This is a genomic window from Paenibacillus sp. IHBB 10380 (assembly GCF_000949425.1).
Classification (GTDB): Bacteria; Bacillota; Bacilli; order Paenibacillales; family Paenibacillaceae; genus Paenibacillus_AQ.
Window position 1 is genome coordinate 3,285,472 of the sequence record NZ_CP010976.1, and the last position, 115,343, is coordinate 3,400,814.

The window sequence follows — 115,343 nt, forward strand, 5'->3', positions numbered from 1 at the left end:
GACAAATTCCACCTTTAAAAAGGGATGTTTGCTTAACAACCGATATATTTCAGCGCCTGTAAAACCAGTTCCGCCTAGAATGGCTACTCGTTTCACACGATATTCAGATGTACTCATCCTAATCTAGCATCCCTTTCATACAGAACTGGATCATTCGTGTTTCTTTCTACGATTTGACGAATGATGTCCGGATTTGCATCAATTTTTTGGAAAACTAAGGCGTAAGCTTGAATTCTTTCATATTCAATGGGTGATCTTAATTCTCTGCATATCGTTAAGGTAGACCGCAACATCTTCAGCGTTTCCGGGAAGTTGTGGATGTCATAACCTAAATCACTACGACCTGATAATGTAAATGGATAGCCGTTTCCAAAGCCAATCTTGTTCTTAAAAGGAAGATGCCCGGGGATCGGAACATTTTGCCATTCTCTTGCAAAAACACCTTCACTCATCGCCAGTTCTTGGATCGCATCCTTTACTTTATAATCAAGTAAATCTTCTAAACCCAAGTTTTCTGGAGATATCTTGATTCTGTACATGTTATAGCTGTGCTTGGAACCCTCGGGTACTATCGGTCCTCTAAAGAGCTTTGTCTCCGAAAGGACCTTCGTAAGATATCCTGCATTTCTTGCTCGGATAGCATCATAATACGGGAGACGCTCCAACTGACTTATCCCAAAAGCGGCTGCAATCCAAGACATTCTGTAATCAATACCCGAATCTTCGAGAAAAGCCAAGGCTCTCTCATAATCTTCCCTCTCTTTGAAAAAGGCTATGCCGCCTTCTCCCCCAACAGGAAAGTTCTTATCTGCCATTAAACTTTGACCAGCTCCATCACCGATGGAGCCACATATTTGATGACCAATCGAAGCCGAATGAGCATGGGAAGCATCTTCAACCAAGCGTAAAGAATATTTCTTACTGATTTGGCTTAATTGCGTGAGGTCTGCTGGCAAGCCATGTACATGGACTGGCATGATCACTTTCGTTCTACTCGTGATCGCCTTCTCTACTTTGGCGGGATCTAGGCAATAGGTTTGTGGATCAATATCCACAAATATGGGAATCGCCTTTGCAGCCACAACAGCCTGAGCTGTAGCAATAAACGTAAACGCTGGTAGAATGACCTCATCGCCTGGTTGCACCCCCACTCCCACTAAAGCAAGGTGAAGACTAGAAGTACCGCTTGCTGTAGAAATCGCATAATTGGCTCCCACATAATGACGATACTTCTCCGTAAATTCATCGATCACACGATCTGGGTCTTGCTGGATCGAGATTAACATCTGCATGACATCTTCCTTAGTGATGATTGGGAAATTAGTTTTTCTTACATCCTCAGGGATGACAGCAGGGCCACCCTTATATGCCAGATCAGCGCCTATCCAATCATCTGAAGGAAGTTCCAACAGCTTTTGTATGAAATCTGTCTTCATTCTCGTGGTTCCTCCTTAGCAATGTTAATTTCACACATGCCCCCACTAGGGGGCTTAATCGATAGTTAAACTGGATGGCTGGCTCGATTTCAGAATCACTTTCTTCTTGCGTCCACATCGTTTTCAAATCAAAAGCACCAAAAATCTTTAATCTCTCCGCTTTCTTCCAAACAGAAATGTCATTCACCGCTAATGCTGCACAAGGACCAAACCCTAAATCCGTAAAATCTAATACTAGTGCTTGAGCATCTGTCGTTTTGGATACAACCAAGGCTTCCAAGTCATTGAGATTCTCCCAATTCACTGAAATGGTTGCATAACCATGTCCAAGTTCTAGATCAGACTCTAAATTAATCCCTAACCAATTCAAAAATTTTCTTTCCTGATCACTCGCTTTCGCTAGTCGAGTAGATGAACCATGTACAATATTCTGTCCCCATAATGCACCATGTACGGCACCTGTATAGCTATTGAATAAGGCTACGTGTTTAGCCTTGGTTATCTTGCTAATGCTCTTCTCTAAACCTTTTAATTCATTCTCATTCTTTTCAATACTCATAATGACACCTGAATTAAGAACTCTAGATAATACAAATGAAAGCGAGAAGTAATTTTCTTTTTTGATCACGGAATCTGCCATTGTTCCTCCTCCATTATTAATTTATTATTTGAGCAAATTTACTTTTCAACGCTATTTTTTTCTTAAGATATTGTGCAATATGATCCGCAACATCGACACCATGGATCTTCCATGACTTGGAGAATTCAGGATTTTGATTAATTTCGCATACGAGATAACAGTTATTCTTGAAATCATAGAATAGATCTAATCCATAGATACCTTCTCCCAAAATATCAATCAGTTTGTTACATATAGATCCAATCTCGTGGTTAATATCCATCGGTTCTATTTCAGCACCAAGATGTGTATTGGTTTTCCAGTTGTCGATGGATACTCTGCGGAAAGCCACAATGGGCTTACTTCCCACAATCACGACCCGGATATCGAAATCCCCCTTATCCACAAATTCTTGAATCAATACAGGGAAGGATTGTTGCGTGGGATCCAAAGATTCCCTTGCCGCAGTCCATGCATCTAAACAATCTTGTCCCACAATCCTCGCGATTCCTCTTCCCCAGGATGAGCTCGCAGGTTTGATAACAAATACGTTACCAAAGTCTTCAAAAGATTCTTTTATATTGGATGATGTAAAAGCCACCTTAAATCTTGGCTGCGGAATATTAGCTTGTTGAAATACAATCGATTGATGAATTTTATTCGTACAAATCGTAATCGCCTTAACTGAATTGACCGTTTCAATGCCTGCTAACTCCAATAGGGTTGAGCGACTTAATGCCTTTTTTTGAGAAAGGCACCTTATGAGCGCTAACCCAACTTGCTCAGATCTGTCTGTTTCCAAGGGTAAGTCCATGGAATCAAGATTAATCTCAACATGAAAACCATCCTCTTTAAGAAAATCAGATATACGTTTTTCTTCCTCGCGTAGTTTGGTGACACAGATTAAAACATCTGTATGTTTACTCATCATCCAACTCCTTTACTCACCCCAAGTTTCTTCAATTTCCGGAGCGAGTGCTATAGTGATTAAATTGTGAACGGCATGTACTTCATGCTCTTGACCACATGAGGAGCATTCAACGATCTCCCCCGTTGTTGCATCTTCTTCTACGCTAAAATCAGACTTGCATACAAGACAATTTAAGCTACTCATTTCTTTTTCCACCTTCCAAATATAATTTGTATTATACCCACTTGAATAATGGGTATTAATACAGCAATCAACCACCATTGTTTAAAATTCTAATCATCTCCATACTCTCATCGGTTATATGGGGTATTAAAATTTGTTTTAAAATTATCATATATTTTCCAGTTTAGTCAATTGGAGTTCAATAAGGATCTTCTATTCTGGTATAGAACATCTTTATGTTTCCGTCATCATTATCGTTTCTTAAATGTTTCAAGCGAATCGCGATCATCAGACAATCGTATCTGCTCAGGCTTGTAAGCATTATCATAGAGTTCCCCTCTTTCTTAATAGAAGATTTCTATTAAATGGTAATTTTATGTTTATGTTATATTAAACCCATTATTCACAGTTAAATTATGTGAATAATTGTTTGGAATATAACTAAAGGAGGAACAGCGATGAGTAAACAACAGCTAGTGAAGTGGTTGGATGGATAACTTACTGAAGGTCAATGGATTGCAAACGGTATTTCGATCCGACACGTGCGATGTGACAGCTGTCGATAAAGTCAGTTTTCAAGTGCAGCTGGGTGAGACCATCGGAATCGTAGGAGAGTCAGGCTGCGGGAAAAGCGTTACATCCTTATCCATCATGAACCTGCTTGGGAAGGAAGGTCGCATTCAGCAGGGGGAGATTTGGTTCAATGGGACCAACCTAGCTGAGTTGTCCGAGACCGGGCTTCGCCAACTACGCGGTAAAGAGATCGCAATGATTTTTCAAGAACCTATGACCTCGCTTAATCCGGTTTTTACTATTGGCAGTCAATTAATAGAAACGATCCGACTACATATGAAGCTTAATCGTAAGGAATCTAAGGCTTACGCCATTCAAATGCTAACTAAGGTAGGTATTTCCCGTCCCGAAGCCATTCTAAAGGAATATCCACATACGTTATCTGGTGGTATGCGCCAGCGGGTCATGATTGCTATAGCGCTTGCTTGCAAACCCAAGCTTCTTATTGCAGATGAACCTACTACTGCGCTTGATGTCACTGTTCAAGCTCAAATTTTGAGTTTGATGAAGGAGCTACGTGAAGAAAGCGGTGCGGCGATTATGCTGATCACACATGACTTGGGCATCGTTGCAGAAATGGCTGACAAAGTGATCGTGATGTATGCAGGCCAAATCGTCGAAGAAGCCGATGTCTTCTCCTTATTCGAGGAACCGCTCCACCCTTATACAAAAGGATTATTACAATCCATTCCAGGTACGGGGGATGACGACAACGATCGATTATTCGGTATCCCTGGATCTGTACCTTCCATACAGCGGATGCCTCAAGGTTGCAGATTCCATTCCCGCTGTGAACACGCTACGAAGCAATGCATTCATGAGCAGCCGGAGTTAAAGACAATAAAGCCTAATCACCAAGTGAAATGCTGGCTGTATTAGGAATGTGACTTGAATGAAATAAGTCAGCTCATTACAGGGGGGGATGAAATGATAGAAGTTAAAGACACGCTTACTCAGACTCCATTAGTCCGAATTGAGCGATTAAAAACCTACTACCCCATTAAAAAGGGAATTTTCTCGCGGACAGTAGGACATGTCAAAGCGGTTGACGATATTAGTCTCAATATCTACGAAGGGGAGACATTAGGACTTATCGGAGAATCCGGGTGTGGTAAATCCACCATTGGTCGTTCTATAGTACGACTTGAGAATCCCAGCGAGGGTAAGATATTTTTCAGGAATGAAAATATCACTCAGTATTCTAATCAAAAATTAAAGCCGATTCGTAAGCAGATACAAATTATATTTCAAGATCCTTATTCTTCGTTAAACCCGCGAAAAAAGATCAATGATATTCTATCTGAACCCCTTATCGTACACAAGCTTGTCGATCCTAGCAGGGTACAGCAAAATGTAGATCAATTATTGGATGCAGTGGGCTTGCCTCGCTCCTACAAGAATCGCTATCCTCACGAATTTTCTGGCGGGCAGCGGCAGCGCATTGGGATTGCAAGAGCTATCTCTTTAAAGCCGAAATTTATTGTATGTGACGAACCCGTCTCTGCACTCGATGTATCTATTCAAGCTCAAATTTTGAATTTGCTTAAAGATTTACAAAAAGAGTTGAATCTTACTTATTTGTTCATTGCGCATGGGGTGGGTACAGTCAAATATATTAGCACTCGAGTGGCAGTTATGTATCTCGGAAAAATCGTAGAGCTAGCAGATAAAACCGATTTATTCAATCATCCCAAGCACCCTTATACCCATATCTTATTGAATTCAAGTCCATTGCCTGATCCCAAGCTACGTAATAAAGAACGAATCATTATACAGGGTGAAGTTCCAAGTTCCGCAAACCCACCTATGGGATGTCGATTTCATACACGATGTCCTTACATGCAGGAAAAATGCAAGCATGAAGAACCGCCTCTCACGGGTGTCCTACATACGGTTGCATGTCATTATCCCTTAGGTTAAGGCTAGGAAAAGGAGGAACCTTCTTATGCTCCATTACATTGTGAGACGCGTACTTATTGCGATTCCCGTATTACTAGGCATTACCATTCTCAACTTTTGCATTGTTAATCTAGCACCTGGTAATCCCGTCGATATGTTCATTGATCCCAATACACCCCAGCAGTTAGTGGAAGCAAAGAAAGAGATGCTAGGACTTAACGATCCCCTCATCATTCAATATTTCAAATGGCTTTGGCATTTACTTCACGGTGGTTTCGGTTACTCCTTCAGCTCCTTTGCTCCTGTTACGCATATCATCGGAGAACGTATTGGACCCACACTTATGTTAACTTCGATCTCTTTAACACTCGGCGTGTTAATAGCCATTCCCATTGGAATTCTAAGCGCGGTCAAACAAAACACTCGATTCGATTACATCATGACTGGCTTATCCTTTATTTGGACTTCTATTCCACAGTTTTTTCTTGGATTAGGTCTAATCTATGTTTTTGCACTTCATTTCAAAATATTACCTACGGGTGGGATGCTGACAATTGGCGGTGATGGCAGCTTAGCGGATAGAATTAAGCATCTCATTCTTCCCGTCTCCGTACTTACGATTGCTATTATCGGTAAAAAAATAAGATATGTACGTGCAAGTATGCTCGATGTGCTGAAACAGGATTATTTACGGACAGCCCGCGCCAAGGGTTTGCATGCGTTTATCGTAACCAATAAACATGCACTGCGTAATGCGCTTATTCCAATCATCACCGTGTTCGGTATGGAAATCCCCCTCCTACTTGGAGGAAGTATTATTATTGAACAAATTTTCCAATGGCCTGGCATAGGGCAGCTAACCATGCAATCCATATTATCTAGGGATTATCCCACCCTAATGGGCTTAAATTTCATAGCTGCGATTATTGTACTTGCAACCAATTTATTCATGGATATTCTGTATTTCGTAGCAGATCCACGTGTCAAATATAACTAGAAAGGGGGCATGCACATGTCCATAACCGATATCCAAATGAAATCAACTAGGCGAACAATGGACTCTGGTCAAACCATACAATCGGAGCCGGAGGAACGCTACATCCAGCAGATCATTCACCGCTTCAGGAAAAACCGGTTGGCCGTTGCAGGACTTGTCTTTATCATCCTACTCGTATGTACTGGACTGTTCGCACCATGGTTAACGCCGCATAATCCCAATGAAGTGACTACTATCTTCTCAGCCTCCCCTTCTTCTGTTCATTGGCTCGGAACAGACCAAGTAGGAAGAGACGTTCTAAGCCGGCTTATCTATGCGACTCGAATTTCTTTGATCGTCGGCTTTCTCACCGTGTCCATCTACGTCACTATAGGGACCACGATTGGCTTGATTTCCGCTTATTATGGGGGCTGGATGGATATGATCGTGATGCGTCTTGCCGACATTTTTATGGCCTTTCCTTATTTAATGGTCATCTTGGTCGTCGTCAGTATATTGGGCTCAAGTCTTACCACCATCATTCTCGTTCTAGCCTTATTCTCTTGGCCTACAGTAGCACGTCTGGTTAGAGGAAGTGTGCTATCGCTCAAGCAATTGGATTATGTAAAAGCTGGAATCGCCCTTGGATTTAGTCCTCGGCGTATCATGTTTGGTCATATTCTGCCCAACGCCCTCGGTCCCGTTATTGTCAACGCCACGTTCGGTATAGCTGCTGCTATCCTTAGTGAAGCAGGGCTTAGCTTTCTCGGAATGGGGATCCAACCGCCAACACCCAGTTGGGGGAACATGCTCAGCGATGCTCAATCTTTAACTGTATTAACCAATCAACCTTGGCTGTGGGTGCCTGCTGGGTCTATTCTCTTGGTCACAGTATTAGCTATTAATTTCATGGGGGATGGACTTCGAGATGCATTAGATCCCAAGCAATAAGAGGTTGTTCAAAAAGTCATCTATTGATCACGAAGTAACGCAAGAAGATTATTCGGCATCGAATCTGAGTTCAACCCTCGAAGTCCGTTGCTCATGTAGGTTTGCGAGCGCATGCTTACGAAGGTCATTTTCTTCGAAAACGTGTAACTCCGCTACTCCTTCTTCGGCCCTTAACTCACCTTCTGAGGCGTTTTGAAAAAACGCAGCATCGTAAGCATAAGCTATCATGCTGAATAGTCGACTTTTTGAACTCTCACTATAAGGTACTTACAACTTTAAAAATATGATCAACAGAGGGGATCTTTCAATGAAATCAATGAACCGCATTCTATTCATCAGCTTATTAGCCATGTTTGTTATCATCCTTTCTGCATGTGGCTCAACTAAGGAAACCACAAAAAAAGCAGATGCCCAGCAATATCCTACAGCAGAAAAGGCAGAAACAACTGCAAAGCCAAAGATAGTTTCCATTGGGATTGTTAATTCTCCTACTACTTTAAACCAAATTAACCATCAAGGAGATTCTGCATCCCAAACTGTACTTAGCATCATCAACGATTCACTCTTAGATCTAACGGAATCATTTGAATTTATCCCTAAGATTGCTTCATCTATTGAAACAAAAGACAACCAAACCTTTATCGTTAAGTTGAATCCTGAAGCTAAATGGAATGACAACGAGCCCTTCACGGCAGCCGATGTAGCTTTCACATTAAAAACCGCGCTGAATCCCCAAGTTGAAAGTACCATTCGAATTGCTTTTGTAGAAGGCTTGGATGATGCGGGTAAAATCCCTGCGGGACAAACTGAAATTTCCGGATTTAAGATTATTGATAAACACACCTTTGAAATAAAAAGCAAGACACCTATCGACTCTAATATCTTCAAAGAGAAATTTGGTACGAACATTAACTTTTTGCCGGAGCACATCTTAAAGGATATCAATCCCGAACAACTGGCTACCGATCCCTATTTCCAGAATCCTACCGTAACCATCGGTGCATTCAAATACTCCAAGTTTGCCAAAGACCAATATTTTGAAGCGGTGCGTAATGAAAATTATTATCGCGATATTGCTAAGCTGGATAAGGTCATCGTTAAGGTGCTGCCTGCAACAAATCTGGTAGCTCAACTACAAACCAATGAAATTCAATTAAACTCCTTACCTGTTGGACTTATTCCGATCACAGATTATGGAACTGTCAAGAATTTATCTAACATCAACCTTTCATCAAGTACGCCATCAGAGCCAGCAGAGCTTTTTTTCAATGTAACGAAAATTACCGATCCTAAAGTACGTCAAGCTTTTGCATATGCGCTTAACCGTCAGTTGATCGTTGACCAACTGTTTAAAGGTCAGGCAGATATCATCGATGGAGGGATCCCGAACAATCATCCTTACTACGCCAAGGATACCCCGTTATATACGTATGATCCTGAAAAGGCAAAGCAGTTGCTTAAAGAAGCTAATTGGGATTCGAAACGTGAAGTTCAGCTGCTTGTCCCTTCAGGTAACAAACTTCGCGAACAGGCTTCCGAGATAATAGTTCAGAACTTAATTGCAGTTGGCGTGAATGTGAAAATACAAAAATTCGATTTTGGTACTTTGATCGGAAAAGTAGACAACGGGGATTACGATTTAACTATCTTTAATCGTGATTATTATTTTGAACCCAGCTTATATTTCACACTGTTTAAAAGCGATAATGAAAATAATTTCCTTAACTATAATAACCCACAGGTAGATACGCTCATTGCCAAAGGTGAAAACGAAACTGATCCCGCAAAACGTCTTGAGATTTACAATCAACTACAGGCTTTACTACATAAGGATCTTCCTTCTCTAGCCATATATTCTGAGAAACGTTTACAGGCTGTTTCTAAGGATATCAGTGAAGGTAGACCCGCTAATGTCGGACAATTTAATAACGTAAACAAATGGGATATAAAAAACAATAACAACTAACCACCCAGAATAAAATCACCAATCCTAGGCAACTGTCATACATTACCTTAAGATCAAAACAGCAACCTAACCTAAGGAGTGATTGTTCTGGAACATTATCAAATGACACGTAACATGCAACCGAACATGCAACCGAATATGCAACCAAACATGCAAGCAAGCATGCAGCCAAACATGCCACCACATATGCAGCCACATATGCACCATAAGCCATTAGTCGTACATCCCGTTGACCATTGTGTAGTGGAGACATTGAAATCCCTAATAGGAAAATGTGTTTTGTTGGAAACAACTCGTGGAAAAGTCGAAGGCATTGTATGTGACTGCAAACCAGACCATGTCATCTTGCAATGTCGCGGCAAAAATTTCTACGTGCGTATATTTGAAATTGTGTGGATTATGCCTGAGTAAAGATTATTAGAACGCGAAGGATACTTAAAATGAGTGAGCGATATTAAAAGGGGATATAAAGTTTATGAGCTGCTTTAGCGCAGCTCTTTTTTTTTCGTGAGTTAACTTCGATTCGTCTTCTCGTTGATTTCTTTTAGTTCTCTCTCAATATTTTGAAGGGATCTTTTGTTTGAATTTGAGTTTTTAACTAACGTGATTGCAACGTAAATGATAAATATCCAAAAGGAAATGGTTACGAGCTGAATCAATATAGCTAACAAAGAAAACATCATGTGTATCATCCTTTCATTATCCAATAATAACAGGATACCATATTATGGATTTATATAATTGGAAAATACGTTTTACGGGAAAAATGCTTCTGCATAGCTCTTATTTGTGTTTGTAAATTTAAGAATAGCTATTAATGTCAGAGGAGTCATGGATTGCATTATATGCAGGAGATTAAAAGAATGAGTACTTAAAAAATATATAGTATTGATAAGTGACCGCTACGCGGATGGATTGTCCTTACGATCGCTGTTGCGGTGAAAATTCAGGGGCAAAGCGTATGCTTTCGAAGTAGCTTTCCAAGGGAAAGCTTTTCGGCGAATGCTACGCTTCTCCAGAACAATTCCAGTATCGAAGCTACGATCAGCATAGGATTCTATTTTAAGCAAGCACTGATTATGAATTAGAGCCATTTTATAATTTGTGAATTTGTGATTTCACATATCACAAGTTATATCCAGAGCTGCCCGGTCTGGTCGGATTAGAAATAATACCGAGGATAACTAATAACCCTAGCAACGTATTCATCAATGTGAGAACATCTCCAGACATTTGCTCCGTTAACTCGTACATCCCGGTTACATGTCCAAACAACTGCACCAATAGCAGTAATTGCGATACAATACTAGCCCACAAAGCCCCGTTACGCCATCTTCGCTTGTTCATCATTATTTCTCCCCTTTCAAATGGTTCTTCATCATTGTGAGTACACATGGATCAAACAACCCAATATTATAAATCATCTGGATCATGTTCAGCTCTAACTTGGACTTATCTGCTGAAGTCGTAATTGCTTTCACACTCTTAGCAGCCATAACAGCATCCGTATAGTTACTTACGTAATCCTCTTGTCCAGACATATTGAGACGTTTCTCCATGGCTACCACCCGCTTATTTTGTTCCTCTATCGTTTTTACTAATTGTGCGATTTGAACACCTACGATTTTGCCACCTTCCTGCGGCTTCTCTATAGATTCGTCGTTACGTTTCAAATCATACTGATATAAATTGTACGTATCCATAATGGCAATGAGCTTGTCCGCATATTTGGGATCTGTCGCATACCCCGCAACAGCTACTTCCTTGGCGGCTGTTTTTCCATCCTTATTCAGGACTTTGGCATAAAGATTTCGATTCCACGATACGCCATTCGTAATCAGCTGGGAATGATCGGCAATAGACTCTCCCCAGTTGTGATATGCACGGAATGCCGCATCCACTTTGATTGGATTGCCTCCTACATATTCGGTCGTTGGCATGGTAATGCTGCCCACAGTCCCTTTTCCTTTGATACCAAAAAGATTATTTGCCTTAGTCGTCAAACCACTATTACCCCATGCAGACTCTAGCGCAGCTTGCGCGATGGTGAGAGATGCAGGAACGCCGCAATTGCGATAGTCCTCTATGGCATATGCAGCAATTTTTAAGATAAATTCATTATTGTTCAATTTACAGCCCTCCCACTTTAATAGCAGTCACTATTGCAGCCATCACAATAGCTATTATTGATCCGCTGATAGTACGCCACAACCACTTCTGGTTATCTTCAATCTCATCAAGTCGATGGTGCGCTGATTTAGCTGAACTCAACGCTTCCTGAGCAATATCTTTCGCGTTCAATTGAGCATCCAGTTTGGTCTCTACCCGAGTTAAACGTTGTAAAATCTCTGTCGTTTCGTCCATTGATCTCCCCCATTTCCTTATATGAAAAAATTGCCCTCATTGGTATGAGGGCATAAAAAAACACGCTCCATGTACGGCGTGTCGTCTAAACTGCTTCTATAGGTTGTCCATTCTCATTAAGTCCCTGTGCTTCAAGCTTTGCCTTAACTGCGCCCTGCTGTTTAGCTGGCACTTGTTCAAAGGTGATGTCACCCCAAATGATTAGAGATACCATTACGATTACCATATTCATTCCACCTCCCTTCGCCGTTTTCATGAGTAGCCAAAATAATAGGCGGCTCATGACATTCAAGTCACTCACCGCCTAGTAAATTATATATTTCAAATAGTGCGTTCTTGTTCTCTCTATCCGAAGTCGCGATCTTTGTTTCAAGTTCTACGTTCTTCACCTCTAGGGCTTTAACCTGTTCAGATAAAGGTGTCTGATATATTGGTTCTGTTGGTTCCGATTCGTTAGGATCGGGATAACTAAAGTCTAATTCCTTTGTTTCTGGATTCACTCGGTAATTACTGTTGGACTCGTAAAAATCTTGTGCGTACTGACCATATTCCAGTTCAAGCAAACCGAATGATTGTCTATCTCTATCCCTAAGAATCGCATACATATGGATGTCTTCATCCACCGTTCTAGATTCAAACACACCTCGCATTTCTGGCACTGTTATAATTGGGTATCCACTATCTAATTCATAAAATATTCGTTTACCTATTTCAGACATTTTGGTATCCTCCCTTTTATCTATTTAAAAGTATATAATTCCAAACCTGTCCCCCGTTACCTGCGCCAAAATCGCTGTAAACGAAATTCAGGTTATCTGGATTAAGGTTACTCTTGAAGGTCGAACCGCCATTCGTACCAGTGCCATTGCTTAATACTTGTATCCACGGACCAGTCCTTGTCCCGTTAACTACTCGTGCAAAATGGAATCGAAGGAGGGCATCACTCCACATTATTAAAGTCTTAACTTCCCAACTTGTGAATGGTATAGAAATATAACTGTAACTACTTGGCAATTGAATCACGGTAACAGTACCTTCTGCATATTTAGCACCCTCTGGCAAAGCGCCAACCGCATTAATCATCGCATCCCATGAATCCGCACTGCTTACTGTTCCACCTTTACTACGAATAGCCTCACCTAACCTTGACTTCACCGCTGGCAGGAACGTAGTCTGCGTGTCCTGTGTCGCCTTAACAGCACTCAATACATCGTCTGTAGCTGCTAATCGTTTATCGAATGTGTACGTCCATATGTTTGAACCCATTTCGACAGTGAGCGTGTTTAATCCACTTGATGTACCCTTATACTTCCCATACTTGACGGCATCCCATTGCGCCTGTGTAAGCCCCACGGTTAAGTTCTGACCACTCGTCGCGGTCTTCGTGCCGACTACAACGCCGTTAACTTTTTCGGTGATCGTCGACATGGCTCCATCCGTTGTGATGGCATAGGTTAATAGGTTAGATTTGTTGTCTTTCGCGCCTATGAACCCTGACGGTATTGAGTTGGTTGTCTCTATCCATGAACCGCTGAAAAGGACACTTGATGCACCTTTACGAATAGTTAATGGTTCGGACACATCCATCGTTAAATCAACCAAAGATGATGGGTTTGTTCCTGCGGCTGGTGCGGTCGGTGAACTCCAAGTTTCCCCATCGTTTTCCGACTCTATTACCCTAACTCCTGTAGCATCTTGATAGGTAATAAGTAACTTTCCACTTCTATTTGAAGATAATGATGGATTGGTTCCGACGACAATTCTTTGCATAGTTGACCAAGATTTCGCACCGTCAGTAGATTTGCTAAAACGAATGAAGTCTACCCCTGCACTTGTGGAATCCTTTCCATGCCACGCCATGCCCACCAGCCCATTAACTAATCCATTTATGGATTGTGGTACGAACGTAGACGATATAGATGTCTGAGGATATATCCCACCTGATACCGGATGGTTACTACTAGACCAAGACGATCCATTATAGGCATTGTACGTTATCCCATTACCATTGTTTGCTAGTCGCTCTGTTATTATTAGAGGGTAACCACTACTAAGGACAGTAATCGTAGGATTTTTAATATCATAACCTGTTGAATTGAACATAAATTGCTGTTCCACCCCACCCCAAGTTACCGCCCCTGTACTCGCATTAATCGTCCCTTTTACATAGCGTATATTAAAACTATTAGCGTAGGTTGCGTTTTTACTTGCCCATGCCGCATGCAGTTCTGTTCCTGCACTATTGATAGCAAGGGAAATGTTACCGAGTGCTGTTTGTCTTGTGTCTACGTTGTTGGGTCCAGTTAGATTAACGCCAGTTTCCGTATATGCGTACATCCCCACATAATCATTATTCATTGTGTAAACTACATATATATTTATCCCGTTTGTCTCCAATGCCACATCTTGCACTAACACAGAAGCATTGGATTTAAAATGAACCCAAGTTAACCCATTGTCTTTAGATTTATATATAGTGGCTGATGAGCCACTTTTAACGGCAGAAAATAACACCCCGTTACTCAACCTAACCAATTTCCGCCCGCCATTACCGCTTATATCATGAGCACCTGCGATAACCGTTGAATCTACTATATTTGGCATCTAGTCACCTCCTAACTTCCTAGTATTGCGTTTGTCGTGGCTATGAGAGATCCACGCATAGCATTTAATGTGAGTCCGATCTCTTGCAGGGACCCTTCGACCTCTGTTGATGTGTAATAGTTTCCCACGTCTGTTACTGTCACCTTTGCAGCCGTTGAAGCAATAGAACCCGCTAACTTCTTAATCGCCGCCTCTGTTACAGCTACGTCCTCGCGTGTGCCATCTATGGCATTACTGAGTTGTACGATACCCTTTTGCGCCAGTGAAGCATCTGGAATATCAACTTCAATCCCTTTACTCACTTCACTAATCTGCTCGTCCACATAGGTTTTCTCTGCTGCCTTCGTCTGCAATTCCTGAATCGACTCAGAAGTCGAATTCATATACCAGTTCAACCAAGCTGCAGGGGGTCTGTCTTCTACTTCCCATCCTATTTCCCGCTTGGATAGTGGTGGCTCTATGCCCTCAGCTTTCCAGTCTGGTGCTTTCTTATCAAATGCCATGTTATCCCTCCTATATTGGTAATCCATAGTCGTTACCTGGTACATACACGGTGCCTAAGGAACCGCCTGTCGTCATGTCTGGGTCAGCTAGTCCGAATGCATCCTGTTGTAACTGGTCGTAAACCGATGATAATCGGAATGTTCCCGCTAACTCAATCTGTGCCACACGGACTCCAGCTGCCACGGTTTTTTGAATAATCTGTCCAAACTGCATCGGTGACAACCCTACTTCGTTCAGCCTTTTAATAGGCACTCTGATTAAAGAGAGTGCCGCAGGCTCAGGATCACTTGGATCGATAAATTTCTCTTGAATACGAATGTCTGAGTGGTGACTATCTAATGCAAGAGACAACACTCGAATAATCGTGTTCACATCCGTCTTGGATAGATTCCTCGCGATCTTAGATTTGAGAAGCACCCGATACACTTCATCCGTCGCTGCTCCGCGTGGTTGAATGACGTTCTGGCCGATTCGGTCCAGTGTCGTCCCTTGGGCTTCATCAATACTTCGCCACTCTTGAACCTTCACTAACGTGCTGTTCAAATCGTTCATCTGTCCATGAAGAATACCGATCAACTTCCCAATATTGCTATTAGGATTCTTATTGAACACATCTGCGAACCGAGATAACATCTCCTTCACGCTAAACATGACGTTTAACCTCAATATCCGCTGTTCGGATCTGAGCTACTTGATAACGCTCTAAAGTGATATTATCCTCAACTAAGACATTACCCTTGCCGATCGACAAGGTGAAATCCTCAATACCTTCGATCTGATTCACAGCACTAACTAGCTTCTTATATACAGCGGGTGCGCCCATGGATAGACCATTGTAATAGCTACCTCCATCTTCCCCTCCGATATAACGAACAATCGCAGAACGAATCTGCGCATCGCCATCCGCAGGATACTGCTCATTTCTAATCAAAGTGACGGAGACTTGCAGAGCAACCTCTTCTGCCCGACTAAATTTGACCTCATGATCGTAACCACCAATGTCTTTGACTACCTTCACAATGTCCCCATAAGACTCAATTCCTCCAGCACCTGTATTAAAAATCGCCTGTGCCACCTCATCGTCATTCCCACCTAATACATAACATTGGTAAGTATGAGGAGGACGGCCCCAAGCATCCGGCTCCTGATTGAAATTCTGAATGACCGTTGCTGCCCTCACAGAACGAATCCTTAACAGAGCACCGATCAGAGCATCAATGCTAGCTGCCCCACCCCCTGCGACAGATTGCGTGAACAAATCTCGGAATTCCATATCACTCATTTTCTCTCGACCACCCGTAGTTGGATCTAAGTTCACAACACCTGTTACATCTGGATTGGGATTCACAATGACGGTAATGGTTGAAGCAGCTACATTTCCGCTTTGACCAGAATTCACAGCCTCAATAGCCACCTCTGCTGTGCCATTCTGATCTAGCGTCACACGACTTGTCGTATCGAAATAGATTTGCAATTCCGTGCCCAATCGAAATCCATCTTCCACAATTCGTCCGGGTGTTCCCGTTAATTGGACAGTTCCAACCGCATATTGGTCCAACACACGCGTAATCCCCACATAAGGCCCAAGTCGATCTAAACTGCTACCTTCTGCACTATTAATATAGCTACTGTTGTATACATCTTCTGCTGTCACCCATAACTTGGAGAGAAACCATGCAAATATTCGCAAAATAATGCCCAGTGGCGATCGTTCCGATGTATTTGCTTTTTCCCCGAACGTTTCCTTCGCTTTATCTTCCATTTCTGCGAATAAGTCATCGAACCGTCTGCGCTTAAATCCCGTTCTATCCAGCACCTATACTCACCCCTTCCACCTGAATCTGCTCCCCGTCTATCGTGGTAGCTTCGAATGTAACCTGCAATGTACGCGAATTCTGATTGATCGTAAAATCGATGCGATCGACCGACTGAATGCGTTCCTCTTGTAATAATCCTACTGTCAGCTCATCACGCATTTCTTCCTCATTGATTTGTTTGCCTAGAAATTTGGAGAAGGGTATCCCCATGTCTGGATTCAGGAACCATTCCCCTTTATTCGTACCGATGCCAATCTGACAGCATTGTGCGACTTCCATCGTATCCTCCAACGTTTCTAAATCACCTGCGTGATTAAAGATAATGTCACCGGTCTGATCTAACTTTAAAGACTGCATGCAAACACCCCCACAATCACTGCATCATTCACATCATGGCTTCGCTCTGTATCTACAGTAGCTATCTGCCCCGTTATCACATTCTTAATTTCCATATCTGCACATACAACAAATACGGTATCTCCCACCTTAAGAAGGGGCTTATATACCGTCTCTATTTCACCGACTAAGAATCTGTGTCCAAGTGTCGGCACGCCTTGAATCATCGCGGGTTCATCCTCGGATACTCGAATCAAGGGCTGCACATCAGCCTTGCATGTCACTTGATCATAATGAACAACACGACAAGGAAAACCCACATGAATAGCATTGACTTGCTGGACCATCATTCTCTGAATGACTTGAGATAAGGTAGTGGCTGGATCATTTTTCACATAATCACCTCCATTTCTGTCGTGAAGTCTCCGGTGCGACTAATATGATGGCTGCCACTACGTACATACACACGACCCTCAAACTGCGAATAGGTCAGATCAATAACAGAAGCCGTCGTGATCCGATGTTGTAATTGGGATTGTACATTGAACCCCTTCGATCCAGCTTCCTCGAACCGTTCCGGCGTCCCAATCAGTCCACTCACTTTAGATAATTTGAACACGTTGTCCCCACCACGCCGTAGACTTCGAACATATAACTTCCCTTTATTGATGTATACAGATGTGCCACAGTCTTTAGCGACTTTAGCTATAATGTCAGCGGCAGTCCCTTTTGCCGTGTAACCTTCTTTATACTGGTAATCTACATTGAGACTCATCTGAGCGATAGGAAGACGAATCTTATCGGCCATTTGCTTAATGATGTAGCTACCTCTTGTATTTTTGGCATACACGATGCTGATCTCTTTACCCTTCGCTGAATCCGAGCGATCCACTACAAAAATGGACGTTACCTTGTCCACACCTTCCCATAACGTCTGCGCCTTGGAAATGTATCCTTGTAGAATAAGACCCACATCTCCGACATAACCCGCATTCAACTTCACAATCTCACCTTGCTTCATATTGTTTAACGTCTTATCGGATAAGTTCCAAATCTTAATCTCGCTTTCATTAGGCAAGGCATTATTGTCAAAAGAAACCTTCGCCTCCATAGCATAGCTATCCATCGAAAATGTACGATTAGCTATCAGCAGCTCTGCAACCCGACCAAAGTTACGCATCCTCCACCTTCTCATCTTCTATGACATATAAAAAAACACTCTCAGAGAGTGTTGTCCAAGTCACGGCTATACTGTTCTCAGACTCATCATAAGGTACGATAGAAAACTTAGGGAATCGGTTATCCATAACATCGTAGAAAAGTGGCATGCCGTAAACCAATTTTTCCCCCAGTACTAATACTTCTCCGTCTCGCTCTAAATCAACGGAAAAAAAGTCATGTTCTTCATTGTAATGAACTTCAAATGTGAACACCTCATCTGCCAGTGAAAGATCGAACCGATAAGGAATCAGATTCTTCTCAATATCAATGTACTCCATACGCCCTCCCCCCTTATTTCCATGAGCTAGCTTTCTCAAATTTCACTTTTTGCACCTTGTTATTATCCTTGTTGTTGCTCTTTGTTGTTTGATTCGTGCTGGCTTGCGATTGACTCTGCTTGGTACTCTTGATCTGCTTCACACCTGAATTGGTAATCTTCCCAGCCTGAGCTTTGATTACTGTAGGTAGCTTCTCTACGACAGAAGAGACCGCAAGTCGAACCTCCTTCATCGTTAACGTGAATGTAAATCCATCTGCTATCGAATAACTGTGCTTAGATGAAAAGCCCGAGAGTAATCCCGTAAACGTCGTCCGACCGGTAAATCGAACAATCTCACCATGATCTTGTGCTTTCACAATCATAGCCCGCGTCTGAGCTGCATCTTTGCCAACGATAACACCACTGATCGAGAGCGTCCGTGCTTTACGCTGTACGTGGTCGCTCAGATCAATATCTCGTTCTACGGGTTGATCTGTAATATCCACATCGAAGCTTGGACTCTCATCCTCTACTAGAATGTAATGACCGTTGAGAATTGCCATTATCCACTCGCCTCCAGTCCATTACGTCGCAGTACACTTTCAAGTATCTTTTGGACTTCTTGAGCTACGACCGCTCCCATATTCTGTGCGCTCTTCACATCTCCGCCACCTTCCACGGTGACTGGTACAGTGACATTAATGGACACTCCACCACTACTTGATGCCACTCTAGCTGGATAGTTCCTTGCTGGATCTGCGGATGAATAGGATTTATTCTCGGTTGCTGTCATGACTCGTTCGCCTTTGTGGAGTTCAGCGATGAATCCGTCAAAAGGGACATAATTAAGTCCGCTTGCATAACTCCCATTAGTAGCTGGCCTACCGCCACCACTTTGATTACTAGGCGCTTCAGATTTAATAGAAAAGGTTGGAATAAGAGGGATATTTACGTTAAATGATTTACCCCCTAGCCATTCTGGCAACTGGAAACTAAGAGCAGTGTTCACTTTTGTGATCATATCATTAAGTATGCTAACAACCGCGTTGACTCCCGTTTTGAAATTGTTAACAACACCACCCCACATGTCAGACATAGTTTGTTTAATCCCTGCCCCAACCTCAATCATTACTCTCCAAAGCTCACCCCAATTCCCTGTAACGAGAGCTACAATCATTTCCCCTGCCGAGGCTACGATCACCTTGAAACTATCCCATAGTCCCATAAAAAAACCACCAATAGCAGAAAATATCGCTACAGTAAATGTTGATAGTTGATTCCAATAACTTATTACAAACGCAATAAGAGAAACAATGGGAGCGCCAAACACCATTAATAAACTTAGTCCCCAAGTTTTTAAAAAATCCATAAGAATGGTTAGTTTTTCAGAAATCCAAGGTAGGATCGTTCCCCAATTTTTTATAATCAGCATCACACCAGCTACAGCTGCTCCAACGAGTAATGCAATTCCTATGAGAGGTAAAAGTGGAGCGATCATTCCCCATATAGCTGGAATCATAGCCGTCATAATCACCAGCGCGACGCCACTAAGAGCAGGACCCAGAACACCAATATGATCAATAAAGAATCCTACCACTTCAGAAGCCAATTGTAGCAAGGGTAAAAACATCAATCCCAGAGGGATAAGAACACCTGTCTCAATTTGCCTCCCCATCGTTTCAAGTGCTTCTCCGGGTGATTCAAAATTCGTCTGATTCATCTGTTCCATCGTGTCCTTCGTCATATCAAACTGGCTTCTAGCTGTTCCCATAGCAGCAATAATAGGCGCATCTAATTTTTTGAATTGATCCCCCATTAGAGCCACACCTATAGAATTTCGCTTCATAGGATCTTCGATCTCGGAGAGCATCTGCATTATCCCTGAGAACGACTGCTTCGCTTGAGGTCCACCTGCGGTAAACGTGCTGATCATTTGATCTGCATTCAGCCCGAGGGATTGAAATGCCTTTCTCGTTTCATCTGATCCATTCGTAGAAAGTGTACTGAATTGCTCAATCGCAGATCCCACAGCATCTAGACTAAGCTTGCCGTTATTCGATCCCGCAGCTAAAGTATCGAACATTTCATTAGCGGTAAATCCTAACTCCTGAAATGGTTTAGAGTATTGATTAGCTGTCTCTACAAGCTTGCCTGATTGATCTAATCCACTTTGTACTCCTTGCACTAATAGTCCCATAGACTGTTCTGAGGTAACGCCGAAAGCTTGCATCATTGACTCTGCGGTCTTAACAGATTCTGTGACTTCATAGCCAAAGGCATCCTTTAATAACAATGCATTCTTTGTTGTATTCTGAAGATCCTTCCCCGTTTGTTTGGTCACTTGCATCGTTGTAGCGATAGCACTTCCAAGATCTCCCCAAGACTCACCTATATTCTGGTTGTATAAGTTATTGGCAATATCCTCCGTCGCTTTCATCTGTGCATTTGTAGCACCTGTCGCTTGTTGAATCGTCGTCATCGCATTGGAATATTCATCCGCTGCGGCTATTGCTTTCTTCCCTATAGATATACTTCTACCTGCAACATTCAGTTTTTTGAGTTGCTCCGTTAACTTATTTGTCTTGTCTTCTGCTGCCTGCAGTCCAATACTAAGAACTCTAATGTTTATCGCATACGTAACATTACCGATGATTGTGTCACCCAATTTATTCACCACCTCTTATACAAGAAAAAGCACCCCTATGGGTGCTCATTTCTTATTCATTTCCTTTTTTTGATACTCCATGTAAAGATCCAAGGCTGCGTTGGCTTCTGCGAGATCATCATTATCCATCTTATCTAGATCACTATAGGAAATATTCATATCAGATAACATGAGCCGCCACATAAACCAATTCTCTTTAGCCTTCCTGCGGGCTTCCGCCTTGCTGATTGTCATCCGAGTCACCGTCCTCGTCTTGACCGGAGATGAAGGCGTAAGCTGCATTGATGACTTCGGTATATTCCTTGTAATCGGAGAAATCATCAATTTTCATTTTAGGATTAACGACAACATGCTTCAGCACTTCTTCAGCCAGACGTTCCTCTAGAACAACACCATGTTTGTTCATCGCTGCGTCCTTGATTTTGGATACAGTCCGTACTCCTGGATGCTGGAACATGTATTCCTTTTCCAAACCTTTAGATGTATAGCTTTTCTGTTTAAACATGAATAATCGTCTCCTTTAGTTTACTCGACCTCATGGTCAAGGCATTGAATTTCGTACTGACGGTCTTCCACTTCATTACCATAAGTGCGAGTCGCAGGCTTTTTAACAAAAGCTTGTGTCACCGTAATCGTTTCCTTACGCTCACCATTGAAAATAATCGAGATCGGAACAAGCTTACCTGTCCGAGCTAACTTATCTAAATAAGCAACCTGTGGACTGGTCGGAAATAACGTCAAGGTAAGTGTTCCCAATGGATTGTTTACTTTGGTCATCACCACATCGCCCTGCGAACCTACCTTGGCCGTCTGAGCATCTTCATCTTTCTCGAATTCCACCATATCTTCTGAGAATCCAGTAATATATACCCCGCCAATTGTCACGGTCAGGTCCATCGGATCATAAGTTGTTGCCATGATTAATGCCTCCCTTTACAGCTTAATTACGCCGCTAATTTTAGTTTTGTGAATGGCTCCAGCCAATTCGAATGTGAATGAACCGTCATTGTATTCCCGCTTCTCCCGATCCGCTGGATCGACTTGGGAGCGAGGTTTGAAGGTCGTACTATACAACGGCAGATCGTCATCATCATGAGCAATCATGCCATTCAAGTCAGCACGCTTCAGCACCGTCTTCACTTCGCCCTCAATTTGAGAGATTCCATTGTTATCGTAGCGAACCTTGTCCTCTCGATTGAACAGCTTCTGTACCGCTAATTCAATACTTTGCGTAACGTAGTCTTGAGAATGAATAATATCGATGTATTCACCACTAACCGTCATACCTTCACTCGTGACATCATCACCCGCTTTGGTCACATACGTATTTGCACCCAGCTCATGAATACTCATTAGCTCTGTGGTGTCGATATCCATCGGAATGATTCCACGTAACGTCAGGTTTTTCCATGTTAGACTCCCTGGTAGTGTTGAAGCTGCTCGTCCGATCCATGCTGCCTCCGGATAGTTAGATGACTCCGTATGATAGAATACAGCTGTACGTGTATATTTCTTAGCCTTAACTGTAGCTAGGTTAGCCTTGTTACTACTTCTCGCCAAGAACACCCGCGTTCCATTCTGCTCTACAGCATCAGCAATAGCCGTAATATCAGTCAATTCGTTGGAAGTAGATACTAGGAAGTACCCGTCCTTAGCAAACACCTGATCTAGCAAATCTGCTAACGTTTCGCCCTCGGTTTTATGAAGCATAATTGCGATCTCAGCAGGTGAGTTATTACCTTGATTGAAGATGGCATAAGCAGCCTTGTATACTTCCGTATTCTCAGCAAAATCCTTCTTCACGCCTTCCAAGTCAGCATACGTCGTGTATTCTAACCCGCTTTCACTCGAACCTATAATCATCGGCTTGCCAAAACCAAGCTTTGGTGTTGGACGTTGAATATCAATCGTTACGGTTACATCATTTCTTACTGACAATATCCTCAACTCCTCTGTATATTTGTTTGTTCAATCCATTCCAGATCCGATTCCACGATATCGACCGTGCGGAATTGTACGTCAAATCCTTGTCTGCGTTCCCATTCCTTATTCACCTGAATATCACGATTACTTATTGATCCAATCTTCACTACGACAACGTTAACTTTCTCTTTCAATGCTGTATGACCCACTGTTTTGAACCAATCCCTGGCCATTAATGCGTTCTGAATTCGGCTCGTCTGATCATGATCATAAGATAGGAATGTCACGGTGAATTGAACCGTCTCCATCTTGACAAGCTTGTCACTTCCTTGCGTGACGACTGGGAAACCACGAGTACTATGGAAGCCATCTGAGAAATCATAGGTTAAATAACCCCCTACTGGAATTCCACCATTCATTTCAATGACTTCTTTACCCACATGTGTAGATAGCCCTTGTACGATCAGAGAGCGAATGTCTTCCAATGCGATCATAGGTGCCTCCTTTCTTCCATATTGATATAGAGTGGTCTTACCTCTGTTCCCCCGCACCGCACCCTTGACGATTCACGTCTAAGGTCAATGAACTGACCTACAGCACAGCCGAGTTCTGCAGCGATAAGGGGCAGCAGATGCACCCGAGAGTGTTCCTCTCTATGTATCTACTATATCTTCGAGCCACCGCCATAAGGCTGTCAGCTTGCCGCCAGTTTACCGTCACTTTCTCAAATCACTCCCCAGAGCTTTAAGCTCTCTGTCATAATAGCCACGCCCTTCTCAATCCTGCGATCTATCGTTCGCTCACTCATTACACTGCGGAATTGAATCGAGGTAAGCACATAACTGCGGTTCTTGAAATAGCGATGTTCTATGATTCGTTTCACTTCTTCATCTAATATAAGAGAGTGTGCCAAGAGAAGACTATCCACTAACTGCTTGTACTGTTTATTCACTTGCTGCTCTTGCGGGGTGAGCTCAGGCTTGTGAGACAAGCCTATTAACATTTGGCACATCTTAGGATAATTTTTCAAAAGTACTTTAGTCGTTTGTTTGTCACTAACACTAATAGAAGAAATAAGAACGTTCATTAGGTTTCCTCCTCATAATATGTAAATATAATTTACTATATTGCTATGACTATATAAGCCAACAAAATCATTTACTAGTTGTTGCGCTAATAATATTTACGATATATAATCAAAAGTAAATATTAGTTTCTTTTTCCAATCTATTTTTAGATTACAAATCTTACTATGCTCACCCCCTTTTTTCGTCGTAATGCGATTATAATTGTAAATAATTTTTACGTCAATAGTAAGTGATATTTTCGTTTATTTGGAGGGATTGTTGTGTCCACTGGTTTGAGAATCAAATTACTCCGCGCAAAAAAAGGCCTCACACAAGATCAGATGGCCGAGCAATTAGATATGAATCGTGCTAACTTTTCAAATTATGAAAGGAACAAAGCTGTTCCACCAGGAGAGACGCTAATGAAGATAGCTACAATTTTAAATACAACAACAGACTACCTTCTTGGAGGAAGTGACAATCCGAATCGTATTCCTGAGTGGGCAACCCCAAAAGATATGAAGGACTTCAAGGAATTGCTTGAAGAAGATGGCGATTTAATGTTCGATGGAATACCTCTTAATCATGATGATAAGCAGAAAATAAAAGATGTCCTGACAGGTCTTTTCTGGGAAGCTAAGCAAATGAATAAAGAAGCTCTAAAAAAGGGAAAACAAAAGAGACAAAATAACGAATAATGTAGGGTGAATAGAATGGACAAAATGGTGGACAAGCTTATCCGTAAGCATAAAACGAATAACCCCTTCATCATCGCTCAGAACTTAAATGTTCATATCCGTTATGATGACTTAGGGAAACAAACGAGGGGCATTTATCACCGCACACTACGCCGTAGGTTTATTGTTATTAATAATCGACTATCAACGGAGTGGCAGCACTTTATTTGCGCGCATGAGTTAGGTCATGATCGACTGCACAAAGGAATCAATCGTTTCTTTATCGATGAGTGTTCTTATTTCAATGTAGGGAAGTTTGAGCGGCAGGCTAACCGTTTCGCTTTGCAACTCTTAATCGCAGAGGATACCATTAAGCAAGGTGAACAAGTATCTGAATTCCTTCTACGAAACGGTGTACCCGAAGAGTTACATCATCTGTATGAATAGCCTTGTCGATGTAGAGAGCAAACCTGTATTGCAATCGTTCCCCCTCTACCCATAGCCCTAAAATTGTAAAAAGAGCTAGCCCCAAGGCCAGCTCTCCAAATACTAATTGATAATACTTATTCTGCTTCGGATACAACGGTAAAGCGTTCATTATGATGCTGGGAATTCTCAATCTCGTCAAGAACAGCAATCGCATAATCTGCATAACTAATGTAGCTATCCCCCTTGGCATTCACCATTAGATTGTCTTTCCCCTTTTGATATGAGCCTGTTCTTTTTCCATCAGGATTGAAAAACGCAGCTGGACTAATAAAGGTCCAATCGATCCCCTTTGAATTTTGCAAATCCTCTAGATTTTTGGCTTGATTATTTGCTGTAGCTGCATATTCTACTGGAAATTCCGGCGTATCTACTAATCGGATCGTTTGGGCTTCATCTACATATAGACTCCCAGCTCCACCTACTACCACTAAACGAGTCTTCGGAGAACCTTTAGCGGCCTCTATTAAAACTTTTCCTGCTTCAACATGTAAATGCTCTTGTCCAGCGGGTGCTCCAAATGCATTGACTACAACATCTAGAGATTGAATATCTGCACTATTCAAGTCAAAGATATCTTTCTCAACAACTGCAATTTCTTGATCCGCTAATTTATTGGCATCTCTAACTATTGCAGTAACTTTATGTCCTCTACTTTTAGCTTCTTTTGCAATTAAACTTCCTGCTTTACCGTTTGCTCCAATAATTCCGATGTTCATATTTATTCGCCCTTTCTAATGTAACTAATTTGATTACCTGTAACTATAATAGTTACAATTTAAGAATTTGTCAACTTTTCTATACAAAAAAACGATCAATACGCCTCATCATAGAGTATTAACCGTTTAGTTATTTATTAATGTTCATTTATTACCATGTTGAGCCATCTCATACACGACTTGTTTCACCGTTTGCTCTTTCAATTTATCTTCCATGGCTTGTTGTGCAGCTGAGAACAATGGTTCAATGGAGGATTGAATATTTCGCCCCACCAAACAATCTGGATTAGGTGCATTATGCACGGAGAATAACTCATTCTCCTCTACAGCACTAACAGCCTTGTAAACATCAAGTAACGTGATGTCCTCTACATTGCGCGCAAGCTTAGCACCTGCTACCCCGGGTCTAACATTCACTAGACCTGCCTTATGAAGCATTCCCATAATTCTCCGGATTACCACTGGATTCGTATTTACACTTCCAGCAATAAATTCAGATGTGTTCACAGCTGTCTTATTGATCTCTAACAAGGACAATATATGAATCCCAACAGCAAAACGACTACTAATTGCCATTCCAATTCCCCCTAGCTGAAAAGATAATTCTTTTCAAATCTTCCCTGTAATAATTTTAGTTACATTCAAACACCTTGTCAAATCGAGTATCACTCTGACTTTCTAATGGTATTCCTCCGCGCTGCTCGTTCCTCTTCTCGCAAATGTGGACAAGTGTAGCAATAGTAACCGTTCTCTGTCTTGTGATAAAGACAGCATGTATACTTCATTCGTATTTCTTTCTCCGGGTCCTCCATATGCTGCACCATACGCATTGTTACATTAAACGGATTTCTCTTTCTACCAAACACATGCGAATCTATTTCCTTTAAATGCTCATAGTCCTGCATCAGACGTTCTTTCACTACAATCTGGGTGGCTTCTGAGGTAATCCATTCTATGTACCTATCGAACCTAGTCGGGAGTTGTCCCCACACTTGACCTATATTCCAGTTTGTTGTCATAGACAGAGCCTGGAACAAAGGTCGAATACTTTCGCTATACATCCCTACTAAGACTTGCTCAAGCCATTCCTGTCTATTCGTATCGTTCATTGGCGCTTTCTCCTCAGTCCAGTTATGGATTTGAAAAGAAATCGGGATTCGAGCCTTTGTCGGTATAATATGAATCGTCAAATTTATGAGCGACAGATCTAAGGAGCTATTGTAGACGGACGCAACGTATTGCTGCGCTAACGCCATACCACCTATCCATCGAGCACAATAAGCTCCCGTTGCAGCCACATCAAGTGCCTTTACGAGTGGCGTAACATAGGCTAGGAATTCACTCATATTGTCGGTGTTCACTAAATCTATAGCCCTCACCGAATAAATAGCATCCAGAGGCTTTACTTTCGTAATATTGAATTCCGTCTCCAATATATCAAAATTCAATGTTCCCATCGCTATCAGCTCCTTACTATGCCCTCCGACTTTATACATAGGTTAAAAATAATTCTCATTATATAGAGCTTATCACAAAATTAAAAGGTAATCTCGGATCACTCGGCTATGAAGACAAAAACACTACAATAACACGTCAGTCATTCATGACAAGTCATTGTAGTGTTTTTGTACAAATTAACCTCTGATACCGTTCATAAGCCTTTGTTTTTGGCATGAACCAAGTATAATCCTCTCTGCTTTAAATACGTGCCAAAAGTCATATTTTCAGTATCGAAGCTTATGCTTCTCAGTGTTACTTAACTATCGTTTCAGGGTACCTGTGACTTGCAATATTTTAGACGTTATCAGATGCAACGGAACCGTGTAGTCTACACAGCCCAGCTTAACTGCTGATCCTGGCATTCCATATACAATGCAGGTTTCTTGGGATTCCGCAATGGTTGAATGTGCTCCCGCTTGTTTAGCAGACAACATTCCTTCCGCGCCATCGTTCCCCATTCCAGTCATAAGAATAAAATGCCTTTTTAGACTCTTTAATTGAGATATAGAATCAAATAACACATCTACCGATGGACGGTGGCCATTGACCTGTGGCTCCTGATGAAGTTTAATTCTATACTCCTTATTCGTCTGAACAGCGGTCATATGATAATCGCCTGGAGCAATATATACCGTTCCGCCTAATACCAGCTGGTTATCTTCCGCCTCAACCACCCGAACGCTGGACAAGCGATTTAAACGATCTGCCAAAGATTTCGTAAACTTGGGTGGCATATGTTGGACTACCAGCAGGGGATAAGGGAAACTCGCGGGCAAGGCTGTAATAACGGTGTCCAGTGCCTTTGGCCCCCCCGTTGAAGTACCTAACGCCAGAATCTGATCAAATTCCTTCGTAAGTCTGGTCTGAGCACTCCTTGGTTGCCCTAGATCTACTTGCGAAACGATTATATTGCTCAATATAAGGTTTCTCAGAGGTATTTGTGCAGCTTGCTTGATTTTGGATATTAACTCTTCCTTCACCTTGAATAAATCGAAGGAATTCGAACCTGAAGGTTTGGAGATGAAATCTACTGCCCCATTCTGCAGCGCCGTAATCGTTGCGGATGCCCCATCCTGTGTAAGCGAACTCAGCATAAGTATGGGTGTTGGGCGGTGTTCCATAATTCTTGTCAAAGCTTCCATACCGTTCATTTCCGGCATTTCAATATCCATGGTAACGACATCGGGCTTGAGCTCCTTCACCATGCTAACGGCTTCCAATCCATTTCGTGCTATTCCAATCACTTCGAGTGCAGTATCCTCTGCAATCAGACGTGAAATTAACCTTCGCATAAACACCGAATCATCCACTACTAGAACCTTTATCTTGCGCACAACATCTCCACTTCCTACCGTTGATTGATAATCCCCGATACTTCTATAATTAAAGCCACTTTACCATTGCCTAATATCGTGGAACCTGCAATACCGTTTATCTTACCAATATAGGGGCCTAGCGACTTAATCACGATCTCCTGATTCCCGATTAGTTCATCTACGGCTAACGCCAATCTTTTCTCTGCGGATCCAACAATGACTAACTGAATATGACCTTTCCTTTGCTTCCCTCTGGGTATATTGAAATGGTCATGCAACCAAACGATGGGGATGATCTGGTTACGCAATAAGACAACAGATTGTCCCCGGACAGTTTCAATATCGTTATTCGTTATTCTTATAATCTCAGCGATATTACTCATGGGGATAATGAAGGTCTGACCATTCAATTTCACAAGTAAACCGATGATGATAGCTAGCGTTAATGGGAGCTTGATCTTAAAACATGTTCCTTGCCCCAATTCCGTATCAATATCGATCAGACCATTCAACTTCTCTATATGACTCCTGACGATATCCATACCCACACCACGCCCAGATACATCACTTACTCTACTAGCTGTTGAAAAACCAGGTCGAAAAATTAAATGAATGGCTTCTCTATCGCTTAACAGTACAGCTTCTTCAGAAGAAATGATTCCCTTATCCAACGCTGATTTCCTCATTTTGGTGGGGTCAATGCCCGCACCATCATCTGTCACGTAAATAACCACTTGATTATCTTCATGCGCGGCTTTTATTTGAAGCGTCCCCTTACGTTGTTTACCAGACTGCTCCCTTTGCTCAGGTAATTCGATACCGTGATCAACCGCATTTCGAATTAAATGAATGAGTGGATCCGCGATTTCTTCAATGAGCGTCCGATCCAATTCTGTATCTTTTCCCCCGATAACAAGTTCAATGTCCTTACCCAAATCACGAGTTAGATCTCGGATCATACGCGGAAAACGGTTAAACAACTGCTCGATTGGAAGCATTCTTGCCTTCATAACGCTTTCCTGTAAATCACCTATGATACTAGAAAGATGATCGGAGATTTGGCTTAGCTCCTCCAAGGAGTCATCTGAGAATTGTCTTCTCTGCATGCGCTCTACTTGGTCAATTCGGGTGTGGTCGATCACGAGCTCTCCGACCAGATTCATGAGATGATCCAAACGTTCCACGCTTACGCGAATAGTCTGTGTTTTAGATTTAGCTTTGTACGTTTGATGTTCATTTACGATTGTCTCTTGCCGTTCAATCTCCTTGTCAACGGATACTGTCATTTCAGTTGATAGGGATTCGATCTTAACATCAGTAACTTCAGTTAAAGCCCCTACGAGATCTTGCAGTTCCTGATTACTTTGATTACCCGCATAGAGAAATTGAACTTCAGCGGTCTCATTCCCTTCTTCTCCAATCCTTTCTATATCCGGCAATGAGTAAAGAACATCGCCCCATTCGCACAAATGAGATTGAATCAAATAGAAGCGAGCCCCTTTAATGACACACTCCAGGGAAATTTTCACACAAATCCAGAATACTTTAAGTCCCTGATCCTCTGCCTCTTGAATTTTCAACGTCGTATCTAAGCTCAATTCAGGCTTGAGTAAATCCTCCATTTCCTGCGGGATCGACTCTTTAGGTGACTTAGCAAAAGCTTGAAGATCCCGAACACATCCAGATATATCTGTTGTGGAGTCATCGCTACGCATAATATCTTTCTTTAACTCTTTTAGACAATCCAGCGATTGAAAGAGAAGATCAATAAGCGTATCCGTAACTCTAAGCACCTTACTTCTTACTAGGTCTAGCAGGTGCTCCATTTCATGAGTTAGTTGCTTCATTTCCTCATAACCCATGGCCGCTGATGAACCTTTTAGGGTGTGTGCGGCTCTAAACAGGCTTTGAACGACTCGCTCCGTTTCCCCTTTTTGCTCCAGTTGTAAAATAACGTCGTCCATCAGTTGGAGCTGTTCCTCAAGCTCCTCCAGAAAGACCTCTTTATATTCGGATAACATGGACCAATCACTCCTGTTCGTGAAGCAAGATTTCATTCAGCTTTAATATGGCAACCAGACCGCTATTGGTTAAACCAATCCCCACGAAGTAGTTACCGTCAATTCCCCCTATGCGTTCAGGAGGTGCTTGAATATCTGAGAACATAGTGACTTTATTTACGCGGTCAACAATAATTCCTACCGTATCCTCTAGATGATGAACCACAATGATACGGGTCGTTTTCGAATGTTCCTTTTCTTCAAGATTAAAGAATTTGCGTAGACTAATGACAGGTACGATCTTACCTCTGAGACTAATGACCCCTTCCACATAGGATGTAACATTAGGAATTTGGGTGATGTCCTGCATCTTGATAATTTCGTGAATCTCCTGTATATGAATGGCATATTGTTCTTTCTCAATAGCAAATTCAATATATTGTTCCTGCCCCATGGTCTGCATCATTCCTCCTCATTCCCTTATTTATTTGACTTTAAAAATAGAGACAGACTCATTCAGACCTACGGCAAGTTGCGCAAGCGAATGGGATGTTGCTGCCGTTTCTTCCGATGCAGCTGCAGCCTCTTGACTGGCGGATGAGATACTTTCAATCGATTGCATCACTTCATTCGCTTGCGCTGCCTGTTCTTCACTCGCAGCGGCAATTTCATTGACCTTATGTTCTGTTTCACTAATCATCTTCATAATTTCCTTGAATGCTTGTCCTGTCTGCTGGGACTGACTAACCCCACTCGCTACGGCTACTACACTCTTATGGGTATTCGCTTGCATCCCCTTAATAATGGAAGTAATCTGCGTGGTAGCCTTCCCACTGCGTTCAGCCAGTTTTCGTACCTCATCAGCGACAACTGCGAAACCTCTCCCTTGTTCCCCAGCCCGTGCAGCTTCAATTGCAGCGTTCAAGGCGAGTAGATTTGTCTGTTCCGCAATATCATCAATCACTTCAATAATCTCCCCAATTTGGACAGAGTCCTCTTCCAAACGTTCCATTTCAGAGCTTACCTGAGTCATACTTATAACAGATTGTTTGACGATTTCTCCGCCATCCCGGGCGATTAGAGTCGTTCGCCCTGCAAGTATAGATGCTTCCTCTGCACTCTCTGCGACAGAATTGATCGCTATGGATAGCTCGTTGAATTGTTCGTACATCGTCTGCGATGCCTCGGCCTGCATGGAACTTCCATTCGCTACCTCTTCTGTTGTTGCTGAGATTTGCTGGGAAGCTGCTGCAACATTCTGAGAAGAGCTTAGTACTTCTCCGATTAAATCTCGTAATTGATGTGTCATATTGTTAACGGAGATGGATAAATCCCCTAATTCATCTTGGGAACGAATAGCGATTACTTCAGTCAGATCTCCGTCTGCGATTTTGGCTGTTGCACTCATCAATTGTTGAAGAGGTTTGCTGATAGAACGGACAATCCAATAGACGAGTAAAGCGCCTAGTAAAATGGCGGTCGCTATGACAATTAGTGTTGTATACATAATCCCTCGGGTTGCGCTCGTGATTTCCGCCATTTCAATGGCACCAACTATTTTCCACCCTGTCAGTTTATTGGTTGTAAATACCGCTTTTTTACTCAATCCGTTAAATTCATAATCTACAATGCCTGTATCCGACTCGTAGAATTTGGACATAAAAGCCTCGGTGTTCTTGGTACCCGGAGCAATCGTTGGATGAACCAGATAGCTCTGATCCTTATCAAGGATCGTCACATATCCCTTATCACCAATCTTAATCAAACTCAAGGTTTCAGCTAACTTCGTTAGGTCAATATTAGCTGCTACCACTCCCTTCCCATCACTTAACGCCTTTGCGGGAACAACCACGACATTCCCCGTTACTGCGGACACAGATGGATTGTTAACCATAGATACGCCTTTATTGACCATCGCATTCTTATACCATTCTCTCGACCTTGGATCATAGCCCTTTTCCATGGGTTGATAGGGTGAACGAATCATATTTCCGTCTTCAGATCCATAATATGCTGAAAGAAATTCTGGGCTGAGGTTCATATATTCATCTAGTAATGTTTGAATTTGAGTCTCCTCAGCGCCTTCAATGAGCTCTGAATGAATACGTGTGGATAGATAGTCCATATCAGAGGTAGCAGTAGAAATGAGTGCTGTAATCTGGTTATCAGAGAATTGAATGCTTTGCGTTGCATTCTCCATGATTTGATGGGTTACTTGGTCTGCCGCTTTCTGATAAGAGAACCATCCGATCGATATACAAGGTACGATTAGAATAACTAGAAAGGCAACGATCAACCGTATTTTAATGGTTAACGCTAATTTCTTTCTGAACAAGTAGGTTCCTCCTCATGATGATCGTTATTTGATTTTGAAAATGGTTACGGAATGGTTCAATTCCTCCGCTAGTTGTGCCAAGGATTGCGCAGTCGATGCCGTCTCCCCACTGCTTGCAGCCACTTCTTCGGTAGCTGCGGATATGCTTTCAATTGCGTTCAAAACCTCTGACGATTGAGCAGCCTGTTCCTCACTTGCCGCGGCTATTTCCGTTACTTTGTAAGCTGTCTCGCTCACCATGGAAAGAATATGTTCAAATGCTTCACCCGTTTTTTGTGTGGAAGCTACACCTTCTTCTACTGCTCTTACACTTTGTTGCGTATTCTCTTGCATACCTTTGATGATTTTCGTAATTTGCTTGGTTGCTTCACTACTTCGCTCAGCTAATTTCCTTACTTCATCCGCTACTACCGCAAACCCTCGCCCTTGGTCTCCAGCACGGGCCGCCTCAATGGCTGCATTAAGTGCAAGAAGATTAGTCTGTTCCGCAATATCGTCAATCACTTCAATAATCTCTCCGATTTTGTTCGAATCTCCTTCAAGTCTAGACATTTGTTCGTTAACACGAGTCATCCCATCAATGGAGATTTGGACAACCTTACCCCCATCCTGGGCAATATTCATCGTTTTGTCAGACAGTTCAGACGCTTGCTCAGCGCCCCCTGCTACAGAATTAATGGCTAGGGATAATTCCCGGAACAACTCGTTCATCGTTTGCGCTGCACTAGCTTGACTCATACTTCCACTAGCGATCTCCTCTGTACTAGCTGAAATCTGTTGGGAAGCCGCAGAGACCGTTTCTGCAGAGATCAGAATTCCACCTACGGTTTGTCTTAAGTTCAGAATCATGTCATTTACTGAATTAGCCAACAATCCGATCTCATCTTTAGAATCCATATCCGATGTTTCGCTTAAGTCTCCACCTGCTACTTTACCTAGCAAATTCACCACCCGATTTAACGGTCTTGCTATGATTTGAGATATCAAATAACCCAAGCCAATACTGATAAGGAGTGCTACAATAATAACAGCGATCGTAATAGAACGAGAGGACGTATATAAGTCATTGGCGAACTCTCCTGCCCCCTTCGCCTGCTTCATGTTCATGTCTATTAAACTTTGCAGCAAGTCTGTCAATTCATCAGTCGCTGTTTGTATATCACCTGAAGATAGATACTTTGTATATTCTTCCGAGCTTATATCGCTATTGTTCATTTCAATGGCTTCATTTAGACTTGTAGTATAACGTTGCCATATCGAAGAATAATCCTTCATTTTTTCCTGTTCCTCTACCCTTAAGGCTGTCTTGCTATATTTATTGATCACGGCTTCGATTTGATTAAGATTTCCGTGAATTCTATTCTTATAATCGTTAGTCTCTGCCTCTGTTTTAGCGAGCGTGTTAATGTCACGAATTTCTATTCTATTCAGTAGAAATAATTCATTCACTTCACCAAGATAAGCAATAGGAGTTAACCGGTTATCATACATATCCACAATAGCTTCATCCATTTTATTCAAATTGCTTATTCCATATATTCCAACTACGCCTAATATAACAGCAACAATAACAAACGCAGAAATTAATTTTACAGCTGTTTTCAAATTATAAAACCACTTCATGTTTCAACACCTCATTCTCTATTATGGTTGTACTATATTGCCACATCATTGCCACATCGTGAAGAAGTCCTTTAAGATCATCCACGTATAAACAGGGGTCATCCAACAGATCTCTAATCCCTTCATGACCATTCACCTAGATCTTCCTTCCCATGTTTTTATCCGCAGTACACTCCTTAAGAACTAGAATCATCATAAACTCTATGAATATTTAGGTAACCGAAAACGTATGGCGCGATCACGCAATGTTATTGTGGTACTTCGCAAAGCTTATGCGCAAAGTGTATGAACACAAAAAGAAACGACTTCACCCTTAAAAGGACTGAACCGTTTCTCTTAGAAATATAAGCAAGTATTTTGAAAACTTAACCTCTTTTATATTTAAAAAAATCCCGCTTCACATGAATGTGAACGAGACCTATTTATAAGAACATTTGCAAAAAACTCACTTCAAAATAAAATCTGAGTCCATCAAGATCCCCATCTGTTTAGCCTTTATAGCCGCTTCCATTCTTGATTTAACATTTAGCTTAAGGAATAGATTAGTTAAGCTATATTCTAGTGACCGCTGGCTCATGAATACAACTTCAGCAATTTTCTTGTTACTTTTTCCTTTAGCTATCTCTTTTAATATCTCGTATTCCATATTACTGACGGTAGAGGTTGTCTGTTCTTCATCTGCTTTCGATCCTTTGAACTTCGTTCTTCTCAATTGTTTAACTAAGGAAAGGGGTAGAATGACTTCCCCCTTTAAGGCACACCGAATAGCCGTGACGAGTTGCTCTCTATTGGTTGACTTGGAAATAAATCCAAATATACCGATTTCAATCATCAAGTTGAAGTGGTTATTAATTTCATAGCCTGTGTAGATTAATATGATAGCATTTGAATTCATTCTTAATACTTGTTCGGCCAGATCGATCCCATTCACATCAGCGATATGAAGATCAAATAACATTACATCAAAGGATTGTGAACTTACCATATCCATAACTTTCTCAGCGGAATCCGCCAGATAAACCTTTATATCCCCTTCTTGTTCGAGTATCATCTTAGTTCCTTCCATCACCATTGGATGGTCATCTACCAACAAAATATGAATCATCTTGTCCTACATCCTCTATCCGTTTAGTATTCCACATCTATCTTTTACAAGATACAGATATATATATAGCTAGTCCCTTGTTCTTGGACGAGAGAAACTGTATTGTCCCATCCATACTACGAACCCGTTCTCTCATACCATATATACCCATGCGTGTAGGAGAATTCTCTGTCCCTGTAAGTTCCATACCAATCCCATTATCTTCATATTCCAATCGAACACGGTTACCTTGACTTGATAGGATGATCCGAACTTCTGTTGCAGAGGAATGTTTCGCAGCATTAGCTAAGAGCTCCTGTACAATGCGATATAGACCAATAAGCACATCATCATCTAACTTTTGATTGAAATGTTCTGCATCAAAATGAATAGCATAGTTTGTACGCAATTGAGTGAAGTCGAACAGCGTCTCAAGCGAAGAAATAAGTCCACCTTTTATTATCATAGGCGGTCTTAGCTCATTACACGTGATACGTATTTGATGAATAACATTTAACAAACCCTCCGTGATTTGCTCGAGTTGCTCTCGGAGTTCACCTGGGATCGATCGATCTATCAAAAGGAAATCAAGCTTGCGATACCAGATAATTTGCTCTTGAAGTGCAGAGTCATGTAAGTCCTGAGCAAGATGTTTTCTCTCATTCTCGGACAAGTTGAACAAGAACCTTAGGAGCCATGGTGGAGTGAATTGCCCAGAGGCAGCCTGTTCAAGCTCCTTGGTTAAGTCTTCGATTAACAGGAAGTGATCAAATAGAACGCTCACATATCGGGTAATTGTCTTAAGCCACACTCTTATCGATGTAATATTTAGGATGATCGGTTTTTCATCAATACAAAGTAAATAGCTCTTCCCCTTGGTCTCTCCTATTTTAAGCGAATAACCTTTTTCCGTTTCGATAATCTCGCATAACTTATCATGATTATGTTCAACTTCAATGATGCTTACGTTTGAAACCTCTAATAGTTCTCGTACTTCTTTCAACAAACGCTCTTCCATCTGACTTATTTTCATAATACCGAAAAGATCATGTGAAAATTGGTCCAGACTCATCTGTAATCGATAATACCGTTCCTCGCTTTCACGAATGGTTTGCTCTGAATTCTTTCTGTCCTCTTCCGCCCTTTTCCGATCTCTTATATCACGAAAAATAGATATACCTGCGTTTTCTCCCTTATAGGAAATGCTACTAGCCATCACTTCAACATCGATAATTTCACCATCTGCTCGGATGACCTTTTGTTCATTAGGTGAAGAGAGCCTTTGTTGCTTATAGATGGATTCTCTCAGTCTCTCCTTCACCAACGTCCTATAGTCGGGATGAACACATTGGAAAATAGATTTCCCGACCAATTCACTTAAACTTGACACCCCGAATAACTCAAGACCGGCAAAGTTTACATAGATAAACTTATAGTCACTATGGAGAACGATCGCTTCAGGTGACAATTCAATCAGTCTCTGATAACGCTCCTCACTCGCTCTAAGTTCGTTCTCAATTTTCACCTTTTTAGTGATATCCCTCGATAATATGACGATATTCGCCATTTCTCCATCATCTCCAAAAACCGGAGTACCCAAGGATTCAAGATAAATGATATAACCATTTACATGGACAAATCGAATGCGTAACAATTTGCTTCTTTTTGTTTTAAACATATCTTTGATTTGTTCTATCAAATCTTGCCGATCATCCGGATGAATGTGTTCTAATATCGTAGTGTCCATAATTAATTCTATAGGGATACCTAATATACTCTGACAAGAAGGTGAGGCAACACTAACATTACCAACAGAGTCTAAGACTACCATCATATCTTTCATATTATCGGTAATTAACCGGTACTCAGCTTCACATTCAGCCAATCTTTTCTCGGTTTCCCTTTTAACAGTAACTTCTTTAGCGATGGCAAAGACACCCACAATTCGATTGTTCACTTGAATGGGGACGTTCATCAAATCCCAGTGAACAACTCCTCCATCCTTATGATGAGATGTCACTACATAATGTTGGGAGTCTCCTTCTATGGCCTTTTCAAAATAATCAGTCATCTGCCCCGCATGCTCAGCACCAAAGACATTCATGATAGAAAGACTCTCTTCGGAACTATTCAATTGTTCTCCTGTAATATTCTCGGCAACCGGATTGCTCGCTAGGATATTTCCGAACAGATCTAATTCGCACACGACATCTGAGTTATACTCAAATAAAGATTTATAACGTTGCTCGTTTCTGTGTAGAGCTTCTTCCATAACCTTTCTTGCGGTAATATCAGCCACTATACCGTCGAGACGAACCACAGATCGGGATCGATCCAGACTGGGTATGATCCTGACTTGGATCCACCTGATTTCGCCATTGGCGTGGATAATCCGATATTCGTTGAGATCTGGAATTCCTTGTGCTACAGTTGCCATTATTTTTTCGATAATACCTTTCTCGTCTTTATGGATAATATCTGACCAAAAGTTACTTTCCTTTGCTTTCTCCGCTGGATATCCTGTAATTTTAGCTATAGCATCCGAAATGAAAGATACCCTCCGCGAAATGGTATCATAGGACCAGATGGCCACGTCAATCGTATCCAACATCTTTTGATACAATGAGAATGTGCTTTCTAATTGTTCCTGCATGGTCTTCTTTTCAGTTATATCGAGTACAATTCCATCTATTCGATAAACCTCATTATCCTTATTTAGAACAGGAATACCGATACTTTGAACCCACATGAGCTCATTGTTATGAATAAGGATACGATGCTCCAGGCTACTTGTCTGACCCGTATATAACTTATCCATGTGTTCTTTGAAGATATGGACATCTTCTGCATATACCATTTCTTGCAAGAGATTGGGCCTGTGGTATCTTTCATCGCTCAAGACCCCGCCCCACCTCTTAAAGTCACTCGACATGCTCAGCAGATTGGTTTCCTTATCAATTGACCAAGTGGTTATACCCCTGTTGCTGAGTGAATTCATCATACCTGCGACCACCTTCTCATTAAATCTCATTCTTCAACCGAAATTAACATATTAATTAATTGTTCCTATATAAAAGATAACTGTCCGTGCAACCCATCAACGAACTCGAGTAGAGACCCTTTTTAATCGCATTTACAACCGTTTGTTCCTCCAAAATAATTTATTTTTTAAATTAAAATAATCGATAAATAAAAAATTTAAAACAAGTGTACCTATTAACACTATAAGAGAATTCCTAAGTGGGTATACGGTCCTACAGTCCTATCTTTCACGAAAAAAATCATATATTGTCACTATAGTTGTTAAAATTTTGGTATTGACGACAGATGTTATGTAAGGTATGTAAGCGAAATAATAAACAACGTTTGTTATTCAATTTAACTCTCTCTATGACGAGAAGTACTCTGAACCAATACAACATTGCTCCCATAAAAGAATCATTCCTTGGAACAAAATGGAACGTTAAAACCTCGATCATAGAAATAATCGAGGTTTCAACAAACTCTTTACATTATAAATCCATTTGAATTATGACTTCTTCACAGGATAGCACACCTCAGTAACCCAGTGATCCGGATTGGACTCCGTAGCAGGCCCTACATGATAGATGCTAAACATCGAACCGTCAAATTCATAATAATTATCTGAAATCCAGTTCGCTATCGATACATTAGCCTCTCTGAGCAAGGAATAACTGCCCGTAATCATAGCCGAAGCAACCGTGATCGGTGCAACCCTCTTGAAACGAACATGATCTGTATCCCTATAGGTTCCCGTAACTGAAAGCTGAATTTCTACATCAACATCACTCTCTTTGTACCCCTCATCATGAAAAATGGCTAGGCTGTAGCATGGAGTTGCCATTTGCAGACTTCCTCCTGCTTCCTTCTCCAATCTTGCCCAAAGCTGTCCTTCTTGGTCATAGGCCGAAATCACATCTCTAAGACTCGCTACATATCTCTCCGGAATCTCTTTTAAGTTAACATCATAGTTCATATTTACACGATCCTCTCCTAATCTGTAAATCGTATTCTGCAGGAGCGTCAGCCTTTGTTGCAGCACTTTCTCCTCCTCTTTCATTTGGGCATGTTGAATAATCAAGTGCTTCCTCAGAGTCTCTACATCATCATATTCCGTGAGAATCTTCCCAATTGCCGGAATACCGAACCCAAGCCCCTTTAGGACCTGTATTCTGTTTGAAATTGTTAACTGTGCCGCACTGTAATAACGATACCCTGTGAAATCATCAATATGGTCTGGAATGAGCAAACCCAACTCATTATAATGTCGTAGCATCCGGATACTAATTCTCGACAGTTTTGAGAAATCACCTATTCTAAACATATTTATCCTTTCTACCGGTAAATTTGAGCTCATATATAGAATGAAGTATGACATAGTGGCAGAGTCAAGAGATAATAAAAAGATCACCTTCATTTGAAAATGAGGGTGATTTGTAGTTAATCTACCAACCTAGTGTTTATTTGCCTCACGCCACATTCCGAGCAAGTCTTCTCGTTGCTCGGCAGCGATATCGAAATGGTACGTCGTCAGCAACTCCTCTAACTTGACAGAAGCCAGTAAGGGATGGGTCTTAATATTCGGAATCACAGGAAAAGAGAAAGCTGAATTCATATAATCTGTCTGAGCATCCTTCGACAGTACGAAGTCCACGAGTTGCTCCGCGGCAGCTTTATTGTCTCCACTCTTCAGAATGGATATAGCCCCAATCTCCCATCCTGCTTGCGGAGGAATAGAGGAATGAATACTGTAACCTGAATTCGTAAACCGAAGCTGATCTCCCATGAAGCTGATGACGGCAGCGACTTCACCTACAGCAAGTCGCTGGGCAGAACTAATTCCTGAGAATGTAGTCGCTGAACTCTGCATCTTGAGCGCGTGCATAAGCTCTACAGCCTTCTTCTCGCCACGTTCCTGAGCAAGAGAAGCTAACAAGGTATATCCCGTGCCTGACGTTTCGGGATCAGGAATTTCAATTTTTCCCTTAAGTTCTGGACGCAGGAGGTCCTCATATCTCTCCGGTAGCGGTAAAGCTGCAAGTTGGGAGTCCTGCTTCCATACCTGCTCGTTTACACCAATCGCCAGTGCACCCATATACATTCCCGTCCAATATCCGAATTTATCCTTGTATACTTCAGGTATCTGATCACTCATACGCGATGAATACCGAACTAATTTCCCGTTACTCTTAAGCTGCTCATGAAGATCCGCAGGTCCTCCGAGGACGACATCGATTCCTGTCTTGTTCATCGATAACAGATGATAGCTCGCTTCTCCCCCGGACATACGAATAACCTCGTAGGACTGCCCGGTCTCCTTTTTAAACTTCTCCAACAGAATGCGTGCCTCATCCTCCTGAAAAATCACATATACCGTAAGCGGCTGATTGCTTTGCTGCCCGGGATAGATATAGATCGATATAAGGGTAAGTACGGCTACCACAACCACGACAATAATAATGCCTCTATTTCTCAAGTAGAACGTCTCCTCCCGCTGTAACAAGCTTATAGCCGCCCTTGTAGGTTCCTTAAGATACGCCAAAAAAGGAAAACGATTGTTTTCCTTTTTTTAACCTCTATTTCACTCCACTAATTAACCTTTTTAATAATATGAATTCTATCTGCCGCTGCACTCATCCGAACTTGACCTTCAAAAGTCTTCTGGCCAATATCATAAGCGTCGACAATCCATTCCTTACCAGATCCATCACCTAGGAAATATCGTTCTTTCTCCCCTAAGAACATCGATGATTTAACAGCTCCAATGACGTTAAACTCACCGATCTCCGGCTGATTTAGACGTATTGACTCGGGGCGAATACTCAGAATAATCTCTTCGCCGACACTTAGCTTCTCGTCTGTAGGAATGGTAACCGTATCTTCTTCCGCTTGACCGTAGCGAACCGTTGCCTTACCCCCTTCTGCATGTACAACTACAGCTTCGGTAAAATTCGTCGTTCCAATAAAGTCTGCTACATATTGGGTACGCGGTTCATAGTATATCTCATGTGGTGTACCGTACTGGTCAATAGCCCCCTTATTAAAGACGACGATTTGATCCGACATCGATAAAGCTTCCAGTTGATCATGTGTTACGTAGATCACGGTTAACCCCAGCTCCTGCTGAATGCTCCGCAGCTCAACCCGTACCTCTTCACGTAATTTAGCGTCAAGGTTACTGAGTGGCTCATCCAGAAGAATAATCGGCGAGTTCATGACTAAGGCACGGGCCATAGCCACACGCTGTTGCTGGCCACCGGACATTTCATGTGGATAACGTTCTTCAAGTCCCGTTAATTTGACCTGAGCCATAACAGCCTGAACCCGTTGCTGTACTTCCTCTTCAGGCCGTTTCTTAATATCCAGTCCATAGGCAATATTATCAAATACCGTCATATGCGGGAAAAGAGCATATTCTTGAAACACCATCGGGGTGCCCCGTTTGTAGGGTGGTAAATCATTAACCAACTTCCCGTCAATCCACACCTCACCCTCATCGACGGTATAGAAACCTGCGATGGACCGGAGTAACGTCGTCTTACCACAACCACTCGGACCTAGAAAGGTTATGAACTTCCCCCGTTCAATCTGCAGGTTAATATTTTTCAGGACGTGGTTATTACCAAACACTTTATTCACATTTTTTAGATCTAGTAGTATCTTTGATTCCATCATGTCCACTCCCTTCTATAAACTAGAAATCAAATATTTTCACCTTGGAACGGAAGATCAGCTTGATCACTCCAAGTGTACCTAACGTTGCACCCATCAACCCCACAGCCACAGCGGCTGCCCAATAGTACGTTCCCGTCTCGGCATAGTTAAAGATCGACACGGCCGCGACTACCCATTTAGGGGTTATTAAGAAAATAATCGTACTCAGGGTATTCATATTTTTCATAAACGCATAGACAAAGTTCGCTACGACGGTTTTTTGCAACATTGGAAATACAATCGTTGTCAGCGTTTTACGGCTGTTCGCCCCCATGTTATTGGCTGCTTCTTCGATCGATTTATCCACCTGTTTAAAGGAGGCTGTCAATCCTCGATACCCAACGGGCATCTGTTTGAGTAGCATCGCGATGACAATGAGCGCCGCAGATCCCTGCAAGACGATCGGACCGTTGCTGAAAGCAACAATCAGAGCAAGACCAACGAATGTTCCTGGAAGCGCAATGGGAAGAACCGCGCTGAAATCAAGGATTTTTTTGCCTGGAAAAGGTTTACGGACGACGATATAAGCGAGAACTAGAGCAAACGCCACCGCCAGCACGGCACTAATTAACGATAACACTAAGCTGTTTAATACGGCTGGACTAGATGAACTGAAGACAACCTTCATCATATGATCCAGTGTGAACGTATTATCTCGGCCGAAGTTTTTCGTAAAAGCAAATAGAATCGTAATCGCAAACATCGAAATAATGAACAACGAGATCATACTGTTAAAAATAAAGAGTAACGTATCTGTCTTCTTGGATGTTGTTATCCGTTTCAATCCGGATACTGGCTTACCTGTAATCGTAGAGTAGGAACCTTTGGATAAAACTTTATTCTGAACCCAGAATACAATTAGTGCAGGAATAACCAGAATAATCCCCATAACAGATGCAAGTCCTGCTTCGTTATTAATAATTTCACCGTAAATTTCAACCGCTAGGAGTGAATAATTACCGCCAATCAGCTTCGGGTTCCCGAAGTCGGCGAAACAGTTAATCGCTACCAACAAGAATGCATTAATGACACCTGGAAGCGCGAGTTTGAATGTAATGGTTCGGAACAGTTTGAACCCTCTCGCACCGAGATTCTGTGCTGCAATCTCCAGATTCGGTGATATAGAGCGCAATATACCGGTTATGGTCATATAGGCCAGTGGGAAATAGGAAATGGTCTGAACAATCCACAGCCCCGGCAATCCATATAAATCTAGCTCGAAATTAAAGTTGGTATTTAACCATTGTGAGATCATGCCGCCACGGCCGAATAGTAATAGGAATGCTAAACCACTCATGACCGAAGGTGCTAATAGCGGGATAAAGGCAATAAATCGGAAGAACTTCTTTCCCCTAATGTTACTGTAATGAATAGCATAAGCGTATATAAATCCGATTACCGTTGCCGTAAATGCAGATAACGATGAACTGACTATCGTATTTAATAATGCCTTACCATAACGGGGTTTACTAAAGAATGTTCCCCAATTGTCAAATCCTGATGTAAAGACAACGACAATAAGCGGGTAAATGACAAACAGAATTAGGAATGCAAAACTAGTCAGTACAAGGACGAGTGACGACGGATCTTTGAAGAGCCTGTTGATCGACTCCCCAATGCCTTTTTTTTCTTTCATCATAGGGGGCGACTCCCACCTTTCTGCTATCTATTAAGGGGCATTACTTTGACCATGTACAGCCACGTTCAATGCCCCTATTGTGGCTCTTTTATTTCAAATCTTTCAGTGCACTTTGCAATTCTTTACGTTGTGAAGCCGCTTTCAGTAAATCATAATCAGCGTTGTATTTAGTCGTTTTAATATCGATACCACCCTCTGGAATCGGTACAGAAGCCTTAACGGATACCGCGTATGCAGATTGCGTATACAACTCACCTGGTTCATTTGTAAGCATATAATCCATCAGCTTCTTCGCTGCTTCCGTGTTAGGTCCATCTTTCACGATGGACAATCCACCAATTTCATATCCTGCGGCTTCCGGTACGACACTAACAATCGGATTGCCTTGATATTTAATCTTCAACTGGTCGCCGAGGAAAGTCACACCTATCGTATACTCTCCCTTAGCGGCTTTCTGAATCGGCTCAATACCAGACTTTGGTCTTTCTTTCAGGTTAGGCATCAAGTCCTTGATATAGTTGATCATTTCTTCTTCACCCCACACTTGGGCCAATGAAGCTACTGCTGTATAAGCTGTACCTGATGTCGCTGGATCGGACATGCCGATCTCACCTTTGAATTTAGGATCAAGCAGATCCTTAAAGGATTCAGGATACGGATCAGTACCATACTTCTCTTTCCAACGTTCCTCATTAATGCCGATCGCTATTGGATTTAGATAGAATCCCGTCCAGAATCCCTCTTTGTCTTTCATATTGTCAGGAATATCAGAAGCATTCGGAGAAACATAACCTTCCAGTGAACCTGCCTCTTTCAGTACTTGGTGCGAATCCGCTGGTCCACCCATCAGGAAGTCAGCTTGAGGGTTCGACATCTCATTCTGTATACGGGATACTGCTTCGCCACTTGGCAAGCGAAGGATATCATAATCAATCCCCGTTTCAGCTTTGAATTTATCCAGTATTTTACGAGCTTCTTCCTCCTGGAAGATGGAATATACGGTAATTTTCTGTTTTTCTTTACCGCCAAATATTCCAGATTTGTACATAAAGAACCCCGCTACCAATACAATCACAATGACCGACAATATAATGACTGAGCTACTACTTTTTTTCTTTCTCGCCATAGATTAAACCATCCCTTCATTATCAGTATGAGGTTAGTTTAGTTTGAAATAGGCTCTTTGATTCGTCTCATCCAATAGGTCATACACCACAATGTAAGCGCCGTTATAACGATCCAAATGGATCCAGTGCTTCTTCACTCGATAGTCGCTTGTGAGTTGAATGACAAAGTGAGCGTCTGGCGGTTGTTGCAAGTCATCAAAATGGCTGAAATCGATAATACGTGCTGCTGCCGTAATCTGTGAGATTAATTCCTTCCTCTCTACTTGAGAGAGAGCCGTAAGTACACCCTGCTGAAGTGAAAATACATCGTTCTTCTTATTCTCCACAGCAGATCCAATGGTCACCGTAGTAAGCATTTTATCGATGAGCGTACTTTGCAGCTTTCGGATATTAGCACTCACATTGAGCGAATTGACCAACTTCTGGCCGAATTGAAACGCATTCGTTTCAAGCTGAAACGGAATATCTTCTTGATCCAGATAGGCCATTGTTCCTGTCAACAGGAGCCGTGGAACCTGCTTTTGTTGACGCTGCGTACCTGTAGATAATAAACCAGAGAAAGAAGATTTCAATTTCAGCAATTCCTTCGGGTCCTCTATGGAGAGGGTCCCTAAGCCCGGATACGTAACATCCACCCGCATCGGAACACCTGCAACACGATCGAGACGATCCTGCTGAGGGGGTACGATATGCACTTGATCCATAGGTATACGAAAGGTATACGAGCAAATGCCGATTAACAGACTGCCTACAATGACTTGTAACAAGATGAGGCGAAACCATGAAAGCCCTTTCATATCCTCTGGCATTTACTTTAACCTCCATATATATCAGAAAAATTTTAGATTTGTATCACTTTTGTAACAACGCTTACATTAGTGGATTGTTAGGAAATTGAAGCTGGATTTCTGTCCCTTGGCCCTCCAAACTGCTGATGACAATGCTACCTCCTTGAAGTTCCATGAACTGCTTACAGAGGGGTAGTCCCAGTCCGTGCGATTCGTTAGAGATAATGCGATCCTGTTTCTCCTCGGAAGGCAGAAATAACGTGTGCCGACTCTCTTCAGTTATCCCTCTTCCATTATCCACAATACGAACCAGACCATAGTGCTCATGCTCTGTAAGTTCGATATGAAGATGTGTACACTCACTGTGCTTAATGGAATTATCAATCACGTTAAACAGAACTTGTTGGGTGCGTTGTGGATCTAAATATACTGCACAAGGTGAAATCTTCATCGTGGTAGAAATTGCTGATTTCTGAAGGGTCGGCTCTAATATACGTATGCTGTCCGTAATCACATCCGCCAGATCGACCCGTTCGAGCTTGATGCGCCAAGCTTCATCACCTTTTAGCGATGTCTGTAGCAGATCCTCAACCATATTCAATAAACGCGTACTCTCTTTACGAATGTAAATATTACAGTCCTGTATATCCTCCATCCGGTTCATTTTAGCTATTAAATCAGAGAATCCGATGATGGAAGTCAGAGGTGTCTTTAACTCATGGGTAATATTGTCGTAAAAAGCTTTCTGTTTACCTTGTTCATAATGTAGCATTTCAATGTGTTGCTGAAGCGCATGAGACATATGGTTGAAATCCTTAGCCAATTCCCCTACTTCGTCCTGACTACTGGATTGAATCTTTCTGCTGAAATCGCCGATAGATGCGAGCTTAAGTGCCTGCTGCAGCGCATGCAGGGGTCTAACTAAGAAAGATGAGAACGAGTAGCTGGCCAGAAGTGAGAAGAACAAGCAGCCCATGGCTGCTCCGATAAACCATGAACGCATCTGGTTCAGCGTCTGAATGTTCTCGTGAAGGTCCAACAAATAACGAAATCCACCCACAATCTTCCCCTCATACCAGAAGGGTACAGAATAGATTAAATATTGCGTGCCTTCCCCAGCAGTAATGACCGTAGTCGTATTTCCGGTAAGCGCTTTCTTAATGTCGTCGCGTTTGAGCAAATTTTCCTTATCACTGCTGCTCCCGACAATCGTCTCATCTAGTGCAAACAACTGCACTTGAAAGTTGCTGTTTGAAGCCAGATGTGAAGCTATAAATGGGGCATACGTACCCGAAAATAATTGTTCAATATTGATTTTCTGATCACTAACAATTTTCAAAGCCTCAATACGATGCAGGGCAAAATACTGACTTAAGGTCTGAGTATCGCGTTCAATCATGCTCTTATTGAGCGTATAATTGACGATGAAGAACATCGCCGTGAGCAGCATAACAATGGTAACAGCATGCTGAATAAACATTTTATTTCGCAGCCCCATCTTCTATACCTCCAGCTTATAGCCTGTACCATGTACGGTGGTAACAAGTTGCTCATGGGGTTTCATCTTCTCCCGGAGACGGTTCACCATCATATCCACCGATCGCGTCTGACCATAATAGTCGTATCCCCAGACCTGATCCAGCAGATCCTCCCGGGTAAACACCTTCTTCGGATTGGCACATAGCAGCCACATAAAATCAAACTCTTTACTGGTCGTCTTAAGCAGTTGGCCTGCTATCTTACAAGAACGCTCACGCCTATCAATTTCAATACATCCAATCTGAATGACTTCGAGCGGTGCTACTACCTTCATTCGCCGCATAACCGCCTTAATACGTTCGATCAGTTCACGCGTCTCAAAAGGCTTCGTCAGGTAATCGTCTGCCCCCAGCTGAAAGCCTAGTATTTTATCGTTCATTTCATTCTTGGCGGTAAGCACAATGACTGGAACCGTCTTATACTTTTGCTGAAGTATCTGAAGAAGTTCGAATCCAGAGCGATCAGGTAGCATGAGATCAAGCAGTATTAAGTCAGGATAAAATGTTTCAAGCTCTGTCAATCCTGTGGCTACGGTCGCTACAGCTTTCGTATGATATCCTTCGACCTCAAGGCTTAATTTAAGCAGCATTTGGATGCTGGGATCATCTTCAATAATTAGTATATTCATACGCAACCCCTCTTTTCTCGTGATGCTATCCTTAAATTGCATGTATTTATATACTCTTTATCATAACGGATACTTCTCAAGATGCATACATATTCCAATATTTTACATTTTATTTCTTTTTATCTCATATACTCACAATTCAAAATGCACCCCATAGCTTTTTCATCAGTTAACCTGTTAGGGTTGTCCAACGTCTATTCTACGGGGTGAATGTCATTGTCGCTCCCTAATCAAGCTCTGATAAGACAACAAAGCTGGTTCCTGAAACACAGGAGCCAGCTTTGTTGTCAATTAAACGATTATGTTACTTTTCCTTATTCTCTAACAAATTTAGGATTAAGGTAACCGCCTCTGCTCTTGTCGCTACCTGATTAGGAGCAAAGCGATTCTGACCGATACCATTCACTAGACCTGCATCTGCCGCTGCTGCAATATACGGCACTGCCCATGCTGGAATATCCTTAGCATCCGTAAAGGATAACGTGGCTTTAGTATCCAATGTGATTCCCAGAGAACGCACAACCATAACAGCTAATTCTGTACGTGTCAGCTTCTTAGTTGGACGGAAAGTTCCGTCATCATAACCGCTAACAATTCCTATAGACACAGCTTGTGCTACAAAAGATTGAGCCCACACCGGAATCTTATTTAAATCTTTAAAGCTTGGACTGTTCCCGCTATCTGGAAATTGTAAAGCACGAGCCAGCATTGTAATGAATTCTGCGCGATTAACTTCCTGATTAGGGCGGAATGTGTGATCCGCATAACCATTTACGAAGCCAGCTTGTACCGCCTTCTGAATTTCAGCGGCTGCCCAATGACTAGCTGTATCCGTAAAGGCTACCTTCGCTGGTGTTCCTCCGGCGTTACTGGTGTTACCAGAGTTACCATTGTTTTGGGAGTTCCCCTCGGTATTTGTGTTCCCCGCACCTGTTCCAGTAGTGTTGTTCCCGCCTGTACTGCCCGTATTACCTGTTCCACCAGTGTTTCCATTGCCGCTATTACCACCATTATTTCCACCACCCGTGTTTCCGCCACCGTTATCCGAACCCGTTTTCTTAATAATACCGAACTGCTCAATAATGTATGGCTGGGCATCATTTTTGTTCTGATCAATCTCGTAAGAAACAGCTGTTAGCTTGCCTCCATCAACAGTAATACCGACAAAGTTCTGAATTTGACCGCGCTTCGGACGTTTGTTATCGCTTGGGTCCGGGCCATATGGCGCCGCATGATTCTCATCAGCTACTTCGAAGAGATTGTAATAAGCAACTCCAAGCTCTGGCTTTTGATTCTTGTAATATACCTTTGCCCCCGCTGTAGCCGGAATCAGATAGATTGAACCATCTGGGTTCACTGTGTATTCCACAGTCTTACCGTTAAGCGATTCAGTGATCTTCTCCGTTGCTGCTGCAGTACCATTAGCCTTAATCGGCTTAGTACGCGCATAAATGTGGTCGTGACCTTGAACAACAAAATCAATTCCCAATTCCGCCATGATCGGAGCAATTTTCGATCTTACACCATTGGTGCCTTTAATATCTTTATCCGTAGCATGGTTGGAAGTTGTGTAAGGACCTTTATGAATATTGACGATAATCCACTCAGAACCGGCTGCCTTGGCTGCTTTTACATCAGCTTTCAACCATTCCACCTGATCTTTACTGAAATTAGCATACTCCTCAGAATCTTCATTACTGTTAAGCACTACGAAGTGCGCGTTGCTGTAATTATAGGAATAATAAGCACCGGTTTCTGTAGCAGAGCCTAGCGCCTCTTTAATATTGAAATGCTCATAGAATGCATTCGCTTCATCCTCGTGATTACCCGCGGATGGAACCATTGTAGTATTCAGTAGACTATCCTGTGAGTTACCCAAAAGCCAATCCCATTGAACCTCTTTCGTTCCCATATCTACGATATCTCCATTGTGAACAACGAATTTAGCATTAGGTACAGTGGTTAAAGCCTTAGCAAGCGTTTCTCCAGAGAGAATAGCCTCGTCTTCTGATTTTGCCTGAGTATCCGCTAAGTCGATGAATGTAAATTTACCGGAGGCAGGCGCTGTCTGGAAAGTACCTGTTGCACTCCAAGTACCAAGTGCTTCATCACCTACTCGGAAGAAGTAAGTAGAATCTGCCTGAAGCCCCGTGGCTTCCGCTTTATGCACCAACTCTTCCTTCGCATTCGTAGAGATTGAAGAACGGCCAGTAAATTGAGTTGCCTTGCTGTAATCTGGCGTTGCATCCGTCTTTTTGACAACTTGCAAGTCACTTCCCATAGAAGCCAGAGGTGTGTACCATGCGAAGCCTTTAGAAGAAACAGGATCACCGTTGAAGGTTACGGTCACCTTACTGATGGATGCAGTCGAAGCTATGGTAGCTTCCGAGTTCGTTCTGCCGCTTACAGCTTTAATGACGAATTGATAGGTTTTACTTGGATCGATGTTATCTACGGTGTAGCTATAAGAAGTTTGTCCAGCCTCATTAGGAACACTTACATTCCAATTTGGTGATACCAAATCATTCTGCTCGTAGATTCTGTATTGGGATACCGTGGATCCCGATACCGGCGCATCCCACGTTAACGTCATTTTCCCGTCATCCGTTTTGTTTGCTTTTGCATGTTGAACAGGATTTGATACCTCTTCCGACTTGTGAATACTATACTCATCGTAAAGGTCCGTACTACCTGAGGTAGTTGTAGTATAAGACTGGTAAGAAAGTTCATCGTTAGTTACGGTCACGCCCGAGAACATTTCCTTATCCGGCTGTGCGTATTTTGCAGCAAATGGGAATGGACCTTTGGCTACATTATATTTCTTGTTTCCCGCTGCATTGGTAATCAGATACAAAGTGCCTTTAGGATCCGTTACAACACCGTTTCCATCCGGAACGATATCCATCAACGGTTCATTGTTATACATTTGGAAGCTTCTGGCGTAGGTATGATCATGTCCTCCAAAAACCATATCAATTCCAAGCTCATCAAACACCTTCGTTAATTGAGTTCTGTAAAATAATACATCCTTATCATTCGTGTGATTAGCAACGGAATAAGGAGACTTGTGTAAGAAAACAATCTTCCACTTCTTATCGGTCTTAGCCACTTCGCTGCGAAGCCATTCTACCTGTTTATTATAGATTTCAGCAGTAGAACCTGCGCCATAGTATTCTGTATTAATTACCATAACATGTGCTGCACCATAATCTAAAGAATATACAGAGCCGTCCGGTTTAGCTCCTGTGTTCGATACATCAGGTAAATTAAAATGTGTTGTGAAGTTACTGTAATTCTTGCTCTCGTGGTTACCTACCAAAGGAACCAGTGGGATGTTCGCCAAGATATCCTTTGGCTTATTAAAAAACCACGACCATTGCTCCTCTATATCACCGTTATCTACCAAATCGCCAGAATTCAGAATGAATTCACTAGCTGGGAACTTAGCCACTCCTTCTTGAAGGGTATGATTCCAGATGTCAAAGTCCGCTTCTGAGGTTCCTTGTGAATCAGTTGTATATAAGAATTGGAACCCGTTATTGCTGGAACTCTCTGTTTTAAATGTGCCGACACTACTCCAATTATCAGCTTGGCCGTCCCCAGCACGATAAGCATATGTAGTTCCCGGCTGTAAACCATCGGCAACAACCTTATGGCTGGTCAGAACAACCGCTTTATTGGATGATTTGTCCGCCTTCGTCATATACACACTGACAGAATCGGATGTGCCATCGTACGATTGAATTCCCGTTGCCGGGATCTCTCCATTGATCAAATTAGAAGCTTCAACCACTTCCAACTTAGTACTGGTTACAGACTCCGGTGCATACCAAGTAAAGCCCATGGTGGTTTGCGGATTTCCATTAAAGGTCAACGCAATGGATTCCGGTTTTCCTACAGCAGGAACTATAGGGTCTGCTACAGGATAAGCAATGAGACTCATATCCCAATATAGGTCCGAGCTGCTGTCGTTCGCTTGGTGAACTTCAGCTGCAAGCTCGTTTTCCCCATCCTTGAGATTGGCTTTTACGATTTCAGTGAGGTCTACCCTGGCATTCACATTCGGATCGCTTTTACTGAGTGTACTCTTAGTCAGATAGTCAATCTCGCCCTCCGGCATGCCATCACGGAAGATTTCCTTTCCGTTCAAATAGAGAACAATCCCGTCATCAAACGCTAATGTCCCTAGAATTCGGTCATAACCGACCACCTGCTCCAGGTTCACATTCAGATTCGTACGGAAGTAAGAAGTACGATATTTGTTTGATTTGTCAGAACCATAGCTAATGTTTGTTCTCAAAGCTCCAAATTCCGATGTACTAACACCCGATCCGCTATCCTTATAGCCGAGTGGAGCTTGCCCCATATTCCAGCTTGTATCATCATATACGACACGCCATGCTGTCGCTTGATCTGTACCATCATCTAGATACTTCCATGTAGAGTTACCTGCTAATAAAGGAATAGGATCATTGGATACAGCCTCCTTCAGCTGAAGAGTGCCCTCGTCAGTGTTCTCTTCTGCAAATGTAGGAGTCCCTGTAATTACTAGGCCCAATACCATGATCAGAGCAAGAGTGATGGAAACTACCTTTCTAAATAACTTATTCATTTGTTATCTCCCTTGAATGTTTTATGAGTTTTCTTATATCGACTCATAATAACAACGGAGTATCCTCACAATGTTCGATTTAAAGCAGGGTTATGTAAAATAGAATGCATCCATCGTAACGATTACCTTAGACTTGTTCGAACATATTGACCGATATTAGTAATTGCCTGTTGTGCTTCTGGCAGCATATACGATAAAAATTGAAAAACCTCCACATATTCTCCCATACTTCTGTGTTGCCATCCACAGTAAAAAGTGAACGATTTGTCTAGTTCCCATAATAAAATATATTTATTTCAACATATTGAATAACTTTCATTTAATGGTATATTTATGAAAGGGAGATTCTTGCACAGAAAGAAATGCTGGCCAGCGTTTACTTGCTCGCTCTAAATTCCCCCAATATATGTATACGAGAGGATGAATTGAATGAAAAAGAGAGCGTTATCTATTCTTTTTATGGTCTTACTTATATTCACTGTAGTTCCTTTAGCTTCTGCATCCGCTTCAGCTCCTGAAGTCAATATTCAAATAACAGGGCAGGGTACGCTATACTTCGCAGGTAACTTAACCGGCGGAAATCCTCCTGTCTATGGACCCGAAGGCATATTCAAAGTTACAAATTCGAGTGGACAAGTAGTCTTCACTCAGTACCGGGCAGGCGGTACCTCTCCGGCATATTTTTCTTTTAAAGTAGCTAATCTACCTTATGACACTTATACGATTAATGGGAAAGCTCAAACCCCTCATACTGGGATAGAGTTCTATCAGCCATCATTTTTATCTAACTAGAAATCTGATCTGAAAGTTTACAAACCCGATTTATTCATACCCCGACGGAGATATCTCCACAACAAAAAAAACGAAGCCCGATATTGGGCTTCGTTTTTTTGTTGTTTCAATTTAGATCTTCATACGCTACTCTGCTGCAATATTGATCAAATCCGCCTTTTTCAATAACCGTTCAATCATCACAGTCGTCTCCGCTCTAGTTATCTTCCGGCTGGCTTCTGATTAAATGTCAATTGTTATTACCTTTAATTGCAAATATAATGTCATATAATGCAAAAAAAATCTCTATTTATTAGAGATTTTCATAGTTTTTATGTTGCCCTCCGATATCTATCTAAAATTACAGCTTTATTTGATGCTTCACTATAGCGCTCTTGTGGATCTCCAGTGTATCGCGATACTCCACCGTCTGGATCTCACAATCCGTACCGATGATTACACGTTCTCCTCTAACCATATTAGCCTTCGTATGCTGAAGCTCCACGCTATCCCCTTCGATTAGTCCTGTCTCGAATAAGACCTTGCCCTTCAGTTTCATAAGATTCAGCAGCTTTCCGGATTTGCTATGTTTGATCACAATCAAGCTACCACCGACCTCCCTTGCATGACTTGGACCGAACAGGTTTATATTCAAACGGTCTGCACTCAACAATCCCTCCACATGGACTGCACCGGAAAGTTGTAGCTCCTCTGCTTCACAATCGCCCAACACATCCAAATCTCCAGTAAATTTGATCCGCTCTATTCTTAGCCCAGAAGTTGTCTGGATCTCACCACGCCCTCGTAAGGAAAGCCCATCAAGACTACCATTAACCATACATTCGCCTGTAATCTTCATATCTTCCACTCGAAGGTTGCCAGCCACATTGGCTTCCCCAGTCAAGCTTAGTCTCCGGCAATCTACATCCCCGTTAATTTGACATTCTCCTGTTATACTCACATTCTGATAAAAACCGCCTACCGACGTTGTCGTGCCTATTATTCTCAAATCATTCCGAGTTATCTCAGTCACTCATTTTCTCCTCCTTCATAATCCTTGCACCCGGATGCACGGATAACTGTGAGCGGTATTCTACACGCCCGATAGTGCAGCCTTGGCCGATAATAACAATGTTGCCTCTGACAACATCGGCAGTCGTAAATTCTAGATCAATATGGTCGCCCTCAATCGTCCCAACACGTAGCTCCGGTTTAAATTTCGGAATCATTCCACTCCATATTTTACTCCAGACACCTTTGTTCGCTTGCCGGATGACAAGACTTTCCACACCAATCTCACTGACCTTCCCCTGTCCATGAAGGCGAAAATCGACTTGACCAGCACTGAGCAAACCACCGACCGTAAAGCCCCCCTCGCCTGTAAAATTCTCTAGCTCACAATCACCCTTTATACTTATAAAACCATTGAGCATGCAGCATTCGCCACTGAGCCCTCCTCCGATATTAATCATTCCGTCAGCCTTCATGGTCCCAAATCGCAGGTTACCCTTCACATTCATCGTGCCATTGCATTCCATTTCCCCTGCCGTAATATCAGCCTTAAAATGCATATGCCCGTTCCCTTTAAAAATTCGAGCCTCAATCGAACCACTAACTTTGCCAACACCATCTATTCTAACGTTGTCATAGGTTCCCCCCGCTGCTTGACTGACTCCGTTTATGATCAAATCCGACAACTGATTTTTCTCCATAATCCTTCCCTCCATTAAGTAAGCTTACCTTTTAATTGTTCTAACAAATCTCCAAGACTTAGCTTCGTTATAAGTCGAACACCTTCGTCAAATACTAATTCAGCTGGTGAAAGTGCCAACATGAAGAAAGTAACCCCCATTTTGCGGACGAAAAAGAGGTCCCAGCTCTTCCCCTCAAACTTTGTAGCCTTCTCTGTCAGCGTTTGAAACAGTAGTGCTGCCTCTTCCAGACTCAATTCCCCTCTACTAAGCAGGTGGTCAACAGTATATAAATGCACAAGCTGATCAAAGGTATATTCTCCTTCTTTGCTAGGCAGCTCTCCAAACTTTTCCATGGTCAACAACGAAACAATGTTACGACCTATAATCTCCTCCGCTGTTAAAGTAGCAGTGTTTATAGCGGTAACATCAGATAACTTTCCCGCCAATTCATCTAAAGAAAGATCATCCTTCATATTTATTATGTTATGGACACGAGCTAGAATTCTTTGTTTAGGAAAAAAGGTCTCCTGTCCTGTGAATGTTGATTTGCGGATAAACCATTCCTCTGGAATAAGCTTCTTTCGCTTCCAACGATACAATTGTCCATACGAAATACCGGTTAAATCCAATAACTCCTTCTTCGAAATCAAATCCTTTTCCACCCATATCACCCCTCAAAATCATCGTAACATAACACTGTTACGTTGTAAATACGAATGAAACTAACTTTTCATTAAATAAAGCAGTTCATATTTCAAGCTCGACAGATCCATACGCCCACAACAATCCGCTAACGACCGCATTAACTAGAGCAACATAGAATAGCAAGGAGGCATTCATGCTGCAACGTCCCAAACTAACAGGTCGCATTGGATATCCCGGAGATCCAGGGTACAGCAAAGAGCGTTTAGATTCCAACTACTATTATTCAAAAGACAAATTCCCACACGTCATCGTATATTGCCAGAAACCTATTCAGACTTATTCAAAGATGGCTAACCTTAGTAATGAAACTCAATTGTCGTTCCCCGAGGTTTGCCCACTTATTGGACTCGGACTAAACACAGAAAAACACACCCAATGGTGTGTCTTTTTGTGTTCAGTGAAGCTTCCAACACCTTTATGTGATTAGGCGAATACCCTGTATTAACCTACACAAAATGGAGGAACATTTGATGATTCCGATTTATCCTTACTATGGTCAAGAGACCCAATGCAAACAGGTACCTATTACTTTTCCGCCCCAGCATCAAGACAAACAACCTGGCTTAGAATATAAAATGAATCCTCTTCCAATATCCGATAATCCTGGATATAAAGGAAGCGGGAAATTGGCCGGAAAAGTAGCTATCATTACAGGAGGGGACAGCGGAATTGGCCGTGCCGTCGCCATTGGATTCGCCAAAGAGGGTGCGGATGTAGCCATTGTCTATTTATACGAACGCCAAGATGCGGATGCGACTCGGCAGATGGTAGAAAAATACGGGCGTCGTTGTCTACTGATTGAAGGCGATCTACGACATCCAGATTTCTCTACCGAAGTAGTCCAAAGAACGTTAAAAACTTATGGGAAACTGAACATCTTAGTGCTCAATCAAGCTGTTCAGTTTCCTCAGAAGAGCATCATGGACATCACGAACGAACAGCTGGAAAATACTTACCGTACGAATATCTTTCCTCATTTTTATATGACCAAAGCCGCACTTCCTCATCTTTGTCCAGGCAGTACCATCATCAGTACGGCATCCGTAACCGCCTATGCAGGGGCTCCGCTTCTGGTCGATTATTCATCAACGAAAGGAGCCATAGTCTCGTTCACACGCTCCTTATCACTTCAATTAATAGATCGAGGAATACGGGTCAATGCCGTGGCACCGGGTCCAATATGGACACCGCTGATCGTATCTAGTTATTCAGCCGAATATGTAAAGACCTTTGGTTTAGAGACACCAATGAAGCGTGCAGGTCAGCCATTTGAGCTCGCCCCTTCATACATTTATTTGGCATCTGACGATTCGTCATTCGTTACAGGTCAGGTAATACATGTTAATGGCGGCATCATGACAGAGACCTGATGAGATAGAAACACATAGAAATTGTACTCAAAAACGTTAATTTTTGAAATATTCAGAGTTAACGACAGGCTGATACATGTTCAGTTTAGTCCCCCCCTCCTCATCTCGAATACAATATAGACGTTAACCTCAGTTAAGCAGAAGCACTATAGTAATACTTGAGATAGTCTTCTGCTAACGTTTTCGTCATTTTTACGAATCGGACGATGTGTGTTTTTAGAGAAAAGTACAAAACGAACCAAAAAATACATAATATCTATCTATTAGTCCATTCTAATATGCTCTGAACCCACTTAAATATGGTATAATATTATTAAATTGGAATTTTATGTTCTATGACCCGATTATGGATACTCACTTCATCGGTAGTCTAAATCATTTTCGGCAATATAGAAAAGATATACGATTAATGCTCAAAACTGTTGATATACTTTCAAAAATATAATCGATAGGAGAATCTATTAAATGAAGGTAATCGTTATTGGAGCAGGAATTGGTGGATTGAGTGTTGCTCTTGCGCTACGCAAGATTGGCATACAGGCGGCCGTTTTTGAAAAAAGATCAGAAGTATCGTTAGGCGGTGCAGCTCTTGGAATCGGTACAAACGCTGTGCGTGCGTTGCAGTTACTTGGTGTAGGCGACGAAGTACTTCAAGCCGGGAAGCTTCTTCAAAGTTTACAGATCATGACAGATATCGGCAAACAACTAAGTCTTACGGAGACTTCCCCCATAAGTAGAAAATACGGACCTGATAATGTGACCATCAACCGAGCGATGCTTCAAAACATTCTTGTAAATGCGATGGGACCCAAGCAACCCGTACAGTGTGGTAAAACATGTACGCGGTTCGAGCAGCATGCATCCGGCGTTACAGTATGGTTCGAGGACGGATCGAAGGAAGAAGGAGATTTACTAATCGCAGCCGACGGGATTGGTTCCTTCATCCGAAGGGAGCTTCTTCCGAAAGCTATACCGCAGTATGCTGGATACACATGTTGGCGATCCATCGTCCAAGTCGATCATAAGCTGATTGGGTATGAATCCAACGTATTTACGGAGTCATGGGGAATTAACGGACGTTTCGGGATTGTTCCACTGGCCAATGATCAAATTTACTGGTTCGCGTGCCTGAATGCAATTGAAGCAGATCCGAAATTTGCCAGCTTCACGGTTGGAGATTTGGAAAGAAGATTTCACGGATACCATAAGCCGATACCGCAGTTACTAGAGCTTTCTCAGAACGAACAACTCCTTCACCACGATATCATGTACCTTCCACCGATTTCTCGTTATTCATTTGGGCGAATCGTGCTTCTGGGTGACGCCGCACATGCAACAACGCCGAATATGGGGCAAGGAGCAGGACAAGCGATCGAAGATTCCGTCATTTTGGCAGGACACATAAAGCGTTCTCCCCATGTGAACGATGCCTTAGAATGTTATAACCACGAACGTGTCCAGCGTACGGGTAAAATCACTAAAATGTCCAACCGGGTCGGAAAGGTAGCCCAGCTCGATGGGCGAATGACGGTTTCACTCAGAAACGCGCTGTTTCCTTTGATGCCCCAAATGTTGGTGGAGCAACAGATGGACTATCTTTATCGAGTCAAGCTAGATGGGTTAATATAGTTTTCTCCGTTCAAATAGATTAATACACCTTTACCAGCATCCGTATTCATAGGATATGCTAAATCATCTCCTTGCTTGGGCTTATTATCGTTAGATGTTCTTGCCTATCAAATTATCGAATTCATTGCTTGGCTAGCCCACACCCTAGAGATAGCCTTCCATACTGGGCAAACACAAAAAAACGGCATTTCTGCCGTTTCTGTACTAATGTGGTATCGAGATAGATATAACCATCATGTTTCTTAATTCACTTTAAATTTCGATACCATTTCCTGTAGTTCCATAGCCATTTGACTTAAAGACTCCGATGCAGTGGAAATTTCCTCCATGGATTGATGTTGTTCCGATGTAGATTTGGTTATTGTTTTCAATTCCTCTAATGAACCTCGAGCAATACCCACGATATCATTCATAGATGCCGATACTTCCTCCGTGCCTGCGGATAATTGCTCTGTAGCGGCAGACATGCCTTCAATTTGAGTCGATACTCCGTCTACCTCTTGTACAATAGATCTGAATATATCTCCTACTTGTTCAATCTGGCTCACACTTTTGCCAACTTCTTCGATTCCCTTCGATATGGATTTAGAAGTGTCTGAAGTTGCGTTTTGGATTTCTGTCAATATTCCGTCTATGTTCACTGTTGCCTTCGTCGTCTGTTCAGCCAGTTTTTTCACTTCTTCTGCAACGATAGCGAACCCTCTTCCATGTTCACCCGCACGTGCCGCTTCAATTGCAGCATTCAAGGACAGTAAATTCGTTTGTGTCGCTATCTCTGAGATAAAATTGACAATCTGGTTAATTTCAGATGATTTCGCTTCCATTGCTTGAATCATAGAAGCGGACTTTTCCACTGCCACGTTAACATTTGTGATTTGGCGAACTGCTTCTTGTACAACAGCCTCTCCTTGCGTAACTTGCTGATGTACTTCTTGAGTTCTCTCGTTTACGATGCTTGACGATTCAGCGATCTCCTGAATCCCCAAAGCCATTTCCTCCATTGCTTTAGCGGATTGCTCAGACCCCTTATACTGTTCTTGAGCACCATTCTTAATCCGTTCCACCGAATTCACGGTATTCTCAGATGTACTAGCCGAGTTCAACGCGATAGCAGTCAATTGTTCAGAAGAGGAAGCTGTATGTTGTATAGCCTCTGCCAGTTTATTTAGTGTGAGACTAAACGAATCTAACATCGCATTGATATTACGTTTCAACTGTTGCAATTCATCGTTGCCTTTGGCTTTCAGTCGTTCAGTCAAATCTCCGTCTGCTACCTTTTTCATGAGGTTCGTCATCGCATAGATCGGGCGAAGCATAGAACCCGATACGATATAAGATAATAAGGCCACTCCCAAGGAGCATAGGATGATGACGAAAAAACCCATTTTTTTCGTTTGTTCAACGCTACTTAATAAATCACTTTCATTTCCCGAGACAACTACTCTCCATCCCGTTAAATCGACTTTGGCATAGGAAGCTAGTTTGGATGTACCCTCTTTTACTTCAAAGACTACATTCCCCTGTTCCTGTTTCAAAATTTCCTCGGTATACGCTTTAATGGTTTTGTCATTCTCATATTCATTGATATCCTTGCCAATTCTCTCTTCGGACTGGTGTGCTAGATATTTACCATCTTTTGAGAGCAAGAAAGCAGAACTAGTCTCCCCCATTTTGTTTCTATTTAAATCCTCTAATATATTTCCAGGACTAACAATCGCCTGAATTAATCCACGAAAATCATTAGTTTCACCAAGAATCGGGATATCGATAATGATAATATTTTTACCCGTTTTCCCGTCCTGTAGAATATCTGATATTCCTACCTTCTTCTCCTCCTTTATTCGCTTGAAATTATCAAAATTAGAAATATCAAGCTTGGCATACGTATCCGCTGTGGATTGACCAGATTCAGGAGAATACGTATAGGAGAGTACATCGGGACTCATTGCCTTCATCACTTTCAGAAGTTGAACGATTTCCTCCGTATCACTATGTAAAAATTTTGACCGATAACTACTCAACATGCTTTCTACGGATTGAATTTTTTTCCCTAAAAATGAGTTCAACTTCTCCGCATTCGAAGATGCTATAACCATTTGCTGTGCTTTAAGTTCCTTTTCAACATTACCTGTAAACAAAATGGTTAGAATCGACGCAACTAACACAAGGGGTATAACCGTAAGCAACAGGAGAAATACCGTAAATTTAAGCTTTAAAGAATCCGACCATTTTTTCAATCGTTTTAACCACATAGATGGTGAACTCCTCTCATAATGTTGATATCAGCCGTTTTCTTATAACACAATTCGACATTTAGCGACAAATACCTTTGAGTATCAAAAAAAAAGGATTGCAGTGAAATAACCACCAGCAGTCCTTTATTCCATGACGAGATATAACTTGAAATCATCTTTAATTACGGTATTTTTCAGCTATCCTTCCGCCCATTCCTTAAAAATCTGGATCATTTCTTCTAAATTCCGTAATCCACCGGCTCCTTCAAAATATCCATCCTTGATCCAGCACCTCACCCAATCATTATCATCTCGATCTATTATAATTTCTTGTAATGGTTTATCTTCTAGTTCAGTTTCAAGTAAAGGAATGGTTACTCTCCATCCAGGCGTATCTATCGATTCGATCTTCAAACTATGTGTGTGCTCCCATTCATCATCACAATAACTTTCATACCAATCTTCTAGCCATTTCAAGTTACTCATCTCGCTCATCCTCTTTCCTGTTGAATACTATCTTTATTGGCTTGTCCAAATAACTGTTGCATATGCTCAGTTAAGGGTTCATTGTCGGAGAATAACTCTGGATATACACGTAGCATTTGCGTAAGAAGTTCGGTCGTCTTCACCGTGTCACATACTCGCACAACAGCATCACCTAATTGTCCAAAATATATTGCGCCTTGCCCTACCATCACATCCTCGACCTTCCAGAAATACTCAGACCATCGCTGTCCACAATGTCTACGGGATGGCACTTCAATCACCGTACCGTCGCCTAGAACCGTCTGTAGATTCTCATGGTCATCAGATATCCTACCTGGAATATCGATCCATTCCTCTACCCCGTGCATAAAAGTATTTCTACGTAAGTCCACACCAAGAAGTAGAATGGTCGCTTGTCGATCTAACAACTTGCCCCAAGCTGAACCTCTAGCACATGGCGTATCAAAGTGTTCATCGCCCGTTGTGAATGACAATGCATCCTGACCTAAGGCCGCAACAGAATGCGTTGGATGCCAAGACCGTACGACACCCGGTCGCTTACGAAATAATTCAGGAAGGATGCCGATACACGAGGGTGATTCTTCAACATAAAATGTTGGATTATTCGCATTGATGTTAGCCCAAGTATGCGTAGGGAGAACAAGTAACCCATCTTTCATATATTCTTCCAACACATTGAGCACAGTATCGGCTCCTCCCTCTACCTCTCCCAAGCTTTTTAAAGACGAGTGAACAAGAACGACCCCTTGTTGATTAATTCCCATGTGATGCAGTTGTTCCAAAAGACTAATGTGCGTATGCATAATTCAATATAAACCTCCATATAGTTGCTTCATTCTATGAAGTTAAGCTTACATGTCTATTTAACTTAGATCAACATTCTGTCATCCCATGTGTGAAAGATGCACCGTATCACTAAAATTTGTCCGAAAAATCCTGTTCTTGTCCATTGAGTTCCATCCCGTCCTCCGCTAACATAACCATTAATCGATAATAATTATCATTATTGAACGACGCAACTCTCAATCAACATGTAGCATACCCTATGCTCATATTGTGTAGTTTGCCAAATACCAGTTCGGTACGTATGTACGAAATTCATCATACCAATTCAGAACATTTCCAGCTCGTTCCAGCATAATATCCACTTCCTCTTGTCCAAACGGAATCGCCCAGTGAATGCTTGAGAGTTGATTACTTGCTATATATAACGCCATTAATCTAAAAAACTGATCAGGTACATCGTTATTAAAATATCCATTAATACGACCCGATGCGAACAATCCACTTAGGCTTGCATCCCACGTAATACGATTAAATTCCTCCCATGGGTCTCCATCATCCACTCTATTAAAATCAATGATACCCAGATCACTTGAATTTGTAACAATCATATTTCCGACATGATAGTCACCATGTTGAAATGACACAGAGCGGTTTTCTAATAGATATCGATTATGTTCAACAAAGTTGATTATTGATTCTGCTCCCTTTAAATGAATACCACATGCTTTATAATTGGTTATATATTTGTCTATTTTGAGATTATAAACTTCTGCCCACGACATTTGATTGTTCTCCGCCGGAACTCTATGTATTTTTCTTAATACTTCTCCTGCTTTAACTCCAAGTCGATACTGATCAGTTTTGCTTATTGTAGGGATAACATCTTTGGCATCTTCCCCCTCGATCCAAGTAAGTAAGGAATATACGGACTGGCCGTTATTACAAATTCCAAAATCAATCGGTCGGGACATCAAAACATCAATATGATCAAGCTTTTTTAAATATTCAAATTCCCATTTCTTCTTCTCGTATTCGGATATATCCGACATTCTAAGCAACAATTCTCTGCAGTCCATAGCTTGAATATAATATTTCTTGTCATTTGACCAACCTTTATTAACCTCCTGCACTATGTTCCATGCACAGGAATCTGCTATTTCATTAAACATTTTATTCATCTGTTATACCTCCCCAGATTCGTTCGGCATTAATCGAACACCACTTGTTGAATTCTATCCTTGCCATTATCCGTGATTGTACAAAAGCAGCTCAAGTCTAAAAGACTGAGCTGCTCTCATACAAAATTATTTTAACATATCTACATATTCACCGTACACATAGCCAGTAGACCCGTTATAAGAAACCTTCAACCAACCATACTTCGTTCCTAGCACTTCCAAAACAGTACCCTTCGGCACCGCCATATATATTTTCGCCGTTGAGGAAGCTTCGGCACGAACATTCAAGAAGTATGCTGTTACCTTAGCTTGATTCGTAACGACCGATCCCACTGGTGGTTCTGGTTCTGGTTTCGGTTCTGGTTTTGGCTCCGGTTTAGGCTTCGGTTCAGGATTAACTTCTTCTTGTCGAGTACTCGTTGCCGTCTTTATAGCCTCATTAAGCTTGTGATAGAACTCGCCTTTTGTCATAGCACCTGCAGATAGGTCTGTACTCACCTTTGCTTTTTGAGACAATTCATCAATTTCTTTTCGAGTAATCATATCTAAAATGTTAATTGAAGCTACATTGGTGTATTTACCGTCATCCGTTTTGGGAATCTCCAATACGCCTGTGTTAATAAGCTCAATTACATCTGCACGTTCAGGTGAAGTAGTATCAACGCCTGTAATTTTCCAATTTTCTTGAACTTTAGGCTCGTATACACCATTTTTTTCTTCCTTCAGGTAAGCAATTGCACGATTACGAATGGTTCCATCTATTTCACCAAATGCTTTTACATCCTTTGAAGACCAGAGCTGTTGGAATTTCCGCCCTTCGAGTGCTCCTCCCTTTGCTTTAAGAGCTTCCATCCGGTATGCATTCATTCCCAATTTGATAGTATCATCAGATTTGATGGAGGTTCCATCCATTTTTCTCAAATTTGTAATCCGACTGCCATATGGCTTCGTTAAGTCAATTTCATATTTGACGCCACCAAAAAAATCATTAGTACTGTACTTGGAAGCACGTCTTATCTTATCAAAACTAACTGTTACATCACCTGGTCGAGTCGAGTTAAAGTAGCCTACTGCCCATTCCATGTAATCTTTCAGATCTTTACCCGTTACTTGGTAAACTGTAATTTCACCGAGAGCGAACTGATAGTTATAAGCAATATCCTTTTTCTTGATGGGACCTACATCCAACCGCGCCTTATCGTTATCAATCTGATGGGAAACTACATCCGCTTTGCTGTAATGCAGCATAACATCGTTAAAAAAGTCTGATAACGGAGTTTCCTGAATTTGTACAGTAGGGATGCCGTCAATCTCATTCTTAGGTACAAGGTTCATTCCTTTAAGTTGTGCCACTTCGATATTGGCATTTTCTCTTGCGAACTCATGATACGGCTGCAATGTAGATTCCAATGCCGGATCCGATAATGCAGTTGTTCCATCCTCAGCTTTAACAGGTAATGCAGCCGCTTGCTTATCCTTAAGGACTACTTTATCACCTTGCTTCGTGAATGTAAGGTCTATACGAGAAATATGAGTTCCGTATTTATCCGGTTCGACAATTAAAACACCGTTCACTGTATCACCCTTAACAAGCTTGTGCATATGACCTGCAAAAATAGCAGCCAACTCCGGGTTCGCATTGGCGATATCTTTTACACCAGTACCTGGGACACCATTCTCATTCTCCAGCCCCATATGCATAAGCCCAATCATTACATCTACTTTACCTTCTAATTCCTTGATAGCTTTTTTCGTTTCATCTACAGGATTCTTGAATACAAGCCCGTCTACATGATCAGAGCCTTTCTCAAATTCAGCCGTCATGGGAGTATCCATTCCAATAACCCCAATCTTTATCCCTGCTTTTTCAATAATGGTATACGCAGGCATGAATCTTTCACCATTGTCCTTATAGATGTTCCCTGCCAGCATTTGGCCTTTATACTGAGAGGTAATTTTCTTAAACACGTCCATTCCAAAATTGAATTCATGATTGCCCATCACCCAGGCATCATAATTCATTTCATTCATAGCTACCATCATTGGAGACTTGGGTTGGTCATTAAATAATTCCGCCGAATTATCCTGAATCATATCCCCTGCATCGAGTAAAATCGTATTTGGGTTTTCTCCACGAACTTTCTTGATGATTGTAAATAATTGCGTTAAACTCCCACTTGGATTGGGACCGTCCAACGCATAATCCCATGGCATGAAGCGTCCATGAATATCCGACGTACCTAAAATGGAAATCCGTGTGTCTTCATTTGCCGATTCAGCCGCTTCTACCGAAACTGGGAGGGAAGTGACAACGCTTCCAAATAATAATAAAGCAGCAACAGTTAAACACCATTTTTTCTTAGCCTTCACGATGACTCTCCTTTGTTGTATTGGATTACCGTACACGCTAACTATATACGGCTTGCCCTCGATAGGATATGTACTACACATTCTCTATCCATTCGGGACATAATCATTCTATAATATAAAATGTAATTTAGATATATTATTCACTCCATATCTCACAATTCTAATACTATTTCTATCTTAACTAGCTTATTAAACAAAAAAATAAGTGACAAGAAAAAAGCTCAAGCATATGATTTGAGCTTTACCTCGATAATCATCACCTAGATTATCCGTATAGTCTATTTTTAAAGATACACCTATATCCTATAACTTCTAACCAAACCTCAGTCTCCTTATACTATCTACTGTAATTACGCAGGCCACTCAAAGGATTCATCTTCAATCTCTCTCTTCATCTCATCGAAGAACCAAGTGACTCCCTTCCACCAATTCGGGTCCTCGGCATAGGTTCGGTTTAGCCATTGGATCGGTTGACTCCCTCCTGGACGCCTACTGCTAATATTAGCTACCGTCTTCGCTGCAATGTTAGCTGAAGACGCAATCGTTGTGTTGTAGCTCTCCCAGCTGCCAAATACGTTAAAAGGATTATTCGCTATTTCTTTTACACTTTTATGATCTTTTGATACGAATCCCTGCTCTTGTCCAGTAATGGCAAAAAGCAAGAGAGGGTGAATATCGTATTTCTTCCCGGCTTCCACAATCTCAGACAAATACGGTTCCTCGGCTAAAATGGAGTTCCTATCCCGCAAATATTGCTTCAGACGCTTCGTATCTATAGAAACATATTTGAGCCCCGTAGGGATTCCATCGACTGGTTGCGGTTCCTCGTTATCATTAATTATGGGTTGCAGTATATTTATCGGATCTGCATATGATGCGGGTGCAGGTGACTGTTGATCCAGTGGACGGATCAGCACGCACAAGAGAACAACCGCAAAGAAACACGCAATCGTAATAGATATCCTTCGATTGAACCATTTTTTGTTCCTTAATGGAACAAAAGGCTCACTGGCAACCGCAAGCTCCCTACAGACACTCCGGCCTTGTTCATCCCATTCCTGCACCAACGCTTGAAATGAGACTGTAGGCAATAGTTGCTGAGACCATCGAAGAAGGATGTTTCGAACCATCTCTTCCTGTACAGGAAAAGTAGTTCTGCTGCTCACCCATACAACTAACGACGATAACAGATCCTCTTTGCTCAAATCCAGAGACATACAATGTTGAAGCACATCATCCGCCTGAATAACGAGAGAGTCTCTATGCTTTATAAGAAGCTCGTAGCAAACCTGCTTCTTCACCTCGTCTGGAAAAGAAGGTAGACGGCTCTCAATAATCCGATGCACCGCATCGGCTAATATAGATGCCCGTTGCTTCGGATCAAGACTATGGTGCTTGTGTTCAATATAATGCTTCAGCCGTACAATTTCCCCACCAGATAAAACATACTCTTGCATCCCTATGATCCCAGCCCATCCTGATGTTCAGTTAGAGAACGATCCCCTATGAAAATAATTCCACATCCAGGCTGGAATATCCTTCTTAGATGCATAAGCAAATCGATTAAAACAAAAATTCTTGCATCAAAATATTGTTAAAATGAAACTCTAGCATCTCTCCAACATCTGGATGAATACCGTTCCTCTCTAAATATTGTCCATTGGTGTATGCCGCTAATGTCTTACGCCAGAAATTTTGCGCTCTTGGATTTCGTTCCGTAGGATTGGTCTGCAGCGCCCAATTTCCACGAAATTGAGCCAACACTTGCCGTGCTGCTAAAACTATTGACATATCTTATTGTGCCGGGGGGCAGTCATAGGCCACACATGCTAAGAGAAAGTCCGATCTATGTAGATGATTCAATTCTTCAATTTTTGAATAAACATCCTATTCCCTAACGGTAAACCTCATATCTGCTTAATCTTCCACGCAGTTTATTATTTTTAGAGGTTTCATTCATTAGAGGCATGCTCCAATTGCCCAATAATGCCAGCCAATTGTCTGGTTAGATAAGGCGAAACGTCTCCAATTTCGGATACTGCTTCTAGCAGCGCAAAGGTGGGCCCGCCCCATGGGCCTTGTGGATCGAATACTTGCCGGCCGATTCGCAAGCCTGCTGCTTCGATATAGCTGTTCAGTCGTTGAATTCCTTCATTAAGCAGGTCGGCCGGCAGCGGTTTGTTCCTGCGCCGGGACCATTCTACCAAGAAGGACATGCCGCGCAATATATCATATTCAAAAAACCTTGGAAAGCAAGGCTTCAGCCATTCCATATCGATGATGTGCCCATTTTGTTTGGAACATACAAGACGATGTTCAATCAAATAACGTGCGCCTTGATCCAAGAAAACGGCTTCCTGCGCAGTAAATGCGCGGTTCGTATACCACAGAATAGCCTCAAGTGGAGGCAGTGTTGAAACGATAGAACTCTTATTAGAATGAGTATAAGCTTCCGGATCGCAGTTCAGTCCGCCATCAGGCAGCTGATGCTTTAAGAACCATTCGCGAATCCAAGGCAGCTCCTTGTCCAAATCACAGCCATAGGCCATCAAAATCATATAGTACACGGCAAGCTCACAATGACAGCAATCCATCTTCATTCTATCGGTTTCACTTATTGGATGGTCGTCGGCGGATATGATGAAGGTGGGCCAGGTTTGAGCTTTGAGCAAATATTTGGCTCTGGCAATAGCAGACTCGGGAATTTGTTTCACTTCCCCCATTTCATAAAGAGCTGCCATATGCCACCAAGTTCCATCCCATTTTCTACGGCTGTCCTCGCAACGATCCATAGCCAAATCTGGAGTAGATTCAAGAAATCGTATAGATCCTTCGATTGCATAACGAATATTTTGATTTGTTTCCATCTCGATATCTCCTTTTGTTTACCTCTACAAATTTAAAGAAAATAGCGTTTCCTCTGTCCACTTCGTAGTAACCAGCAGCTGAAATGCGCTCCCTCGTAATCATGCTTGGCAACCGGCGGCGGGCTGTCTTGTCTAGTGTAATTGTCTTTTGTCACTCGTTTTTACTAATCAAGCACTGATTCTGATAAGGATCCATGAACGCGTAGAAGGGTGAATGTCAAACAAATAAGTAGTATGATGAAATGCTGATTCAGGTTGTCTTATTTTTTTGAAATCGCAGTTTTAACATATCTTTATCAATTATGCGGTAAATTGTTACAAAATGGAAGGTAGAAATCATTGTTAATTGAATACCGTCACATCTCATCTATTTCTTTACGTTCCATCAATATCATACACTCCACATGTATGATGCTTACACTATGAACAACTCTCTTATTAACGAACGATTGATTCCCCATCGGCTGGAACGAATATGTTGGCCGTGAGCCCCTTCTCTTCAATAAAGCTTGTCAATTAGTATCTTGGGAAAGCGCCTCGATCGCAACTGCATCGAAATGGTCGGGTGCAGGTGAGTCACAATGACTGCATCGGTCTGGACGATTTCCTCAACAGGAATCGGCAACTCGGCGGTCGGATTGTTGACTTGGTTTGAAGTATTGGGAAAGGGTGGATAGACCCCTTTTGCTCCTAAAAATGGATCTATTAAAAAAGTCATGTTGCCATAGTTTAGAACCATAGTCGCATTTCGTATTTGTCTGATCTTCACTGTGAATGCCTCCTTTTATAATCTTCTTCTATAGGATAATATTTAAAAAGAAAGTGGAACTATATAGAATCATGTAAAACCGAAGAAATACTTGAATAATGAAAGAGGTTATCATACATGCTGGATCATACCGATAAACAAATTCTCGAAGAACTTAAAAATAATTCCAGAATTTCGATGAAAGAACTGGGAGAAAAAATTCATATGACTGGTCAGGCGACAGCTAACCGGGTGCTGAAATTAGAGGAAAGTGGAGTGATTGAAGGCTATACGATTCATCAAAATCACATGAAAACGGGATACCCGGTCCATTCGTTTATAAACATTTATACGAAGAGCTTCGATCATAAACCATTCTTATCGTTTATAGAAACTCAACACCCGTATATTGTAAATAATTTTAAAATTAGCGGAGAGGGATGTTATCTTCTAGAGTGCAGGTTCCCGTCCAACGAAGAGCTCGACAGGTTTTTAGGCGAATTAAACCATTATGTCAATTATAAATTGTCCCTCGTTATTAATTATTAATAAAAATAAAGCAGAAATTTGGCTAACTTCTTAGTGCTTGCCGCTGGATGCTTCAAAAATGTGCCTCCAATCCAGCTGATCTCCATAACATCTCGGCTGCGTTGACAGACGTTGTTCGAACTGCAAACTGCCTTAATGTTTGCGCTGGCCTTACACAGTCATCTATGAGCTTTCTGTTCAAACAAAAGAAGATAGCCAACCGCCTGAATAGACAGGTAGGGCTATCTTTTTTTTGGACTATCCTTCGTATAATCAGTCTCAACTACCAAGTTCCACCCCAGTGGCAAATCTTCAAATGAGCGTGCTCTCTGGCGCTATCGGCGGACTTATTTCCAATTGTTCTGCCGGCGGTTCGATTTCAGGCAGCACGTTCGGCTTAATCTCGGGTTCAATATTCAGCGGCTTTGGTTCCGGAAATGCATCTGGCTTTACTTCGGGAACGACTTTCAGAGGGATTTCAGTTGGAAAATCTTTTTTCATAACAGTCACCTCCTGTTATTTATTGTTAATGCCCACTCTAAACACCCCACTCATCTTTATATAACCAATTAAGGAGGCTACTATTCCAATGCATGACAATTTCAACAGAATCTAAGTTTCATGGTCAACAGTAGATATCTTTTATGCTTAGAGACATATCTCTGTAATAACAAGATATAATCTTATTGTTGTTTCATACGAAGCATTTGTTGCAACAGGCTCTCTACATCCTTTTCGGGAAAAACTCCTAATAAAGTTTCTTCAAAAGTTCCCTGTGCCCTATCAAGCTTGTCTTGGCCTAATTGTGTCAAAGAAGTATAGATACTTCTGCGATCATCGTCGCAAGCATGTCTTTTTAGAGCTCCGCAGCCCTTTGCTTCGAATCGGCTAACAAGTCTAGAGACAGCGCTCTGGCTTAAACCAAGCATTGACTCCAATTGTTGTAATTTCAGCTTCGTCTCTGGTGCCTCAGACAAAAATAACAGTAAATAAAATTCTTTTAAAGACAACTGGTGCTTCTCTTGCAAATTCGCTTCCAATTTATTAGCTACGTTCATTTGTATATGCGTTAAAGTCAACCAACTGGTTATAAGGTCATGGTTAGGGGTATTCTCCATATTATAATTTCCTTTCCGGGCTAAAGCTCATGACGAATTAATATAAATTTCACCTTTATAATATTATAACATCAGGTTAACCATTTAACGAGCTTACACTACCGTATTCATCCCTTTACTATATTTAACTTCGCGTTCCTTTTTGTACAAAAAGAGACCCCATAAAACAGGTCTCCAAAGTCATATTACCCTAGTTATATTCTTTATCTTTTGCTTCTGGGAAATCCAAGTTCATACTGTTTAGGAATATCCGTCTCTTTATTAAGCTGAACTGCAGCTTCCAAAGTCCAGTAAGGATTTCTCAGCATTCCCCGTCCTACCGCAATAAGGTCAGCTTCTTCATTTCCGATCACCGCATTGGCAAGAGCAGGTTCGTCCAATCTACCCACCGCAATAACCGGAATATTCAGACTCTGCTTGATTTCTCTAGCCAGAGGGACTTGATAAGCAGCATGCGTTCCTGGCTTGCCTGCAGCGGCTATAGGCCCTTCACCGCCTGCGCTGACATGGAAAATATCTGCGCCCGCTTCTTTATATACTTTGCTGAACTCAAGGCTCTCATTAATTCCATATCCGCCCTCTACATATTCCTTAGCGGAAATACGCATGATTAGAGGCATACCTGTCGGCATTTCGCTTTTTGCCGCATGAATGACTTCTTTACCGAACAGGGTTAAATCTTGTCCATATTCATCCGTTCTGCGATTTGTTAAAGACGAATGAAACTGGTGAATGAGGTAACCGTGCGCACCATGAAGCTCAATGACATCAAATCCCGCTTTGACAGCCCGTTTTACGCCCATCCGGAATTTTTCGACCATTTCTTTCACTTCATCAGTCGTTAATTCCCTTGGCGTTTTAAATTCAGAGTTAAACGGAACTGCCGATGGAGCTACAGGAATCGTCGCATCTTCGGCTTTACGCCCTGCATGGGCAATTTGGATGCCCACTTTAGCGCCATATGAATGACAGGCCTCAACGATTCTGGCCAATGCGGGAATCTGTTCATCTGACCAGATCCCGAGATCAAAATCGGTAATTCGGCCATCAGGCTCAACATCAGTCATTTCAATAATAATTAACCCGGCTCCACCAATTGCTCGGCTCACATAATGCATATAATGCCAATCGGTAGCGATTCCGTCTTTGTCGTTGACTGAATATTGACACATTGGAGGCATAACCACACGGTTTTTTAGTTTCAAATCCATTATTTCATAGGGGCTAAATAAATCCTTCATGATTTCTCTCCTCTTTGTATAATACATTTAAGCACGAATTAATTATAAATGCATGCTCATGCATATATAATATCGTATAAAGCATTTTTCTGTCAACATCTAATAAATCACACATTTTTTAATATGATAATAATAAATCTGTACCGATACAGATCCCTTTTTTTATTATTGCAGCATAAGCACGCTAGATTTAATATGATGGTAAGCACCTGATTGAAGCTTGGCATACAAACACTATAGAGAAATCATGAACCTGATGATAAACAGCCAAGAACGTTTATTGGTTGCTGTACTTCACGAAGCGTACTGTCGAACTATATTTCAAAAAAATATATCTTATAAAGTGAGGACTTTGAGATCATGAACAGGATAAATTATTTACTGTTGCTAGGTATCGGCATGATCTGGGGTTCGCAATTTTTCTTTGTCGATTTGGTGATCAACTCCATTACGCCGATTACATTAGCGGCCTGCAAAGCTTTGCTAGGAACCCTCACACTTGCCATGTTAAATTTGTTCTCCGCTAAAAAGGAGAGCACGCAAGGACAATCTAAACTATGGAGCTCATTCATCTGGATTGGGGTGCTGGAGGCGGTTGTGCCCTTCATCTTGATCGGTTGGGGACAGCAGTATATTAACAGTAGCACGGCTTCTATTTTATTGGGTACCGTGCCGATCTTCACCATTATTTTTGTTAAAATTTTTGCACCGAACGAAAAGCTGCCATTCAAGAAATGGATGAGTATTATCATCGGATTTGGGGGGTTATGCCTACTATTCGCTCCTGATATTTCTTCAATCTCTTTTGCTGGGAATTTTATTGGTTATGTGGCTTTATTAGGCGCGTCTATTAGCTTTGCCGCATCGCTGCTTCTGATTAAACGGCTCCCTCCTATGTCTTCAATTCTAGCTATGCGAAATGTTCTATTCGTTGCGTCAATCATTTTACTGCCGCTTGCTTTTATATTTGAGGACCCATTAAGTATTCAATTGAGCTGGCAGCAAATCCTTGACGTTATTATATTAGGTGTACTTCAAGCTGGAATAGTATACATGCTGTATAATATGTTGATTAGGCGGACAAGCGCCGCATTTGCATCGCTCACTAACTATTTGGTACCCCTGTTCGGTATTTTGTTAGGAACAATAGTGTTGGGTGATCAGTTAACATGGAATTCTATCGTTGCGCTAATCGTTATTTTAGTTTCACTAGCAGTTGGTGAAAAAAGCTAGCTACCACCAACCATCATCATGCCTGCGAAAATAGAAAAATCCCTGCGTTGGCAGGGCTGGCAGGCTTCAGTGGTAATGTTACTATGGAGTCGATGAGACCCCTTATTCTTCATCCTTTCGTACTTCTTATATTTCAATTCATAACGTGACAAAGAATAGGCCGGGAGATGCTTGCTCCCGGCCTATCATCTCTTATTACCTATTAATTATGGTGCTTGCTGAAACAGTCTTTTTACCATCGCTCGAGATAAGATCATGACACTTCTTTCCTTCTATTGATTCAATTCTTGAATCGTTAACTGCCCAAGTTCGCCCAGCCTCCATATTGCAATTTTGTAGTATCCCCTTTGCCGTAAAGTACTCATCCACTGGGATATTGTCACATCGTCGGCATACCACACGGTATGCCTCACATGGTTATCATCGATATAGTCGAAGTACATACTGCCACTTGCGTTATCTCGCTTGGGAGAACTCACACTCTGAAGAGATAATTCCGCTGCCCGTTTCTCTGTCACTGCGGTCACCTTACCCTGCTCTGCCCAATCAAATCCTCCTGCTGATAACGCAATAATATTCTCTCCAGGCAACCGATCCATTCTCTTTGCCAGCTTGGTAATGAAGGCCAGATCTGCTTTGGGTCCTGGACCACTGTGAGTGCCGTATAGATTGTATGCCATCATAACGTAAGCTGGGCCTTCCGGCAGCTGCAATTTCTCAATGGGCATCCTTGATTCCAGCACGATTCTAAGCGATTTGCCCATCGCATGCAGTCTTTGGTACAACTCTCTATAAAAGGCGCAGACATGATCCCAATCGCTATCCTTGATTTTCTCGTAATCAATTTCTACACCGTGAAAGTCATATTTCGTTACCGCAGCCAATATCTCTTCTATATGCTTTTCTCGGCTTTTGTCTGTGGACATAAGCCTTGTAATCATGTCCGAATCCTTCTGTACCTCGGTTCCATCCTTCTTTATAAGGTCATTTACCAATGTCAGATCCACTTCTGTTAAGCCAGATTGTTTCGCAGTCTCAAATATCCGTGGCAGTGCTTCTTGCATTTGTTCCGTATAATACAGACTATCGCTTTCATCGAAATAAGCTGCGAATACTTGGAAACTAGTAAGACCCTTCGAAATTTCCCGAAGATCTTCAATACTAGATTTCCACTGCCAGTCTACAACCCAGGCCGATAATTCCAGACTCGGCTCTACCCGAACCAACTTCTTTTCTTCGTGGGATCGGCCTTCGCATCCCATATACATGGCAGTTATACCTATGATAATCGTGATCGTTACAACAACTCGCCATTTACCTGTCACCTTGAACACCTTGGGTCCTTCCCCTTTACTCACCATTTAGAAGCTTTCAATCGCCCAATCAATGGAAGTACTAATTGCTTTTTGTATTTGGGTTACTACTCCTTTGAAGCCTTTAGACTTACTACTGAACAATACAGATGATTGACTGTCTTTTTGGTTTAAAGACTCTATTCTCAAATCGCCAAACACCCCATCGTATATATCATCTTTCTTATTCTGAGGGTTATATTCGGATTCGAGCACCACACCACCTGTATTGACCGCACTGTCGATATTCACTTCCGTGAGCAATTCCTGATCTACCTTTAATTTCAACTGATTTCCTTGAACGGTGAGTTCAAGATTCCTCGTCTGCTTATTATTGACTGGGTACTCCGTTTCGGTAGATAAGGCCCCTTCCGCTGTCTGCTCCTTCGTATACACCGTAGCCTTATCGAAGGCAAGATCCTCCGAACGCCATTGAACAGCATCCAATGTACGGGTGAAAATTTGCTCGACTGTGTGCCCCTGCTTCTTCTGATCCACCTGAATCACGTTATTATCCAACGAAACACGGAGATAGGAATCCTTCTCTTCGTTATAACGAACATATACCGTCTGTTTACCTACAACATTCCCGGTGAGCTTCGTGCTCAGCTTCATATCCGTATAATGGCTACTGCCATTCAAGTAAATCTTCCCTGCCCCAGCGGAAGGAGAAGTGAGTGCAATGCGGTCTTCTACGAACTCAGCTGCTCCGCTGATGGTTTTCCACTGCTCGGCACGCTTTGCATCGCCGTGAATAAACTGCATACTCTGCTTGCTATCCTTGCCAATCTTCATCAACAGGTGATTAGTGTACCAGTAAGGCTCCGGCTGAACCCTCGTCAGATCATATAGATTCTGTGTACTGTCATTATACACATGTCCTTCCCGGTTAAAATGCATTTTGAACAGACGCTGGATATTAGCATCGTTGGCATCGGACACTAACCGGTTCATCCCCTCATATAGGGTATTAGCATGCATAATCATATACACATTCGGTACAAAGCCCAAAGTATCTGTATAGATGTCTCTCATTTGCTTGTAATCCCCGTTGATACGGGATTCCATCTCATTGCGGTCTTCCAGCGGAATCATGTTCTCATCACGAATGAAGTCCATCAAATAATGATTATAATACTCCACGTTCTCCTTATTACGTAATTGATTCTCACTCTTCATTCCAATAAAGCGGCCCTCTTTATCAAAGATATTAATATACGTCAGACGATAACCATTGGAACCGAGCTCCCAGTATCCCGTCTTCATCATCTTTAGCATGTCTTTGGGCTGTAGAAATTTCCGATCACTATTTCCCATTTTATTGGCATAAGAGAGGAAGGTTGCCTTGAAGTTGTATCTCTCCAGAAGGGGCTGCGCAAATAAGCTGGAGTCGTTACGCCCATCCTCAAAGGATAGAAACAGCGCTTTATCAGGCAGAGCCTTCCCTTTCTGATAGAAATCCATAATATCTTGCTGCGATATCGTCGTATATCCTTGATCATACAACGCCTTCAGCTGCTGATTTAGTTGCTTCTTCGCCACCAATTTCGGAGTTCCAGAGCGATCTACGCCAAAATAAGATAAGGCGATGAATCCCTTGTCATTGGCCCACGTCGACTTAACCGGTTCGTCATAATGCCTTACATTAAATATCACTTGAAACAAAAATATACCCACAGTTAGCAAAATCGCAGCTTGTATAATGGTCTTTATAAATTTCTTGCGATCTTTGCGGTGATAATCAAGGGTAGAACTTCGCCTTCCCTTTATCATTTCTGCCACCCTCACTCTTTATATTCTTCGATAATGGACTTAGAAAGGTAGTCCGAATTTTTTTTTTTTTTTCTTTCTTGCCTCTTTTTTATTTCTGGCTTCGACATCCTGAGGTGTTTCTCTCGTTCCCCAAGTCGATTTCCAGAAGGTCACCCAGGCGACAGGCATTTGCCATAACAGCACAAATTCATAGAAAATACAGAATACAAGTCCAAAAATCCATAGTTTACTTTTACGTAACAGAAGATGTGCGAGGCTCATAAGCATCGCCATCAGAAATAATCCCATTAGGAAAGTACCTGGAAAGACATGATGCACGAGCGGAACATATATCAAATTGTATAGCACGATGACAGGCGCAGCGATCGGCACAATCAGACCAATATAGAAGAATAGAGTCATGAAGGGTTCTTTGCGCCAGATAAAACCTCCGGCTCTGAGCGATTCCCGGAGCCATGATCGTTTCCATCTCATTTGTTGTTTCAAGAAAATCCCCATATCTGAAGGAACAATGGTCGAGCAGATCGCCCTATCCTGATAACCGGTTCGATGAGTTTTCAATATAAAATTCGTCATGCTCCGGTCATCACCAAAGGTAGCAGGTTGTCCCAGAAACTTCTGATTGAGCCAGGCTTCAGAATGCTTCACAATTAGTTCCTTTCGATAGCAGGATAGAGGCCCCGATAAGCAGGTTACGCTATCGAACCATGATTCAGCCGCTTTCATGATACGAAAAGCAATATAATATCTGACGGTCTGCAGCTTGGTCACCGAGTTGGTATATTTGTTCTCCACATCCGTTCGACCGGCAACACCGCCCATACGGGGGTCCTGAAAGGGCTGAACCAGATGCTTAATCGCTAATGGGTCTAGGAAACTATCGGAATCCACGAACACAACCAGATCATGCTTAGCCATTTCTACACCCTTAACCAGAGCTACCCGTTTTCCCCCATTTTCCGTCAAAACGTGCATTCTCAAGCGTTCTTTAGTCATATATCGATCTGCTTCTCTATGAATCATATCGATTGTCTTGTGTATCTGCTCCACGGATCTGTCTGTTGAACGGTCATCAACAACGATAACCTCCAGTTTATCAATCGGATAATCCTGATTCATACAACTTAATATCGTGCGGTGTATCCATTCCTCCTCATTGAAGCAAGGAATAATAATCGATACCCCCGGCATATAATCAGCATTGATTGGTACATCACGGTACAAAGCTCCGAATAAATAGCGTGTTAGCAGAAAAGCCGCGGCCGTAAGGCTGTATAAATACAGCAACAGATTATATTTAAAATAAATAATACTCTCCACACGCATTAGCATAATGAAGATAACAGCTACAAACAGCAAACCACTGGCTGTATAAACTGAATAACCCCAGCGTTTCCTCTGAAAATAGTCCGTCAAAGGTTTTACAAATTCAAACGCAATCATATGCTTCTCTTGTTTCTCCGTCTGCTGCTTAAATATGCGAATTATCACCGCATCCGTCTTTACCCTCGACTCAAAGCCTTCAGGCATCGTACCTGGGGGAATATCGAATCGAATCGACACGGTATCTTCGACCTTGAAGTGATCTATTTCATCATGAAGTTCAACTAATACCCCTGTAGAAGAAACATCCACGGCCCGCGCCTTTATACCAGCTTTACTCTTCTGACCCTTCGCAACAATCAGAACCTCAAAGTCTGCCGTATATCTTAAGCTAAGCATACGCAACTTACTGCGATACTCGGAATCCATTTCTGCATCAACCGTTATATCATTCTGTATTCCTCTACGATCAAGCGTTACCCTGATATTCTCAGGATCGGGTACATTGGATAATGTACGTCTATCTGACCGTGGAGAAGTTAGTACCTCATCAATCCTTTTCCTTTTTCTTCTTATCACGGTTGTGATTCTCCAATCTATTCATTATAGCCTCCAGTAATGATACCCACGGCTCTCATAGTCGGCCTTGTTATAAACTCCCTTTATATCTACCAACACCTTCGGTTGGTGGATACTGTACATTTGGTCAATTTCCTGGAAGCTCATTTGAGCGATTGATTGATGCGGGACGGCGACAATCAGAACGTTCAATTGATTCAAATCAGACGGCTCGGACAGTTTAAGCCTATACTCCGAATAAACCTGCTCTTTATCAACTAATGGATCTACTATGATAGGTTGAATGCCATACTCCTGAAGCTCATCGATAATATCGATAACCTTCGTATTACGAGTATCCGAACTGTCCTCTTTATAGGACAAGCCCAACAATCCAATCCTCACATCGATTAAATCTAGCCTCATATGGACCAGTATTTTAATAATATACTGTGCAATATATTTACCCATTCCATCGTTAATATGGCGGCCTGCAAGAATAATCTGTGAGTGATAACCTATATCCTCAGCTTTGTACGTTAAATAATATGGATCAATACCGATACAATGCCCCCCCACAAGACCAGGAGAAAAGTTAAGGAAATTCCACTTGGTGCCAGCAGCCTGAAGAACCTCTTTCGTGTCGATTTTCATCCGATTGAACAACATCGACAGCTCGTTCATGAAGGCGATGTTAATGTCCCTCTGCGCATTCTCGATGACTTTCGCTGCCTCCGCTACTTTAATACTCTCTGCTCGGTATACACCAGCTTCGATGACAAGCTCGTACACATTTGCTATCGTTTCCAGCGCATCCTTATCGATACCGGAAACGATTTTAACGATGTTCTCCAGTCGATGAACCGTATCACCCGGATTAATTCGTTCAGGAGAATACCCAACCTTAAAGTCATCGCCACAGCGTAGGCCCGATTCCGCCTCCAGAATAGGAATGCATACTTCCTCCGTCACCCCTGGATAGACCGTCGATTCGAACACAACGATAGCACCCTTCGTCAATTTTTTAGCGACAATTTGACTGGCACTTTGAACATATTTCAGGTCCGGCACATTCCCGCTTTGGACGGGTGTGGGAACCGCTATAATGAAGAATTTCACTCCACTCAATTGCTCTATATCCGAAGTAAAGTCTACGGAGCAATTCTTGATTTCTCCATCTTCCATCTCACCCGTTGCATCGATACCGCTGCGGTATCCATTTACCTTCTGTACATTCACATCAAACCCGATCACGTTAACCTTTTTCGAAAAGGCAACAGCTATGGGGAGACCCACATATCCAAGACCAACGACAGCCAAAGGCGCTTGCCGATTAACAATTCCCTCATACGTTTCTGACTTAGTTCTCATGTCACCCAACTCCAGTTTCTATCATTTTTGACTGATCATATCTGTCATGGTTACAAAGGTAAATCCTTTACGTTCCAAGCTTTCAATCGCAATTGGCAGTGCCTCAATCGTCTGGATATCATCTAACATGTGCAGCAAAATAACACTCCCGCTACGGGTCTGCCCCAGAATCCCCTTCACAATATCATCTGCAGACTTGTTCTTATTCCAGTCGTTAGGGTCTACATCATAATTCGCAATCGTCTCATACCCAGTAGCGGCTATAATTCCTGCCTCTGTGTCATTAATATTGCCGGTTGGAGGTCTGAACAGCATCGCCGGTTTCTCCTGAATGGCCTCCGTAATGACCTGGTAAGCTTTCACGACCTCCTCCTGCAATTGGGTTGGAGTTATCGTTGATAACACGGGATGGCTGTACGTATGATTGCCCACATCATGTCCCGCTTCTGCAATCGCTCTTGCCAGATTGGGATTCTTCTCCACTCCATCTGCCCGCAGGAAGAAGGATGCCTTAATATGATACTTGTCCAAAATATCCAGAATTTTGGTTATTGTATAATCCGTTCCCCAGTCATCAAAAGTGAGTACCACTTTCTTCTTCGATGTCTCTTTTCTATAAATCAAATCATACTTAGCTTTGTTATTCGGGTTGATCTGGACTGTATCATAACCCTCTATGGCCTCTAACGGTTTTCTCTCCCCGCCTTGCTCTACAAGCTTGTTCAGCGTAACAAATTCGTAGCCTACATCAGCAGCGGCCTCAGCAATAAGCGGAATCGTCTTCAGAATATGCGTGTTTTCCTCTATATCCAGTGTAATGATTCCACCGCGATTGATATATTTTCGCAGATAATTCTTCTTCTGCTGCTCGGTTTCGTTCTGCCAATTGTGAAGAAATAAACTATAAGAAATAACAGCGTCCTGCCCATTGTGTGCCGCCGCTAGGCGTACATCATCGGTAAATTCACCGGATTTGGTTCTGACATACTTAGGGGTTACGCCTGTTTCCTTTGTAATAATCTGGTCGCTCAGTTGAATTTCCTTATACACTTGATCATATCTGAGCTTGCTCATATCAAGTTGATTCAAGGTGTTATTCTCAATCTCATGACCTCGAGCAAGGATGTCTTGGGCGATATCAGGCTCTTCTGCTACTCTCATTCCTGGAAGAAAGAAGGTCGCCTTAATATGATAGAGATCCAACTCATCTAACAGCTGATTCATCGTCTTGGCATCCCCCATCCCGTTAAAAGTAAGCGCTAATGTCCGTTTAGTGGTATACACGAAGGAAATAGCCTTGCTCTTCTCGCCCGTATAGCGTGAGACCGGTTGCTCCGCACTTTTCTTACCTTCCATGTTCTTAGCGGAATCATCGCTGCCTCCAAATATTCCGCAGCCGGCAAGAAATGTCAGTGCCAGTAGCACAACTACTATTGGGATGAAATGTCGTTTGGGGATTGCCTCTTTACCTACTCTCATTCCTCTACTCCTTCTTGTAAGTCTTCTTACTAGCCGTCGTCTAATCCCCCTGCGAATTCACTAGTTTCACAGTTAGAATCGGCACGAACCTCACATATAATAACAACTTTCTGCAACTTTCTGCAAATCTCAGCAATTTTCTACATTTATAATTTAACAATTACACCTATACAAAAACTATACGAAAATCTTTTTCAAATTATGATAGACTTCATCCAGTAGTGATGGTCTGGAAATTGTGCGCTCATTGTCAAGTTATCATAATCAGAATCATTGAGATTTCACGAAGACATCAAAAAATACGCCATGTGACCACAGCCTAACACTAAATTATACACTAGAAAAAAACAAAAAAACATCGGGAAAGTCCGATGTTTCACTATAAATTTATGGTAGATACTAGGGTTTCACTGCCCCTTACCTTTGAAGCTCATTTTAATTCTGCTTCATCAATCTAATCTGTAAGACAACAACTTGGACTTGTTGTGCCCACTACTACTGAGGCTTAACTGCTACTCGGCAGAACGTCCGAATTCACAAGCGGTTCCCGGCTAGGAGTAGCTTTCCTTGCTTCCTGTAGTACCAGCAATCCAATTAACAAGGACACAACACCAATAATGATCAGCAGTGCCCCTATCTCCTGACTATAGGCTGTTAGCGCCCCATCCCGAAAAGCCATCCCGCGTATAAGGCGGTTAAGCCAGTTCATAGGTAATACCCATGCAGAGATTTGAAAGGGCTCCGGAAACGCTAGCGGAGTCAGTTGAATTCCAGTAGCAAGAAACGACGGATACAATACGAAGTTGGTCCGTGAATTGACTTTGGACAGGTCTTTGGCAGAATAACCGATCAACAATCCCATGAGTGACAAGGCAAAAGCATAAACAAGCAGTGGGATGATAAAAAGATAAGGCTCCGCTTCAAACCGCATTCCTCCCACCTGCTTTAATAATCCATAGCATAGGAGCAGAGAAAGGGAAGTCATGACAGCGTAAGGTACAATACGAATCCAAAGCTGCACAGGCGACTTTCCATTTGCAAAGAGCTTCCCTTCCTGACGCAGGCGAGGTACAATCGAGCCTGCTGCGCTTGTTGTAATCATCAAAACCACGATATTCACAAATCCAAGCACCATAAAGCCTACATAACTTGTGGTCGGATTAAACAGCATCCGCTGCTGAAGGGACAACGGAGAAACAAGCCCTTTAGATGTTTCGGCATCCATCCCTTTTTGAAGCAGACGGGTCATTGAGAGGGTCATATTTTCCGTTACGATGATTTCCTGAATCGCAGTCCGGATACCAGTCAACCCTGAGGGCATCGTGTTATCCATTAAGATGCCGATATTCGTTGATATCCCCTGCTGCTGACGTATCTCCAACTGTTTCGGAAGCATGATGACCGCTACAGCTTGCTCATTTGCCAGCAATGTTTCTGGGGCCATACGGCTGGAGTACACGTTTGTGACATTCATGTATGGGGAAGCATTTATTTTAGAGATCAGCTGCCGTGAATACAGACTGTGATCCTCATCAATGACAACAACTGGCGATTCGCTAATTTGGTTCTGCGAAAACATCAAACCAAAAAATATGGCCGCGACAAGCGGACCGATAAAGATCAAGCGAAAATATTTGCTGCCCGCTACGTACTTCCACTCGTCAATCAGCGAATTCATCAAGTCTCACCTCCGCTGTCATACCCGGAAGCAAATCAGCATTCGAATCCATAGATATTCGAACAAGGAACATACTTAAATCCGCTTGTCCTCTTTCACGTGTCATACGCAAGTTGGCAAATTGAGGGGCAGCTGCAATCGAAGCGACAACACCATCGACCTGAACTAAACGATCCAAATACGGAAAATGAACATCAACACTTTGATTGACCTCAAGCTTATCAATTTCACTTTCCTGAATGTAGAGCTCTGTATAATAGGTATTCTTTTGCAGAATCACAACCGGCATACCTTGCAGCAGCTGATCCCCCGACTTTACAACAATCCTGTTGATCAATCCGTCATCCGGCGCGATTACATCCATTTCTCCTTCTTCAGCTGATTTAACCTTGAATAGCACCTCTCCCTGTTTCACAGAATCGCCTACATCCACACTGACCTCTACAATCGACCCTGGACTCTTCTGATAAAATATTGTCGTTTGCTCCGCCTCAAGCATACCTTGCTTCCTGCTCTCAGCCTGACTGACAGCATCCTTTCCTTTAACAGCAAGAAGCGAACCTCCAACGATCAGCGCAATCGCAATCCCGATATAAAAACCTACTTTTATCTTCATTCTTCAATCTCTCCCATTCCCATTCCCATTCTCTATATGTTGTTAAATCTGCTGTTCTTTTTTACTTTTCATCATCATTTTTCTGACCGCGTTTTCGGCAGCATCCATAATCACTTCTCCCAATGTAGGATGGGGATGAATCGTCATAGCCAAGTCCTCCACGGTTGCCCCCATCTCGATAGCAAGTGCTAGCTCCGATACGAGTGTTGATGCCTCCACGCCAACGATTTGTGCGCCCATCACGATTCCTGAGGTCTGGTCCGCCACAATTTTAACTAATCCTTCGGTTTCCCTCAGTGCCAATGCTCTGCCGTTGATCCCGAAAGAGGCTTTGCCAATAACAATCGGGATGGCTTTTGCCTTTGCTTCCGTTTCACTTAAGCCAACGCTAGCCAGCTCTGGATTAGAAAAGACGACGAGCGGCATGGCTTTATAATCAACCTCGGAGGCATGACCTGCAATGGCTTCTGCCGCAATCTTAGCTTCATAGGACGCCTTGTGAGCGAGTGCCGGACCAGCCGTAATATCTCCAATTGCGAAAATATGCGGGATAGCCGTTCTGCACTGTTCGTCCGTCCCGATCAGTCCCCTGCTCGTCACTGGTAAGCCTATGCGCTCCAGCCCTAACTTACCGTCTGTATTTGGTTTTCTGCCGATAGTGACTAACACATATTCCGCTGTAACATGATGCTGCTCCTGATCTTTTAAATAATGCAGTGTAATTGTATCCGCATTCTGCACCACTTTCTCAGCTGTCGCCCCGGTTATAATGTTTATACCATCGGCTTTCAACTTCCGGACAACAGGGACCGCAAGGTCCGCCTCGAATCCCGGCAGCACTTGTTCTCCTCCCTCCAGGATCGTTACCCTTGTTCCAAATTTGGCATACATTTGCCCCAGTTCGACACCAATATATCCACCGCCGATAACTACCAGACTGGTCGGAACCTCAAGGAGAGACAGCGCTTCTGTGGAAGACAAAATACGCCCTCCAACCGGAAATGCTTGCAACTCAATCGGACGAGAACCCGTTGCCAGTATGGCGTACTTAAAAGAAATGGTTTGCTCCTGTCCAGTTTGTTTGATAATAGCTGTATGTTCATCAACCAAACTAGCCTCTCCTTCCAGAATGCTCACACCGGCAGTCTTCAATAAATAACTAACTCCGCCTGCCTGCTTATTCACAATCCCCTGCTTGAAATCCTGAGCATTCTTAAATGACGCTACCGCATCTGCATTACTGAACTGTCTGAGCAAATCATAGCGATGCGATTCTGCAATTAATGCTTTGGATGGAATGCAGCCAACATGCGTGCAGACTCCGCCAAGCTGACTGCGTTCGACAATCGCTGTCTTCATACCAAGTTGTGAAGATCGCAACGCCGCCACGTAACCTCCCGGACCTGATCCAATGACCAGCGTTTCTACGGATTCAAGCTTACTCATATCCTAATACCTCCTGTTGAAGTTGTTTTTTTAAATATGATGATCATAATATATTATAACCATCATATTTAAAAAACGTCAACAGCCTTGTTAGCCTTTCTTGAGCTAACAGTTACAAGATGCCTACATTGACACGTTTTATTATGACGCTTATAATATTTTGAAGGTGGAATTATGAAGCTGTGGAGTGATTACAATGCCGTATCCCAAAGACCATAAGATGAAAGTGCGAAAAACGATCATTGAAAGTGCTGCCCAGGCTTTTCGCACCAATGGTATCCACGATGTAAGTGTTCCGTTCATTATGAAGGGGGCCGGGTTGACTCATGGAGGGTTTTATTCACACTTTAACAATAAAGAACAGCTGGTCGCCGAAGCCTGTCGATATGCCATTAGCGATACCATCGCACTTCTGCAGGAGGCCGCTGACCAGGAGGGGCAGATCCCCAAGATCAATGTTGTCATTGACTACTATTTAAGTCCGTATCACCGCGATAGAACGGAGATGGGCTGCATTCTTCCTGCCCTTTCCGGAGAAATATCCCGTACTTCAGAAGAGGTTCGACAGGTATTCACCCATGAGCTGGAGCGGATGATTTCGTTCATCTCCAATCTGGCGGAAATTGACGCGTCCAAGGGTAGTGCACTACTGAGTACCATGGTCGGTTCTCTTGTGCTTGCTCGTTCTGTCAGTGATCCTGAGCTGAGCGACAACCTTCTCTCAGCAGGCAAGCAGTATGCCAAAGAGCTGGTTAAAACCTAGTCTCGTCTAAGCCTTAGAAGGCATAAACAATAGACTCCTTAACCACATATCCTTCCTTAAGGAATCAAACAATTGAGCGTTATACAATTTGAATCGGTATCAGAGGACATTTAAAAAAAATGACTCCTGATAAATTGGAGAGCACTGAGAAACTTGTGTTATTAATTTCATAGAGTGTATCCCTAATTAAAAAGGCGACTTTTCGTTCATTGTGAACGAAAAATCGCCTTTCTCTATACTCTTTTTCACTTTAGTTTCTTCATGAGGGTCATGATCCGTGTGAGATTGACAGCGAATATGACCATAGATTACGAAAATCATCACTCTGTTCTTTGTATTCTGAACGAATTCATGCTAACGGCCGGACGTGATGAAAAATATGCAGATCGTCTAATTTCCATGCAGCAGGAGTTTTTAGACGGATTTCGCGTTTTATTACTAAGGGAGTAGAATTAGGTGCTGTCTCACCTCAGAATACGGAGACTAAAGCACATATGCTTGCACTTGTCATAGATAGTATTACAAACTATATGATGACGGGATTTAGGTTAGACTTTGCTGATATATGGAAAGAGACTATTAAGTGTGTCCTAATGGATGGATTGGGATTGGATGTGCGCCCCGCATTTGAACATGATGACGAATTCCCTTGTATCGTCCAGCACGATATCGGTTAGCGTAAATAAAGCCGCTGGTCATGCGCCAGATTAAAACAAAAAACGGCATCTCTGCCGTTTATGTTTAAGATATTGGTGGAGTTTATGCCCCATATAACATAGCCATAATTCCGTAATCCTTGGTATTCCGCAGTAACATGGGGCACTTCTTAACTTCTTAGATGCGAGCGTTTTTCTGAATGAGAGAAATCTGTCCAGAATGAATCCCTGTATGATACATAAGTCTGCCTACGGCTTCAAGTGGTGTTGATGCACCCATGGGCGATTCAACACTCTGATGCCACGCCTCCTCTGGAAGCTCTCGCATGGCTTCGATTAAATTCGCGTTCGATGCCTTCAGCAAATCAACCAACTCTTCTAAACAGGCGAAAGACTTGTTGTTATCCACCAATCCCGGGCTCTTTGCATTATTACACTCCTCCGGTATACTCCTGCCGAAGAACCAATCCGCGAACATAAATTCCACTTCCGCGTTATGACGAAGCAAAGATTCGATGGATGTTGAACCGATCTGCAGGCTCAAGTCCTCTTCCGATAACGCCTTCGCCGTTTTGTGAAATCGTTCTTGAATTGCTTGCCAAATCGGCAGGACAGTAGAAAAAGTCATATGAAATAGGCTCCTTTATACAACATCTTTCTTCTTATCAATGACAACATGATTGAATACATTCGCATCCACGTCTATATCGAATGCCATACCGAAACCAACCACATAACGACCTTGCAGAGGGGTCAACTCGAACAGTGAGAAATCTAGTCCGCGCAACAAATCCATCGTCTTTGCACCGTGATTGGTATTGAACAACTCGAAGATGTCCTCATGACCATCATTACCCATATTACTGGAAGTACAATTCAAACGTACACGTTCCGTTGCAAATTTATTGTTCGTTGCAGACTCATCTGCAATAAGAAGCACATCGACATATTCGTTTTTTTCCGTATATCTATAGTGATCTGCGATCTTACTAATATAGATATAAAGCTTACCTTCTTTCTTAACGAAAGGGGCACAACTAATGAATGGCTTACCTTCGTCGTCTATTAAGCTCAAAATTAGATTTCTACGATTCGCAATAAACTGTAAATAGTTTTCCTTATACTTCTCCAAATCAATAGACTTTTTCAATGTAAATCCCTCCATAATGTGGTTTTTGAATTTATTCGGACTATTTCACGGTACTTAACAAATGAATGCGAGGTTTCTGCTCTGATGGAATATATTGAATCTCCGAATCCATCCGATAAACCTGCCGGATCATGTCCGTTGTCATAACTTGATTCGGTGTGCCGTACATCGCCTTCTCGCCATCTTGCACGACAACAATACTATCGCTGTAACAAGAAGCTTGATTGAGGTCATGCAGTACCATGACAACAGTCATCCCCATATCCTGGTTTAACTCACGAACAAGCTCAAGCACTTCATGTTGATGGGAAATATCCAGGTAAGTTGTCGGTTCGTCAAGCAACATCACTTTAGGGCGCTGCGCAAGCGCCATGGCAATCCATGCACGCTGCGATTCACCGCCGGATAACGAAACGACCGGTCGATCCTTATATGCTGCAAGATGAGTTTTCTCAAGTGCCCAATAGACGATTTCCATATCATCATGATTTAATTTCTCAAACCACTTTTTGTGCGGATATCTGCCATAAGAGACAAGATCGATCACACTCATATCACTCGGTGCTTGATTCTTTTGACTTAACATGCACATTTTACGCGCAACTTGTTTGGCGCTCATTGATTTTAAATTCGTGCCTTCGAGCACTACAGAACCTGTATGATAAGGAATAAGCCGCGAGACTGCTTTGAGTAATGTTGATTTTCCCGAGCCATTCGGTCCAATGATGGACACGATTTCACCTTGTTTAACGGAGAAGGAGAAGTCGTTAATTACGCTCTTCTGCTCATACCGAATCGAAATGGAATCAACAGTAAACATATTAGAATGTCCTCCTTCTCATCAGGTACAGAAAATATGGCGCGCCTATGACAGCCATGAGAATTCCTGAAGGTATATCCAACGGTGAGAACAGTGTGCGTCCACCCGTATCCGCAATCAACAGCACAAGTGCTCCAAGTGCCATGCTCATCGGCAATAAATACTTATAGTCTGAGCCAACTAGCATTCTAGCCATATGCGGTACAACGAGACCGACAAACCCGATCATCCCAATGGCAGCTACAGAGATAGCAGCCAAGAATACAGCTAATAAGGACAATATGATACGGATCCGGTTAACATTCTCACCCAGATTAGAAGCGACCTGATCGCCCAACCGAATGATATTCGCCTTGCGTATGGCGAAGAACGATAGTATCCAGCCAACAATCGCATACGGTAAAACCATCACCAAGGCATTACTACCTTTCGCAGCCAAACTACCGTTTAACCATTGGACAGCGGTGGGGAGCCGATCGCTGTACATAATCGTCAGAAATCCAATGACTCCCCCACACAAGGCATTCACCGCAACGCCAGATAAGATAATTGTGATCGGTGAAATACCGTTCCGCCTCCATGCTAGTGCATAAACAATGGATGCAGCTATGATTCCGCCGACAAAAGCAGCAATCGGAATGAATTGAGTATATTCTGGCGCAGCAAGCATAATCACCAGTACACAAGCCGCCGCACCGCTAGTCACACCCGTCAAACCAGGATCAGCAAGAGGGTTACCCATTACAGCTTGCAAGAGTGCGCCCGAAATCGCTATATTCGCCCCGATGATCATCGCCAACAATACACGCGGCAATCGAATATCCCATATGATTGTGGCGTTCACCGCTTCGGAGGATGAACTAAAGATTGTACTTAATATTTCTGGTATCGAGATGGACACACCACCTAGTCCGATTGCGATTATCGCAGCTATGATCGTCAAAATTAACGTAAAAATAACAATGGTCCTGCTTCGAGATGTTTTTATCACTTGCTATCTCCTCTATTATTCATAGAAATAATTTGCGATTTGAGTTAGGGCTGTCTCCGCGTTAATTATCGAGGTTACGCCAAAAACACTGTAATCCAGAATATGAATTTTGTCATTTTTATAGGCTGAGAGTTTGGTCCATATGTTATTCTTTTCTACTTCTTTCTGAAACTTGTCTACTGAAGCGCCATGATCGCCTGATGCCAATACTAGAATAATATCTGGATCAGCAGCTACTATGTTCTCCATGTTAATTGGAGAGTAAACCTCTGACACTTTCAGTACGGAAGTCGCGATATTATCTGCATTAAGCTTCTTCACCAAACTACCTAGATAGGAGCGATCACTCATAACCATGAAAGAATCAGAAGTTCCGATCATCAGCATGACACTCGGCATTTTCTTGCCTTTCGCTAGTTTGATCAACTCATTTTCCTTTTCTATTATCTTGGTCAGTACAACGTTCATCTCATCTATTTTATTAAAATAAGTGCCCAATACTTTCATACTAAGTTTCAAATCCTCAAATGATTCAGTACGTAAATAAGCTTTTTCCAACTTAATACCTTCTAGATTTTTATCTAACGTGCTTCGAAGCGACTCCGCACCGAGAAGCAAATCTGGCTCAAGCTTAGTCACAACTTCAATATCCGGCGACATGGGCGAGCCAATGCGCTGTATCGCTTCGAATTCCGCAGGAATCGGATTAGTAGAGGTTGGTACACCCACCGGTGTAATCCCCAGCAAATGTAGCATCTCTGTTAATGGCACGGATGTCGTGACAATTCGCTCCGGCACCTTCGCAGGAAATTGGCTTAACGCTTCAGTGAACAACGCTTTATCGACACCATCGTTCTCCAAACTGTATACCTTATCTGTATCTTCGCTTGTATTAGTCTTAATCGTCTCATTACTTACGGTGTTTGTTACCGCTTCATTCTTCGCTTGATTGTCCGCTTTATTGGTGGACGAACAGGCAGACATTACGCTAAGAGCCGTAATAAGCAAAAATACGATTAACTTTTTCAAAATCTATCCCTCCGCATATGTATAGTTGTAATAATCACTTAATAACCTCAAATGATAATTATTCTCACTTACTATTATGATAATGGTTATCATTATCAACTGTCAAGAAGTTTATTTGGAATATTTATGCAGACGTCTTTGCTTATTGTCTCTGAATGTGTAGATATTCCTTCCAGTTCGTTGAAAGAAATCGTATTACTTCTTGAGTTATCGTATTACAAATCCAGGAACACAAGGAACGGCAGTCATTACAAACCCCTTAACTGGTGACTTCATCTATACTCCAAAAGCTGGAGCTACGGGTATCGATACAATCAAGTTTACAGCCAATGACGGTAAAGCCCTTTCCGCAGAAGGAACCATGAGTGTTAGTATTACGGATCCCAACAGTAACCAGGGCGTAGTTGCCCATTGGCGCTTTGAGAGCGATCCATCTGTTGACGGACAGCCTCTTACAGGCGACGGAGCCGTTGTCGTAAAAGATTTATCCGGCAACAATAATAATTTGCACCGAGTTGATGAAGGAAAAAGTAAGCCGGGAGATATGATCTGGTCTTCGGACAAGCCTATTGATTCAGCTACAAAAAACAGCATTCGTATTTTCGGTGATAAGACCGCAGGTAAAGCATCTTACCTGAAGACTAATGATAATGCTCAGGTTAATAACCTAGAATTCGATAAAGGATATACGATCGAAGCCTATATGAAAATCGCGCCTGAATGGGATCCAATTAAAAACGGTTGGATGGGTATCCTTACACGCGATGATACCGGCAGCGATATCGGTAATACTGGTGGAGACAAGGATGAGCCAACTGCTACCTTGGCTATATCTACGCTAAGAGAGATGCAATGCCGTATTCCCGAAAAAGAATAATGATAGTGTTACGAACTGGTCTGGGGAGCTCTTCTTTAAATGGCATCATGTTGCCGTTGTAAATGATGGTGTGAAGACGATCATGTATATCGACGGTGCTCCGGTACTTCGGAATCCAGATGGCGAACAAGGCGGTATGATGACAACAGGAAAATCCTGGATAATTGGATCCAACCAATATGACCATGTCCATGAGGGATCTTTTAACGGCTGGATTAGTGAAATTCGGATCACAGACCGCGCATTGAAGAAGAGTGAGCTTCTGAATATGCAAAATAAGTCTACAACATCGACGCCGCAGGTTGAGTCTCCAAAGCCGAATGAAACACCATCGGCTCAGCCAGTAGAGTACAAAGACATGAATAATCACTGGGCTAATAAATCAGTCACGCAATTGAGTGACAATAAACTGTTTAGTGGATTCTCTGACAGATCCTTTAAACCAGACAAAGCAATGACTCGTGCCGAATTAATAACTGTTATTTCACGTCATCTTAATTTCGATAAGACTAGCGCCGATAAAGCCTTATTCAAGGATACAAATAACCATTGGGCGTCTAATGCCATTTCTACAGCCGTTGCAAAAGGGATTGTGGCAGGCATAGATGCTGACTCATTCGGACCGGATAAACCGGTAACACGAGAACAAATGATAGTCATTCTCGTCAACGCTTTCGGACTGTCGGGCACCGAGAAACACGTGAACAAATTCAAAGATAGCTCCAACATATCCGATTGGTCTAAAAAATCCATCTCAACGATGGTCGAACTTGATCTAGTTAACGGATATAACGATGGAACCTTCCATCCGAAAGAGCCTGCTACACGAGCAGAGGCTGCAACCATACTTGTGCGCCTGTTCGACCTGATCAAGGAGTAATCCCATTGGCAGTAAAAAATACGGAAGATCGCCTAATTAGCGGTATATAATCATATATTTCAGCTTTAAACAACAAAAAAACACAAACGGTATCTCTCCCGTTTGTGTTTTTTCCCATCCTTCGGCACAGATCCATCTGTATGACCATTACCGTTGTAAGTGACAGTGTACATCAGGCTATTGGTCCATTCTGCATCTCTGCCGTTTTTTTGAGTAGCTCGGGGATTAATCCACTTGGAACAAGACAGGCGCTGCATCTGTGATCTGATTGGCAAACGCTAGGGCTTCCTTAAGTCCTTGAGTGTTCACGCCATGATCTGCAGGTTTGAAAGATACAGGTGTCCCACCTGCTACATACTTCTGACCTAATTCCTCAATTCCGTATATCAACATAAACACTGCTTGATCGATGCTTTCCTGGCTTGCACTTGGATCTGTAACGAACTGTCGTACATATTCCCTGATTAATACGAACTCTCCATATCTGGTACTTTGATTATTCTTACTCAGATCTACATAAGTCACTACATCCTTCATCTGATCAGCAAACACAAGTAACAGACCTACCTGAAGCCCCTTATTTTTGAAAATCCAATACAACTGTGGTTTACCGTTCTCAAATATCCGTAGACTCTAGTCTATTTAGCCCAATCTTGCTTCCTGATATCGATGTAGCCTTCAAAAAAAATGCAAAAGACCTTCTTGAACATTAAAAAATAAACATGAGCCAAATAAACAACAGACATGGCCACCACTGCTTGCCTGCCTTTACAAACAGCCAGCCAAACACCAAAGCAAAAGCAGTGATATACAATCCACTAGCCAGACCATGTGTCAGATGACTAAGCCCCCAAGTCACCATCAAGCCTATACCTCCGTAAGGAAGATTAGGCTTTTTAAACCACATTTCTCCAGCACACTGCATCAAAGCAACTAATAGCACAACTAGAATGGATTCTACTATGTAATATACATTTTGAGTTAAAGAAACTAATAAGCCCATAGAGCCATGAGCACGTGTGAATTTTTGGTATTCATCGTATATTTGTAGCAAGTTCCCTTCCAACAGCAAGGACTCAACCACTGCGAACAAAAAGCTCATTATAACAGCCACGCTCATCAACAAAGGAATTCCTTTAGAGCTCCATCGCAGAGATATAACGTTCTTTAACACCTTTTTCTTCTTTAACCACACAAAAAAAAGAACGGCTCCAACAGCCCATAATAAAATTACAATACTCCAATGTACAACAAGTACGTACCATGGGCTGCTAAAAAAGTCGTCCATATTGAACAGATCTCCCCATAACCACTGATCCATGACCATGACAAACATATCCATTCCCAATATTAAAAACACAAGCAAACCTAACAAAAAGTATTGTAAAGCTGATATATTCTCTTTTTCACGCATGTATTGCCTGCCCCCTTACTCTTGTTAGTATATGTATATATTTCCCATGACCCTAACGCTTCAAGTATGGCATTATTGCATTTCATTTGTATGTAACAAATTGCTCAATACAGATTGGTTTGGAACTTTGAATTTATCCGAAGATTGTTGAAATACTCACCCTATTGGGGCCATAAAAATATCCCCTCCAAGTTTACTCTTTTCCCCGTGATAACATGCGGGATTTTGAGTGTCTCCTTAAAGGGGATAATATCCTGTTTTTATGTTTGATAGAGCCAGAGGGATCAAACACCTGAAATCATCACTGCCAGCGATGCGCACTCCGGGGTTGTTGGTTACACCCATATGAATATTGAATAGAAGATCATTCAATATCTCACTAACAAACTTTTACTTTTGCTTAGCTAATAAAACATTACAATAGCATCAAGTTGAAGCTCCAACGAGTAAGGATCCTCCATTACAAATTCATCGCCTTTATCGTCGAATGAACCGTACATATATACCTGACCTTTTTGAACAGCCGGAATCTTCTTCCACAGGTCACTGTCTATAACTTGATTTGCTCCTTCATCGCGTGCACCATATACAAATATATGATCACCCATATATTCAGGCAAAACCTCAAGAGTAATGTTCTCAAATCCTTCTTTCATATTCAGAGCTTTTTCCGTAGGCGGCAACTGCAGCATTTGATAAATGGTCGAGCTGCCATAATTGCCTCCCTCCGCCGCCAACACATACAATGATTTATTCGCGACTTGCACGATGGAGACTGTCTCTCCTTCTTTAACAATACCAGCAATTTTCTTTCTGGCCTCTGCGGCTTTCTCTTCATATTCAGTTATCCATTGTTCCGCTTCCTGCTGCTTTCCGAAGATTTCACTGATTCTGCGGAACTTCTCCAGCGGCCCCGCTGTAGATAGACCTTCCCAATAAGGCAGGAACACCGTTGTTCCTATTTTTTGGTAAGACTCAATATTTTCTTCTATCGAACCTATGATCAAATCCGGTTCCAAATAAGTCAATTTCTCCAAATTCATAGGAAATGCGCCGAGATCCTCTATTCCAGCCAAAATGTCTTTTGAAATACCCACTTGATTGATCCAAGCCTCACCCAGCATAAAGCTTCTGACCCCTACAGGAATAATTCCTAGTTTCAAAAGATGACCCATATATTGATCTGATGCTACCCGTTTAGGATCAGCCGGTATCTCTACATCCCCCTTCAAAGTAGATACAATTCTTGTTTTTGCTGGTACCTCTGCTTGCTGGCCTTCTTTAAGTTGTTCGGAATTTGTTCCTGCCGAATTATTAATTGGAGCTTGTGAACCTACGTTTGTATTTGCCGGACTTGAGCAAGCACCCACTAATAATGAAAGGCACATCACCAAAGTCATTACCGCTATCTTAGTTCTTCTTTGCATCAATAACTCTCTCCCTGTCTGTTGAAAATGATTTTCATTATCAGTATAGAGACAAAGATTATTATGCAGAACGGCAAATCCTTGCATAGATATGGGCAATTCCCGATCTGGGCTCTGCTTCTCTCTAAAGTGTGCAGGAGATAATCCTTTGTATTTCTTGAAACTGCGGCTTAACGAATGGGCATCCGGAAATCCAACACGTTCAGCAATTTCTTGTAAAGTTGCATCTGTCCGCATCAGTAACTGCGTCGTTCTGTCCGACCGTACCTGACCCAAGTAATGAATCGGACTATTCTGCATTTTTCTCTTGAACAGTCTGGACAGATGTCCCGCGCTGCAATCCAGTGCTTCCGCAATCGAATCTAGCGTAAGTGGCTTATTGAAATGCTCGTGGATATAACGGACCGCCAATGTAACCAGATCAGGCCTTATCGGTTCAATTTTCTGTTGGTGCAACTGCCATAGCAACTCATAAACGAACTGATAAAATGTCGCTTTAACTTGCAATTTCCCTAATACAGTAGACTGATGCCATTCTTTGTCCAATCGTTCGATGTTGTCAAATAGAGATAACGGATAGCTTGGAGCAAAGGCATATTGATATTGAAATGGATTGTCCTCCTTCATCCGTTGTACAATCTCCTGACGACAGGGCAAGGGTAGTGTCGGCTTGTACAAAATCATATAATATTCCAACTCATCCTCGGCCAAAATATTCAGGTTCATGCCCTTCCCGCCATGAAAAATATGAAACCGCTTTGCCATATGGACGTTGCGATCCAACCCTATCGGCGCACTTCCACGCACTGTATAGAGGAATGCACTGACAGGCAGTCGATAGGACCGCAACTCCTCCCCCTGCTCCATCACTGTATGCCGGATATCAATAACTTTTATAAAAACATGATTCCACAACAATATGTGATCATTTAATTTCATTTCATCATTTAATTTCATCGTACCACTCCCCCGTTCCAAACCATTCCATGAACAACGATTCTGGATTTAAGTTCATTATAATTGATAACCATTCTAACGAGCAATTGCTTCGTCTAAACACCTCATTAGCAGATAAAGTCAGGCAGCTATATGATGCAAACGTAAAGAAGTGTGTGGTTATATTTCGTTTATGATGGGGCCAAGTGGGATCGCCCTTGTGCAAGGACCGAAGCGGATGAGTACGGCGTCTGAAACTAGCGCTAAAAGACTTCTTCTAGTAAGCTTCGTTAATCTGTGATTAGAGTTTCATAAATCCGCTTAGGTTTTCCAAATACAAATAGAGGCTACCCCTCGGCAGCCTCGGTTTTACAGTTACTGAAAATAAGGATTAAAAAGCCGATCTCTCGGCTTTTCCTAAGGTAGTCTATTACCACCCAGAAACGATATTCGCATTGATTGTCCATCTCTTGAAAGGCGTTCCTATAATTTCGACTTTGTACGTTCCTGATGGATGTGAGGTTGCTGGATGCATGGTTGCTAGACGAATATACTTGGATGTGGTTTGATTCGGGGTGATAGAGAATTCATTATAAGAGATCCCATCCCAATTTCCTGTTGACGTATTATAGTAATATAGTAATGCAATGACGGATTCAGTGGCGGACGACGGACCTTCAACATCAGCGACGAGAAAGTCGCCACTGAGGTAAACATGTGAGCTACCACTATGATAACCAGTAATTATCTGCCTGTAAGGAGGATCAGCGAAAGCGGAAGAAGCCAAGCTAAACATTAACACTAGCATCAATAGTCCAACAGTAAGCTTTTTTCTCATCAGTTATCTCCTTCGTTTTTAGAAGTCAGGATGCTACGGCAGTATACTTGAACCGTAGTTCCCAAATAACTATATGACGAGGACTTCTTATTTAGAACGATGTAAAAGATTGTACCCGTATTGATCTTTTTAATTTGATTGTATATACTTGAACTTGTATAATCTCAATAATATGGTTTGAGAGTCTCTACCGGATGCCGTAAAAATCCTGATTACAAGAAAAATGTGAACTCACATTTTTTTGTAATCAGGATTTTTTTTCGTAGACTTGATAACCGCCCAAAGGAGAAATATCAATGAATCTTAAAATTTTTCTACTCACTATGGCCACATTTACTGTAGGTCTGATAGAACTGATAATTGGAGGTGTCTTACCGAGCATTGCTCAAGATCTCAATGTCTCGCTAAGCACCGCCGGACAGCTTATTACGATCTATGCTTTAATCTATGCTATTTCCGGGCCTACTTTGTTGGCACTTACCGGAAAGATAGAGAGAAAACGTTTGTATTTATGGTCCATGCTTATTTTCACTCTCGGCAGCTTCTTAGCTTTCTGGAGTCCGAACTACCTGGTGCTCTTTATCTCCCGAATCATTACAGCCGCCAGTGGATCTTTAATTGTGACCCTATCACTGACCATAGCTGTCAAGATTGTGCCTAAAGCCTTTCAAGCCAGGGTCATCGGGATTATCTCTATGGGCGTCAGCTCTTCTATTGTGTTAGGTGTACCACTAGGTGTTCTAGCTCAGGATGTTCTGGGATGGCGTGCTTTATTTTTAATCATTGGCCTGTTAACTCTCGTTGCAATGGCTACGATTCATCTATATTTGCATAAAATTCCTACGGAGCAGCTTGTGCCATTGAGATCCCAATTGCAGTCTCTCAAAAATGCAAAAATCATCAGTGCGCATCTCGTTACAACTTTGGCTTTAGCCGGACATTATACGCTCTACGCTTACTTTACGCCATTTTTAGAAAACTTATTAAATCTGGATGCCAACTGGATCAGCGTAGCATATTTTGTGTTCGGTCTCTCTGCAGTAAGCGGAGGCTTGATTGGAGGCTTTCTGGCAGATACTGTGGGCGCAACAAAGAGTGTTTTGATTATTATCGCTGTGTTTGTCCTTGTCATGTTTATTTTGCCGTTCTCTACATTAAACCTGTATTTATTTACATTCGTGCTTATACTCTGGGGAGCCCTGAGTTGGGCATTATCACCGGCACAGCAAAGCTATTTAATTCAAAACGCGCCTGAATCGTCGGATATTCAACAAAGTTTTAACTTCTCCGCTCTGCAAATCGGAATTGCACTGGGCTCTGCATTAGGGGGAGTAGTAATTACAAAAGCTGATTCCATTGAGAGTAATGCCTGGGTGGGCGGAATATTGATGATTGCTGCGTTTTTCTGCTGCCTTTACTCGATTTCCAGAAAACCAGCCTTTCAGACACCGGAAAATGTGAATTAGAGGCTTTCATCACTGGTGGAGTCCATATACAATCAATCCAAATGGGCTTCAACTCCGGGGCTGCTTTATTGGAACCAACCAAGCTGACGCAGGGCTAACACCGTTTATTCAATCTTTATAGAATCCCAAAATTTCTAAGGGGGAAGTTGACTGATGCTGCCACAAGGATTGCAGAAAGATTTAGAGAGATTCATCCAGACACAAGAACTTGATGAGCGAGTCGCGAAACTGGTGAATAGTCAGGCGGAGCCTTTGCTCAGATTTACACTTGCAGGAGAGGAAGATTATGTCTGCACCGGCAACAGCCGGGTTGCCGGCTGCCCGGATCTGCCGCCTTCGTTCGAATGGCCGCTGGACTCCGACGGGGAATATTGGACGTTCATTGCCCAGATTAATTTGGACGAGCTTCCTATTACGCCTTATGCGGGTCTACCACTGCGTGGAATCTTATATTTTTTCCTTGGGCTGGATGAACCTGCGTATGATATCGAACACCGGATTTATTATTACGATGCCGATTTAACTGTTCTGAAGAAGACCGCTCCGCCGGATGGACGGGAGGAAATTTCCGAGGAGAACCGCGGGTTCGTCTCCCATAAAATATCGTTTGAACCGGACTGGACTCTCCCCGAAGAAGCTATGGATACTTTAATGGAGGATTTCCCCGATGCCTATGATGCGCTAGAGAATGGTGGCGATACCTTCTGGGGCCAGCACCAGAGCTGGGCCGGAGATACACCATTGGATGCCTACTTGTGCCGCAACGGGATGCAGGATATCCTGTTCAGCCACCATAAGACAGCGGATCAAATACGACTGGAAGCTCGCGAAGCCGAGGAAAGAGGCAGCTTAGAGTACGCACAACGTCTGTTGACTCAAGCGATACCGCAACTGGAAGAGTATAACAGGAATAAGGGAAGGCATAAGACCCGTACGGCAAACTGGCATGTACTGCTGTCTATTTCCTCCCTTGACGAAGTGGGCATGTGCTGGTGGGACGCTGGTTATGTGGAATTTTTGATCGATAAATCCGATTTGGAGTGTCTGGATTTTAGCCGTACTTATGTGAATCTAGCAACGAGTTGATAACGCACTTTAACAGCTCCAAACGCTGTTTGGGTAGTAATCAGCAGTTGGCCGTACTCCTGATACTGAAATTATGCATGACCACTCCTTAAGACCTATATTCTGATTCTATTCCTTTATCGGTTTTTCTTAACAATTTTTTAATATAAGGTTCTGTTTTCTTTTATTGTTATTTTTAACCAAGGGAAAATAACTCACAAATAAAATAGTTAAATAAACTCGTATTGTCCACAAGCAACCGAGAAGCCACCGAGTATGCAAAAAAATTTCCACTGTTACCAGAGGTTTGACCACGAGAGTAAAAAGCTTAGAAATTTGCATACCTAAGAACCGCTAAACACTCTGAAATCTTTGTGTTTAGCGGCTTTTTTCTTTCTGGAGCCTTGGGGGGCCCCCCTAACCTCTCGCATGCCCATGCAGGCGCTCTCCCGCAGCGCTTAGTTTCACTGCCCCCTGCCCCTTCGTTTCCATGTTCCCTCAAATACATCCTTGGCAACCTGTAACGCGGATGCGGCGCGCGGCCAGCTACATAAAACGCAAGATAAGTTATCACTTTAATCAGTACTTCTTTGGTCAGACCGTTCTCTTGGGCCAGACGGAGATGATAAGGAAACTGTCCTGTAGTCCTGTAGTTCCCCAGCTACTAGCGCGGATACCGTAAGGAGACTGCGTTCCCTAAGCGATATTTGTTCTCTCCTCCACCGCCTGATCAATATTGTGTGTTAATTCAACTATCGTGTTCCGTCGTATTATGAGGATAGCCAGTTTTTACTGGTTGATTAAGCCAATTCAGCAGCAGCTCAAAACTCAAAAAAAAACCGCCACAATTAATAGCCGTTACAGCTATAAAAAATGACAGTTATTTTTATATCTTTGTCGTCGTATCCAGTATGGATATGTTCATTATATACGTTTAAATTCCATATTTGCTGTTTCCAACATGGATTTCCAATTAGCAAATTCCGTTTCCCTATTAACATGCCGATCAAAAAGTTCATCAGGTATGTTATTGATATCTTCTTCTGTCTTTACTTGAAAATTCCCTTTGATTAAAAACTCATCAAAACTCTTGTAACTGGAATGCTTACTCATGAACGCTTCATTAAACAAATTCTCTAAAGAAATATGATTCGGATCTTCTTGATTCGTTTTCTGACCTTGTAAATCGATCATCAGTTCTTCTAGTGTCATTGGTTTTTGTCTTCTCAAATTACCACTCCTAATTTTATATATTGTTTCAAACTAACGTGTTGATTATCCTGAAAACCACGTGGATACAATCACCCTAACATCATATCATCTATTTCACTATGATAAGGCGATAAACTGCCTTTACATGTCTTGAGTGTAGTGACAAAAATAAAAAACGGCATTTCTGCCGTTTGGATTTAAGGTGTTGGTGGAAAATAGGGGGATCGAACCCCTGACCTCTTCGCTGCCAGCGAAGCGCTCTCCCAGCTGAGCTAATTCCCCGTGATAAATCTTTATGCTGGTATTCAATTTCTTTGGGGGTAGTGTAACCAACCACCAACTCCCAGTGAGCTATGGATCCATTGATTTAACAACACTCATTAATTTACCAGAAATTCATTGCTGTGTCAATGAATTTTTTATTCCTCCAATGTGCTTTTGGACAGAAGGCCTTTCAGTTCCTTCATGAACATATTAATGTCCTTGAACTGTCTGTATACGGAGGCGAAACGTACGTAAGCCACCTCATCAACAGGATGCAGTTCTTGCATCACTAGCTTACCTATTTGCTGGCTATCTACTTCGGCTACAGCGGTATTGCGAAGCGCTTTCTCTACTTCAGACACAATCATATCAAGCTGCTCAGCAGAGACTGGGCGCTTCTCGCATGCACGGATTAAACCGCGCAGTATTTTGTCACGACTAAATTCCTCTCGGTTACCATTCTTCTTAATAACGATCAGTGGTGTTTCTTCCACTTTCTCGAACGTAGTGAATCTACGGCTACATTGTTCACATTCTCGTCTGCGACGAATTGATTTGTTCTCATTCGCAGGACGTGAGTCAAGTACTTTGGTACCCGCATAGTCACAAAATGGGCATTTCATTAACGTTTCACTTCCTTTTCAATTAGACTTACCAAAAAAATGACTTTATTTCCATAAATTAAGTATCTCTTACATGTTATGAAGATTGTATTTATGACACATAATACTTTTACCAACAGCGAGGAGGTGAACGATAATGAGCACAAACAACTCCAACAACTTAGTTGTAACAAAAGCTACAGCCGCACTAGAACAATTGAAGTACGAAATCGCTCAAGAACTAGGAATAAGCATTCCTCAAGACGGATATCAAGGTAATATGACTTCTTACGAGAATGGTTCCATCGGAGGTTATATCACTAAACGCTTGGTAACCATTGGTGAACAACAACTAGCTGGTCAATTTAAATAATTAAAATAATTTAGAAATGAAAGTGTTGGGACAGGCTGTGAAGCCGCACCAACGCTTTTTTTTCATATTCGTCTAGAATTCGTCGTAGATATCTGTATATTGCTCATAATAATATAATACACGCTGCACATAATGCCTAGTCTCACCAATAGGAATTTCTTTAACCGTTTCTTGTTGTCCATCCCACAGACCCTTGTCCATCCAACTTCGTACATTTCCTTGACCTGCATTATAAGCTGCAATGGCTAATGTTCTATTACCGTCAAATTGCTTAGTTAAGAATGCAATGTACCAAGTACCAAGCTGAATATTAGGTTTTACTTCATACTTGATACGATCCAAAGAAACTTCAGGAAGCTTGACCATCTCCATTGCCCACGTCGCCGTATCTGGCATAAGCTGCATAATTCCAAGCGCGCCCTTCTTCGACACTTTACCTGGCTTAAAGTTAGACTCTGCTCGGATGATAGCTGCAATTAAGAAGGGATCGACTTCATATATTTCAGCTTGTTCATTAATCTCTTCTTTATAATGAATCGGATAGAACCAGGACATCCAATTGGTATTAAAAAAAAGTAGGACCACAAAAGACAAAAATAGAAGTAACAACACTCTTTTTTTACGTAACATCTTCATAAGAGACCCTTTTGAATCCAGAATTCATCCACTTGTCGCGCTGTATCCGTTAAACTGTGGCTATTATCAATGACCCAATCCGCCCTACTTCTCTTATCTTCAATATCCATTTGAGCCTGAAGACGTAATTCAGCTTGTCCCGAGTCCAATTGATCTCGCTCCATAAGGCGCTCCTTCTGAAGTACTCGTGACGTATAGACAACCAAGACTTCATGAAACATGGACTCAAGTGCTGACTCATACAGCAGCGGAATATCTACAACAACAAGCCGATCAGGATACTTCTCTTCTAATGTCTCCATACTTGTTCTTATTTCTTGACGAATCGCTGGATGACTTATGGCATTTAGAGCCTTGAGCGCTTCTGGATCATTAAATACGATACTACCAAGCTTCTTCCGATCAAGCGTACCATCACTTTGTATTAGAGCTTGTCCAAAGTGTTCAGCTACCGCCACCAATACGGGATGGCCCGGGAGCATAACTTCCCGAGCAATCGCATCCGCATCGACAAGCATAGCTCCTTTCTTGACCAGAAGGGAGGACACGGTACTCTTACCTGTGGCTATACCTCCCGTTAACCCGATATGCATGATTTCACCTCATAACAGCTTCATTATTCCCATAATAATTAACATTAACGCCGGCAATGCCGTAACATGACGTGTCCATGACTTAGTAGCAAATCGGAATCCTGCCTTCATTCCCATGACTAAGAAGCTTCCACTGAATACTGCAATAACAACAGCCGTCCATAGTGGTGAGAATCCTAGAAGTGCTGCCCCAAGCCCTGCACCGAACGCATCAAGAGATAGCGCAATACCAAGCCACATCGCTTCAAAACCTGAAATACTTCCTGACTTATCTACATCTGCTGATGAAGGTGTCCGTAATATTTGAATCACAAGTCCAAACTTACGAATTTCAAGTGAGAATACAGGCCGTTCTAAAACTTCCTCGGCTTGATCATACTCTGCCACTACACTGTTCTGTTTCGGTACATCAGCAACTACGCTCTTTTCCTTCTGCAACAATAATTGCACTAATGACCATGATCCCATCACAATTAAAATAGTAGCACCTACTACAGACGCTACCGTCTCTGATACTACATGACTGAGAAGAACGCCTACTTGCATCGACAAGTAAATGATCACTCCAGAAAGCATCGAAATAATAACAATCGAAAGGAGTGGTATTTTCATTTTCCTCAGACCATATGTAATACCGACTCCAAAACTGTCCAAACTCAGCGCGAAGGCTAACAACATCAATGAAACCATTTGACTGAGCACCCGGTCCCCTCCCTGTCTCAAGCGGATTTCCCGGAACATTCAACTTTACCCGGTAATGATCCGCATCCAGTTAATATTCTCTCCGTTATTATATGGAGGAACAAACGAGGGGGTGCACATTCATCTACATATTCACTTGTTCAATTGGCACCTAGGGCAATAATGCGTTCCTCGGCCTCCAACGACCGTCCTCTCAATCATAGAACCACACTTCTCACAAGGCTGAGACTGTCGTCCATACACTTGAAGTTGATGCTGGAACATTCCCATCTCTCCTTGGCCATTTACATAAGACTTAATGGATGATCCGCCTGCTTTCACCGATTCCAATAATGTACTTACCACAGAAGCATGTAAACGTTCAAACTGAGAATCACTCAATGAATTTACGCTTTGTTCCGGGTGAATTCCCGCCTTGAATAAGGCTTCATCCACATAGATATTCCCAATCCCAACCACATATGCTTGATTCAACAGCACGGACTTAATCTTCGTCTTCTTACCTACTAAGACACCTTTAAATTGCTCTAAAGTGAATGATTCATCTAATGGCTCAAGTCCAAGCTTAGACAAGGGTGGAAGTTGGAATTCCTCCCCTGGATTGAACAAATGCATCGTTCCGAATTGACGTACGTCCTTATATCGTAATTCAGTTCCATCATTAAAATGAAAAATAACATGTGTATGTTTATCTACAGGGTCTGAACTCTTAAAGAGTCCATACCGCCCTTCCATCCGTAGATGGGAGACCAGTACTAGACCATCCATGACGATCCGTAGAAATTTCCCACGTCGATCCACTTCAACAATGGTATGTCCTGCAAGCATGATTTCGAATTGCTTTATATCATCAGGGCGCTGAATAATCCGCGCCAAATTTACAGTTACATAATCTATCTTTTTACCTTTAATTAATTGATTTAAGGTTCTTTTAATCGTTTCTACTTCCGGCAACTCCGGCATGATGTACTCACCTCTATACTATTATAACGGAATTTGAAGCATTTAGGGTGTTTATTTAGCCTCATACCAGTTCATTCCAAAGCTAACTTCCGATTTCAACGGTACAACAAGTTTTAATGCTTGGCCCATGATTTCCGGTACCAAAAATTTCATAGTCTCCAGCTCATCCGCAGGAACTTCAAATACTAATTCATCGTGTACTTGAAGCAGCATGCGGCTTTTCAATTCTCGATCTGCGAGCGCCTGATCCATGTGTACCATAGCCAGCTTAATAATGTCTGCAGCCGTTCCTTGAATAGGCGTATTCATTGCCGTCCGTTCAGCAAAGGAGCGGATATTGAAGTTACTTGCATTAATCTCTGGTAAATAACGTCGTCTTCCCAATAACGTTGTGACGTAACCGTCGTTTTTGGCTACTTTTACGATATCATCCATATATTTACGCACACCTTGAAACACTTCAAAATACTGTTCAATAAATTTAGCAGCCTCTTTGCGTGGAATATTGAGGTTCTGTGACAGTCCATAATCACTAATTCCATATACAATACCGAAATTAACCGCTTTGGCCGAGCGACGCATATCAGCGCCTACCTCTTCTGCCTTCACTCCGAACACATCCATTGCCGTCTTCGTATGAATGTCCATATCATGGATGAATGCATCCTTTAAGCGTTCATCATCTGATATATGAGCTAACACACGCAGTTCGATCTGTGAATAATCGGCTGCCAAAATGGACCATCCCGGTTCAGAAGGTACGAATACTTTACGTATTTTGCGCCCTTCTTCAAGTCTAATCGGAATGTTCTGAAGATTCGGAAATTGACTGCTAAGTCTGCCTGTTGCAGCAATGGTCTGCCGATAATACGTATGCACTTTACCCGTCTGTGGTGATATCTCTTTCAGAAGACCTTCTACATATGTAGACTGTAACTTCGCCAGGGTACGATATTTCAATATCAGCTGAACAATATCATGGTAAGGAGCTAGCTTCTCCAGCACTTCCGCATCGGTGGAATAACCCGTTTTTGTTTTCTTAATGACAGGTAAACCTAACTTCACGAACAGAATTTCTCCGAGTTGCTTAGGCGAATTAAGATTAAATTCAATGCCTGCGATACTATAAATTTGTTCCGTTAGTCCGTTGATCTGCTCTTCAAATTCCTTACCCAACTGCTGTAATTCCTCGGTATGAACAGCAATACCCTGCTTCTCCATATCTGCCAGGATACGAGATAACGGCATCTCAAGATCATGAAACAATGAACTCATCTCATTCTCACTTAGAGCTAATTCCTGCTTCGGAATGATGTTCAGTAGCGTAGCCGTCTTGCTTGCAAGATGCTTGCTTAGAATGTCCGTATCTGGCACCTTATATTTCGCACCTTTGCCAAACACATCCTCATCAGCAACCATGAACGATAAACCATATTTGGATGCCAAGTCACTTACCGTCTGGTTAGCCTCGGTAGGATCGAGGATATATGCCGCAAGCTGCACATCGAAAGAAGCCCCTGCAAAAGGTACACCATGCCAATGTAACGCGAGATCCATCCGATGTAGATCATATCCTCGTTTCGGTGCATCAGCATCTTGTAACCAGTTCACGATCGGCTGGGCTTGACTCGATTTCACAAGATCAAAGGGAATATAATAATGTCGATCTTCTGTGGACAATACCATGCCTATAACATCTGCACGATGCGGATTATCGCCATGAGTCTCCACATGTAACACTTGAACCTCTGGTAAACGTTCAATCAATTCATTCATATTGTTTTCTGTAATGACTGTAACTTCAACATTTATGGCTGGCTGGGCAACCGTCCCTTCTTCACCCTCTGCATGACCAGCTGAGAAAGATAAACGTTCAAGCAGTGATTTAAATTCTAACTTGGCCATGGCTGGACCTGCCGTCTCTTCCTTGAGGCCGCTAAATGTCATATCATCCAGTGACTCATCTAGTGGCACTTCACGGAAAATTGTAGCCAGTTTCTTGCTGAGCGTTGCATCATCGGCATGAGTCTCAATTTTCTCTTTCATTTTGCCCTTCAGTTCATGCGTATTCGCAAGTACTTCCTCTACTGATCCGTATTGATGTAGTAACTTGAGTGCTGTCTTCTCTCCAACGCCCGGTACACCCGGAATGTTATCTGAAGGATCACCCATTAACCCTTTTAAATCAATAATTTGATGAGGTTGTAAACCATACCTTTCTTGGATACTCTCTGGTGTGTAGAGTTCAATCTCTGTCACTCCTTTACGAGTCAGGCCGACCTGAACATTATCAGACGCTAGCTGGAACATATCCTTGTCCCCCGTGATGACCATGACCTGCCGTCCTGCCTGATCCGCTTCTAAGGAGAGCGTACCGATAATATCATCAGCTTCATATCCAGCAAGCTCAAATTGAGCAATCCCGAATCCACGCAATAGTTCCTTAAGCAATGGAAATTGTTCGGATAGCTCAGGTGGTGTCTTTTGACGCCCCCCTTTGTAATCCTGATAGTCGCTATGTCGGAAAGTGACTTTCCCTGCATCAAAGGCAACCATCATATGCGTCGGTTTATAGTCTTCAATAAGCCGCAAAAGCATCGTTGTAAAACCATATACGGCATTCGTATGTAGCCCCTTGGTATTCGTAAGTGGTGGCATTGCAAAAAATGCACGATAAATGATACTATTTCCATCAATAAGAATTAACTTGTCCATAAAGCACCTTCCCTTTTTAAGAACGTTCTCATGTCATGATAACATACGAGCATGCAATTAGAGAAAAATCGACCCTATATTCAGCAAGAAGAAACAGCTTCGCCGTCCTTAAAGAGACGGTAACCGTTTCTCGTAGAGATATAAGCAAAGTATATTGGAGACTTAACCATTCTTATATTCCAAAAAAGAGACTAACCAAAGGTCTTGTTGACCTTTGGTTAGTCTCCGAATATAAAACCCCACTACTGATTCAAATCTGGACGATGGCCTGTTACAAGATAGACCACACTTTCTCCAATATTCGTTGCATGATCTCCGATCCGCTCAATATAACGTCCCACTAGTGTAAGTAACATAATCTGCGAAGAGGATTCCGGATGACTAATCATGAATCCGTATAATTCCGTTATCATTTGACTGTAGAGATGGTCTACTTGATCATCATCCTGAGCCATTTTGTAAGCAAGATCTGTATTCTCATCTAAATAAGAAGTAATGGCATCCGTTGTCATCGTTTTCACGAGCTCGGCCATATGCGGGATGTCCACGAGAGGTTTAATTAATTGTTGCCCTTGTAGACGCATCGTGACTTTAGCTACATCAAGAGCCAAATCCCCCATACGCTCCAAGTCACTGGAAATTTTGAATGCCACCAAAATTCTTCTTAAATCTTTAGCAACAGGCTGTTGAGTTACGATCAAGCGGGAACCAATCTCCATAATTTGTTCTTCCATAGCATTCAACTTAGCGTCATCTTTCACGATTTGTTGAGCTTTCTCTGTATCCAACGTATGAAGTGCTGTCACAGCACCTTCTAAAGCATGAATCACATGCTGCCCCATGCTTTGTAACAATAAGCGCAACTCTCCTAAATTATGATCTAGCTCTTTTCTCTGAATCATGCAGGTTATAATCCCCTTTCTCGTCATAACTGTCTCTTCTATATATACTATTCTATTCTTCAAATCAGTACTTCATCTTATCCAAAACGACCTGAAATATAATCTTCCGTACGCGAGTCTTGAGGATTCGTGAATAGAACCTTCGTATCATTAGACTCCACCACTTCACCATTAAGGAAAAATACAGTTCGTCCCGAGACACGTGCAGCTTGGTGCATATTATGTGTAACCATTACGATGGTATAATCCTCTTTCAGTTCTTGAACCAACTCTTCTATTTTAAGTGTAGAAATAGGATCAAGTGCAGAAGTGGCTTCATCCATGAGTAGTATATCAGGTTGCACAGCTAAGGCACGAGCAATACACAGTCGCTGTTGTTGTCCCCCAGAAAGACTTAACGCGGATCGTTTCAAATAATCTTTGACCTCATCCCATAGAACCGCTTGACGTAAACTTTGTTCTACCAGCTGATCGAGTTCCGCTTTTTGCCGAATGCCATGCAGTCTCGGACCGTATGCAACATTATCATATATTGATTTAGGAAAAGGATTCGGCTGTTGAAAAACCATGCCCACTTGCTTACGCAGAGCTTCCACATGAACATCATCCCCATATATTTCTTTGCCACCGATCTTCACAGAACCTACAATTTGCGTTCCGTTAATCATATCGTTCATACGGTTCAACGTACGTAGCAAAGTGGATTTCCCGCAGCCAGAGGGGCCGATAAATGACGTTATCGTTTTTTCCGGAATATCAAGATCTATATCCTTCAAAGCGTGGTAATCTTCATAGAATAGATTTAATTGCTTAATATGGATGATAGGTTCCATTTGCAGTTCGTGTCTCCTTATTTTTTACGTTATATTTATATATTTTAAAGCTTATATGTAAATGCTGTGCCCCTGAATTGTAAACTCTGTGTAAAATATAGTGTACCTACTTCTCCTTATAATCATTTCCTAACTCCATTCGTACATTCGCAGCTTGCCTCGCAGTTGCTTCAGCTAATTGATGAACCACTTCCCCGGCATGCTCGACGGATATAGCCACCTGCTCCATCTCACCAAATATACGGCTACTTTCGCTTATGTCAATCGCACTTTCTTGTATTTGAATCATACCTGCTGAGGTCGATTCATTGGTTTCAACGGCTATGTTGCTAATGTTACCTAACAAGTTCGAAATATCTTCAGCAAGATGACGTGTCTGGAGCGCAAGTGTCCTAACCTCATTAGCGACCACTTGAAATCCACGTCCATGTTCTCCAGCATGTGCAGCCTCAATCGTAGCATTCAGAGCTAGTAAACCACTTCTACCCGCTACCTCGGCTATGTCTTTAGTTAACTTAGATATGATTCCTACATCCTGAAGTAGCTTGCTCACCTGTTGTTGCCTAGATGTAAGACTATTTACTACATCTTTGTAGGATTTCTGTACTTCTTCCAGCTTAGTCTTCCCCGTTATCGACCATTCTTTCATATTTCTACATTCTATAATGGTGCTATTTGCCGCATCCGCTACTTGGAGAAGAGAGGCCTCTATACTCTCTACATGACCATAGTTGTCTTGGACCGTTAGTTTACGGCGTTCCTCTGCTTCGAATTGTAAACGCCCTGATACCATCATTAAATCTTGAACCGTCAATACACCTTTAAATTTATATCTCTCCACCAAAATCACACAATCATAAAAACGTATCTCAGGTCGATTTAACGCTCGTTCTATAAGCTGACTAGCTGATTCACGAATATCGATCACGAGTGCTTCATAGTCAGCAAACTTATGAATCGGTCTCAGTTCATATAAATCAGCAGCAAATCGTCCCATCAACCTACTGTTAAAAGCGTCTCTCATCACAAGTGCCTTAGGCACGTTATCTTTATCTGTTATAACTAGACAGGGGTAATCGGGATGATCGCGAAATATATTCATCACCTCTCGACAGGTAGCCTCCGAATTCACCATTGCAACAGCCCGTGAGTAGGTATCAATGGACACCGAAGTTGTTATAACGCTTTGTTCGTTACCGTTCTTAGCATTGATCTGAATGTCCATCTCGTCTTTCATAGTACTCTCGGGTGCTTCTTCTAATAGCATAAGTGTTATGACGATCTCCCCCAACGAATCAATGTAAAGTTCATTATATTAGGTATATTTACCTAATTGTAATATATCAGAGGATTGTTATCGCAATGTTAGAGCACATTGAGTGTATTGTAAATACTGCCATGTAAAAAAGAAGCACTCATCATTTACGTCAAATGATGAGCGCTTCTTTTCTTATTAACAACTAACTTGTACCCTACACCCCTTATGGAGTCAATGTGTACTGAGTCTGGATCTAGTTCAAGCTTTTTACGGAGTGAACTGACGTGCACATCTACCGTTCTCTGTCCACCTATATAATCAAATCCCCATACCTCGTTCATTAAGTCATCTCTTGTAAGGACCACTCCAGGCTTTCGCGCTAAGTACAGTAATACCTCGAATTCCTTGGGTCGCAAATTAATACTCTGCCCTCCCAAAATGACTTCATATTTCTCAGGAAATATTTCGAGTAGTCCCAAAGAAATCATGGATGAGGTGGATTCCACCATATTCTTATCCTCTTCAATTCGTCCAGAGACACGCCGCATCACTGCACTTACGCGAGCTAAGAGCTCTGAGACACCAAAGGGCTTCGTAATATAATCATCGGCCCCTGACTTAAGTCCCTGAACAACCTCTTCCTCTGCATTTCTAGCTGTCAAGATAATGATAGGCGTTACAATACCTTGTCCTCTTAATTTACTCAATATTTCAAATCCATTCATTCCAGGCAACATAAGATCTAACAAAATGAGGTCAAATGACTCCTGTGAAGCTCTCTCATACCCAACCGAACCGTGGTCTTCCATCGTAACTTCGTAGCCCTCTTGTGATAAATTATAAGATAGTAACCGGGCCAGTGTAGGCTCATCCTCAATTACCAATAATCGTTGTGACATGTGGTACCCCCATCTATAAATAAACTTAATTAATCCTGACTCCCCATATCATATCACCGTAATGTTAACGGAGTGTAAATAATACAAGTCGTAAAAAAATAATTTCCACACATTGTTAGTCAGGCAACTCTTATTCCGAGTCTTGTAGCATGGGTAACTCTACTCTGAAGGAAGAACCAATATTAAGCTCACTTTCTACGGATAATGTACCATGATGTAGATCAACTAGATGCTTCACAATAGAGAGTCCTAGTCCAGTCCCCCCCGAAATTCGTGAACGTGCCTTATCTACCCGATAGAAGCGTTCGAATATGCGCGGCAAATCTTTTTTCGGAATCCCCATGCCTGTATCGGTAACTGTAAAGGAAATGGTCTCTTCTTCTTTAGATAGCTCATGATGATCCACAACCACCCTTACTCTGCCTCCATCTTGGGTGTAATTAATGGCGTTAGCTAAAAGGTTCATCAATATTTGCCTTAGTTTATCCTCATCTGCTTCCATATACAATTCTTCGGGAACTTCCGCTTGTAGACTAATCCTTTTTTTCTGTGCAACAGTTTCCATCGTCTCTAACATTGAAGCGACAAACGAAGAGAGATGAACGGGTGAGAGGGATAGCGGAATTCGTTTAGATTCAATCTTAGATAATTCAAGAATGTCACCAATTAATCGATTCAGTCTTTCACTTTCATCATATATGATTTGTAAAAAAGATCGCACCGTCTTCTCATCTTTCACGCCCCCAGCGAGTAATGTCTCAGAGAACCCCTTCACGGCTGCTACGGGTGTTTTCAACTCGTGTGATACATTAGCAACGAATTCACTGCGCATATTCTCCAATCGACGTATGTCTGTCACATCCTGAAATAAGAATAGCATACCCTTATATGGACCGCCTTCTGCATTCATCGGAACACCGTCCAAACGTACGATTTTCTCATCTGGATTATATAAAGTTCGTTCTTCATGAATGGGCTTACGATGGTAGAGTCCTTCTTTAAGAATTTTTGTTAATTCGTAGTGCTGCTTCATCTCTAAATAGGATTTACCTAGAAGCTGGGAGCTTTTAATACCAAGCGTCTTTTCTGCAAATGGATTTACCATGGCTATGTTATCTTTATCATCAATCATAACAATGCCGCCGGCCATATTGTCTAATACACTCTGTAGTAAATCCTCATTATCTTGAATAATCTTCAATTGTGTCTGAAGACTATCTGCCATAGTATTAATCGCATGCGATAATTGCCCCACTTCATCATGACGTTCTATTTTAACGCGAGCTGTATAATCCAGATGGGAGAATCGTCTTGCGACCTTGGTTATTTTCTCAAGTGGGGATGTAAGACTACCCGCTACACGGTAACTAACAATTGCTGCTACTGCGAATAACACAATAAACCATACCGCTACAAGCGTCCAAGCACGTCTCATCCCCTCGTCCACGAATTTCAAGCTCACAGACAATCGGATATACCCATCATATACATCGCCCGATTTAACAGGTGCTGCTACATATAACATGTCTTGTCCAAGTGTTGCACTGTATCTGATGGCGTATCCGATGTTATTCTCATCGGCTGATTGAATTTCTTCCCGCCCCCTATGATTATCCATCTCATCTGCGTCACTCTCAGAATCGCCAATGACATCACCGTCATGATCAATAAACGTTACTCTAGCGTTCGTTAATTCACTAATCTCCTTAGCCTCAGTTGAATAGTACAATTCGGCCTCCTCTCCTACGATGGAGTGAAAATCAAATGTGCTACTTAGAAGCATAATCTCTCGATACATGTTATCTTCAAGCACTTCAATATGAGAATCTTTGAATACTTTAGCCATCACTATACCGGCTCCAAGTATGGTTACTCCGATCATAATCATCAGAATAAGTGTTAGCCTCGAACGAAAGGGTCTCATCAGTTGTCATTCTCCCTTATCTAATATCATGCAATCTTTTTGAACACGCACTTATAGTTATAAATTATTCATCTCAATCGTCTTGACTGGCGTTTGTGGAACACAATTCATTGGAAGCCATTTCTTCACACAGGCATGAAAAAGAGTAGCTAACGGCTGTTGAACCATAATACCTAGTACGACTGGAACAGATGCCTTTGGAGAAAAATAAGTCATCGCGATGACCATCCCAAGCGATATATTCCGCATGCCTGAAGCATAGGATAAGGTTACTTTTATTTCTCTAGAGGGCTTACTTAGGATATTCGATCCATAGAACCCTAGAATGTAACTTAATCCAACTACAAGCACAACAGAAGGGATAACAATAACCATATCTCGCTTCAACTGCGTTACATGTGGAGCTATAGCAGCAGCATTCAACATGACAACCGCAGTAAATCCAAGTTTGGACAAGGGGATCGCTACAGGAGCTGTCTTGTCCTTGAGCTTACCACGCGATATTTCATACAGCGTAACCCCAATCACGGTGGGTAGAACAACGATGACAAGAAGATCCTTCATCAATTTCATGCTATCAAATGTAATCTGTGTGCTAAAGAAAGCTTCAATAAGACCTGGTACCACTACTAAACTTAATGCGGAATCTAGTACGACCATAGCTAACATAAGAGGAATATGTCCATGGGACATCCCCACCCACAACACAGAAGAAACACCAAGCGGAATAATCGTAAACAGAACTAATCCTACCGTATAATCCGATTGAGCTCCGAAAGACAACCAGCCTATACCATAAGCCAACAAAGGGGCAACACCATGACTTAATATAATGGTTAGTATCATAGGTGCCGGACGTTTCACTACCCATTTCAGGTGTTCAACCCCACAGCCAAGCGCCATAACGAACGTCACATAACCAAAAATATAAGGAGACCATGACACAAAAGGCATTAACCAACGACTTAGTATGAATCCAATAATAAGCGAACTTGGAATAATGAGAAACATATATTTTTCGTAACCTCTACTAAAAGACAGCCCCCAGCTTCTCACGAAGTTCATCATCCTCTCTCTCTTCTGTAATATAATAGCACATCATTAAGCTAGTAACGTCTACAGCATCTTTTTTAGCACCATACAAAAAGATCCTTACCATTTCATTCATGGATAAGGATCTTTTCCGGTTAAGCCTCAAATGATTCTTAATGACAACTTACTATCCATTCACAACTTCTCCGCCATTCACATGCATGACTTGTCCACTAACATATGAAGAATCATCAGATGCCAAGTATACATAAGCTGGCGCTAATTCCTCTGGTTGTCCAGGTCGCTTCATGGGCTGCGTAGATCCGAATTCACTCACTTTCTGCTCATCAAAGGTAGATGGGATTAGCGGCGTCCAGATTGGACCGGGAGCTACAGCGTTCACACGAATTCCTTTTTCTATTACGTTCATAGATAGTGCTCGTGTAAAGCTAACGATTGCTCCCTTC

Annotated in this window: 114 protein-coding genes, 1 tRNA gene, 1 pseudogene and 1 riboswitch (2 of these 117 only partly in view); of the genes and pseudogenes, 22 read left to right on the forward strand and 94 right to left on the reverse strand. The window is 42.2% G+C overall.

Annotated features, from left to right (window positions below; translation table 11 throughout):
- The 5 genes in view from argC to UB51_RS14610 are tightly spaced (at most 16 nt apart) and all read right to left on the reverse strand, a layout consistent with a single transcriptional unit that may run on beyond the window.
- Nucleotides 1–117, reverse strand: partial view of an N-acetyl-gamma-glutamyl-phosphate reductase gene (gene argC, locus UB51_RS14590; protein WP_044877919.1) — the beginning only. It extends 945 nt beyond the left edge of the window; 117 of the gene's 1,062 nt are visible here — the first part of the coding sequence; it begins with the start codon at nt 115–117; the stop codon falls past the left edge of the window.
- Nucleotides 114–1,436 carry a DegT/DnrJ/EryC1/StrS aminotransferase family protein gene (locus UB51_RS14595; protein WP_044877920.1) on the reverse strand — a complete coding sequence of 441 codons (1,323 nt, stop codon included), beginning with the start codon at nt 1,434–1,436 and terminating at the stop codon, nt 114–116. The genes argC and UB51_RS14595 overlap by 4 nt, the downstream gene beginning before the upstream one ends.
- Entirely contained in the window at nt 1,390–2,076 is a 687-nt protein-coding gene (locus UB51_RS14600; RefSeq protein WP_044877921.1) for a hypothetical protein, read from the reverse strand. The genes UB51_RS14595 and UB51_RS14600 overlap by 47 nt, the downstream gene beginning before the upstream one ends.
- Before the next feature lie 16 nt (nt 2,077–2,092).
- Nucleotides 2,093–2,986, reverse strand: a complete 894-nt coding sequence (locus UB51_RS14605; RefSeq protein ID WP_044877922.1) for a RimK family alpha-L-glutamate ligase — start codon at nt 2,984–2,986, stop codon at nt 2,093–2,095.
- Nucleotides 2,987–2,995: 9 nt separating this feature from the next.
- Nucleotides 2,996–3,169 carry a lysine biosynthesis protein LysW gene (locus UB51_RS14610; RefSeq protein WP_044877923.1) on the reverse strand — a complete coding sequence of 58 codons (174 nt, stop codon included), beginning with the start codon at nt 3,167–3,169 and terminating at the stop codon, nt 2,996–2,998.
- A 468-nt stretch (nt 3,170–3,637) separates the two neighbouring features.
- On the opposite strand from UB51_RS14610, the gene UB51_RS14615 reads away from it, so the two are divergent.
- The 6 genes from UB51_RS14615 (at nt 3,638) to UB51_RS14645 (ending at nt 9,924) form a co-directional block, all read left to right on the forward strand.
- The gene (locus tag UB51_RS14615) at nt 3,638–4,600 is read left to right on the forward strand and encodes an ABC transporter ATP-binding protein (RefSeq protein ID WP_044877924.1); all 963 of its coding nucleotides are present in this window, start codon (nt 3,638–3,640) and stop codon (nt 4,598–4,600) included.
- A 48-nt stretch (nt 4,601–4,648) separates the two neighbouring features.
- A complete protein-coding gene (locus UB51_RS14620) occupies nt 4,649–5,641 on the forward strand; it encodes an ABC transporter ATP-binding protein (protein ID WP_044877925.1) in 993 nt (330 codons plus the stop codon).
- Nucleotides 5,642–5,666: 25 nt separating this feature from the next.
- Entirely contained in the window at nt 5,667–6,617 is a 951-nt protein-coding gene (locus UB51_RS14625) for an ABC transporter permease (RefSeq protein WP_199924938.1), read from the forward strand.
- A gap of 15 nt (nt 6,618–6,632) precedes the next feature.
- Nucleotides 6,633–7,547, forward strand: coding sequence for an oligopeptide ABC transporter permease (gene opp4C / locus UB51_RS14630; RefSeq protein WP_044877926.1), 915 nt, complete (start codon nt 6,633–6,635; stop codon nt 7,545–7,547).
- A gap of 307 nt (nt 7,548–7,854) precedes the next feature.
- Nucleotides 7,855–9,513 (forward strand): ABC transporter substrate-binding protein, encoded by a 1,659-nt coding sequence (locus UB51_RS14640; protein WP_044877928.1) that lies wholly within the window; start codon nt 7,855–7,857, stop codon nt 9,511–9,513.
- A 102-nt stretch (nt 9,514–9,615) separates the two neighbouring features.
- On the forward strand, nt 9,616–9,924 hold the full coding sequence (locus UB51_RS14645; protein WP_445322329.1) for a DUF2642 domain-containing protein: 309 nt from the start codon (nt 9,616–9,618) through the stop codon (nt 9,922–9,924).
- Between the two features lie 714 nt (nt 9,925–10,638).
- Here UB51_RS14645 and UB51_RS14650 read toward each other — a convergent pair.
- From UB51_RS14650 to UB51_RS14745, 21 genes are all read right to left on the reverse strand, one after another.
- Nucleotides 10,639–10,863, reverse strand: a complete 225-nt coding sequence (locus UB51_RS14650; protein ID WP_044877929.1) for a phage holin — start codon at nt 10,861–10,863, stop codon at nt 10,639–10,641.
- Nucleotides 10,863–11,642, reverse strand: a complete 780-nt coding sequence (locus UB51_RS14655) for a glycoside hydrolase family 73 protein (RefSeq protein WP_044877930.1) — start codon at nt 11,640–11,642, stop codon at nt 10,863–10,865. Before UB51_RS14655 ends, UB51_RS14650 begins: the two co-directional genes overlap by 1 nt.
- Before the next feature lies 1 nt (nt 11,643).
- Nucleotides 11,644–11,877 carry a hemolysin XhlA family protein gene (locus UB51_RS14660; protein ID WP_044877931.1) on the reverse strand — a complete coding sequence of 78 codons (234 nt, stop codon included), beginning with the start codon at nt 11,875–11,877 and terminating at the stop codon, nt 11,644–11,646.
- 85 nt (nt 11,878–11,962) lie between these two features.
- A complete protein-coding gene (locus UB51_RS14665) occupies nt 11,963–12,103 on the reverse strand; it encodes a hypothetical protein (RefSeq protein ID WP_234405445.1) in 141 nt (46 codons plus the stop codon).
- 67 nt (nt 12,104–12,170) lie between these two features.
- Nucleotides 12,171–12,596: a hypothetical protein gene (locus UB51_RS14670; RefSeq protein ID WP_044877932.1), complete on the reverse strand. Its 426-nt coding sequence runs from the start codon at nt 12,594–12,596 to the stop codon at nt 12,171–12,173.
- Nucleotides 12,597–12,612: 16 nt separating this feature from the next.
- Nucleotides 12,613–14,481 carry a sialidase/neuraminidase family protein gene (locus UB51_RS14675; protein WP_044877933.1) on the reverse strand — a complete coding sequence of 623 codons (1,869 nt, stop codon included), beginning with the start codon at nt 14,479–14,481 and terminating at the stop codon, nt 12,613–12,615.
- 11 nt (nt 14,482–14,492) lie between these two features.
- Nucleotides 14,493–14,984 carry a phage tail protein gene (locus UB51_RS14680; RefSeq protein ID WP_044877934.1) on the reverse strand — a complete coding sequence of 164 codons (492 nt, stop codon included), beginning with the start codon at nt 14,982–14,984 and terminating at the stop codon, nt 14,493–14,495.
- A 10-nt stretch (nt 14,985–14,994) separates the two neighbouring features.
- Complete coding sequence (locus tag UB51_RS14685) at nt 14,995–15,636, reverse strand: hypothetical protein (protein ID WP_044877935.1); 642 nt, start codon at nt 15,634–15,636, stop codon at nt 14,995–14,997.
- On the reverse strand, nt 15,629–16,801 hold the full coding sequence (locus UB51_RS14690) for a baseplate J/gp47 family protein (RefSeq protein ID WP_044877936.1): 1,173 nt from the start codon (nt 16,799–16,801) through the stop codon (nt 15,629–15,631). The genes UB51_RS14685 and UB51_RS14690 overlap by 8 nt, the downstream gene beginning before the upstream one ends.
- Nucleotides 16,791–17,159, reverse strand: coding sequence for a contractile injection system sheath initiator (locus tag UB51_RS14695; RefSeq protein WP_044877937.1), 369 nt, complete (start codon nt 17,157–17,159; stop codon nt 16,791–16,793). The genes UB51_RS14690 and UB51_RS14695 overlap by 11 nt, the downstream gene beginning before the upstream one ends.
- On the reverse strand, nt 17,147–17,533 hold the full coding sequence (locus UB51_RS14700) for a Gp138 family membrane-puncturing spike protein (RefSeq protein ID WP_044877938.1): 387 nt from the start codon (nt 17,531–17,533) through the stop codon (nt 17,147–17,149). Before UB51_RS14700 ends, UB51_RS14695 begins: the two co-directional genes overlap by 13 nt.
- Complete coding sequence (locus UB51_RS14705; RefSeq protein ID WP_044877939.1) at nt 17,530–18,318, reverse strand: phage protein; 789 nt, start codon at nt 18,316–18,318, stop codon at nt 17,530–17,532. The genes UB51_RS14700 and UB51_RS14705 overlap by 4 nt, the downstream gene beginning before the upstream one ends.
- Nucleotides 18,311–18,637: a phage baseplate plug family protein gene (locus UB51_RS14710; protein ID WP_044877940.1), complete on the reverse strand. Its 327-nt coding sequence runs from the start codon at nt 18,635–18,637 to the stop codon at nt 18,311–18,313. Before UB51_RS14710 ends, UB51_RS14705 begins: the two co-directional genes overlap by 8 nt.
- A gap of 13 nt (nt 18,638–18,650) precedes the next feature.
- Nucleotides 18,651–19,181: a phage baseplate protein gene (locus UB51_RS14715; RefSeq protein WP_044877941.1), complete on the reverse strand. Its 531-nt coding sequence runs from the start codon at nt 19,179–19,181 to the stop codon at nt 18,651–18,653.
- Complete coding sequence (locus UB51_RS14720) at nt 19,181–21,283, reverse strand: phage tail tape measure protein (protein WP_044877942.1); 2,103 nt, start codon at nt 21,281–21,283, stop codon at nt 19,181–19,183. The genes UB51_RS14715 and UB51_RS14720 overlap by 1 nt, the downstream gene beginning before the upstream one ends.
- 45 nt (nt 21,284–21,328) lie before the next feature.
- Nucleotides 21,329–21,517: a hypothetical protein gene (locus UB51_RS27920; protein ID WP_144407024.1), complete on the reverse strand. Its 189-nt coding sequence runs from the start codon at nt 21,515–21,517 to the stop codon at nt 21,329–21,331.
- Nucleotides 21,480–21,788, reverse strand: coding sequence for a hypothetical protein (locus tag UB51_RS14725; protein ID WP_044877943.1), 309 nt, complete (start codon nt 21,786–21,788; stop codon nt 21,480–21,482). The genes UB51_RS27920 and UB51_RS14725 overlap by 38 nt, the downstream gene beginning before the upstream one ends.
- A 20-nt stretch (nt 21,789–21,808) precedes the next feature.
- Entirely contained in the window at nt 21,809–22,201 is a 393-nt protein-coding gene (locus UB51_RS14730; protein WP_044877944.1) for a phage structural protein, read from the reverse strand.
- A gap of 15 nt (nt 22,202–22,216) precedes the next feature.
- Complete coding sequence (locus UB51_RS14735) at nt 22,217–23,221, reverse strand: DUF3383 family protein (protein WP_044877945.1); 1,005 nt, start codon at nt 23,219–23,221, stop codon at nt 22,217–22,219.
- A 5-nt stretch (nt 23,222–23,226) separates the two neighbouring features.
- Complete coding sequence (locus tag UB51_RS14740) at nt 23,227–23,700, reverse strand: phage neck terminator protein (RefSeq protein WP_044877946.1); 474 nt, start codon at nt 23,698–23,700, stop codon at nt 23,227–23,229.
- A 230-nt stretch (nt 23,701–23,930) separates the two neighbouring features.
- Entirely contained in the window at nt 23,931–24,293 is a 363-nt protein-coding gene (locus UB51_RS14745; protein WP_044877947.1) for a hypothetical protein, read from the reverse strand.
- Between the two features lie 261 nt (nt 24,294–24,554).
- Between UB51_RS14745 and UB51_RS14750 the strand changes: the two genes are divergently transcribed.
- Together UB51_RS14750 and UB51_RS14755 are read left to right on the forward strand one after the other, a co-directional pair.
- A complete protein-coding gene (locus UB51_RS14750) occupies nt 24,555–24,971 on the forward strand; it encodes a helix-turn-helix domain-containing protein (protein WP_044877948.1) in 417 nt (138 codons plus the stop codon).
- Between the two features lie 15 nt (nt 24,972–24,986).
- Nucleotides 24,987–25,397 carry an ImmA/IrrE family metallo-endopeptidase gene (locus UB51_RS14755; protein WP_044877949.1) on the forward strand — a complete coding sequence of 137 codons (411 nt, stop codon included), beginning with the start codon at nt 24,987–24,989 and terminating at the stop codon, nt 25,395–25,397.
- Nucleotides 25,398–25,513: 116 nt separating this feature from the next.
- Here the strand turns inward: UB51_RS14755 and UB51_RS14760 are convergent, their stop codons facing one another.
- The 20 genes from UB51_RS14760 to UB51_RS27215 form a co-directional block, all read right to left on the reverse strand.
- Nucleotides 25,514–26,155 (reverse strand): NAD(P)-dependent oxidoreductase, encoded by a 642-nt coding sequence (locus tag UB51_RS14760; RefSeq protein WP_044877950.1) that lies wholly within the window; start codon nt 26,153–26,155, stop codon nt 25,514–25,516.
- 144 nt (nt 26,156–26,299) lie between these two features.
- Nucleotides 26,300–26,731 (reverse strand): Rrf2 family transcriptional regulator, encoded by a 432-nt coding sequence (locus tag UB51_RS14765; protein WP_044877951.1) that lies wholly within the window; start codon nt 26,729–26,731, stop codon nt 26,300–26,302.
- A gap of 89 nt (nt 26,732–26,820) precedes the next feature.
- Nucleotides 26,821–27,612, reverse strand: coding sequence for a (2Fe-2S)-binding protein (locus UB51_RS14770; RefSeq protein WP_044877952.1), 792 nt, complete (start codon nt 27,610–27,612; stop codon nt 26,821–26,823).
- 303 nt (nt 27,613–27,915) lie between these two features.
- Nucleotides 27,916–28,989, reverse strand: a complete 1,074-nt coding sequence (locus UB51_RS14775) for a protein-glutamate methylesterase/protein-glutamine glutaminase (RefSeq protein WP_082063152.1) — start codon at nt 28,987–28,989, stop codon at nt 27,916–27,918.
- 14 nt (nt 28,990–29,003) lie between these two features.
- Nucleotides 29,004–30,992, reverse strand: a complete 1,989-nt coding sequence (locus UB51_RS14780) for a chemotaxis protein CheA (protein WP_044877953.1) — start codon at nt 30,990–30,992, stop codon at nt 29,004–29,006.
- Between the two features lie 7 nt (nt 30,993–30,999).
- On the reverse strand, nt 31,000–31,437 hold the full coding sequence (locus UB51_RS14785) for a chemotaxis protein CheW (RefSeq protein ID WP_324607713.1): 438 nt from the start codon (nt 31,435–31,437) through the stop codon (nt 31,000–31,002).
- A gap of 18 nt (nt 31,438–31,455) precedes the next feature.
- Nucleotides 31,456–33,306 carry a methyl-accepting chemotaxis protein gene (locus tag UB51_RS14790; protein ID WP_044877955.1) on the reverse strand — a complete coding sequence of 617 codons (1,851 nt, stop codon included), beginning with the start codon at nt 33,304–33,306 and terminating at the stop codon, nt 31,456–31,458.
- A gap of 24 nt (nt 33,307–33,330) precedes the next feature.
- Nucleotides 33,331–34,929, reverse strand: coding sequence for a methyl-accepting chemotaxis protein (locus tag UB51_RS14795; protein ID WP_044877956.1), 1,599 nt, complete (start codon nt 34,927–34,929; stop codon nt 33,331–33,333).
- A complete protein-coding gene (locus UB51_RS28305) occupies nt 34,913–35,065 on the reverse strand; it encodes a hypothetical protein (protein ID WP_160297270.1) in 153 nt (50 codons plus the stop codon). The genes UB51_RS14795 and UB51_RS28305 overlap by 17 nt, the downstream gene beginning before the upstream one ends.
- Nucleotides 35,066–35,374: 309 nt before the next feature.
- Nucleotides 35,375–36,034, reverse strand: coding sequence for a response regulator transcription factor (locus tag UB51_RS14800; RefSeq protein ID WP_044877957.1), 660 nt, complete (start codon nt 36,032–36,034; stop codon nt 35,375–35,377).
- 37 nt (nt 36,035–36,071) lie between these two features.
- Nucleotides 36,072–39,044, reverse strand: coding sequence for a sensor histidine kinase (locus tag UB51_RS26510; RefSeq protein WP_082063153.1), 2,973 nt, complete (start codon nt 39,042–39,044; stop codon nt 36,072–36,074).
- 498 nt (nt 39,045–39,542) lie between these two features.
- Nucleotides 39,543–40,358, reverse strand: coding sequence for a MerR family transcriptional regulator (locus UB51_RS14810; protein ID WP_044877958.1), 816 nt, complete (start codon nt 40,356–40,358; stop codon nt 39,543–39,545).
- 129 nt (nt 40,359–40,487) lie between these two features.
- On the reverse strand, nt 40,488–41,510 hold the full coding sequence (locus UB51_RS14815) for an extracellular solute-binding protein (RefSeq protein ID WP_044877959.1): 1,023 nt from the start codon (nt 41,508–41,510) through the stop codon (nt 40,488–40,490).
- A 113-nt stretch (nt 41,511–41,623) separates the two neighbouring features.
- Nucleotides 41,624–42,709 (reverse strand): ABC transporter ATP-binding protein, encoded by a 1,086-nt coding sequence (locus tag UB51_RS14820; RefSeq protein WP_044877960.1) that lies wholly within the window; start codon nt 42,707–42,709, stop codon nt 41,624–41,626.
- 19 nt (nt 42,710–42,728) lie between these two features.
- Complete coding sequence (locus UB51_RS14825) at nt 42,729–44,387, reverse strand: ABC transporter permease (RefSeq protein WP_052675948.1); 1,659 nt, start codon at nt 44,385–44,387, stop codon at nt 42,729–42,731.
- Between the two features lie 88 nt (nt 44,388–44,475).
- The gene (locus UB51_RS14830) at nt 44,476–45,513 is read right to left on the reverse strand and encodes an ABC transporter substrate-binding protein (protein ID WP_052675949.1); all 1,038 of its coding nucleotides are present in this window, start codon (nt 45,511–45,513) and stop codon (nt 44,476–44,478) included.
- Nucleotides 45,514–45,546: 33 nt separating this feature from the next.
- Nucleotides 45,547–46,323 carry a DUF3919 family protein gene (locus tag UB51_RS14835; RefSeq protein ID WP_044877961.1) on the reverse strand — a complete coding sequence of 259 codons (777 nt, stop codon included), beginning with the start codon at nt 46,321–46,323 and terminating at the stop codon, nt 45,547–45,549.
- 61 nt (nt 46,324–46,384) lie between these two features.
- Nucleotides 46,385–47,800, reverse strand: a complete 1,416-nt coding sequence (locus UB51_RS14840) for a sensor histidine kinase (RefSeq protein ID WP_044877962.1) — start codon at nt 47,798–47,800, stop codon at nt 46,385–46,387.
- Nucleotides 47,801–47,803: 3 nt separating this feature from the next.
- Complete coding sequence (locus UB51_RS14845; protein WP_044880183.1) at nt 47,804–48,469, reverse strand: response regulator transcription factor; 666 nt, start codon at nt 48,467–48,469, stop codon at nt 47,804–47,806.
- Between the two features lie 304 nt (nt 48,470–48,773).
- The gene (locus UB51_RS27215; RefSeq protein WP_082063155.1) at nt 48,774–53,081 is read right to left on the reverse strand and encodes an S-layer homology domain-containing protein; all 4,308 of its coding nucleotides are present in this window, start codon (nt 53,079–53,081) and stop codon (nt 48,774–48,776) included.
- A 429-nt stretch (nt 53,082–53,510) separates the two neighbouring features.
- Here UB51_RS27215 and UB51_RS14860 point away from each other — a divergent pair, with 429 nt between their 5' ends.
- Entirely contained in the window at nt 53,511–53,873 is a 363-nt protein-coding gene (locus UB51_RS14860) for a hypothetical protein (RefSeq protein WP_044877963.1), read from the forward strand.
- Between the two features lie 340 nt (nt 53,874–54,213).
- On the opposite strand, the gene UB51_RS14865 is transcribed toward UB51_RS14860, so the two are convergent.
- The 3 genes from UB51_RS14865 to UB51_RS14875 are packed head-to-tail and all read right to left on the reverse strand — an operon-like array spanning nt 54,214 to nt 56,208.
- Nucleotides 54,214–54,885 carry a hypothetical protein gene (locus tag UB51_RS14865; protein ID WP_044877964.1) on the reverse strand — a complete coding sequence of 224 codons (672 nt, stop codon included), beginning with the start codon at nt 54,883–54,885 and terminating at the stop codon, nt 54,214–54,216.
- A complete protein-coding gene (locus UB51_RS14870; protein ID WP_044877965.1) occupies nt 54,878–55,564 on the reverse strand; it encodes a hypothetical protein in 687 nt (228 codons plus the stop codon). The genes UB51_RS14865 and UB51_RS14870 overlap by 8 nt, the downstream gene beginning before the upstream one ends.
- Nucleotides 55,565–55,578: 14 nt before the next feature.
- A complete protein-coding gene (locus UB51_RS14875) occupies nt 55,579–56,208 on the reverse strand; it encodes a YhbD family protein (protein WP_044877966.1) in 630 nt (209 codons plus the stop codon).
- A gap of 176 nt (nt 56,209–56,384) precedes the next feature.
- Here UB51_RS14875 and UB51_RS14880 point away from each other — a divergent pair, with 176 nt between their 5' ends.
- The 3 genes from UB51_RS14880 to UB51_RS14890 all read left to right on the forward strand — a co-directional run bounded on the left by UB51_RS14880 (nt 56,385) and on the right by UB51_RS14890 (nt 59,250).
- Entirely contained in the window at nt 56,385–56,678 is a 294-nt protein-coding gene (locus UB51_RS14880; protein WP_044877967.1) for a hypothetical protein, read from the forward strand.
- Between the two features lie 43 nt (nt 56,679–56,721).
- Entirely contained in the window at nt 56,722–57,621 is a 900-nt protein-coding gene (locus UB51_RS14885; RefSeq protein ID WP_044877968.1) for an SDR family oxidoreductase, read from the forward strand.
- Nucleotides 57,622–58,086: 465 nt separating this feature from the next.
- Nucleotides 58,087–59,250, forward strand: a complete 1,164-nt coding sequence (locus tag UB51_RS14890; protein ID WP_044877969.1) for an FAD-dependent monooxygenase — start codon at nt 58,087–58,089, stop codon at nt 59,248–59,250.
- Between the two features lie 242 nt (nt 59,251–59,492).
- On the opposite strand, the gene UB51_RS14895 is transcribed toward UB51_RS14890, so the two are convergent.
- From UB51_RS14895 to UB51_RS14935, 9 genes are all read right to left on the reverse strand, one after another.
- Nucleotides 59,493–61,502 carry a methyl-accepting chemotaxis protein gene (locus UB51_RS14895; RefSeq protein ID WP_044877970.1) on the reverse strand — a complete coding sequence of 670 codons (2,010 nt, stop codon included), beginning with the start codon at nt 61,500–61,502 and terminating at the stop codon, nt 59,493–59,495.
- Between the two features lie 180 nt (nt 61,503–61,682).
- Entirely contained in the window at nt 61,683–61,970 is a 288-nt protein-coding gene (locus UB51_RS14900; RefSeq protein ID WP_044877971.1) for an immunity 53 family protein, read from the reverse strand.
- Between the two features lie 5 nt (nt 61,971–61,975).
- Nucleotides 61,976–62,794 carry an AAC(3) family N-acetyltransferase gene (locus UB51_RS14905; protein WP_044877972.1) on the reverse strand — a complete coding sequence of 273 codons (819 nt, stop codon included), beginning with the start codon at nt 62,792–62,794 and terminating at the stop codon, nt 61,976–61,978.
- 246 nt (nt 62,795–63,040) lie between these two features.
- The gene (locus tag UB51_RS14910) at nt 63,041–63,955 is read right to left on the reverse strand and encodes an aminoglycoside phosphotransferase family protein (protein ID WP_044877973.1); all 915 of its coding nucleotides are present in this window, start codon (nt 63,953–63,955) and stop codon (nt 63,041–63,043) included.
- Between the two features lie 126 nt (nt 63,956–64,081).
- The gene (locus tag UB51_RS14915) at nt 64,082–66,325 is read right to left on the reverse strand and encodes a 5'-nucleotidase C-terminal domain-containing protein (RefSeq protein WP_044877974.1); all 2,244 of its coding nucleotides are present in this window, start codon (nt 66,323–66,325) and stop codon (nt 64,082–64,084) included.
- A gap of 350 nt (nt 66,326–66,675) precedes the next feature.
- Nucleotides 66,676–67,782, reverse strand: coding sequence for a glucosaminidase domain-containing protein (locus tag UB51_RS26515; protein ID WP_052675951.1), 1,107 nt, complete (start codon nt 67,780–67,782; stop codon nt 66,676–66,678).
- A gap of 106 nt (nt 67,783–67,888) precedes the next feature.
- A complete protein-coding gene (locus tag UB51_RS14925; protein WP_044877975.1) occupies nt 67,889–68,116 on the reverse strand; it encodes a hypothetical protein in 228 nt (75 codons plus the stop codon).
- Between the two features lie 161 nt (nt 68,117–68,277).
- Nucleotides 68,278–69,192 (reverse strand): hypothetical protein, encoded by a 915-nt coding sequence (locus tag UB51_RS14930; RefSeq protein WP_044877976.1) that lies wholly within the window; start codon nt 69,190–69,192, stop codon nt 68,278–68,280.
- Nucleotides 69,193–69,691: 499 nt separating this feature from the next.
- Entirely contained in the window at nt 69,692–69,961 is a 270-nt protein-coding gene (locus tag UB51_RS14935) for an MBL fold metallo-hydrolase (protein ID WP_052675952.1), read from the reverse strand.
- A 117-nt stretch (nt 69,962–70,078) separates the two neighbouring features.
- Here UB51_RS14935 and UB51_RS14940 point away from each other — a divergent pair, with 117 nt between their 5' ends.
- Complete coding sequence (locus tag UB51_RS14940) at nt 70,079–70,489, forward strand: Lrp/AsnC family transcriptional regulator (protein WP_044877977.1); 411 nt, start codon at nt 70,079–70,081, stop codon at nt 70,487–70,489.
- Between the two features lie 291 nt (nt 70,490–70,780).
- On the opposite strand, the gene UB51_RS14945 is transcribed toward UB51_RS14940, so the two are convergent.
- From UB51_RS14945 to UB51_RS14955, 3 genes are all read right to left on the reverse strand, one after another.
- Nucleotides 70,781–70,969 (reverse strand): hypothetical protein, encoded by a 189-nt coding sequence (locus UB51_RS14945; RefSeq protein WP_044877978.1) that lies wholly within the window; start codon nt 70,967–70,969, stop codon nt 70,781–70,783.
- Between the two features lie 182 nt (nt 70,970–71,151).
- Nucleotides 71,152–71,586 carry a MarR family winged helix-turn-helix transcriptional regulator gene (locus UB51_RS14950; RefSeq protein WP_044877979.1) on the reverse strand — a complete coding sequence of 145 codons (435 nt, stop codon included), beginning with the start codon at nt 71,584–71,586 and terminating at the stop codon, nt 71,152–71,154.
- A gap of 203 nt (nt 71,587–71,789) precedes the next feature.
- Nucleotides 71,790–72,827, reverse strand: coding sequence for an NADH:flavin oxidoreductase/NADH oxidase (locus UB51_RS14955; RefSeq protein ID WP_044877980.1), 1,038 nt, complete (start codon nt 72,825–72,827; stop codon nt 71,790–71,792).
- Between the two features lie 360 nt (nt 72,828–73,187).
- On the opposite strand from UB51_RS14955, the gene UB51_RS14960 reads away from it, so the two are divergent.
- Nucleotides 73,188–74,060 (forward strand): DMT family transporter, encoded by an 873-nt coding sequence (locus tag UB51_RS14960; RefSeq protein WP_044877981.1) that lies wholly within the window; start codon nt 73,188–73,190, stop codon nt 74,058–74,060.
- A 272-nt stretch (nt 74,061–74,332) separates the two neighbouring features.
- Here UB51_RS14960 and UB51_RS14965 read toward each other — a convergent pair whose 3' ends face one another.
- The 8 genes from UB51_RS14965 to lpdA form a co-directional block, all read right to left on the reverse strand.
- A complete protein-coding gene (locus tag UB51_RS14965) occupies nt 74,333–75,394 on the reverse strand; it encodes a glycosyl hydrolase family 18 protein (protein ID WP_234405446.1) in 1,062 nt (353 codons plus the stop codon).
- 27 nt (nt 75,395–75,421) lie between these two features.
- Nucleotides 75,422–77,185, reverse strand: coding sequence for a polysaccharide deacetylase family protein (locus tag UB51_RS14970; RefSeq protein ID WP_044877983.1), 1,764 nt, complete (start codon nt 77,183–77,185; stop codon nt 75,422–75,424).
- Between the two features lie 39 nt (nt 77,186–77,224).
- Entirely contained in the window at nt 77,225–79,087 is a 1,863-nt protein-coding gene (locus UB51_RS14975) for a glycosyltransferase family 2 protein (RefSeq protein WP_082063156.1), read from the reverse strand.
- Between the two features lie 24 nt (nt 79,088–79,111).
- The gene (locus UB51_RS14980) at nt 79,112–80,437 is read right to left on the reverse strand and encodes a nucleotide sugar dehydrogenase (protein ID WP_044877985.1); all 1,326 of its coding nucleotides are present in this window, start codon (nt 80,435–80,437) and stop codon (nt 79,112–79,114) included.
- A 21-nt stretch (nt 80,438–80,458) separates the two neighbouring features.
- Entirely contained in the window at nt 80,459–81,916 is a 1,458-nt protein-coding gene (locus tag UB51_RS14985) for a polysaccharide deacetylase family protein (RefSeq protein WP_044877986.1), read from the reverse strand.
- A gap of 505 nt (nt 81,917–82,421) precedes the next feature.
- Entirely contained in the window at nt 82,422–83,594 is a 1,173-nt protein-coding gene (locus UB51_RS14990) for an ABC transporter permease (protein ID WP_044877987.1), read from the reverse strand.
- On the reverse strand, nt 83,578–84,210 hold the full coding sequence (locus tag UB51_RS14995) for a biotin/lipoyl-containing protein (protein WP_044877988.1): 633 nt from the start codon (nt 84,208–84,210) through the stop codon (nt 83,578–83,580). The genes UB51_RS14990 and UB51_RS14995 overlap by 17 nt, the downstream gene beginning before the upstream one ends.
- Nucleotides 84,211–84,252: 42 nt before the next feature.
- A complete protein-coding gene (gene lpdA / locus UB51_RS15000) occupies nt 84,253–85,656 on the reverse strand; it encodes a dihydrolipoyl dehydrogenase (RefSeq protein ID WP_044877989.1) in 1,404 nt (467 codons plus the stop codon).
- 196 nt (nt 85,657–85,852) lie between these two features.
- On the opposite strand from lpdA, the gene UB51_RS15005 reads away from it, so the two are divergent.
- Together UB51_RS15005 and UB51_RS28310 are read left to right on the forward strand one after the other, a co-directional pair.
- Nucleotides 85,853–86,419: a TetR/AcrR family transcriptional regulator gene (locus UB51_RS15005; protein ID WP_044877990.1), complete on the forward strand. Its 567-nt coding sequence runs from the start codon at nt 85,853–85,855 to the stop codon at nt 86,417–86,419.
- A 279-nt stretch (nt 86,420–86,698) separates the two neighbouring features.
- Nucleotides 86,699–86,869 carry a hypothetical protein gene (locus UB51_RS28310; protein ID WP_160297272.1) on the forward strand — a complete coding sequence of 57 codons (171 nt, stop codon included), beginning with the start codon at nt 86,699–86,701 and terminating at the stop codon, nt 86,867–86,869.
- 384 nt (nt 86,870–87,253) lie between these two features.
- Here UB51_RS28310 and UB51_RS15015 read toward each other — a convergent pair whose 3' ends face one another.
- The 5 genes from UB51_RS15015 to UB51_RS15035 are packed head-to-tail and all read right to left on the reverse strand — an operon-like array spanning nt 87,254 to nt 91,065.
- Entirely contained in the window at nt 87,254–87,703 is a 450-nt protein-coding gene (locus UB51_RS15015) for a DinB family protein (protein WP_044877991.1), read from the reverse strand.
- A gap of 15 nt (nt 87,704–87,718) precedes the next feature.
- Nucleotides 87,719–88,225 (reverse strand): pyridoxamine 5'-phosphate oxidase family protein, encoded by a 507-nt coding sequence (locus UB51_RS15020; RefSeq protein ID WP_234405447.1) that lies wholly within the window; start codon nt 88,223–88,225, stop codon nt 87,719–87,721.
- A gap of 40 nt (nt 88,226–88,265) precedes the next feature.
- A complete protein-coding gene (locus UB51_RS15025; RefSeq protein WP_044877993.1) occupies nt 88,266–89,045 on the reverse strand; it encodes an ABC transporter ATP-binding protein in 780 nt (259 codons plus the stop codon).
- Between the two features lies 1 nt (nt 89,046).
- Nucleotides 89,047–90,036 (reverse strand): FecCD family ABC transporter permease, encoded by a 990-nt coding sequence (locus UB51_RS15030; protein ID WP_052675955.1) that lies wholly within the window; start codon nt 90,034–90,036, stop codon nt 89,047–89,049.
- A gap of 15 nt (nt 90,037–90,051) precedes the next feature.
- Nucleotides 90,052–91,065: an ABC transporter substrate-binding protein gene (locus UB51_RS15035; protein ID WP_052675956.1), complete on the reverse strand. Its 1,014-nt coding sequence runs from the start codon at nt 91,063–91,065 to the stop codon at nt 90,052–90,054.
- 202 nt (nt 91,066–91,267) lie between these two features.
- On the opposite strand from UB51_RS15035, the gene UB51_RS15040 reads away from it, so the two are divergent.
- From UB51_RS15040 to UB51_RS29510, 3 genes and pseudogenes are all read left to right on the forward strand, one after another.
- Entirely contained in the window at nt 91,268–91,942 is a 675-nt protein-coding gene (locus UB51_RS15040; protein WP_052675957.1) for an Ig-like domain-containing protein, read from the forward strand.
- 49 nt (nt 91,943–91,991) lie between these two features.
- Nucleotides 91,992–92,402, forward strand: a pseudogene (locus UB51_RS26530) (S-layer homology domain-containing protein); the annotation flags it as partial.
- A complete protein-coding gene (locus tag UB51_RS29510; RefSeq protein WP_340140894.1) occupies nt 92,397–92,822 on the forward strand; it encodes an S-layer homology domain-containing protein in 426 nt (141 codons plus the stop codon). The pseudogene UB51_RS26530 and the gene UB51_RS29510, both read left to right, overlap by 6 nt.
- Before the next feature lie 225 nt (nt 92,823–93,047).
- Here UB51_RS29510 and UB51_RS15045 read toward each other — a convergent pair whose 3' ends face one another.
- The 4 genes from UB51_RS15045 to UB51_RS15060 form a co-directional block, all read right to left on the reverse strand.
- Entirely contained in the window at nt 93,048–93,422 is a 375-nt protein-coding gene (locus UB51_RS15045) for a hypothetical protein (protein WP_044877994.1), read from the reverse strand.
- A gap of 109 nt (nt 93,423–93,531) precedes the next feature.
- Nucleotides 93,532–94,236 carry a hypothetical protein gene (locus UB51_RS15050; RefSeq protein ID WP_044877995.1) on the reverse strand — a complete coding sequence of 235 codons (705 nt, stop codon included), beginning with the start codon at nt 94,234–94,236 and terminating at the stop codon, nt 93,532–93,534.
- A 404-nt stretch (nt 94,237–94,640) separates the two neighbouring features.
- Entirely contained in the window at nt 94,641–96,620 is a 1,980-nt protein-coding gene (locus UB51_RS15055; RefSeq protein WP_234405448.1) for an AraC family transcriptional regulator, read from the reverse strand.
- Between the two features lie 409 nt (nt 96,621–97,029).
- Complete coding sequence (locus UB51_RS15060) at nt 97,030–97,437, reverse strand: hypothetical protein (RefSeq protein WP_044877996.1); 408 nt, start codon at nt 97,435–97,437, stop codon at nt 97,030–97,032.
- A gap of 134 nt (nt 97,438–97,571) precedes the next feature.
- Nucleotides 97,572–97,672: riboswitch (purine riboswitch) on the forward strand.
- Between the two features lie 61 nt (nt 97,673–97,733).
- Here UB51_RS15060 and UB51_RS15065 point away from each other — a divergent pair.
- Both UB51_RS15065 and UB51_RS15070 read left to right on the forward strand, forming a co-directional pair.
- Nucleotides 97,734–98,903 carry an MFS transporter gene (locus tag UB51_RS15065; RefSeq protein WP_044877997.1) on the forward strand — a complete coding sequence of 390 codons (1,170 nt, stop codon included), beginning with the start codon at nt 97,734–97,736 and terminating at the stop codon, nt 98,901–98,903.
- A gap of 153 nt (nt 98,904–99,056) precedes the next feature.
- Nucleotides 99,057–99,989 (forward strand): DUF1963 domain-containing protein, encoded by a 933-nt coding sequence (locus UB51_RS15070; protein WP_044877998.1) that lies wholly within the window; start codon nt 99,057–99,059, stop codon nt 99,987–99,989.
- 903 nt (nt 99,990–100,892) lie between these two features.
- Here the strand turns inward: UB51_RS15070 and UB51_RS15075 are convergent.
- The 3 genes from UB51_RS15075 to nrdR all read right to left on the reverse strand — a co-directional run bounded on the left by UB51_RS15075 (nt 100,893) and on the right by nrdR (nt 102,067).
- Nucleotides 100,893–101,180, reverse strand: a complete 288-nt coding sequence (locus tag UB51_RS15075; RefSeq protein WP_044877999.1) for a hypothetical protein — start codon at nt 101,178–101,180, stop codon at nt 100,893–100,895.
- 206 nt (nt 101,181–101,386) lie between these two features.
- Nucleotides 101,387–101,462: transfer RNA gene (locus UB51_RS15080), tRNA-Ala, on the reverse strand.
- A 137-nt stretch (nt 101,463–101,599) separates the two neighbouring features.
- Nucleotides 101,600–102,067: a transcriptional regulator NrdR gene (gene nrdR / locus UB51_RS15085; RefSeq protein WP_044878000.1), complete on the reverse strand. Its 468-nt coding sequence runs from the start codon at nt 102,065–102,067 to the stop codon at nt 101,600–101,602.
- A 136-nt stretch (nt 102,068–102,203) separates the two neighbouring features.
- Here nrdR and UB51_RS15090 point away from each other — a divergent pair, with 136 nt between their 5' ends.
- Nucleotides 102,204–102,419 carry an alpha/beta-type small acid-soluble spore protein gene (locus UB51_RS15090; RefSeq protein ID WP_044878001.1) on the forward strand — a complete coding sequence of 72 codons (216 nt, stop codon included), beginning with the start codon at nt 102,204–102,206 and terminating at the stop codon, nt 102,417–102,419.
- A gap of 72 nt (nt 102,420–102,491) precedes the next feature.
- Here the strand turns inward: UB51_RS15090 and UB51_RS15095 are convergent, their stop codons facing one another.
- The 13 genes from UB51_RS15095 to UB51_RS15150 all read right to left on the reverse strand — a co-directional run.
- On the reverse strand, nt 102,492–103,055 hold the full coding sequence (locus UB51_RS15095) for a lytic transglycosylase domain-containing protein (protein WP_044878002.1): 564 nt from the start codon (nt 103,053–103,055) through the stop codon (nt 102,492–102,494).
- A complete protein-coding gene (gene coaE, locus UB51_RS15100) occupies nt 103,052–103,648 on the reverse strand; it encodes a dephospho-CoA kinase (protein WP_044878003.1) in 597 nt (198 codons plus the stop codon). Before coaE ends, UB51_RS15095 begins: the two co-directional genes overlap by 4 nt.
- Before the next feature lie 9 nt (nt 103,649–103,657).
- Nucleotides 103,658–104,350, reverse strand: a complete 693-nt coding sequence (gene ytaF / locus UB51_RS15105; RefSeq protein ID WP_044878004.1) for a sporulation membrane protein YtaF — start codon at nt 104,348–104,350, stop codon at nt 103,658–103,660.
- A gap of 132 nt (nt 104,351–104,482) precedes the next feature.
- Nucleotides 104,483–105,313: a DNA-formamidopyrimidine glycosylase gene (gene mutM, locus UB51_RS15110; RefSeq protein ID WP_044878005.1), complete on the reverse strand. Its 831-nt coding sequence runs from the start codon at nt 105,311–105,313 to the stop codon at nt 104,483–104,485.
- A 51-nt stretch (nt 105,314–105,364) separates the two neighbouring features.
- On the reverse strand, nt 105,365–108,028 hold the full coding sequence (polA, locus tag UB51_RS15115; protein ID WP_044878006.1) for a DNA polymerase I: 2,664 nt from the start codon (nt 108,026–108,028) through the stop codon (nt 105,365–105,367).
- Nucleotides 108,029–108,270: 242 nt separating this feature from the next.
- Nucleotides 108,271–108,930 carry a phosphate signaling complex protein PhoU gene (gene phoU / locus UB51_RS15120; protein ID WP_044878007.1) on the reverse strand — a complete coding sequence of 220 codons (660 nt, stop codon included), beginning with the start codon at nt 108,928–108,930 and terminating at the stop codon, nt 108,271–108,273.
- Nucleotides 108,931–109,007: 77 nt separating this feature from the next.
- Nucleotides 109,008–109,763 (reverse strand): phosphate ABC transporter ATP-binding protein PstB, encoded by a 756-nt coding sequence (gene pstB, locus UB51_RS15125; protein WP_044878008.1) that lies wholly within the window; start codon nt 109,761–109,763, stop codon nt 109,008–109,010.
- Nucleotides 109,764–109,869: 106 nt separating this feature from the next.
- A complete protein-coding gene (locus tag UB51_RS15130; RefSeq protein WP_052675959.1) occupies nt 109,870–111,030 on the reverse strand; it encodes a methyl-accepting chemotaxis protein in 1,161 nt (386 codons plus the stop codon).
- A gap of 155 nt (nt 111,031–111,185) precedes the next feature.
- Nucleotides 111,186–111,920 (reverse strand): response regulator transcription factor, encoded by a 735-nt coding sequence (locus UB51_RS15135; RefSeq protein ID WP_044878009.1) that lies wholly within the window; start codon nt 111,918–111,920, stop codon nt 111,186–111,188.
- A 130-nt stretch (nt 111,921–112,050) separates the two neighbouring features.
- The gene (gene pnpS, locus UB51_RS15140) at nt 112,051–113,844 is read right to left on the reverse strand and encodes a two-component system histidine kinase PnpS (RefSeq protein ID WP_044878010.1); all 1,794 of its coding nucleotides are present in this window, start codon (nt 113,842–113,844) and stop codon (nt 112,051–112,053) included.
- Between the two features lie 57 nt (nt 113,845–113,901).
- Nucleotides 113,902–114,900, reverse strand: coding sequence for a bile acid:sodium symporter family protein (locus tag UB51_RS15145; protein WP_044880191.1), 999 nt, complete (start codon nt 114,898–114,900; stop codon nt 113,902–113,904).
- Nucleotides 114,875–115,012: a hypothetical protein gene (locus UB51_RS28315; RefSeq protein WP_160297274.1), complete on the reverse strand. Its 138-nt coding sequence runs from the start codon at nt 115,010–115,012 to the stop codon at nt 114,875–114,877. The genes UB51_RS15145 and UB51_RS28315 overlap by 26 nt, the downstream gene beginning before the upstream one ends.
- A 51-nt stretch (nt 115,013–115,063) precedes the next feature.
- Nucleotides 115,064–115,343, reverse strand: the 3' portion of a protein-coding gene (locus UB51_RS15150; RefSeq protein ID WP_044878011.1) for an SDR family oxidoreductase. Its footprint extends 590 nt past the window's final position; the window shows 280 of its 870 coding nt (coding positions 591–870); the start codon falls outside the window, past its right edge; the stop codon is at nt 115,064–115,066.

Excerpts from the sequence above, each read along its gene's own strand:
- UB51_RS14730 (WP_044877944.1), bottom strand. The coding sequence starts at position 22,201 with ATGGCAACAACTTATGATCCGATGGACCTGACCGTGACAATTGGCGGG.
- polA (WP_044878006.1), bottom strand. The coding sequence starts at position 108,028 with ATGGACAAGTTAATTCTTATTGATGGAAATAGTATCATTTATCGTGCA.
- UB51_RS14895 (WP_044877970.1), bottom strand. The coding sequence starts at position 61,502 with ATGTGGTTAAAACGATTGAAAAAATGGTCGGATTCTTTAAAGCTTAAA.
- UB51_RS15055 (WP_234405448.1), bottom strand. The coding sequence starts at position 96,620 with ATGAAATTAAATGATGAAATGAAATTAAATGATCACATATTGTTGTGG.
- phoU (WP_044878007.1), bottom strand. The coding sequence starts at position 108,930 with ATGATTCAGAGAAAAGAGCTAGATCATAATTTAGGAGAGTTGCGCTTA.
- UB51_RS14900 (WP_044877971.1), bottom strand. The coding sequence starts at position 61,970 with ATGAGTAACTTGAAATGGCTAGAAGATTGGTATGAAAGTTATTGTGAT.
- UB51_RS14905 (WP_044877972.1), bottom strand. The coding sequence starts at position 62,794 with ATGCATACGCACATTAGTCTTTTGGAACAACTGCATCACATGGGAATT.
- UB51_RS14955 (WP_044877980.1), bottom strand. The coding sequence starts at position 72,827 with ATGAAGGATTTATTTAGCCCCTATGAAATAATGGATTTGAAACTAAAA.
- UB51_RS14625 (WP_199924938.1), top strand. The coding sequence starts at position 5,667 with ATGCTCCATTACATTGTGAGACGCGTACTTATTGCGATTCCCGTATTA.
- UB51_RS14980 (WP_044877985.1), bottom strand. The coding sequence starts at position 80,437 with ATGAGAACTAAGTCAGAAACGTATGAGGGAATTGTTAATCGGCAAGCG.
- UB51_RS14745 (WP_044877947.1), bottom strand. The coding sequence starts at position 24,293 with ATGAACGTTCTTATTTCTTCTATTAGTGTTAGTGACAAACAAACGACT.
- UB51_RS14930 (WP_044877976.1), bottom strand. The coding sequence starts at position 69,192 with ATGGAAACAAATCAAAATATTCGTTATGCAATCGAAGGATCTATACGA.
- UB51_RS15005 (WP_044877990.1), top strand. The coding sequence starts at position 85,853 with ATGCCGTATCCCAAAGACCATAAGATGAAAGTGCGAAAAACGATCATT.
- UB51_RS15065 (WP_044877997.1), top strand. The coding sequence starts at position 97,734 with ATGAATCTTAAAATTTTTCTACTCACTATGGCCACATTTACTGTAGGT.
- UB51_RS14985 (WP_044877986.1), bottom strand. The coding sequence starts at position 81,916 with ATGAGAGTAGGTAAAGAGGCAATCCCCAAACGACATTTCATCCCAATA.
- UB51_RS14640 (WP_044877928.1), top strand. The coding sequence starts at position 7,855 with ATGAAATCAATGAACCGCATTCTATTCATCAGCTTATTAGCCATGTTT.
- UB51_RS15090 (WP_044878001.1), top strand. The coding sequence starts at position 102,204 with ATGAGCACAAACAACTCCAACAACTTAGTTGTAACAAAAGCTACAGCC.
- UB51_RS14960 (WP_044877981.1), top strand. The coding sequence starts at position 73,188 with ATGAACAGGATAAATTATTTACTGTTGCTAGGTATCGGCATGATCTGG.
- UB51_RS15060 (WP_044877996.1), bottom strand. The coding sequence starts at position 97,437 with ATGAGAAAAAAGCTTACTGTTGGACTATTGATGCTAGTGTTAATGTTT.
- UB51_RS14685 (WP_044877935.1), bottom strand. The coding sequence starts at position 15,636 with ATGTTTAGCGTGAAGGAGATGTTATCTCGGTTCGCAGATGTGTTCAAT.
- UB51_RS14600 (WP_044877921.1), bottom strand. The coding sequence starts at position 2,076 with ATGGCAGATTCCGTGATCAAAAAAGAAAATTACTTCTCGCTTTCATTT.
- nrdR (WP_044878000.1), bottom strand. The coding sequence starts at position 102,067 with ATGAAATGCCCATTTTGTGACTATGCGGGTACCAAAGTACTTGACTCA.
- UB51_RS14835 (WP_044877961.1), bottom strand. The coding sequence starts at position 46,323 with ATGCCAGAGGATATGAAAGGGCTTTCATGGTTTCGCCTCATCTTGTTA.
- UB51_RS26510 (WP_082063153.1), bottom strand. The coding sequence starts at position 39,044 with ATGAGATTTAATGAGAAGGTGGTCGCAGGTATGATGAATTCACTCAGC.
- UB51_RS15015 (WP_044877991.1), bottom strand. The coding sequence starts at position 87,703 with ATGACTTTTTCTACTGTCCTGCCGATTTGGCAAGCAATTCAAGAACGA.
- UB51_RS26515 (WP_052675951.1), bottom strand. The coding sequence starts at position 67,782 with ATGCAAGAGTATGTTTTATCTGGTGGGGAAATTGTACGGCTGAAGCAT.
- UB51_RS28315 (WP_160297274.1), bottom strand. The coding sequence starts at position 115,012 with ATGAATGAAATGGTAAGGATCTTTTTGTATGGTGCTAAAAAAGATGCT.
- UB51_RS14880 (WP_044877967.1), top strand. The coding sequence starts at position 56,385 with ATGCTGCAACGTCCCAAACTAACAGGTCGCATTGGATATCCCGGAGAT.
- UB51_RS27920 (WP_144407024.1), bottom strand. The coding sequence starts at position 21,517 with ATGACAATCAGCAAGGCGGAAGCCCGCAGGAAGGCTAAAGAGAATTGG.
- UB51_RS14840 (WP_044877962.1), bottom strand. The coding sequence starts at position 47,800 with ATGGGGCTGCGAAATAAAATGTTTATTCAGCATGCTGTTACCATTGTT.
- UB51_RS14765 (WP_044877951.1), bottom strand. The coding sequence starts at position 26,731 with ATGGCAATTAGTAGTCGTTTTGCTGTTGGGATTCATATATTGTCCTTG.
- UB51_RS14940 (WP_044877977.1), top strand. The coding sequence starts at position 70,079 with ATGCTGGATCATACCGATAAACAAATTCTCGAAGAACTTAAAAATAAT.
- UB51_RS14770 (WP_044877952.1), bottom strand. The coding sequence starts at position 27,612 with ATGGGAACATTGAATTTTGATATATTGGAGACGGAATTCAATATTACG.
- UB51_RS15025 (WP_044877993.1), bottom strand. The coding sequence starts at position 89,045 with ATGTTTACTGTTGATTCCATTTCGATTCGGTATGAGCAGAAGAGCGTA.
- UB51_RS14660 (WP_044877931.1), bottom strand. The coding sequence starts at position 11,877 with ATGGACGAAACGACAGAGATTTTACAACGTTTAACTCGGGTAGAGACC.
- UB51_RS14675 (WP_044877933.1), bottom strand. The coding sequence starts at position 14,481 with ATGCCAAATATAGTAGATTCAACGGTTATCGCAGGTGCTCATGATATA.
- UB51_RS14825 (WP_052675948.1), bottom strand. The coding sequence starts at position 44,387 with ATGATGAAAGAAAAAAAAGGCATTGGGGAGTCGATCAACAGGCTCTTC.
- UB51_RS14800 (WP_044877957.1), bottom strand. The coding sequence starts at position 36,034 with ATGATTCATATTTTGTTGGTAGATGACCATCCAATGGTGATGGAAGGA.
- UB51_RS14845 (WP_044880183.1), bottom strand. The coding sequence starts at position 48,469 with ATGAATATACTAATTATTGAAGATGATCCCAGCATCCAAATGCTGCTT.
- UB51_RS14925 (WP_044877975.1), bottom strand. The coding sequence starts at position 68,116 with ATGTCAATAGTTTTAGCAGCACGGCAAGTGTTGGCTCAATTTCGTGGA.
- UB51_RS14665 (WP_234405445.1), bottom strand. The coding sequence starts at position 12,103 with ATGGTAATCGTAATGGTATCTCTAATCATTTGGGGTGACATCACCTTT.
- UB51_RS14670 (WP_044877932.1), bottom strand. The coding sequence starts at position 12,596 with ATGTCTGAAATAGGTAAACGAATATTTTATGAATTAGATAGTGGATAC.
- UB51_RS14710 (WP_044877940.1), bottom strand. The coding sequence starts at position 18,637 with ATGGAGTACATTGATATTGAGAAGAATCTGATTCCTTATCGGTTCGAT.
- UB51_RS14650 (WP_044877929.1), bottom strand. The coding sequence starts at position 10,863 with ATGATGAACAAGCGAAGATGGCGTAACGGGGCTTTGTGGGCTAGTATT.
- UB51_RS14995 (WP_044877988.1), bottom strand. The coding sequence starts at position 84,210 with ATGAAGATAAAAGTAGGTTTTTATATCGGGATTGCGATTGCGCTGATC.
- UB51_RS29510 (WP_340140894.1), top strand. The coding sequence starts at position 92,397 with ATGACTCGTGCCGAATTAATAACTGTTATTTCACGTCATCTTAATTTC.
- UB51_RS14595 (WP_044877920.1), bottom strand. The coding sequence starts at position 1,436 with ATGAAGACAGATTTCATACAAAAGCTGTTGGAACTTCCTTCAGATGAT.
- UB51_RS15070 (WP_044877998.1), top strand. The coding sequence starts at position 99,057 with ATGCTGCCACAAGGATTGCAGAAAGATTTAGAGAGATTCATCCAGACA.
- UB51_RS14860 (WP_044877963.1), top strand. The coding sequence starts at position 53,511 with ATGAAAAAGAGAGCGTTATCTATTCTTTTTATGGTCTTACTTATATTC.
- UB51_RS14715 (WP_044877941.1), bottom strand. The coding sequence starts at position 19,181 with ATGGCAATTCTCAACGGTCATTACATTCTAGTAGAGGATGAGAGTCCA.
- UB51_RS14645 (WP_445322329.1), top strand. The coding sequence starts at position 9,616 with ATGACACGTAACATGCAACCGAACATGCAACCGAATATGCAACCAAAC.
- opp4C (WP_044877926.1), top strand. The coding sequence starts at position 6,633 with ATGTCCATAACCGATATCCAAATGAAATCAACTAGGCGAACAATGGAC.
- UB51_RS14785 (WP_324607713.1), bottom strand. The coding sequence starts at position 31,437 with ATGATGCAGACCATGGGGCAGGAACAATATATTGAATTTGCTATTGAG.
- UB51_RS15050 (WP_044877995.1), bottom strand. The coding sequence starts at position 94,236 with ATGCGTGAAAAAGAGAATATATCAGCTTTACAATACTTTTTGTTAGGT.
- pnpS (WP_044878010.1), bottom strand. The coding sequence starts at position 113,844 with ATGAGACCCTTTCGTTCGAGGCTAACACTTATTCTGATGATTATGATC.
- UB51_RS14605 (WP_044877922.1), bottom strand. The coding sequence starts at position 2,986 with ATGATGAGTAAACATACAGATGTTTTAATCTGTGTCACCAAACTACGC.
- UB51_RS14610 (WP_044877923.1), bottom strand. The coding sequence starts at position 3,169 with ATGAGTAGCTTAAATTGTCTTGTATGCAAGTCTGATTTTAGCGTAGAA.
- UB51_RS14725 (WP_044877943.1), bottom strand. The coding sequence starts at position 21,788 with ATGTTTAAACAGAAAAGCTATACATCTAAAGGTTTGGAAAAGGAATAC.
- UB51_RS14810 (WP_044877958.1), bottom strand. The coding sequence starts at position 40,358 with ATGTTTAGAATAGGTGATTTCTCAAAACTGTCGAGAATTAGTATCCGG.
- UB51_RS14680 (WP_044877934.1), bottom strand. The coding sequence starts at position 14,984 with ATGGCATTTGATAAGAAAGCACCAGACTGGAAAGCTGAGGGCATAGAG.
- UB51_RS14830 (WP_052675949.1), bottom strand. The coding sequence starts at position 45,513 with ATGGCGAGAAAGAAAAAAAGTAGTAGCTCAGTCATTATATTGTCGGTC.
- UB51_RS14910 (WP_044877973.1), bottom strand. The coding sequence starts at position 63,955 with ATGAATAAAATGTTTAATGAAATAGCAGATTCCTGTGCATGGAACATA.
- UB51_RS27215 (WP_082063155.1), bottom strand. The coding sequence starts at position 53,081 with ATGAATAAGTTATTTAGAAAGGTAGTTTCCATCACTCTTGCTCTGATC.
- mutM (WP_044878005.1), bottom strand. The coding sequence starts at position 105,313 with ATGCCGGAGTTGCCGGAAGTAGAAACGATTAAAAGAACCTTAAATCAA.
- UB51_RS14780 (WP_044877953.1), bottom strand. The coding sequence starts at position 30,992 with ATGTTATCCGAATATAAAGAGGTCTTTCTGGAGGAGCTTGAGGAACAG.
- UB51_RS14620 (WP_044877925.1), top strand. The coding sequence starts at position 4,649 with ATGATAGAAGTTAAAGACACGCTTACTCAGACTCCATTAGTCCGAATT.
- UB51_RS14755 (WP_044877949.1), top strand. The coding sequence starts at position 24,987 with ATGGACAAAATGGTGGACAAGCTTATCCGTAAGCATAAAACGAATAAC.
- lpdA (WP_044877989.1), bottom strand. The coding sequence starts at position 85,656 with ATGAGTAAGCTTGAATCCGTAGAAACGCTGGTCATTGGATCAGGTCCG.
- UB51_RS14945 (WP_044877978.1), bottom strand. The coding sequence starts at position 70,969 with ATGAAAAAAGATTTTCCAACTGAAATCCCTCTGAAAGTCGTTCCCGAA.
- coaE (WP_044878003.1), bottom strand. The coding sequence starts at position 103,648 with ATGCATATCGGGTTAACGGGAGGTATAGCCACAGGTAAGAGTACCGTG.
- UB51_RS14740 (WP_044877946.1), bottom strand. The coding sequence starts at position 23,700 with ATGATCGCATTGGAAGACATTCGCTCTCTGATCGTACAAGGGCTATCT.
- UB51_RS14695 (WP_044877937.1), bottom strand. The coding sequence starts at position 17,159 with ATGCAGTCTTTAAAGTTAGATCAGACCGGTGACATTATCTTTAATCAC.
- UB51_RS14760 (WP_044877950.1), bottom strand. The coding sequence starts at position 26,155 with ATGAACATCGGAATTATTGGAGCAAACGGTAAAGCAGGAAGTTTAATT.
- UB51_RS14795 (WP_044877956.1), bottom strand. The coding sequence starts at position 34,929 with ATGAAGTGGTTTTATAATTTGAAAACAGCTGTAAAATTAATTTCTGCG.
- UB51_RS14885 (WP_044877968.1), top strand. The coding sequence starts at position 56,722 with ATGATTCCGATTTATCCTTACTATGGTCAAGAGACCCAATGCAAACAG.
- UB51_RS15075 (WP_044877999.1), bottom strand. The coding sequence starts at position 101,180 with ATGACACTAGAAGAACTGATGATCGATTTACAAGGTCAGAAAACGAAT.
- UB51_RS14870 (WP_044877965.1), bottom strand. The coding sequence starts at position 55,564 with ATGGAGAAAAATCAGTTGTCGGATTTGATCATAAACGGAGTCAGTCAA.
- UB51_RS14820 (WP_044877960.1), bottom strand. The coding sequence starts at position 42,709 with ATGATGGAATCAAAGATACTACTAGATCTAAAAAATGTGAATAAAGTG.
- UB51_RS15135 (WP_044878009.1), bottom strand. The coding sequence starts at position 111,920 with ATGTCACAACGATTATTGGTAATTGAGGATGAGCCTACACTGGCCCGG.
- UB51_RS14890 (WP_044877969.1), top strand. The coding sequence starts at position 58,087 with ATGAAGGTAATCGTTATTGGAGCAGGAATTGGTGGATTGAGTGTTGCT.
- UB51_RS14970 (WP_044877983.1), bottom strand. The coding sequence starts at position 77,185 with ATGATAAAGGGAAGGCGAAGTTCTACCCTTGATTATCACCGCAAAGAT.
- UB51_RS14615 (WP_044877924.1), top strand. The coding sequence starts at position 3,638 with ATGGATAACTTACTGAAGGTCAATGGATTGCAAACGGTATTTCGATCC.
- UB51_RS15095 (WP_044878002.1), bottom strand. The coding sequence starts at position 103,055 with ATGAAGATGTTACGTAAAAAAAGAGTGTTGTTACTTCTATTTTTGTCT.
- UB51_RS14990 (WP_044877987.1), bottom strand. The coding sequence starts at position 83,594 with ATGAATTCGCTGATTGACGAGTGGAAGTACGTAGCGGGCAGCAAATAT.
- UB51_RS14950 (WP_044877979.1), bottom strand. The coding sequence starts at position 71,586 with ATGGAGAATACCCCTAACCATGACCTTATAACCAGTTGGTTGACTTTA.
- pstB (WP_044878008.1), bottom strand. The coding sequence starts at position 109,763 with ATGGAACCTATCATCCATATTAAGCAATTAAATCTATTCTATGAAGAT.
- UB51_RS15130 (WP_052675959.1), bottom strand. The coding sequence starts at position 111,030 with ATGCTATTAGAAGAAGCACCCGAGAGTACTATGAAAGACGAGATGGAC.
- UB51_RS14705 (WP_044877939.1), bottom strand. The coding sequence starts at position 18,318 with ATGCGTAACTTTGGTCGGGTTGCAGAGCTGCTGATAGCTAATCGTACA.